Genomic DNA, 80,763 nt, shown 5'->3' on the forward strand with positions numbered 1-80,763 from the left:
ATCCAGTACCTGGCGGCGCGCCGTTTCGATCAGTGCCGCTTCCGGCGGCAGTACTTCTTCGATGCCATCTGGCAGCAGCCAGCGGTCTACCGTTGCCATTTCGCCATTCCCCTCTCGGTACGGGCGGCAGCCTTCAGTGAAGCAAATAAAGGAGGGCAGTTCCCAGCAGCATGCTGGCCAGCCCCATGAGGCGCAGCTGACGATCGGACAGCTGAGCCAGTTGCGTGATAGCCCCACGCCAACGTCGCGGATAGAGGAAGGGCAGGATGCCTTCCAGCACCAACATCAGACAAATCGCGATGCCCAGTTCCTGCCACATGATTCCCGCAGACGCAAAAAAGCCGGGCTTTTTCCCGGCTGACTCATGATAACACGTTTTCCCCGAAGATCACCCCGATGCGGCCGAATGGCCGCGCCGGGGTGACTGGATTAGGGCTTGGACTGCTGCAGATAGCGGAAAAACTCGCTATCGGGGTCCAGCACCAGCACATCGCTCTTGCTGGCGAAGCTATCGCGGTAGGCGCCCAGACTACGGTAGAAAGCGTAGAACTCTGGGTCCTGCCCATAGGCCTTGGCATAGATGGCTGCTGCCTTGGCATCGCCATCACCGCGGATTTCCTCGGACTCGCGATAGGCCTCCGCGACAATCACTCGCTTCTGCCGGTCAGCGTCGGCACGAATACCCTCGGCCAGCTCGCGACCCTTGGCGCGATGCTCGCGGGCCTCGCGCTCACGCTCCGAGCTCATGCGATCGAACACGCTGCGATAGACCTCTTTGGGCAAATCAATGGCCTTGACGCGAACGTCCACCACCTCGATGCCCAACTCCTTCTGCGCCATGCCGTTCAACGACTTGGTAATGGCCGCCATCAGCGCGTCACGCTCACCGGAAACCACTTCATGCAGAGTGCGGGTACCGAACTGGTTGGCCAGTGCCGTGATCAAACGCTGGGACAGACGGTCATCGGCAATCTGGCGAATGCCGGAAGTCGCCGTGTAATAGCGCTGGGCATCTGCCACGCGCCATTTGGCGTAGGCATCGACCATCACCGCCTTCTTCTCCAGCGTCAGAACACGCTGGATTGGCGATTCCAGAGTCAGCAGGCGTGCATCGAATTTGCGCACCTGGTTCATCACCGGCACTTTTACATGCAGGCCAGGCTGCACGTCAGCTTCAGCAATCTTACCGAACTGCAACAGCACCGCCTTTTCCGTCTGATTGACGATATACAGGCTGTTCCAGCCAACCACGACCAAGACCACCGCAGCAATCAAGGCAAACAGGGATTTATTGCTCATCAGCGGCTCTCCCTCGTGCGCAGGTCACGCTGCTGCATGTCCTTGATGATGCGCGAACCGGCGTCGCTATTGCTCGAAGTCGCAGAAGCAGAAGTGCCAGAGCGCGAATCGACCATCTTGTCCAGCGGCAAGTAGAGCAGATTGTTTTGCCCTTCCTTGCTAGTGACGAGCACCTTACTGGTGTTGCCGAAGACTTCCTGCATGGTGTCCAGATACAGACGCTGACGGGTCACTTCAGGGGCCTTGCGGTACTCGGTCAGCAGCTTGCTGAAGCGATCTGCCTCACCCTCTGCACGTGAAACCACCTCGTCACGGTAACCGTTGGCATCTTCGATGATGCGCTGAGCCTGACCACGCGCCTCGGGAACCACCCCATTGGCGTAGGTCTCGGCCAGGTTCTTCTCGCGCTGCTCATCTTCACGGGCACGAATCACGTCGTCGAAGGCGTCCTTCACTTCGGCCGGCGCCGTGGCGCGCTGAATGTTGACCTGGGTAATGGTGATACCCGTGCCATAGTCATCGAGGAAATCCTGCAGACGCTTGCTGACTTCGGTACCCATCTGCTCACGCCCCAAGGTAATCACCTCATCCATCGAGGTGGAACCGGCAACGTGGCGTAGAGCACTCTCAGTAGCGTGCTGCAGACTGACCTCAGGCGCATCGACGTTGAGCACGAAGTCCTTCAGGTTGCTGATCTTGTACTGCACGGTCAGCGGCACCTCGACGATATTCTCGTCCTCGGTGAGCATCTGCCCCTGCTTGGAGAACGAACGCTCGCGAGTGACGTTCTCCTGGAACTTCTTGTCGATCGGCGGGAAGTAGATATTCAGACCCTGACCCACGGTGTCGTGATACTTGCCAAGACGCAGAATCACCGCCTGCTCCTGAGCATCGACGATGTACACGGCATTCCACAGCCAGACCGCGCCAAGCAGCGCAGCACCGATCCAGAGCAAACCGAAACCGCCGCCCTGACCATTGTCATTACGTTTTTTGCCGCCACCGAAGATACCGTTCAGGCTCTCCTGCAGTTTGCGGAAGGCTTCGTCGAGATCCGGCGGCCCCTGGCGTCCGCCGCCCTTGCGGCCACCCCAGGGATCCTGATTGTTCGAGTTGCCACCCGGCTCATTCCAAGCCATAGCGCTCTCCATCTGATAAAGCAAAGACGCGCTCACGACGCGCCGCCCCATGCTACAGAAAGCCCGTTACCAGCCGCAAAAAACGATGGCTCGGGCTTTATTGCAAAGTATGTTGCGCGAGAAACTCCTGCGGCACCAAACCCGCTCGACTAACCAGTCGGTTGAGCTCGGCACGCGGCAAGCGGATTGCCAGCAGAGTATCGCCCACTTCGTTGTGCTGCTCGTCCTGCACTGCATTCAACTCGAAGAACTGCGCTCGCAAGCGCCCCAGCCGCTGCGGCAGACGTAAAGTACCCACAAATAGATCTTCACCGAGCAACTCGGCGATTGCCTGACGCAGCAGGTCAAGGCCCTTGCCATCACGCGCCGATAGCCAGACACGCTCAGGCTTGCCATCACCGTCGCGCTGAATCTGCGGCTCGACGCCTTCCAGCATGTCGATCTTGTTGTAGACCTCAAGCATCGGCAGCTCATTGGCACCGATTTCGCCAAGTACCGCCATGACCTGCTCCATCTGCTGCTCACGCTCGGGCTCGTGGGCGTCGATGACATGCAACAGCAAATCGGAGTTGCTGGACTCTTCCAGCGTGGCGCGGAAGGCCTCGACCAGCTTGTGCGGCAGATGGCGAATGAACCCCACGGTGTCGGCCAGCACCACCGGCCCCAGGTCGTCCAATTCGAGCCGGCGCAGGGTCGGATCGAGCGTGGCGAACAATTGATCGGCCGCATACACCTCGGACGTGGTCAGGCTGTTGAACAGGGTCGACTTGCCGGCGTTGGTGTAACCGACCAGAGATACGGAGGGTACATCGGCACGCCGCCGACCACGCCGGGCCTGCTCACGCTGACTGCGTACCTTTTCCAGCTTCTGCTTGATCTGGCGAATACGCACTCGCAGCAGACGACGGTCGGTTTCCAGCTGGGTTTCACCCGGGCCGCGCAGGCCGATACCCCCCTTCTGCCGCTCTAGGTGGGTCCAGCCGCGCACCAGACGCGTACTCATATGGTCCAGCTGAGCCAGCTCGACCTGCAGTTTGCCCTCATGGGTACGGGCGCGCTGGGCGAAGATATCGAGAATCAGCCCTGTCCTATCAAGCACGCGACACTCAAACACACGCTCGAGGTTACGTTCCTGACTGGGCGTAAGGGTGTGATTGAAGATGACCAAATCGGCCTCTTCGACTTTTACCAGGTCGCGCAGCTCCTCGACCTTACCGCTGCCGATCAGGAACTTGGCGCTGGGCACGTGGCGCGATACGGTGACCAGCGCCACCATATCCGCACCCGCAGAGAGCGCCAGATCCTGAAACTCCTGCGGGTCTTCAGCCGCCTCGGGGTTACTGCCTTCCAGATGAACGAGAATGGCCCGCTCACCGCCGCCGTGGCGCTCAAAGAACAAGGCTGGCTCCTATCAAGCGTTGCCCGGCTCGACTTGCTCGCCTTCGCCCGCGCTGGGCAGACGCACCGGACGACTCGGCACAACGGTGGAAATGGCGTGCTTGTAGACCATCTGGCTGACAGTGTTCTTCAGCAAAATCACGAACTGGTCGAAGGATTCGATCTGACCTTGCAGCTTGATGCCGTTGACCAGATAGATGGAAACCGGTACGCGTTCCTTACGCAGGGTATTCAGGTAAGGGTCTTGTAGCGAATGCCCTTTTGACATGTGCCGCACTCCTTAAAGGGTCAAATGTAGTAACGCCAAGATGGCTTATGCCGTATAGGCCTCAAAAACCAAGGATAGACGGCGAATAAACAGGTCCCATCACAATATGGTGACCGAATGTAGGTATTTCAAGGCGCGAGCCAGATTGTCATTGGCCAGACTGTCCAGCCAGTGCAGGTTTTCCCACCCCCGCAACCAAGTGAACTGTCGTTTGGCCAGCTGACGAGTGGCAATAATGCCTCTTTCCGTCATGTCCTCGCGGGTTAGCTGCCCACCCAGGTAATCCCATACCTGGCGGTAGCCCACTGCGCGGATAGAAGGCAATCCAGCATGCAGGTCGCCCCGCATGCGCAACGCTTCGACCTCTTCGACAAAGCCCTGTTCCAGCATCAGATGAAAACGCAGCGCGATACGCTCGTGCAGCACCTTGCGCTCGACCGGAGCTATGGCGAATTGCGCCACAGTATAAGGCAAATGCGCCATACCAGGCGCCTGCGTAGCGCCATTTTGCCGCTGATGAAGCTCGGTCATACTAAGACCACTGACCCTATACACCTCAAGGGCACGAGTCAGGCGCTGCGGGTCATTCGGATGGATTCGTGCCGCCGACTGCGGATCGACCCGCGCCAGCTCACTATGCAACACCTCCCAGCCTTCGGCCGCAGCCCAGGCCTCCAGCTCAGCGCGCACGACTGGGTCGGCGCTGGGCATTTCAGCCAAGCCTTCCAGCAATGCTTTGTAATAAAGCATGGTGCCGCCAACCAGCAGCGGAATACGGCCTCGCGCAGTGATATCGGCCATGGCGGTCAGGGCATCGGTGCGGAACTCGGCCGCCGAGTAGCTTTCGGCAGGATCACAGATATCGACCAAACAGTGCGGGTAGCGTTCCAGCGTCGCCTTGTCGGGTTTGGCCGTGCCGATGTCCATACCCCGATAGATCAGTGCCGAATCGACGCTGATCAGCTCGCAAGGCAGCGCATCGGCCAGAGCCAGAGCCAAATCGGTCTTCCCGGCGGCGGTAGGCCCCATCAGGAAGATTGCAGGCGGCAGGTGCTTCGACATCTCAGGTAGCGCTCCAGGCGCAGTAAGTCCGGGCTCAGCGACCGCGTAGGAACAGCTTGTCGAGATCATCCATGCCCAGCTGCGTCCAGGTCGGACGCCCATGGTTGCACTGACCGCTGCGCTCGGTGTTTTCCATATCGCGCAGCAGTCCGTTCATCTCGGGAAGGGTCAGGCGCCGATTGGCCCGCACGGCGCCATGACAGGCCATGGTCGCCAGCAGCTCGTTCAGATGAGCCTGAATGCGGTCACTGGTACCGTATTCCAGCAGATCAGCCAGCACGTCCCGCACCAGCTGGGTAGCCTCGGCCTGTTTGAGCAGTGCCGGAATCTGCCGGATCGCCAAGCTTTCTTCGCCCAGGCGCTGCAACTCGAAGCCCAGGCGCTGGAACCACTGTGCATGCTCCTCGGCGCAATCGGCTTCGCGCTGACTCAGGGCAATCGATTCGGGCACCAGCAGGGGTTGGCCGCGCAGACCTTCGCTAGCCATTGCAGTTTTCAGGCGCTCATAGGTGATGCGCTCGTGCGCCGCATGCATGTCCACCAACACCATGCCCTGGGCATTTTCGGCAAGGATGTAGACGCCCTTGAGTTGGGCAAGGGCATAGCCCAGCGGCGGGATATCGCCCTGCGTCTGCGGCAGGGCTGCCGGGGCTGATTCTGGGAGCGGGGCGAAATACTCACGGTAAGCACCCTGAGCCTCGGCCTGCGGCATCGCGCCTTGCGGGCGCGGCGCCTGGTAACCGGCACCAGCAGAGCGCCACACGGAGTCCGGCTGAGCCTGGGGCTGCTCCAGCACCCGGGCAGCAGAGAGCCCCATTTCACCCTGCGGACCGAACTCCCCGGCAGCCAGGCCGGAGGGACGCACGATCTGCCCCACCGCGGCAGGCGCGGCCAACTGATCTTCCGGGCGCACATCACCCAACGCGCGATGCAGGGTGCCATAGAGGAAGTCATGCACCATGCGACTGTCGCGGAAACGCACCTCGTGCTTGGTCGGGTGCACATTGACGTCCACCACCGCGGGGTCGATTTCCAGGAACAGTACGAAGGTGGGATGACGACCGTTGAACAGCACGTCGCGATAAGCCTGGCGCACCGCATGGGCGACTAGCTTGTCGCGCACCATGCGGCCGTTCACGTAGAAATACTGCAGGTCAGCCTGGCTGCGGGAAAACGTCGGCAGGCCAACCCAGCCCCACAGATGCAGGCCATTGCGCTCCACTTCGATGGGCAGGGCCTGCTCGAGAAAGGCCGAACCACAGACGCTGGCCACCCGCCGGGCGCGACCGATATCGTCATTGGCCTCATGCAGGGCGAACACCGTTTTGCCGTTGTGGCGCAGATGGAAAGCCACATCGAAGCGCGCCAGGGCGAGCTTCTTGATGACATCCTGCAGGTGATCGAATTCGGTCTTCTCCGCACGCAGGAACTTGCGCCGCGCCGGAGTATTGAAGAACAGGTCGCGCACTTCCACCGAGGTGCCGACCGGATGCGCGGCGGGCTGCACTCGCGCGGCCATGTCGCGACCTTCGGTTTCCACCTGCCAGGCCTGCTCGGCATCGGCCGTGCGCGAAGTCATGGTCAGCCGTGCCACGGAGCTGATCGAAGCCAGCGCCTCGCCACGAAAACCCAGACTGGCCACCGCCTCCAGGTCTTCCAGCTCACGAATCTTGCTCGTGGCATGGCGCGCCAGGGCCAGCGGCAGGTCGTCGGCCGGAATGCCACTACCATCATCGCGAATGCGCAGCAGCTTGATGCCGCCCTGCTCGACTTCCACATCGATGCGTTTGGCACCCGCATCCAGGCTGTTTTCCAGCAGCTCCTTGGCGACCGACGCGGGCCGCTCGACCACCTCGCCGGCGGCAATCTGGTTCGCCAGCCGCGGGCTCAACAGCTGGATACGACGCGCCTCGCTCATGGCTGGCCTGCCAGCGCCGTCGCCGGAATCTGCAGAGTCTGGCCGACCTTGATCACGTCAGTCTTCAGCGAATTGGCACTGCGCAGAGAGGCCAGGCTGATCTGGTAGCGCTGAGCAATCAGCGCCAGGCTCTCACCGGAGCTGACCACATGCTCGCGCGGCCCGCTGGGCAGCTTGCCCTGGTCGCGCAGCGCAGCGATGTAGGTGCCCGGTGGTGGGTTCTGCTGGAAGAACTGGCGCACACCGCTGGTAATCGAACGCGCCAAGGCCTGCTGATGGCTGGTGGTGGAAAGTTTCTTGGCTTCATTGGGGTTGGAGATGAAACCGGTCTCCACCAGGATAGAGGGAATGTCGGGTGATTTGAGCACCATGAACCCAGCCTGTTCGACCCGACGCTTGTGCAGCGGAGTGATGCTACCCATGTTGCTCAGGACTTTCTGCCCGACGTTCAGGCTGGACGACAACGAAGCGGTCATCGACAGGTCGAGCAGCACACCGGCCAGCATGCGGTCCTTGTCATCCAGGCTGACGTTGCCAGCCCCGCCGATCAAGTCGGACTGATTTTCGGCATCGGCCAGCCAGCGCGCGGTCTCCGAGGTCGCACCACGCTCGGACAGGGCATAGACGGAAGCACCGAAGGCTGCTGCACGCGGCGCGGCATCGGCGTGGATGGAGACAAACAGATCGGCGCCCTTCTTGCGGGCGATCTCGGTACGCTTACGCAGCGGAATAAAGTAGTCGCCGGTACGCACCAGCTCGCCACGGAAGCCCTTCTCGGCATTGATCTGCCGCTGCAGCTCCTTGGAAATCGCCAGCGTAACGTTCTTCTCGTAGAGCTTGCGACCAGGACCAAGAGCACCTGGATCCTCGCCACCATGCCCGGCATCGATAGCGATTACGATATCGCGCTGCCCACCCGGCACCGGCGGCAGCTTGGTCGGCGTGCTACCGGGCACTACGGAGGCCTGAACCGGACGACTGACAGGTGGTGCAGTCGATGCTACCTGCGGCACGCTTGGCGCCGCATCCCGATCAAACAGGTCAACGACCAAACGATGGCCGTATTGCTGATTGGGCGCCAGGCTGAAGCTTTTGGGCGTAACCTCGGCAGACAGGTCCAGCACCAGACGCAGATCATCGGCCGAGCGCTGGGCGGAACGGATACCCGTGATGGGGGTGTTGCTCAGGGACAACTGATCGAGTTTGGCAGCCAACTGGGCGCCGTTGACATCGATCACGATGCGATTGGGAGCCGCCAGAGTGAACACGCTGTGCTGCACGGGGCCGGACAGGTCGAACACCAGACGGGTGTTATCCGGCGCTCGCCAGAGGCGCACACTACGGACTTCCGAGGCGGCCAGCACATCGGCCGCAACGACCGTCAGCATCAATCCCAGCCCACCCAACAGCGCCCGCATGCGCATAGCCTTCCCCATTTTTATATACAGACTCTTATAAGGCAGCACACCACGCCTCGGCCCGCGCGCTGTGTGGCTGCAGGTGCAGCGACCGGCCGACTCCTTGCGGGCTAATGGTAATGTCCATGTCTGCCTTTGGCAAAACGCCGGCGCCGCGCTGCGGCCACTCGATCAGGCACAGGGCATCGCCTTCGAAATAGTCGCGGATGCCGAGAAACTCCAGCTCCTCGGGGTCGACCAGTCGATACAGGTCGAAGTGATAGGCGCGCAGCTCGCCCAGCTCGTAGGGTTCGACCAGGGTAAAGGTCGGGCTCTTCACCGCGCCCTGATGGCCCAGGCCACGCAGCAGGCCGCGTGACAGCGTGGTCTTGCCGGCGCCCAGGTCGCCATGCAGATAGATGATGCCGCGACCGCCGGTCGCCTGGGCCAGGCGCGCGCCCAGCGCAAGCATGGCGTCTTCGCCTTCGGCATAGAGAGTCACTGCAGGCACGGGGCATGCTCCTGTAACAACTGACGGATGGTAGGAATCAAATCGCTGGCCGCCAGCCCACGGCCCAGCTCGCCGAGTTGCTGCCCGGCACTGGCGTGCAGCCAGACGCCCAGGCAAGCAGCTTCGAAGGCCTCCAGCCCCTGACCACGCAGCGCACCGATCAAACCGGCCAGCACGTCACCCAGGCCGGCTGTAGCCATGGCCGGATGTCCTTGATCGCACAGGCGCAAATGCCCATCGGCCGAAACGACCAGGCTGCCGGCGCCCTTGAGCACCACCACTGCCTGGTACTTTTGCGCCAGCGCCAGGGCCGCGGCAGGGCGATCGGCCTGCACCTCGGCTGTACTGCGGCCGAGCAGGCGCGCGGCTTCGCCCGGGTGCGGAGTCAGTACGCAATCCGCAGGAAGCTCGATCTGGCCCGCAGCCAGCAGATTGAGAGCATCGGCATCCCAGACCTGCGCACAGGCGCTGGCTGCCGCCACACTGATCAGACTGCGCCCCCAGGGCTGCAGCCCCAGGCCAGGACCGACCACCAGCACATCGGCGCGCTGGCACAGCGTCGGCAACTGATAGGTGGACTCGCAGGCCACGCACATCACTTCCGGCAGGCGCGCCAGGCTGGCGGCCACATGCTCCGGGCGGGTAGCCAGCGAAACCAGCCCAGCCCCTGCGCGCAACGCGCTTTCAGCCGCCAGCAGCGCAGCGCCACCGAAGCCACGGTCGCCACCGATCACCAGCACATGACCAAAACTGCCCTTGTGCGCACTGCGTGCACGCGGCGCAAGGCGCGGCAAGGCCGCATCCGCAAGGCGTAGCGCGCTGAACGCCTGCTGCGCGACGATGCTCGGCCCGGCCTGCAAATCATCGAACACCAAATCGCCGACCCAGTCCGCGGCAACGCCGGTGAACAGACCAACCTTCAGACCGATGAAACTGACGGTGAGATCGGCGCGCACCGCCAAATCAGCCACATGACCGGTATTGGCACAGAGCCCGGAAGGGATATCCACCGCCAGCACCGGCAACCCGGAGGCATTGATCGCCTCAACGGCAGTGGCATAGGCCGGGCGCAGCTCGCCCTGAAACCCCGCACCGAGTAGGGCATCGACCAGCACGCCACGCAACTCGGCGCCGTCATGCCAGGCCTCCACCCTCACGCCCGCAGCCAACGCCGCAGCATGGGCTGTAGCCGCATCCCCCCGCAGCTGATCCGGCGCGCCCAGCGCCAGCACGCTGACGGCCCACCCGGCCTTGCGTGCCAGTTCGGCCACCAGATAGCCGTCACCAGCGTTGTTGCCAGAGCCGGCCAGCACGGTAATCTCGCCCGCCTGTGGCCAGCGTCGGCGCAAGGCACGCCAGGTGGCATGGGCGGCACGCTGCATCAACTCGAAGCCCGGCGTGCCGGCGGCAATCAGCCGCACATCCAGCTCACGCACTTGGGCGGCGCTGTACAAAGGCAGAGGTAGAAGAGTGTCGTCGGCAGGCATGTTCGGCGCTTCTGGGCGAGGTCTGGCAGAATTATACCCATCTCCCTTGCCCTGCCGCCCTGTCATGTCCAGCTCCCCACCCGATCTCGCGCATCTCGCCCAAGCCATCAAGGACTGGGGCCGCGAGCTGGGCTTTCAGCAGGTCGGCATCACCGACGTCGAACTGGGCGAACACGAGCAGCACCTGCAGCGCTGGCTGGATGCCGGCTACCAGGGCGAGATGGACTACATGGCCGCCCACGGCAGCAAGCGCTCACACCCCGACGAACTGGTGCCCGGCACCCTGCGCGTGGTCTCGCTGCGCATGGACTACCTGCCTGGCGACACCCAGATGGCCGAACGCCTGGCCCAGCCCGAGCAAGCCTACGTGTCGCGCTACGCCCTGGGGCGCGACTACCACAAGCTGATCCGCAAGCGCCTGCAACAACTGGCTGAACGCATCCAGGCCGCCATCGGCCCGTTCGGCTATCGCGCCTTCGTCGACAGTGCCCCGGTGCTGGAAAAGGCTATCGCCGAGAAAGCCGGCCTGGGCTGGATCGGCAAGAACACCCTGGTACTCAACCGCAAGGCCGGCAGCTGGTTCTTCCTCGGCGAGCTGTTCGTCGACCTGCCACTGCCAGTCGACGCCCCCCACGGCAGCGAGCACTGTGGGCGCTGCAGCGCCTGTCTGGACATCTGCCCGACCCAGGCCTTTGTCGGCCCCCATGTGCTGGATGCGCGGCGCTGCATTTCCTACCTGACCATCGAGCTCAAAGGTGCGATCCCCGTCGAGCTGCGCAGCCTGATCGGCAACCGCGTGTTCGGCTGCGACGACTGCCAGATCGTCTGCCCGTGGAACCGCTTCGCCCGCCCCACCGAACAGGGGGACTTCCAGCCGCGCCACGGCCTGGACAATAGCAGCCTGGCCGAGCTGTTCCTGTGGACGGAAGCGGAGTTTCTCAGCCGCACCGAAGGCTCGCCGTTACGCCGCACAGGCTACGAAAACTGGCTGCGCAACCTGGCCGTGGGTCTGGGCAACGCACCCTCGACCATTCCCGTGCTGCAGGCGCTGCAGGCACGCCGCGAGCACCCTTCTCCCCTGGTGCGCGAACATGTCGAATGGGCCTTGCAGCGCCACGCCCAGGCATGAAAAAGCCCGCAGCAGCGGGCTTTTTCACAAGACTCAGACTTTGAGAAAGTGCTCACGATAGTGCTTGAGTTCGGCAATGGACTCACGGATATCGTCCAGTGCCTGATGGGTGCCCTGCTTCTGGAACGAGTCCTTGACCTGTGGCGCCCACATGCCCGCGAGAATCTTCAGGGTAGAGACGTCCAGATAGCGGTAGTGGAAATAGGCTTCCAGGGCCGGCATGTATTTGTAGAGGAAGCGCCGATCCTGGCCAATGCTGTTACCACAGATCGGCGACTTGCCGATTGGCACCCACTGCTGCAGGAAGGCAATGGTCTGCGCCTCAGCCTCGGCGGTATCGATCTTGCTCTCGCGTACCCGCTGGGTCAGGCCGCTGTCGCCGTGGGTGCGGGTGTTCCACTCGTCCATAGCAGCCAGCTTGGCATCGCTCTGGTGCACGGCGATCACCGGGCCTTCGGCGAGGATATTCAGGTCAGGGTCGGTAACGATGGTGGCGATCTCGATGATCACGTCCTGCTCCGGCTCAAGACCGGTCATTTCCAGGTCGATCCAGATCAGGTTGTTGGCGCTCTGCGGCATAAGGGTTACTCCTGTGCGAATGGCAGCAGTTTAGCCGTTCACAGACGCCACAGCAGCAGACGCGAGTTGCGCCAGTCGTTCAGCTCGACAACTTCCTGCGCCGGCACGCCCGGCACCTCGAAGCTGTTGCTGATCAGCAGACTGCCGGGGCGCATCTCGCGCCGTGCCTTGGCCCACAGCTCGGCCATGGGGGCCGGCGACAGGAAACAGTAGACCGCGTCGTAAGCAGCCAGATCCTCGCGCCACAGGCTGCGGTAATGGACCCGGCAATGGCGATAGGGCAGGCAGCGCAGCCAGGCCAGGGCAAACACCAGGGGCGCAGTCTCTACCCCGACCAGTCGCGCCGCCGGATAGTCGCGCGCCAGTTGCACCAGCGTGCTGGCCAGGCCGCAGCCCAGGTCGACAAAAGCAAAGCCCTCGGGCAGGCGGGACAGGCGCTGACTGAGCAACTGCCGCGTACGAGCCCCACTGAGATACAGCGGCACCCGCTCGCGAAAGCTGTTCCAGTTGAGCAACAGCAACAGCAAAAAAGCCACCAGAAACCACCAACCCGGCCACTGGCGCGCCTGTAAAGCCAGCAACGCCGGCAAAAAAAACAGGTTGAGCACCAGCCACCAGCGCCGCAATCCGAGCCACTGACCCAACATTGCCGCCAGCAGCCCCTGTGCCAGCGCCGCCTGCATCAGACTGGGTCGCCAGGCGCCCAGCTGCGCCAACGCCCACAGCAACAGGGCAATGGATAACAGCGCCATGAGTTGGGCCAACAAGGCCAGCAGTGCCGGGTAACGGCTGCGTAGAGGTTCGAACATGCCGTCGTTTTACCAGCAGGCAAGCGCCAGGGCCATATGGCGCCCGTGCTAAACTCGCCGCCGTTTTCTCCCTGCGGAATCATCATGGCCAAACGCCAACTCACCCGTCGCCAAAGCTGGCGCATCGACAAGGTTCAGGAAGAGCGCGCCGCCCGTGCCGCCAAGCGCGAGTCACGCATGCTCGAAGAGCTGGAAGGCGGCGACCTCGGCCCGGAGCAGACCGGCCTGGTCATCGCCCACTTCGGCGTACAGGTCGAGGTCGAGGCCCTGGAAGGCGAGCTGAGCGGCCAGGTGCAACGCTGCCATCTGCGCGCCAACCTGCCGGCGCTGGTCACCGGCGACCGCGTGGTGTGGCGCCCCGGTCATCAGGGCAACGGCGTGATTGTCGCCCAACTGCCGAGAACCTCCGAGCTGTGCCGCCCGGACATGCGTGGCCAACTCAAGCCGGTGGCCGGCAACGTCGACCTGATCGTGATTGTCTTCGCCCCCCTGCCGCACGCCCACGCCAATCTGATCGACCGCTACCTGGTCGCCGCCGAACATGCAGGCATCCGCCCACTGCTGCTGCTCAACAAGGCCGACCTGATCGACGACGAAAACGCCGCGCACCTCAACGGCCTGCTCACCACCTATCGCCAACTAGGTTACGAACTGCTGGAAGTCTCGGCGCGCGAAGGTGGCGGAATGGAAGAGCTGAAGGTTCGCCTGGACGGCCACGTCAGCGTCTTCGTCGGCCAGTCAGGTGTCGGCAAGTCCTCGCTGGTCAACAGCCTGCTGCCGGGCGTGGACACCCGCGTCGGTGCGCTGTCGGAAGTCACCGGCAAGGGCACCCACACCACCACCACGGCGCGCCTGTTCCACTTCCCGGGCGGCGGCGAGCTGATCGACTCCCCCGGTATCCGCGAATTTGGTCTGGCCCACGTCAGCCGCGACGACGTGGAAGCCGGCTTCATCGAATTCCGCGACCTGCTCGGCACCTGTCGCTTCCGCGACTGCAAGCACGACCGTGAGCCAGGCTGCGCCCTGCTTAAAGCCCTGGAGGATGGGCGTATCCAGCCGCAGCGCATGGCCAGCTACCGCCATATCCTGAGTGGTATCAGCCAAGACGAGTACTAAGTAAAAAAGCCGCGATCATCGCGGCTTTTTACTCACTCCTGAGGTTCATCGAACTGCAGGGCACCCTCTTCGAAGATGTTCAATCGCTGTCGCAACTCAGGCGCCTGCACGGGCGCCCCAGGCGCGACAGGTGGAGTTGAAGACGCCTCAGTGGGCACCTCAGGCTCCACAGCACCACCGTCCTGCTCGCCCTCGATGGCACGCTGGGCCCTCTTGGTGAGCACGATGATGTCGATGCGACGATTCACCGGGTTGAACGGGTCATTGCGATCAAACAGCGCTGATGAGGCATAGCCAACGACACGCGCCACGTTATCGTCCGGATAGCCACCCGCCACCAGTGTGCGCCGCGCGGCGTTGGCACGGTTGGCCGACAACTCCCAGTTGCCAAACTCGCCGGTGCCGGCAAAGGGCTTGGCATCGGTATGGCCGCTGACGCTGATCTTGTTCGGCACTTCCTTGATGGTTTCGGCGAGGATCAACAGGATGTCCTCGAAATAGGGCTGCAACCGCGCACTGCCGATGTCGAACATGGGCCGGTTCTCGGCATCCATGATCTGGATGCGCAGACCGTCCTGGGTGATCTCGAAGAGGATCTGATCCTTGAACTTTTGCAGCTGCGGGTTCTCATCGACCTTGGTCTGCAGCTCCTGCAACAGGAGCTCCAGGCGCTCACGCTCGATCTGCTCGGCCAGGCTTTCGGCCTGCTCCTTATTGACCGAGGCCTCCTGATCAGACTCGGCGTCGACCGCTGACTCGGCAGCGTCCGGGGCATCCTTCATCTCGGGATTGAGGGTTCGATCCGGCGCCGGTGTTGGCGTGCCTCCCAGATCGATGACGTAGGGGCTGGCGCTCTCGGTGAAGCCGATCGGGTCCTGAAAGTAGCCGGAAATTGCCTTCTTCTGCTCCGGCGTGGCCGAGGACATCAGCCACATCACCAGGAAGAAAGCCATCATGGCGGTGGCAAAGTCGGCGAAGGCGATCTTCCAGGCACCACCATGGTGGCCGCCGGCAACTTTCTTGACCCGTTTGACCAGTATCGGCTGATTGTTCTCCATGGCTCAGCCTTGATCAGTTGCCGCGCATGGCCTGCTCGAGCTCGCTGAAGCTCGGGCGGTGCGCAGGCAGAAGTACCTTACGACCAAACTCCACGGCCAGGGTCGGGGGCATGCCGGAAGCAGAGGCGACCAGCGTGGCCTTGATCGCTTCGTAAAGATTCAGCTCCTCCTTGGCATCGTGCTCCAGGGCGCCGGCCAGCGGGGCGAAGAAGCCGTAGGAAGCGAGAATACCGAGGAAGGTGCCGACCAGCGCGGTACCGACCTTCTCACCGATCTGCGCGTTGCTCGCGCTGGCGAGGATCGACATGGTGATCACGATACCCAATACAGCAGCAACGATACCCATCGCCGGCATGCCATCGGCGACCTTGGCGACGGCATGGGACGGGTGCTCCAGTTCTTCCTTCAGGCTGGCGATTTCCATGTCGAACAGGTTTTCCAGCTCGTGCGGCGCCATGTTGCCACTGGACATGATGCGCAGGTAATCGCAGATGAACTCGGTCATCCGCGCATCCTTGAGGATCCCCGGATACTTGCTGAAGATCGGACTGGCATTGGGATCCTCAACATCCGCCTCGATGGCCATCATGCCTTCGCGACGACTCTTGTTGAGGATCTCGTAGAGCAGCTTCAGCACTTCCAGATAAAACGCATGGGTAAAACGACTGCTGAACATCGCCAGCGACTTCTTGAAAACCGTCATGAAGGCGCTGGAAGGGTTGGCCTGCAGGAAAGCACCTAATGCAGCGCCGCCGATGATCAGCACTTCGAAAGGATGCACCAGCGCCATGAACTTGCCGCCGGACAGAATGAAACCGCCGATTACGCAGCCGAAAACAACCAGGATGCCGATGATCTTGACCATGAGAAAAATATGCTTGCTGAGTCAGTCGAAAGGGTTATGCAAAACAACCCTTCTATTTATCGGAAGTATTGCGCCAGACTATAGGCAGTAAAGGCGAAAAGCCAGTTTGGCTCAACCTGCATGCCCATGAATCAAGCCTCTCCGCGCAGTCTCGACAGCTGGATCAAGCAGCTCGATGCCGTGCGCCTGCCCATCGCCCGCCAGCATCATGAAATGGCGCGCCGCACCCTGCTCGATGGACGCAAGTCGCTGCGCGAAATCGCCGACAGCATGCAGGCCAGCCCGGCCATAGCCCTGACCATTCTGCGCGAAGCCAACCGCAACGCCGGCAGTTTTGGTGAGCCGGCGGAAAGCCTGGAGATGGCCCTCAATCGCCTGGGTCTGAAACGCGCGGAAACGCTGCTTGAACAGATGCCGGTGCAGGAAGAAGCCGAGATCCCACTGGCCCTGCGCCAGCTGCAGCTGATCAGCCTGCACGCCTCACAGCAGGCCAATGGTCTGTTTGCCGGTCGGCTGGCACGTCTGTGGCAGGAAATACACTGGGGCAGCCTGCTGTTTCTGGCACCGCTATGGCCCCTGGTGGCCCACCAGCCGGCACTGTTCGAAGCCTGGGAAAGACGTGTACTTGGCCAGGGCGAGCCCGCTGCCAAAGTCGAGCGTGAACTGCTCGGCACACCTCTGCTACCGCTGTGCCTGGCCCTGGCCCGGCACTGGCGACTGCCGGAATGGATCTGCCAGGGCTACCGCCTGCTGGTGGAAGACCGGCGCCTGCTGGTCAAGGCGCTGCACATCGCCCATGACAATGAACATCCGCTGCACCAGCAACAGCTGCTCGATGCCGACCCTGCACTGCGACGCTGGCTGACCCTGCCGGGCAACTGCGTGCTGCTGGCCAACGGCCTGGCCCTGTCCAGCCATCATAACTGGAGCTGCCAGCACCACCTGCGCTGGCAGCGCCTGACGGGTCTGTACCTGCAAACCGCGGTAAACGAACTACAGCAACTGATCCACCAGCAAGCCGTGCTGAGCGCGCGCCATCACACCGGCAAGGGCCTCTGGCACCCGACCGAAGCCCTGCTCTGGCCTTGGGACAGCTGCCGCCTGAAAGCACTCCAGCCGCCCGCCGCCCCGCCGCCCCGCGACACGCTGAGCCAATGGAAACAGCACTGCACGCGCCTGCTGGCGCAGCCCAGCGCCTTTGCCAACGTGCTGCAGCTGACCGACTGCGCCGCCGAGGCCCTGTACAGCGGCGGTATGCAGCGGGTGTTGATCCTGCTGGCCGACCGCCAACACAGTCGCCTGCACGCTCAGCAAGCCTTGGGGCTGCAGGACGCCGCCAAGCAACTGCGCCTGGATCCAGCACAAAGCCAGGTGCTGCGTAAGCTCTTGGCCGAACCTGGGCAACTGCGCCTGAGCCCGGCCAATATGGCGCAGGTATCCGCCCTGCTGCCCGGCACGCTCAAGGCCCTGTTCAACAGCGAGCACCTGCTGCTGCGCTCGATAGCCCATAACGGCCGGGTGGCGATGATGCTGATCGTCGACCAGGGCGGCGGCGAATTCGGCGCCACTCAGCTGCAGGTATTCGGCAAGACCGTGCAGTGCATCGAGCGCGCCCTAAGTACGTTCGCTCGCCGTAGCGGTTGAACCGTCGTAACGTTTCCGCCGCCCGGGGCCGTCAGCTTTCGCTACAATCCGCCCTTCCCCTCACGCCACGGAGCCCTTTATGTCCGCCTTCTCCGGCCTGCCGCTAGTGATCGAGCCCGTCGACCTGGCCAGTCGCCTGCAGGCCCCCGAGCTGATTTTGCTCGACCTGAGCGGTGCCGCACGCTACGCCGAGGGGCATATTCCCGGCGCACGCTGGGTCGACAGCAAGCGCACGCAGCTGGGCCAGCCGCCGGCACCTGGGCTGCTGCCGGAGCGTGCTCAGCTGGAAGCGCTATTCGGCGAACTCGGCCATCGAGCGGATGCCGTCTATGTGGTGTACGACGACGAAGGGGGCGGCTGGGCGGGTCGTTTCATCTGGCTGCTCGACGTGATCGGCCACAGCCACTATCACTTCCTCAACGGTGGCCTGCAGGCCTGGATGAGCGAAGGCCGCGAGTTGAGCCAGGCCGTACCGCCTAGCGCAGCCAGCCAGACCAGCCTGACGCTGCACGACGAACCTACCGCCAGCCGCGACTACCTGCAAAGCCGCTTGGGCGCGACCGACCTGGCCATCTGGGATGCTCGCAGCCCAGCCGAGTTCAGCGGCGAGAAGGTACTGGCCGCACGCGGCGGCCATGTGCCGGGCGCGGTCAACTTCGAGTGGACTGCCGGCATGGACACCCAGCACGGGCTGCGCATCCGCAGCGACATGGCCGAGGTATTGGAAAAACTCGGCATCACCAAGGACAAGGAAGTGATCACCCATTGCCAGACTCATCGCCGCTCCGGCTTCACCTATGTGGTGGCCAAGGCGCTGGGCTATCCGCGGGTCAGGGCCTATGCCGGTTCCTGGTCCGAATGGGGCAACCTGCCCGACACCCCGATCGAACACTGATTTCAAGGAAATGCGATGAAAGAGCGCCTATTTATCCTCAGCCAGTACCTGCTGCCGCACCACCTGCTGTCACGCCTGATCGGCTGCGCCGCCGAGTGCCGTGCCAGCTGGTTCAAGGACCGCCTGATTGGCTGGTTCGCCAAACAGTATCAGGTCAACATGGCCGAGGCCGAGGTCGAGAACCTGGCCGCCTACGAGCACTTCAACGCCTTCTTCACGCGCGCCCTGAAAGAAGGTGCGCGCCCGCTGGACGAGACGCCCGGCGCCATTCTCTGCCCGGCCGACGGAGCCGTCAGCCAGCTCGGCCCTATCGAGCAGGGCCGCTGCTTCCAGGCCAAGGGCCACAGCTTTAGCGTGCTGGAACTGCTCGGCGGCGACGCCGAACGTGCCAAACCCTTCATGGGCGGCGACTTCGCCACCGTCTACCTGTCGCCCAAGGACTACCACCGCGTGCACATGCCGCTGGCCGGCACCCTGCGCGAGATGGTGTATGTGCCGGGCCGCCTGTTCTCGGTCAACCAGACGACCGCCGAGAACGTACCTGAGCTGTTCGCCCGCAACGAGCGCGTCGTCTGCCTGTTCGATACCGAGCGCGGCCCTATGGCCGTGGTACTGGTCGGCGCCATGATCGTCGCCAGCATCGAAACGGTCTGGGCAGGCCTGGTCACCCCACCCAAGCGCGAGCTGAAGACCACTCGTTACGACGCAGCAGCCCGCACCGCCATCGAACTGGCAAAAGGCGGGGAACTGGGTCGCTTCAAGCTCGGCTCCACCGCCATCGTGCTATTCGGCCCGCAACAGGTGCAATGGGCCGAAGACCTTGCCGCTGGCAGCACCGTGCGCATGGGCCAAGCCCTGGCTGTACCTCGCAATGCCTGAGCTTAATCGCGCGATGGAACATCCATCGCGCCTTGCCTGTCGAAGCCTTACCCAATCTTGCTCGGTTAGGGCTTGCCTATGCTGCTAGAGTTCCTGCAAAGCTCGTCACCAGAAAGAGCTGCCTGACCCTTGGATATCTACTCCGGTATGGATAAGCAAAGCCCTCACCTGCTACTGCGTGTTTCCACTCCCGACAGACAGGGCCTGTCCTTCTGCGAAGCGACCCCGCGCGAGTTCAAACGCTGGATCGCCGATCTGCCCAAGGCCAATATCGGCGAAACAGCCCGACAGCTCTACCAGTGCCTAGTGGAGCTGAACCAGCTGGTCACCTCCAGCGAAAACCGCCTGCAACTGCTCGAACTGCTGCGCCCGGAGGTGTACTTCGTCTGCAGCCATCTGGAACGCCACTTTCTCAACCAGTCCATCGTCCTCGATGAACGCCCGCGCAAGGTCGCCAACCTGTGCCAGGCGCTGCAGAATCACCTGGCCATTGGCTACAAGCTGATCGTTACCCGGGTAATGCCGCGTTTCAGCAAGGACAATGCTCCGGTGCTGGCCATGGCCCTGCAGCGCGCCAGCCATAGCCTGTGCGGCCCACTAGTGCGGGCCAGTCAGCTCTATTGCCCGGTTCCGGAAGGTTTGTGGCTGGAGCTGCACCAGCTTTACCTGATGGCACGCAGGCATGGGCTGCAGCAACTACAGATCAGCGATGGCCTGACCCGTAATGGTCGCAGCCTGAGCATCGAGCAGGTGTACATCGGCGCACTGCTCCTGGGGTGCGCCCGCTGCAACCAGATGCGCCAAAGTAGCATCGCTCGCCTGGCCGAGGGCCTGGAAAGCTGGAGCAAGCTGGCCACACTGCAGGCGGCCGATGCCCCCGGAAGCCTGTTTGCCATCAGCCCACAACTGGATGGCCCGCCTCGCTACAAGTCACTGTTCGGCGAAGCTGAACTGCATAGCCTGCTGGGCCTCGATCCGACCCCGCTGGTCGATGCCATCAAAGAGTTCCTCCTGCTGCCCCCTGAGAGCACGGAAGCCAAACAGCTGCAGATACCAGAAGGGATGCCACTGGATCTGCTGCAGCACCTGAGCTCCGCCTGGGGCGACATTGCTGAACGTACCTTTCAGCGCAACCCCGGGCGCGGCAGCCTGTTCATCTGCATTGGCATGTCTGCCCTGCATTTCAACCTGGCCGGGCAACGCAGCTTCGCTGAAGTCCTGAAACGCCCCGAAGAAGAGCGCAGCGCCCGATTCAGTGTGAGTAACACCAGCGAGGCCACGGGCCCGGACATCTGGGCAGGCGCCTTCGATGCCCAGCGCGTCAGCAACTGGGAACCCGGCATGCCACTGGAGGAGATCCAGTACCGCTCCACCAAACCGGGCGAACAGCACGTAGTCGAAGAAATCGCCGAGAGCTATCCCAGTCATGAGCTACCCATCGTCAACCACAGTCCGGGCGGCTACTGCCTGAGCTGGCCACGGGAAGTTCCGGGCCAACTGCAAGCAGGAGAGCTACTGGGCATCCAGGACATGCCCGGGCAATCCTGGAGCGTGGCCGTGGTGCGCTGGATCCGCCAGGTACGGGGTGGCGGCACGCAGATGGGCATCGAACTGATCGCCCCGCACGCACAGCCCTGCGGCGTACAACTGGTGCGCAAGAGTGAGCAGAACAGCCAGTACCTGCGCGCTCTGCTGCTGCCGGAAATTCGCGTGGTATCGCGCCCAGCCACATTGATCACGCCACGCCTGCCCTTCCAGGAGAGCCACAAGGTGCTGATCAACCACAACGGCGAGGAAACCCGCGCCGTGCTCAGTCGCAAACAGAGCTCCACCGGTAGCTTCAGCCAGTTCGAATACCGTCCGCTAACCCAGACGGAACAGCCCGGAGGGACTTCTGTCACAGCCGTGAAAGAGCCCGGCAAGGCTGGGGACGAAGACTTTGACTCCCTCTGGAAGTCGCTGTAGATTGCCGAAATAGACGATTTGTCGCCTTTTTCGCCCGCTCTTCGGCGCACTCCAAGCAAACTCTCATGGCCATCGAAAAAAAAACCATACGGCTGCTGATACTTGAAGATTCGCAGAACGAGGCCGAGCGCCTGGTTAGCCTGTTCCGTAACGCCGGTCGCGCCACCCGTGTTCATCGCATCACCTCCAGCGACAACCTGAGCGAAGCCTTACAGCAAAGCTGGGATCTGTTGATCAGCGCGCCGAGCAGCGAGCAGATCGCCCCCAGCGAAGCCATCGGCATCATCCGCCGTCAGGCCAAGGACATTCCCGTCATCCAGCTCACAGATGGCAACGACTCCGACCTCATCACCGAAGCGCTGATGCTAGGCGCTCAGGATGCGCTGCCTCAGGGCGAAGATGAACGCCTGATTCTGGTGGCCAATCGTGAACTGGCCAACCTTGAACAGCGTCGTGCCCGCCGCGCGGCCGAGGTGGCCCTGCGCGAGGCTGAAAAACGCTGCCAGCTACTGCTGAACAGCTCGGTGGACGCCATCACCTACGTCCACGACGGTATGCATATTTATGCCAACCGTGCCTACCTCAAGCTGTTCGACTACGAGGATGCCGACGAGCTGGAAGGCATGCCGATGATCGACCTGATCGCTTCGGCTGATCAGAGCCGCTTCAAAGACTTCCTGAAGAACTACGCCAACGCAGAAGGTGACGCAGAACTGAGCTGTGGCGGAGTCAAGCCAAATGGCCAGCAGTTCCAGGCACGCATGAGCTTCTCGCCTGCCACCTATGACGGTGAACCCTGCATCCAGGTCGTTATCCGCGCCGAAAACGACAATGCCGAACTGGAAGAAAAGCTGCGCGAGATCAGCAGCCAGGATCTGGTCACCGGCCTGTTCAACCGTTCGCACTTCCTTGAACTGATGGATGGCGCCGCACAACGCGCGATCAACCACAACCAGATAGCCAGCCTCGCCTACATCCGCGTCGACCGCTTCAGCGAATCCGTTGGCGAGGTAGGCGTAGCAGGCATCGATATTCTTCTGACCGATCTGGCCAACCTGCTGCGCAGCCACTTTGGCAGCGACGTTCAGCTCGCGCGCTTCAGCGACGACGTCTTTACCGCTCTGATCAGCGGTAGCACACCGGAGCAATGCCAGGAACAGCTGTCCAGCCTGCTGAAAAAGGTCGAGGGACATCTGTTCGATGTCAGCGGCCGCACCGTGCAGACCACACTGTCGATCGGAGTCGCCGGCCTGAGCGAGCAGACCAGCAAAGCGCAGGAAGTGATCGAGAGAGCCCACCGCTGCGCCGACGAAATCAGCGACGGCAATGCCATCAAGACCTACAACCCGGCCGACGAACTGGCTGCCGCCGCCAACCGCGGCAATCTGGTCGCCATGGTGCAGCAGGCCCTGGAGAACAACAGCTTCCGCCTGTTGTTCCAGCCCATCATCAGCCTGCGCGGGGATAGCGACGAACATTACGAGGTGCTGCTGCGCCTACTCAGCCCTCAAGGCACTGAGGTGCCACCGACGGACTTCCTCGCCGCCGCACGCGATGCCGGCCTGGCCGAGAAGATCGACCGCTGGGTAATCCTCAACTCGATCAAGCTGCTGGCCGAACACCGTAGCAAGGGCCACAACACGCGCCTGTTCGTGCACCTGTCGAGCAGCAGCGTGCAGGATCAGACCCTACTGCCCTGGCTCAGCGTAGCGCTCAAGGCTGCCCGCCTGCCTTCTGACGCACTGGTGCTCCAACTCAGCGAGCAGGACGCCGTTGCCTACCTCAAGCAAGCCAAAGCACTCACCCAGGGGCTGGCGGAGCTGCACTGCAAGGTGGCGCTCGGCCAGTTCGGCTGCGCACTCAACCCGTTCAACACCCTCAAGCACCTGAACATCGACTTCGTGAAGGTCGACGGCTCGTTCTCCCAGGATCTTTCCAGTGCCGAGAACCAGGAGGCATTGAAGACGCTGCTGGCCAGCCTGCACGCCCAGGCCAAGCTGACCATCGTCCCCTTCGTCGAGACCGCCAGCGTGCTAGCGACCCTCTGGCAGGCCGGGGTCAACTATATTCAGGGGCACTACCTGCAGGGCCCGAGCCAGTCGATGGACTACGACTTCTCCGCCGGCGACGAATAAACCGCAAGAAAAAGCCCCGCATCTGCGGGGCTTTTTCCCTCACTCCAGACCGTCGCGGTCGCGGAAGCCCAACAGATATAGAATGCCATCCAGACCCAGGGTGGAAATCGCCTGCTTGGCCGATTGCTTGACCAGTGGCTTGGCGCGGAAAGCCACGCCCAGGCCAGCCAAGCCCAGCATCGGCAGGTCGTTGGCACCATCGCCCACGGCAATGGTCTGCTCCAGACGCAAGCCTTCCTGTTCGGCGAGCTGACGCAGCAGGTCAGCCTTGCGCTGGGCGTCGACGATGGGCTCCACTGCACGCCCCGTGACTTTGCCGTCGACTATTTCCAGCTCGTTGGCAAACACATAGTCGATGCCCAGCTTGGCCTGCAGCTGCTTGGCGAAGTAGGTAAAGCCGCCTGACAGAATGGCGGTCTTGTAGCCCAGACGCTTGAGCTCGGCGAACAGCACTTCGGCGCCCTCGGTCAGACGCAGCGAGGCGCCGATTTCCTCCAGCACACCCTCGGAAAGCCCCTGCAGCAGGGCCAGACGCTCCTTGAAGCTGGCGCGAAAATCCAGCTCGCCACGCATGGCCCGCTCGGTGATCTCGCTGACCTGCTCGCCAACGCCGGCCGCCTTGGCCAGCTCATCAATCACCTCGGCCTCGATCAGCGTCGAATCCATGTCAAACACGGCCAGACGGCGGTTACGACGGAACACCGAGTCACGCTGGAAAGCGATATCGACATTCAGTTCCTGGGCCACGCTGAGGAACTCGGCACGCAGGGCATCCACATCGGCCGGCTCGCCGCGCACCGAGAACTCGATGCAGCCCTTGCCCTGATCCGCCGGCATGTCCAGGCCCATGCGCCCGGAAAGACGATCGATATGGTCGATATTCAGCCCGTACTGGGCGGTGATGGCGCTGACCCGCTGCAACTGCTCGGCGCTAACCTTGCGGGTCAACAGGGTGACGATATAGCGGCTCTTGCCCTGTCCGCTGACCCACTGCTGGTAATCCGCCTCGGACACCGGAGTGAAACGCACCTGCTGGTCCAGCTTGTAAGCGGTGAACAGCACTTCCTTGAGCACCGACGAGCCCCGCTCGGTATGCGGAATCTCGACCAGAATGCCGAAGGACAGGGTGTCGTGGATCACCGCCTGACCGATGTCGAGAATATTCACCCCACCCTGAGCCAGGGCCCCGGTGATGGCCGCGGTCAGGCCCGGGCGATCTTCTCCGGTGATGTTGATCAGGACGATTTCGCGCAAGGCGTTCACTCCCATGCAGGCAAGGGGGCAGACGCCCCATGAAAAGGCGCACATTCTAACCGGATTCGCCCCGCCCAGGGCACGGGCGGCGCTTTGCCGCCCTGTATGCGCTGGGTATACTGCGCGGCAATTCCCGTCGAGAAGAGCCGCGCTCCCGTGAACCGGCCCGCCCAAGTCAAGCCTGACAATTTCTTCCTCCTGCTGTTCAACGCTCTGCGCCAGCGCCGCGTCCCGCTGGCGTTGCGCATTGCCAGCCACAGTCTCCTGCTGGTCGCCCTGGCGCTGGTGATCTATGCCTGGGTCATGGGTATGCAGTTCAAGCAGGCCATGCAGCAACAGGCCGACGCCCTGGGCCAAAGCCTGATTGTGCAGACGGCCGCCTCGGCCACCGAGTTGCTGGTGTCCAACGACATCCTCAGCCTGAATGTCCTGCTCAGCAATCTGGCGAAGAATCCGCTGGTGGCCCATGCGGCCATCTACAGCGTGGACAATCGCATCCTCGCCGAAGCCGGCTCGCGCCCGGCGCAGAGCCTGCTGGGCGAGGATGACGGGCTGTATTCGACCGTCATCAACTTCCAGGAAGTGATGGCCGGGCAACTGAGCATCAGCCTGGACATGCAGCAATTCCAGCAGCCGATGACCATCAGCCTGCAGAGCATGGGGCTGCTCAGCCTGATCCTCCTGGCCCTGGCCCTGTCACTCAGCCTGCGCCTGGGCCGGCATATCTCCACACCACTCATGCAGCTGCGCCTGTGGCTGCGCGACCCTGACGACCCTGCTCCGGGTGCCGGCCGCCAGGATGAGATCGGTGACCTGGCCCGCCAGCTGCAGGCCAAACTGGTGCCGGAAAAACCGGAGCCGGAAGTGCAGCTCGAGGAAGAAGAGGATCACTTCGATCCCGAACCGGACTTCCACGAAGAGGAAGACGCGGAACCGGGCTTCGCCATGCCCGACCTGCATGCGGCAGATGAGGACAACTTCAACGAGCCTCACCAGTACCGCAAGCCCAGTCCGCAGCCCGAGGCGGACGACCCCTTTGCCGACCTGCGCGACTTGCAGGAGCTGCAAGATCAGTACACCGCGGCACCTACGCCAGCGCTTCCCGAGCCGGAAGCAGAGCATGAGCCGGAGCCCGAACAGCCGATCAGCAACGCCGTACTGGCCGTACAGCTGGGCGCCCAAGAACAACTGCGCCACCTGCCCCGTGCCCGCCTCATGGAGCTGCTGCAGCACTATCGCGACTGCCTGGAAAAGGCCGCAGCGCTGTATCAGGGCAAACTGTTCACCCTCAGCGACGGCAGCAGCCTGATCCTGTTCAGCAGTGCCAACAGCGACGAAGACTACCTGACCCATGCCCTGTGCTGCGGCGAACTGCTGCGTGCGCTCGGCCATGCCCTGCAGATCGAAGTGGCGGACAGCGGCATCACCCTGCAACTGCAACTGGGCCTGACCCGCAGCGATGAGGAGATCATCCCCAGCCAGGCCGAACTGCTGCTCAGCGAAGCCGCCCAGGCCGCCCTGGCACTGGCCCAGCACAGCCGCAACCTGCTGCTGGTGCAGCGCAGCGTGGCCGACGATCCGCTGCTGCGCCAGCGGGCACGCATCCGTGCCATCGCCAGTCCGGAAGGTGCCAGCTGTGTCGAACGCCTGCTGGAGCCCTACCCTTCGCTGCTGGAGCGGCAACTGGCGCGCATGCACGAACACTCGTGAGCACGCTGCCCAGTCTACGAATCTGCGGCCTGATGTGACGCGACCGCCCTGGGGCTGATCTTGGGGCCCCGCAGGCTGGGTAGAGTCCGCGAAAACTAGCGTTTATTGCCGTCCGCCGCTGGGTTTCGGCGCTAGGCGCCTCTACCCAGCGAATCCACGGCCTAATGCGGTGTGGCACTAGGCGGCCTGATTGGCCTATCTGTTAACGCGCCGGCAACAGACGCTCTAGCCCCGACAGCAAGCGCGCCAGCGCACCCTGGTTGGCGCGCAGCACGCCCAAGCCAGCGTCGGCCATGCTGGTCGCCACTTGCGGTTCGGCGAACAGATGACGCAATACGGCATGCAGCTGCTCGGCATCCGCCACTTCAAGCAGATCCCCCGCCTCACGCAGCTGGTTGGCGATTTCCAGGAAATTGAACAGGTGCGGCCCACTCAGAAGCGGCTTGCCCAGTGCCGCCGGCTCCAGCAGGTTGTGCCCGCCGTTGGCCACCAGGCTGCCGCCGACGAACGCCAGGTCGGCCAGGGCGTATAGGAACAGCAACTCGCCCAGGGTATCGCCCAGCAACACCTGAGTACCGAAAGCAACCGGCTCGTCTATTGAACGGCGCACCGTGACAAAGCCATCACGCCGGCACAGCTCATAAACATCGGCGAAACGCTCCGGATGACGCGGCACCAGGATCAGCAAGGCATCGGCATGCTCACCCAGCAACTGGCGATGGGCCGCCAGAATCACTTCGTCCTCGCCAGCGTGGGTACTGGCCGCGATCCACATCGGCCGCTGCGCCGCGCCCCACTCGGCGCGCAACTCGGCAGCACGGACGGGAAGCTGCGGATCGACGCTGAGATCGAACTTGATCGAGCCGGTGACCTCGATGCATTCGTTACGCGCCCCCAATTGACGGAAACGCTCGGCCTCGGCCTGGGTCTGTACGGCGATCAGGCTCAGTTCGGCCAGCATCGGCGCCGTCAATCTGGCGAACCGCGCATAGCCACGCGCCGAGCGCTCGGACAGCCGTGCGTTGGCCAGCACCACAGGCACCCCGCGGCGATGGCAGGCATGGATATGGTTGGGCCATAGTTCGGTTTCCATCACCACCGCCAGGCACGGCTGCAGACGCGCCTGAAAGCGCGCGCAAGCCCAGGGCAGGTCGTAAGGCAGATAGCAATGCTGGATGCGCGAACCGAACAGCGCCTGGATACGCTCCGAGCCGGTCGGGGTCATACAGGTGACGGTGATCGGCAGTTCGGGGTGACGGGCCAGCAGCTCGCGAATCAGTGGCGCCGCGGCGATACTCTCGCCCAGCGACACGGCATGAATCCAGATACCGCCCTGACGCAGCGGCGGCAGGCCGAAGGCGAAGCGCTCGCCAATGCGCCGCCCATAGGCCGGTGCGAGCCAGGCCCGCCACAGCAGGCGCAGAAAAATGAACGGCAAGGCCAGGTGCAAAATCAGGCTATAGAGGGTTCTGTTCATGGGCGCGCAGCTTATCAGTCCATCGCCTGCAGGTGTTCGGCAAAGGCCTTGGCCAGCCATAGCGCCGCCGGTCCCGGCGCCTCATCACGCCGGCAAACCAACTCCACGACCAGTGGCGGCGGAGTCCAGTCGCAACGCAGCTCGACCAGCTGCGCCTGATAGGTCGGGTACTGGGCCACATGGCGCGGCAACCAGGCCCAGCCCAGATTGCGCATGAGCAATTCGGCCATGACGTAGAAGCTGTCGGCCCGCCAGACCGACGGGCTGATCTGCTCGCCACCGGGGTAATGACTGCCCTGCGGCGCCATCAGCAGCTGCCGATGACGCGCCAATTCGCGCCGCTGCAGCGGGCCAGCAGACGCCAGCGGATGCCCGGCACCACACACGGTGACCATCTCGATGGTGCCCAGGCGCTGGCGCTCCAGCTCGGCGGGCATCTGCTCATGGTGAAACAGCAGGCCCAGGTCGGCGCGACGCTCCAGCAGCTTGCGCGCCACATCCCCCTGGGCGCCGCTGGCCAGCTGCACTTCCAGCAGCGGAAACGCCTGAGCCAGAGCCTCCAGGCTATCAAGCACGGGCTGATAGGGCATCGCTTCGTCCTGGGCCAGGCGCAGGCATTCTTCCTCACCACGGACCAGGCCCTGGGCCCGCGCCTCCAGGCGCTCGCCCTGGCGCAACAGCTCACGCGCCTCCTCCAGCAATGCACTGCCAGCACGGGTCAGACGCGGCTGGCGTCCGCTGCTGCGCTCGAACAGCACAACCCCGAGGTCGGCCTCCAGCATAGCGATGGCACTGCTCACCGCCGACTGCGCACGGCGCATGTCTCGCGCCACCGCCGAAAAGGACTGCCCCTCGGCAACGCCGACGAAGAGGCGGATTTGCTCAAGACTCCATTGCATACCTATCTCCATAACAGATAGGTAATGACTTTATCCCATCACTCCGAAATCTAGAATGGTGCCGCTCAGCCAGGAGTCATGACATGCACGGCTATTTCTATCTCGCCATCGCCATCACCGCAGAGGTGATCGCCACCACCTCGATGAAAGCCCTGGACGGCTTCAACAAACCACTGCCACTGCTGCTGGTGGTGCTGGGCTACGGACTCTCGTTCTGGATGCTCAGTCTGGTGGTCAAGACCATCCCGGTCGGCGTCGCCTATGCCGTGTGGGCGGGCCTGGGCATCGTCCTGGTGAGCATTGCCGCCACCGTGCTGTACCAGCAGCGCCTGGACCTGCCCGCCATGCTCGGCATGGCCCTGATCGTCGCCGGCGTGGTGGTGATCCAGTTGTTCTCGCAGAGCGTCGGCCACTGATCGACCGGGCCAGGGCAGGCGCGCGTTATACTGCGCGCCTGTTCAGATGCGAGCCTTATTCATGTCCCAAGCCCTCAGCACCGATGTCCTGATCGTCGGCGGCGGTATCGCCGGCCTCTGGCTCAACGCCCGCCTGCGCAAGCTAGGCTACTCCACCGTCCTGGTGGAGAACGCCAGCCTCGGCGGCGGGCAGAGCGTGAAGTCCCAGGGCATCATCCACGGCGGCGCCAAGTACGCCCTGCATGGTGCGCTGACCGGCGCCTCCGAGGCCATCGCCGACATGCCGCGACGCTGGCGCGAGGCACTGGACGGCAGTGGCGAGCTGGATCTGCGCGGCGTGCGCCTGCTGTCCGAGGCGCACTACCTCTGGTCACCCGGAAGCCTGGCCGGCAACCTCACCAGTTTCTTCGCCAGCAAGGCGGTGCGTGGCCGCGTCGACCAGGTCAAGGGCGAGCAACTGCCTCCCGCCCTGCAACACCCCAAGTTCAAGGGCAAGGTCTACCGCCTGGCTGAACTGGTGCTCGACGTGCCCAGCCTGATCTCACGCCTGGCCGAACTGGCCGCAGACAGCCTGCTGCACGGCCGCGAAATCAGCGCGCTACGCGAGAACGATGAATTGGCCGGCCTGCTGGTGGACGGCCGGGAAATCCGCGCCCAGCGCATCGTGCTCGGCGCCGGCGCCGGTAACGCCGCCCTGCTCGCCACACTGGACGTACAACAACCACAGCAGCAGCTGCGCCCGCTGCACATGGTGCTGGTCAAGGGGCCGGGCCTGAAACCGCTCTATGCGCACTGCCTGGGCGGCGGGCCCAAGCCACGGGTCACCGTCACCAGCCACCCAGCGGCCGATGGTCAGTGGGTCTGGTACCTCGGCGGCGACATCGCCGAAGCCGACGGCGTGGCCCGCGACGAAACCGCGCAGATTCGCGCTGCCCAGCAGGAACTGGGCCAGCTGCTGCCGTGGATCGATCTCAGCACCGCACGCTGGGCCTGCCTGCGGGTCGACCGCGCCGAACCGGCACAATCCGGCCTGGTGCGCCCGGACAACGCCTTCCTCGCAGTCCAGGGCCGCCTCCTGGTGGGCTGGCCAACCAAGCTTGCGCTTTCGCCGGACTTCAGCGACCGGGTCATCGCCGCCCTGCAGCGCGACGGCATCCAGCCAGCGGCAACCGCAGCATTGCCAGAACTGCCGCGCCCACCACTGGCGCAGCCGGTCTGGGAGGAACTGCTGCCATGAGCCTGCACGACCTGCACCGCCCGCTGGGCGACAGCGGCCTGATCGTCTCGCCGCTGGGCCTGGGCACCGTCAAGCTGGGACGTGACCAGGGCGTGAAGTACCCCAACGGTTTCACCATCCCCGATGATGCCGCCGCCCGCGCCCTGCTTGACCAGGCCCGCGCACTCGGCATCAACCTGATCGACACCGCGCCGGCCTATGGCGTCAGCGAGCAGCGTCTGGGCCCGCTGTTGCGCGGTCAGCGCCAGGACTGGGTGATCGTCAGCAAGGTCGGCGAGGAGTTCGACAGCGGCCAATCCAGCTTCGACTTTTCCCCGGCACATGCGCGCCTGTCCCTGGAGCGCAGCCTCAGGCGCCTGGAAACCGAGCATATCGACCTGCTGCTGGTGCACTCGGACGGCAACGACGTCGCCATCCTGCGCGACAGCGGGCTCTACGAAACCCTGGCGGAGTTCAAGCGCGAGGGTAAAATCCGCGCCTTCGGCCTCTCCGGCAAGACGGTCGAAGGTGGTCTGCTGGCCCTGCAGCGCGGCGACTGCGCGATGGTCACCTATAACCTCGCCGAACAGGGCGAGAAGCCGGTGCTCGACTACGCGGCTGCCCACGGCAAGGGCATCCTGATCAAGAAGGCCCTGGCCAGCGGCCACGCCGTACTGCGCGAAGGGCAGGACCCGATCCAGGCCAGCTTCGAGTTGTTGTTCAGCCACCCCGGCGTCAGCAGCGCCATCGTCGGCACCATCAACCCGCAACATCTTGCGGCAAACGTCGCGGCCGCCGCCGCGGCGATACGCGACTAAACTGCAAGGCTCCGACCCGCCGCCTGCACCGGGCGGCCCCGACCGAGGAGCCGATATGTCGAGACTGCTGGCGCGCAAGGACCCTACGGCATTCAAGACCCTGCCACTCTATGTGGAGGCTGATCGCGAGCGCCTGCACTACCGCAGCCTCGGCCTGCCGCTGAACTTCAGCCAGATGCTCGAGCGCCGCCGTGGTATCGCCATCAATGACGCGCAGCACTTCGCCGTGGAGCTGGCTAACCTGGGCGTCTCGGTGCGGCTGACCCTCAATTGGCAGGGCCGCGATTACTGGCTGGTGGTGCGCCAGCGCCGCCCCGACCGTGGCGATGTAGTGCTCAAGCTGATCTCCGGCTATGTACCGGCCCACGAACTCAACCTGCCGCTGCTCACCGCCATTCAGGAGGTTGCCGAGGAGTGTCTGATCGAGAGCGAAGGCAGCTGGCTGACCGGCCGTTTCGCCGACACCTGGCTGCCGGCGCCCTACCAGAACGCCCTGCGCTACCGCGACAGCAGTCATTTTCGCCTCAGCCCCTTGTCGGGTGCCGCGCGCCCGGTGCACTGCGGCAACCTGACCCTGCTGGAGCGGCCCAGGGCCTACGTGCACCTGCCCACCGCCTCGCTGCAACTGGTCTACGACCTGCGCCTGGAGCTGCCCGAAGATTGCCGCCAGCCCAGCCTGTTCCATGTCGACGAGCGCCTGGAGGAACAGCAACTGGTAGCCCGTCTGGAGCGCCGCCGCCCGGACCTCTACCTGCTGCCGCTCAGCAGTGGCTTGCCCAGTGGCGAGCTGCTGCACCTGCAGCAGGGCGAACTACGCCCGGCCAGCACACGCGGACTGTGGTTGTCGGAAAGTTTCGCCGCTCAGGACGGCTGGCTGGTGCGTGATGAACGCATCCGCTGGAAAGACTGGCTGGCCGGACTGGAACGTCCGGCCAGCAAACCGGGGCGGCGCGCCGGCTGAAGCTATTTGCTGCGGATCTTCTCGACGATAGCGGTGGTCGAGCTGTTTTCCACCAGCCCCAGCACCCGCACTTCGCCGCCGTAAGCTCGAACGATATCGGCGCCGACCACCTGGTCGATGCCGTAATCGCCGCCCTTGACCAGCACATCCGGCTGGATCGCACGCAGCAGGTTTTCCGGGGTGTCCTCGCTGAAGCTCACCACCCAGTCCACCGCGCCGAGTCCGGCCAGCACGGCCATGCGCCGATCCACCGAATTGATCGGCCGGCCCGGTCCCTTGAGGCGCGACACCGAAGCGTCATCGTTGACCGCCAGCACCAGGCGATCGCCCTGGGCACGGGCCTGCTCCAGATAGGTGACATGGCCGGCATGCAGGATGTCGAAACAACCATTGGTGAAGACGATCTTCTCGCCATGGGCACGGGCGTCCTCAATGGCCACCAGCAGTTGCTCCAGGCCCAGCACGCCGCGCTCGGACCCCTGCTCACGCTGCACCGCACGACGCAGCTCCGGCGCGCTGATGGCGGCGGTACCCAGCTTGCCTACGACGATGCCAGCGGCGAGGTTGGCCAGGGCCACGGCCTGTGGCAGCTCTTCGCCGGCGGCGATGGAAGCGGCCAGGGTGGAAATCACGGTGTCACCGGCGCCGGTCACATCGAACACTTCGCGGGCACGGGCTGGCAGGTGTAGCGGCGCATGCTCGGGGCGCAGCAGGGTCATGCCGTGTTCGCCACGGGTCACCAGCAGCGCGCCCAGCTCCAGCTCGGCCATCAGCTTAGCGCCCTTGGCCACCAGATCGGCCTCATCGGCACAGTGGCCGACAATGGTCTCGAACTCGCTGAGGTTGGGGGTGATCAGGCTGGCACCGCGGTAGATGGAGAAATCCTTGCCCTTGGGATCGGCCAGCACCGGAATTCCCTTGGCCCGCGCCAGCTGCACCAGGGCCTGGTGATTCTTCAGCGCACCTTTGCCGTAGTCGGACAGCACCATCACCTTGACGCCATCGAGCAGGCGTTCGACATCCACGGCCAGAGCCGCAGCGTCGGTGTTGAAAGGCTCTTCGAAGTCCATGCGCAGCAGTTGCTGGTGACGGCTCATCACCCGCAGCTTGACGATGGTCGGCTGAGTCTCGATACGCTGAAAATGGGCGCTGACACCCGCCGCAGCCAGGCTGTCAGTCAGACTATCGGCCGCTTCGTCCTCGCCGGTCACGCCCACCAGCAGCGCCGGTGCACCGAGGGCAGCAATGTTCAGCGCCACGTTGGCCGCACCACCGGGACGATCCTCGATCTGCTCGACCTTGACCACCGGCACCGGGGCCTCGGGAGAAATCCGCGACGTGCCGCCATGCCAGTAACGGTCGAGCATGACATCGCCCACCACCAGAACGGGGGCTTGATCGTAACGGGGCATGGAAAGCTTCATTGCGGCTCCGGGCAGCGGAAAAACGGCGGCGATGATAGCACAGCCGCCCACTCGCCCCAGGCGAGCGGGCAGTAAGCACTAGGCATCCTGCTCCAGCGGTGTGGGCTCGTCGACATCCTCGAATTGCTTGGCATGCAAGCGGGCGTAGTAGCCGTTGAGCGCCAGCAGCTCGGCGTGGCTGCCACGCTCGACGATCTGCCCCTGGTCCATCACAAGAATCAGGTCGGCCTTCTCGATAGTCGACAGACGGTGGGCAATGACCAGAGTAGTCCGACCACGCATCACCTGATCCAGCGCAGCCTGGATATGCCGCTCGGACTCGGTGTCCAGCGCCGAAGTCGCCTCATCGAGAATCAGCAACGGCGCGTTCTTCAGCAACGCCCGGGCAATGGCCAGGCGCTGGCGCTGGCCACCGGAGAGCAGCACACCGTTCTCGCCAACCAGGGTGTCATAGCCCTGCGGCAACTTGTCGATGAACTCGGCGGCATAGGCGGCCTCGGCGGCCTGACGCACCTGCTCGAAGGGAGCGCCAGCGAGATCACCATAAGCGATGTTATTGGTCACGCTGTCGTTGAACAGGGTGACGTGCTGGGTGACCAGGGCGATGTGCTGACGCAGATTGCGCAGGGTGAAATCCTCGACATCCAGATCGTCCAGCAGAATCTGCCCATGCTCATGGTGATAGAAACGCGGGATCAGACTGGCCAGGGTCGACTTGCCACTGCCGGAACGCCCCACCAGGGCGATCATCTGCCCAGGCTCGGCGACGAAGGAAATATCCTTCAGAACCGGCTTCTCGGCCCCGGGATACTGGAAGCTCAGGTTACGCACCTCCAGACGACCACTGACCCGCTCGCGCTCCTGCGTGCCACGATCGATCTCGGGAGCCTCATCCAGCTGCTCGAAGATACTTTCCGCGCCGGCTACACCCTTCTGAATGGTCGAGCTGACTTCGGACAGCTGACGAATCGGTTTGGGTAACAACCCCGCCAATGTGATGTAGGCCACCAGATCCCCGGTCGATGCATCCCCGCGCAGCAGCAACACCAGGAACATCAGAACAGCCATAGCGCTGTATATCACCAGCTGCAGGCTGGGGGTATAGATGGCGCTGGTCTTGACCATGCGCAGCTGTTTGGCCTTGTTATCGTCGGCCGCCTTGAAAAAACGCTGACGCTCGTAGGCCTCACCACCAAAGCTGCGCACCACCCGGTAACTCTGGATGGTTTCCGATGCCACATGGGTCACATCCCCCATGGCTACCTGGATCTTCTTGCTCTGCTTGCGGAATTTCTTGCTGGCACTGCCCACCATCAGGCCGATCACCGGCAGGATCGCCAGCATGACCATGGTCAGTTTCCAGTTCATCCACAGCAGGCTGGCGAAGAGAAACAGCACAGTCATACCCTCGCGCACCACCACCTTGATCGCATCGGTGGCGGCCCCGGTGACCATGGTCACGTTGTAGGTGATGCGCGAGATCAGGTGGCCTGAGTTGTGGTTATCGAAATAACGGTTGGGCAGGGTCAGCAGATTGTTGAACAAGGCGATGCGCAGATCCTGTACCAAGCCCATGGAGACCTTGGCCAGATAGAAGTTGCCCAGAAACGAGCCAACTCCCTGCCACAGTGCGATCACCACGATCAGCAGCGGCACAGCCTGTAAAAGCGGCAGTCCAGCCAGCCACGGCAGGTACTTGAGCAGCCAGGGCACCTCGGCGAACAACCCTGCCGCCGGATTGCTAAGCCCGTCGACGAAGAACTTCAACATGTAACCCAACATGGGCTGGGTCGATGCAAAAATCAGGAAACCAAGGATGCTGATGGCAAACAGCCCCCAGTAAGGCACCACATATTTCAACAGCCGCAGGTAAACCCTAAGGCTTGATTGCTGGGTAGAATTGGCCATTCGGCAGCCTCGTACGACTGGCTAGAGGAACAAGATGCGGATTGTAACAGCGCGGGAACTGGAAAGCTGGCTGACGAGTGGCCAGGTTCTGGAGCGGGATACCCGCGGCCCCAAAGTAGTGGCCCTACCCGATGGTCGCTTCCTGAAGATCTTCCACACCCGCCGCACAGCGCTGCAGTCACGACTGTGGCCAGCCGCTCGGCGCTTTCTCCACAACACCGAGCGGCTGCGCGCGCGGGGCGTTGCCACCCCTGGCATCAGCGAGATTTTCTGGCTGAATCGCGACAAAGGACTCAGTGCCTGTCTCTATACCCCCCTACCGGGGGAGTCGCTAGAAAAACTGCTGCACGATGATGCCCCAAAGCTTGAACTGGAGCTGCCGGCACTGGCGACCTTCATCCGCCACCTGCACAGCCAGGGCATCTATTTCCGCTCCCTGCATCTGGGCAACATACTGCTTATCGCACCCGGCCGGTTCGGACTAATTGACGTGCTGGATCTACGTTGCTACCCGTTTCCGCTGAACCGCGGCCTGGTTCGTCGCAACTTCGAACACCTACGCAGCTACCTGCAGCGGCGCAAGCTGGAACACTTCCCCCTCGACCGACTGCTGGCGCTATACCAGACAAGCCTGTGAGATCCAACCGCGCAGGGCAATGACCGGGAGGTAGCGCTGCAGGCGCACCCGGCCCCCAGCCTCCCAGGAAACTGTCGCACACCTCTGGCCAAGCGACTTAACCACGACTTGCCACGTCCATCCCGCTAGGTGCCGGCGCATAGGTGTCGCGCCAGCGCCTTAACGCCCCTCGCTCCCCCCACGCGCCGAAAAAGGCGCCGATCGGCAACACCCACTCTCGCCGCCCTTGTTTGGCATCGAAGCCATGCGCCAGCAATACCCGAATGTCATCATTGACGTTGACCAGCTCAGAGAGCTTCGTCGGATCGAAGGACGTGGACTGGTAATAATCCAACATTGATCTGAGCAGCTAATGTCCCGCCTCGATCCCTATGATGGAAGTTGCGAACCGCTGCCGGTCTTCGAGGCCTATCAATAGGGCCGAATCAAGCAATTTATCGAAGCGCGCGAGCACTTCAACGTCGACCTCCATGGAGTGATGGGACGCAGGATCGAAACTGCGCCTATCCCAAAGGATCAGCTCATAATTCGGCAGATGGTAACGCCAGGAGGCCAGATACAGACGCGCCTCCGGGGGCAGCGGACGACCACCGAACCCGTAGAAGTGAATACCCTCAGGGATCAAGCGCGCCGCCTTAGAAAGAAGGCTTCGGGCGAACCTCTCAGAGATGGGACCGGATCCACACCAAGCTGTTGGCGCATCTCGCTGACACGCTCATGAAGCTGAACCACCCGCTACTGGAATAACCTATCCGCACTCAGCTGGCCCGACTCAAGAGCAAGCGCTCTCAGCTTGGCCTCAAGCACCGGCTGCGCCAGTGCCAGCGGCCAGTCCGGCGGAGTCAGGCTGCGCCACTTGCGCTTACCCACTCCGCGCCGCCATAACCAGGCCTTCAGCGAATTACCCGCATGGTGGGGCAGGCCCATGCACGCTCCATGGCGTGAAACATCATAGCCCCCCTGCAGCCGGTGGAGGCTCAGAGATAGATCGAACGCCAGAACCAGTCCTGCCACTTGTCCTCTGCGCACTGCCGCCCAAAGCTGAAAGCCACCCAGGGTTTGCGCAGAATGTCGGCGAGAATCGCGCCATGCATGACCTTGGAGGGCAACAACCGGGCACCGCACAAAGCCCGCATAAAGGCACGTACCGGCATCAAGGGTGACAGAAACCTCAGCCCCCCGACTGCAGAGCTGCTCCCAGTCGACCAGGCGCAACGAAAGATGGTGCGGGACGAGCACCACATCACCAGCATCGACCGAACATCAACCAGACCAATCCAGGAGTAGCCAGCAGATGGGCCGCATCGGCCACAGCCCTATCATCCACCAGCTCCATTGCGCGTGCGCTCAAGGGCTCGCGAAGCGCATGCCAATGCCAGCGCGAATCAACCCTGGTAGCTCAAGTACCCAACACATGCATGGCCGAGGCATCACACAGACGCTCGCAGAAGTGCTGATTGAGAAGTGTTTCTAGCCCAGCAGCACCTGCATAGCGGACACACTTCCTGTATCTCCAAGCAGCACGGGCCAGAGCCAACCGTTGAGGTCGTCCACCACATTTTCGCTGCCAGCCGGGTAGATCACTTGCATCTTGTACTGCCTCGCCAACGCCCCCGGCCTCAGCTTGACGCCTGCAGTGAGGCATCCAGTTGTATCCAATCAAGCTTGGGTACCAATCTTTCCGGAATGCGGCTCTGCTTGGAAAGATTAAACACTTGAAAGTGCGGCCCCAGCACCTTGCCCCCGAGTAGCTCGAAGCTTGGGAGAATATAATCATCCCAGTCGTCATCCAGCCGGCTCGGCACCACACCTTTAGGTTCGTAGAACCGCCCCTGCGCCGGATTCATATCCACCCCGACCATGAATACCCTACTAAATCCCAAATGGCAGGCCAGCTGCAGGGCCGCATACGGGATGGTTCTGCCATTGAAATAGCCTTGGCTGAGATCGCGGCTGAAACCGATGCGATTGCGCTTCTGGTGCAACAGGGACCAGTGCACCACCATGTCCGGGTTGTGTCGGTTGCGCCAGGCAAACATTCGATCCGACAGTTCGACCTGCCCATGCATACGGTTTGCACGCTCGAGCAGCATGAGCTCTCCCTCACCCAAGACATCCGGACTGTGTCGCGCCATCTGCTCCAGGCAGGAAAAACCCAGCGCAGCATATCGCGCATGGCGAATGCCGTCGGCGACAGCCCCCGCCTTGGCCTGGGCAAAGCCCTTATCATCACATAGATAGAACAGAGGACTAACTTCTTCTTGAAGAAAACGCTGGATGGATCCGTTCATCGCCAGCATTGGCCAGTCGCGGTAGCGCGACATCTGGAACTGGGCCACCGAGGGCCCGGAAGCCACCAAAAAGACCGAACCCGAGAACTTCCCACGCAGAGGGGAAAAATCGCCCAAGGCAACACTTGCTCCATTAGCTAATTGCAATCGCTGACCGGAGGCCCCTACTTTAAGCTGCATGAACACTTACCTCGCGAACCCAGCGCAATGGCCATCGGCAACCAGATCCATAACCAAATCAGATTCGGGGAGTGTATGAACGAATGCAACTCAAAAAACATTACCGCCGAGCTTGCCAGTAACAGAGCCAGAGCCAGCAACGCAAGAGGGCTCGAGCAGAGCCAAAGACGCCTGATCGCCAGCGCAAACATGCCAAGAAACATCAGCAAGCCCGTCATACCGTATTGGAACAGCACTTCCAGATAGAGGCTGTGGGTATTGACCACCGTCTGATTCGGAATATGCATAACATCCATACTGACTCCGGCTCCATGCCCCTGAAGCCAATAGCCGGGCATGGCATCAAGCACCATCCGCCAGATCAGGTCTCGATAGGTCACATTTCTGGCAGCCTCGATGCCGAACATACCGGGAAACCGCATCAGCACCATCGCCATCACAAGCAAGAACGCAGCACCACTCAGCAGCCAGATTCTCCGATTACCGAAGCGCCACAGCAGAAAAAGACCGCCGACCACAAGCGCCAGCCACGCGCTCCGGGAAAAAGTAAGGAATGCGTAGCCCCCAATCGGCAACAGCAGAAGCCCCCAGAACAAGCGTGATGACCAAAGGCGACTGCTCAATAAACAGCAAAAGGCGGTAAGCCCGGCAAAAGCCAGATGCATGCCCGAAATGATCGGATTGCCGAATTCGGCGAATCCAGAAATGCCAGAGCTGTGAAGCTGGAATGCCCGATAGCGGAAGTCGAAGCCACTCTTCTGCAACTTCAAGTAGAGGGTGACCACGGCGGCGAAGGCACCGAGCACAGCGGCCGCTTGAAGCAACTGCATCAGCGCTCGCGGATATCGACCAGCTAGGAAGGCGACCGCTATCATGAACACTAGCAACACCAGCCCACGCCTCAGGATATCTGCCTCCCCCCCCAGCCACAGCACACTTGCAACGACCCACAGCGTAAAGGCGGCCATCAGCAACAGCAGTTGGCGGTCAGCGAGTTCAAACAAGACCTGACGCCATCTCAGCAAAGCCGCTAGCAGAAAGAAGCCCAGGCAGAAACGCAGAGTGCTGGCCCAGGCCGATGTCTCGCCCGGCCACCAGAAACGCCCCAGCAACAGTACCATCACAGACAACCAGGCAAATACCAGCGGCAACCGGCTCGCTGTCTCTCGAAAATCCATCAGTATCACGACTCCCGTTGACAGCAAGTCTGGGCAATTTGGCGGAACATTTCATACGCCTGTTCGCGAGACCGAACCAGAAAAGCGTCCAAGGAATGCCGCTCTGCAGGCGAAAGAGGCCAACGAGGCGCCTGTTCCAAAGCCTCTGCATAACTATCGGCAAGACGGGATTGCAGGCCCGCCTCCTGGAGCAGCGACTCGATCTTGTGAGTATTGGAAGCAACTGTGACAAAGGGGGTGCGCATCAGCAGGCAAAGTGTCACGCAGTGAAAGCGCCCCGTAACTACCCATTCGGCTGCCCCCAAGCGCTTCAGAAAGGAATGTAACGTCCGGGCCGAATAACGCCAGCGCAAGTGGGTCAGAGCCTTATCGCTCTGGGCATCCGGCACAGCAGAGACGAGGCTGGAGAGACGCTTCAACTCAGCTCTAATACGCCGAGCCATACTCTTGATCACATAAGCGGGAAAGCCCTTGCCTAATTGCAGAGGGGGTAGTGCCTTGATGCTCAGGTACGCAACCCTGGCATTTCTGGCCGCTTGCCAGCCCTCCCAGGTCCGCTCGGCAAACACACTGCCATTGACCAGCCCCCCCGAACGCGAGCCTGACGCAGGCAGCTCATCCAAGCTCAGAGTCAGATCAGGAACCACCCGGGCTATGATGCCTGCCCTCTCAAGCTCCTGCGCGCTGAGACGATCCCGCACATAGATACCGCTGAAATCACGGGCCAGCTCGTTGAGCCTGTCGTTGCGTTGCCATACGCTGTTAATCAGGAAGCAGGGGACACCATGAGTCTTACAATAGCCTGCCAGCTCCCCAAGGCGGAGGGCCTGCTGGGCATCATCATGCATGGTGCCCTCGCCATTGATCAAACACAGGTCAGCGCGGCGTATATCGGCCTTCAACCGCTCGTCCGACTGCCAGTCATAGCGCATGGGGCAAGCACGACTAATGTGTATACCCACACTAGTAGCCAGTCGATATATCTGTCGCACCACCAGTTGGGAACCGTGGTGCTGTTCATAGGAAGTGTCGTTGAAGAGCAAGGCCTGCATGAGGAGTTTCATCCACTGAGTGCATCATGACCGCGTGCGCGGTCTTTTAAGCGATAAGATCATATAAACCGCTGAGGATTTCTATCGACCCGGCGTCGCAGTACTCACGCCAGCCCTTGAACTCACTCCAGCCATGCAAGAAGACGAAGTCCAGCCTGGCCTAGCGAGCACGCTGATCGAAGCTGCTGTTGCCGATATACAAGGCAGGCTGCCGAATGTTTTCCTGCTGCAGTTCACGTTCGAGGATCAGGTCTTTGGCATCCGGGCTGCCGAAGATGCCGCCATCGCGCAGTGTGCAGTGTGCAGCGTCAGAGCGAGTCGATTCATCACGGAATCTCATGTAGTTTTTTTGTCAAGCCGTGCGCGAGCAATGGCTCGCCTGAACAAGGCTCACCACGCAGAAGCGCTTCAAGCAGTTCCAGATTGTGCGCCAACCCTCTGCTTCCATGTGCAAGATGAAAATGTGCGAATTCATCGGCTTGGCGAAGGTGCCGCTCGTAATCGTATTCAATGGCTGAAATACCGGCATCAAGGCACGAAACATTCATCAAAGCCCCTCCGAAAAAACGAGCTTGCTCGAAGATGTCCGATTCGCCACTGACATTCACATAAAGTATCGGCCTGCGTGCCAATGCGGCCTCTATAACTGCATTGGACATGATATTGACCACTAGCGATGACTCAGCCAGAGCCTGCGCCAAGCTGCATGATACTGGCAGCACCAGCAGGTTCCGTAACTCGGAGGCTGCCTGTTTCCAGAAGGGGACCTGACTGCGTGGATGCGGTTTGACCAGCACCCGGTAATCGGGATGAGCAGCAGCCCAATTACGCAACAGCTCATACGCTTTTTGGTAGCCGGACTCCTTTTCCTTGTCAGGACCGACACCGAGGATCAACAAGGCACGCTTGGACGGCTTGGCCGGAGCTAGGTCGTATGTACTATCAATCATATGCGAGCCGGCCAGTACCGCCGTGCTGGTACCAAAGCGCAGCGCCCTGGCCTTCAGGGCATCCAGCGAACTCTGACCAAAAAGGAAGTAATAGTCGTAGTCGTTCATGCTCAGGCGCCGCGAGCCCTCAACAGTGGTCGCGTGCGCCAGATGCACCAGCGTGGCGTTACGGGCATTCAACGCCAGTCGCAGGAACGGGGAATACAGGCTGCCGTTGCGATCATTCAGCAACACGCGCGGACCGTAGCGTTCGTCGAGCCATTGCGCATGAGCGGCAAAACCGAAATAACGGGTGGGCACCTTGCAGGGGGGGCAACGCAACCGACGCTCCTGCAGGATCACGGACGGCTCCTCCAGCGCAGTTTCCACCAGCGCATGCCCCCGCTCGCGCAGCGCCCCGATCAGCAGTTTCTTGCGCTGCAGCTTAATCACCTTGGGGGCGGACTGCAGCAGCAGGAAATCGCAGCACTCTTCCTGAACCTCCGCCGCCAGGCGGCGCCTGGCGCGTAGACCAAACCACCAGTCGGACAGCGCTTCCCGGGCAAAGCGCACGGCACTGCCCAGCACGCCATAGCGCTCGCGCAGCAATGCCCAGCGATAATGATCGAGCGCACGCGCCTTCGCTGCCCAGAGGTTGTTACTCATGCGCCTAGCAACCCGGCCTGCCGGCTGATCGACCAGAAATGCTCGCGTACTGCCTGATCGGAGAAAAGCGCCTGCAAACGTTCCTGCATCGCCGACTCAACAGCCTGACGATCCCCTCGGTAGACCTGTGCAACCAACGCCTGGGTAAGTTGTTCAACATTACCCAGCTCAAACAACGCGCCAACACCCTCAATCACTTCGCGACCACCGCCACAGGCCGTGCCAAGCAAGGGAACCACCGCCGCCATGGCCTCCAACAGTACCATCCCGAACGGCTCATGGTCGGAGCTCAGTGCGAACACATCGAAAGCTTTGAAGTAGCGGCGCCCGTAGGCAACCTGGCCGAGAAAGCGTACCGACTCGGCCACGCCGAGTTCCACAGCCAGGGACCTTAGCGAGTTCTCCAGACGTCCGCTGCCCATGATCACCAGCAGGCTGCCGGCGGGTAACTGCGGTAGGGCCTGGGCGAAGCCACGAATCAGGGTGGCCTGGTCCTTGTCTGGATGCAGGCGGCCGACATTGCCGACCACCCAGGCGTCCTGCGGCAGCCCGAGGTGGACGCGGGCCTCCTCACGGGAAACCTGTTCGGCCTGCACGGCCTCGATGTCGATGCGGTTGTACAGCGTCTCGATGCGCTCGGCCGGCCAGCCACGCAGATCGCGACGTATCTCGTCGCGCACGGCATTGGACACCCCGAGCAGCAGCAAACGCTCACGGAAACGGTTGATGAACAGGCGGCGGCTCAGGCGGCCGTAGACACCGAACGCATGGTGCACGCCGATCACCGGCAGCGCGGTGCCCAGCAGCGCCACGTAGATTGGCTTGAAGCGATGGGCGATGCACAGGGCGAAATCACGCGTGGTCGCGATACGGCGGATGTCGCGGATCGCCTTGAGCTTCAGGCCACTGACATCCTTGCTGCGGTAGTCGAGGAAGATGACCTCGTCCGAGGCCGAGCCCTGCTCCACTTCGGCGCTCGGCGCGCCCGTCAGGTAGACGGTGCAGACCTTGTAGCGCGTGCCACGGAACAGCACGGCGTACTGCCGCGCACAGTCCAGGAAGGGCCCGTCGTAGCCATGGCAGAACTGCAGAACCCAGCGCTGCCCGGCAGCATCTGCGTTAGACGTGGTCATACCAGTCACGGCCGTCCTTGACCACGAGGATGTCTTCCATGATCAGGTACTGCAGATCCGAGCCATAGAACATGTTCAGCGCATCGGTCGGCGAACAGATCATCGGCTCGCCGCGACGGTTGAGCGAGGTGTTCAGCGACACGCCGTTACCGGTCAGCTTCTCCAGTTCCAGCATCAGGTCGTACCAGCGCGGGTTGAAGCGACGTTCCAGCACCTGGGCACGCGAGGTACCGTCCTCGTGTACCACTTCGCCGACACGCTCCTTCCACTCGTCATTAACCTCGAAGGTGAAGGTCATGAACGGGCTCGGATGATCGACCTTGAGCATCTGCGGCGCCACGGTATCGAGCATCGACGGGCAGAAGGGTCTCCAGCGCTCGCGGAACTTGATCTGCTCGTTGATGCGGTCGGCGACGCCCGGCACGCTCGGGCAGCCAATGATCGAACGGCCACCGAGCGCGCGCGGGCCGAATTCCATGCGCCCCTGGAACCAGGCTACGGGATTGGCATCGACCATGATCTTGGCGATGCGCTGCGGGGTATTGTCGATGCGTTTGAACACCGGCTTGTTCGGGTGCTTGGCGCAGGCGGCGATGATTTCTTCGTTGGAGTAGGACGGGCCGAGGTAGACGTGCTCCATCTTCTCCACAGGCACGCCGCGCTGGTGCGAAACGTAGGCGGCGGCGCCGACCGAGGTACCGGCGTCGCCGGAAGCGGGCTGCACGAACAGCTCCTTCACATCGTCGCGGGCGATGATCTTCTGGTTCAGCTTGACGTTCAGCGCGCAGCCGCCGGCGAAGGCGATCTTGCCGGTTTCCTTGAGGATATCGCCGAGGTAGTACTCCATCATCTCCAGCGCCAGCTTCTCGAACAGCGCCTGCATACTGGCGGCGTAGTGGATGTAAGGGTCGTCGGCGATGTCGCCCTGGCGCTTCGGGCCCAGCCACTCGATCAGCTTGGGCGAGAAGTAGTAGCCCTTGCCGTTTTCCTTGTAGCGGCGGAAACCGATGACGTTGGCGTAGTCGGTGTTGATGATCAGCTCGCCGTTCTCGAACTTGGCCAGGCGCGAGAAATCGTACTTGGCCGCGTCACCGTAGGGCGCCATGCCCATGACCTTGAACTCGCCATCGAGCATCTCGAAGCCGAGGAACTCGGTGATCGCGCCGTACAGGCCGCCAAGCGAATCCGGATCGTAGAACTCCTTGATCTTGTGGATCTTGCCGTTCTCACCGTAGCCGAAGAAGGTGGTGGCGTACTCGCCCTTGCCATCGATGCCGAGGATCGCGGTCTTTTCCTTGAAGCCCGAGCAGTGGTAGGCGCTGGCAGCGTGGGCCAGGTGGTGCTCGACCGGCTCGATCTTGACCTTCTTCAGGTCGAAGCCCAGTTGCTCCAGGCACCACTGGATCTTCTTGTGGTAGCGCTTGTAGCGGCGGTTACCCATCAGGATCGCGTCGAGGGAACGATCAGGCGCATACCAGTAGCGCTTGGCGTAGTGCCAGCGGGCCTTGCCGAACAGGCTGATGGGGGCGAAGGGAATCGCCACCACGTCGACGTCGGACGGTTTGATCCCGGCCTGTTCCAGGCAGAACTTGGCGGATTCGTAGGGCATGCGGTTCTTCGCGTGCTTGTCGCGCACGAAGCGCTCCTCTTCGACCGCCGCGATCAACTTGCCGTCGATGTACAGGGCGGCGGACGGGTCATGGCTGAGCGCGCCGGACAGGCCGAGAATGGTCAATGCCACGGAAAAGCCTCTTGCTGCTACGGGCGGACGAGCCGCCACGGAAAGTGGAAGGCGAGCCACGGCTCGCCCAAACAAAGCGAAGGATTATAGCCGCAGCGCCGGGCCGAGGGTATCGCCGACTGCTGACCGAGCGGTCGCCATCAGAGACGCGGCAGGCGTTGATCCAGCAGACGATGAAGCGCCGAGTCCTGCGGCCAGTTGCGCAGGAAGCGGGCGCGGTCTCGGGCGAAGGCTGGCGCGAACGAGGCCTGGCTGCGGTGCTGGCGCATAGCGTCTAGGTCGATCAGGGTCCAGCGGCCGCTTTCCCAGAACAGATTGGTGCCCTTGCAGTCGCCATGACTGATGCGCTCGCGAATCAGTGCCGCGAACAGCTGATCCAGCGCCTGCAGCTCCTCTTCCGGCGGCGTGCTGTCGAGATAAGGGGCAAAGCGCGTCAGCAGATCCTCGCCCGCGCAGTGCTCGGTCAGCAGCCAGGCCCGGCTGCGCAGCCAGCACCAGCGTTGCTCACGCACTGCCAACGGACGCGGCGTGGCGATCCCCAGCAGCTCCAGGCGATGGCCCTCGACCCAGCTGTGCCACGCCCGGCTCGGCCGCCAGAAGCGTTTGAGCCAGTGGCCCCAGCCCTTGATGTTGTAGCGTTTCAGCACCCGCAACCGATCGCCGACCTGCACCAGCGCCACCGTGGCGCTGCCGCCATCCTTGAGCAGGCGACCGGCCGCGATGGCGGCATCCGGATCGTCCAGCAACGGCGCCAGCTCGGCTTGCTGGGCACGCCGTACCACCCGCAGGCCGAAGGCGCCGACGCGCGCCGCGAACAGGCTGCAATCGCGCCCGACCTTCTTCAGGTAGTCGCGCAGGCGCCACTGGCGCACCTTGGCGATTTCCTTGAGCAGCGCCTCCAGCGGCAGCGCATGCTCGCCGTTGGCCAGCAAATAATGAATCAGCAACTCTTCGAGATAGGGCTCCAGCTCGGCCGGCAACTGGGCGAAGAACACCCCGAGGTTTTCCAGCACGCGCTGGCGCGATAGCGGCTGACCTGGCGTCTCGGCCTGCACACCGCCGCCATCGATCAGGTAGAGCTGCCCCTGCTGGCGCAGCAGATTGTCCAGATGCAGATCGGATTGCCACAGGCCGCGGGCGTGCATACCGGCGATGGCGGTCAAAGCCTCGGCCAGCACCCCATGCTGCCCTTCGGACAGAGGAGCTTCGCGCTCGACCAGGCGCCAGGCGCCCCACAGGCTTTCGGCACCTTCGAGGTAATCGAACAGCAGCCAGCCGCCCTGCCCCTCCACAAAAACCTCGGCCAGCAGAGCGGGCGTGGTCAGGTCCTGTTCGGCCAGCAGGCGGGCGCCGTCCAATTCGCGGCGATAATGCCGCTCGGCCCGCTCGCCCACCAGCAACTTGACCAACACCGGGCGCCCCCGCCACTGGGCCTGGCCGACATAGCGCTGCCCGGGCAATACGCGCAGCAGACGCTGCAGCTCCAGTTCGTCGCCCGCCAACTCCAAGGTCAGCGGCAGGGACGGCTCGCGCCCGGCCTGGGCCAGTTGCGCCAACTGCATCAACGCGCCCCCTTGCGCCGACGGCGCGCGCCGAGCCGCTCATGCCAGCGTTCGACATCAGCGGAATCGCCCAGATAGGCCACCAGCAGCTGACGCACTTCCGCCTCGTTCCAGACGGCGGCGCGGCGCAGCAAGGGCTCCAGGTCCCTGACCCGGTCACGCTCACCGAACAACAGAGGGCGAGTCTTCTCCAGATCGATCAGCTGCGCAGCGAAATCGTCGCCTTGCTCACGCAGAAAGATGTGCTTGGGATAAAAGCAGCCATGTACCTGACCGGCATCATGCAGACGACGGACAAGCCCACCACAGGCAGCCAGAATCGCCTCGCGCCGGGACGTGCTCAAGCTCGCCCAGCCCTGCAACCAATGCTCGAGGTCCTGCCAGCCGTCCAGGGCACGGGTGAGCAGCACGGCCCGCTGCTCGCCCGGCAGCTTGCGTTCGGCGAAGAAGGCCGCCTGCAACGCCGGAATGCCCAAATCGGCATAACGGCGAATATTGCGAAACTCGCAGGCGAAGGTCGGCTCGCCGAAGGGATGGCGCAGGGTACGGGTCAGGTGGTTGCTCTGACGCTTTAGGTAATAGGCCGCGCCATCCAGTTCCAGGCGATAGACGCTACTCCAGCCACCGCGCTCGGTGTTCGGCTCATCGACCGCCTCCAGCTGCAGCGCCCACAGCGCATCGAAATTCGCCAATCCATGGCGTTCAAGGATCGGGCGATCCTCAGCGGCGATAAAGTCGCTCATTCCCTGCCCTCGAAGAATTGCAAAATCTTGTGAATAACGCGCTTGTCGTCGGCGCTCAGGCGCGCGTTGCCGCTGTACTGCTGGTAAAAGCGCAGACGCTGGGTACGCGACAGCTGGTACTTGGCCACCTTGTCCAGACAGGCCAGATCCTTGATCACGCGATAGTCCAGCAGAGGGCCCCACCAGAAGCCGCCAGTGGGACAATCGATGAAGAACAGCTCGGCGTGATCATTGACCAGCAGGTTGCGCCACTTCAGATCGTTGTGCACGAAGCGATGGGCATGCAGCGTGCGCGTCGCCGTAGCCAACTGTTGGCTGACCCGCTGCACCCAGGCACCATCCTTGAGGCGTGCATCGCCGCACTTGGCCAGCAGGGCCAGATCCTGGGTATTCGGCAGTTCGCGGGTGATCAACGCACCGCGCACGAACGCCCCCCTGCGCCGCTCCAGGCCATAGCCAACGATCTCAGCCGTCGGCACGCCCCACTTTGCGAAATACTTGAGGTTCTGCCACTCAGCCTTGACCCGCGGCCGACCGATATAACGCCGCAGCCCCTTGCCCGCCCCCCAGTAACGCTTGACGTAGTAACGCACGCCCTCGCGCTCGATCAGGATTACCTCGGACAGCGGGTCGCGGGTCAGGCGCTTGCCTTGCAAGGCAAATACATGCTCCAGGCTGGCCAGTTCCAGCGCCAGCGCCGCCGGCAGATCATCACTCACACGCCAACCGCTCACCCCTGAGCCCCCGGCGCATATTTACGCGCATAGCGGGCCAGCAGCTTGTCGGCCTTGCGCTCCAGCCAGGCCAGCAGCGCCGCCTCGTCACGCAGGATTTCACGCAGCGGGCGCTGGAAATAGGTCTTGAGAAAACGCAGCTTGTCGCGACGGGTCAGGCCGATGTTCAGCGCCGAGAAATACAGCCCGGCCAGATCCTTGTTACGCCAGCGCAGCGGCGTAGCACTGCGTACCTGGGCGCGGTGCAGGTCGATCAGCGATAGACGCAGGTCGTTCGCCGTCACCGGCCTGTCGGTGTGCAGCAGGAAGTGGCAGATATAGCAGTCACGGTGATTGACCCCGGCACGGTGCATGGTGCCAGTCATCCGCGCCACCTCCTTGATAAGCGCGCGCTTGAGCTGAGGCTCGGGCGGTTGCTGCAGCCAGTTCAGGCTCAGCTGCTCCAGATCGGTGGTCGGCGCCAGCTCCTCGGTGACGATAAAGGAATGCTGCGCCGCCGGATTACTACCACGCTCGCCGTAAGCCACGGCGGTCATGGTCGGCACCCCGGCCTCGGTCAGACGCTGAATCGCCGCCCATTCCTGGCCGGCACCGAGCACCGGCGCCTTGGCGGTGAGCAGGTTCTTGACGATCTCGCCCCAGCCAATACCGCGATGGATCTTGACGAAGTAACCGCGGCCGTCGACCTCGGTGCGCAACGTGCGACGCCCCTCCAGCTCACGATAGACCTGGCCCTGCAGGGCCTCGACCGCAGCGAAGGCGTCCTGACCAGCCCATAGCGACTTGAAGGGTTCGGCGAGCACCAGCTTCATGGGCGCTCCGCCAGAATCACATCGGCCGCGCGCTGCGGCATGGAATACAGGTCAGCCGAATCAGCAAAGGCCAGCCCATTGGCGCTCCACTTGCTGCGCGCCGCATCGTCGCCGAGCATCTCGGTCAGCATCCGGTTGAGGTCATCCTGGGCGAACGGCGCCGGCACCACCCGCCCAGCATCAGCCTCGGCGATGTAGTGAGCATAACCACACACCTCGCTGACCAGCACCGGCAGACCGGCGACCACCGCTTCCAACAGCACAGTGCCGGTGTTCTCGTTATAGGCCGGGTGGATCAGCAGGTCGGCGCCGAGCAGGAAGCGCGGAATATCGCTGCGCCCCTTGAGGATCTGCACCTGCTCGGACACACCGAGGGTCTTCGCCTGCAGCTGGAACGAACGCGGGTCATCCTGGCCGATGGCGATCAGGCGGGTGCGCTGCTTCAGTTCGCGCGGCAGGGCGGCCAGCGCCTTGAGACTGCGATCAAGCCCCTTGGTCTTGAAGCCCGAGCCGATCTGCACCAGCAGCAGGTCATCATCCTTCAACTTGAATTCACGACGGAACTCGGCGCGAATCTCGGCGGCATTGGCCGGCGCGCGACGATCCTGGGCAATGCCCGGCGGCAGCAGATGGAAGCGCGCCTGCGGGGTGTTGTAGTGCTTGATAAACAGCGGCTGCTGCACCTCGGAGATCATCAGGATCTCGGTCTTCGACTCGGGGGCGAACACCGCCCGCTCATAGTCGGCGAAGTGCTTGTAGCGGCCCCAACGCTTGTAGATCGGTGCGCGCAGGGTCTGCGCCTTGTCCTCGTAGCAGCCATCGGCGGCGTAGTAGACGTCGAGGCCCGGCATCTTGTTGAAGCCGACCACGCGATCCACCGGATCGCGCGCCAGGTCGGCGGCCAGCCAGGCGCTGAACTTCTCGTTGCGATGGTGATTGAAGAACGCCTTGATCGGCGCGACGCGCACGTCGAAGCCGGTCGGCACTTCGCCTTCCCAGATCGGCGTGTAAACGCGAATGGCGTGACCGCGCGACTGGCATTCCAGAGCAATGCGCATGAAATCACGCTGCAGGCCGCCGAACGGGAAGTACTTGTAGAGCACGAAGGCCAGCTGCATCAGACCGCCTCCTGCTGCGCCAGCAGCAAGGCGTTTAGCTCGTCGCCGACGCGCTGGGCGCCGAGGCCGTCGAAGCAAGGCTTGTGGCGATCCCCCCCGCCGGCATCCGGCCCTGTAGCGCACAAATGCACCTGACCACGGCCGTAGGCGCCGACCTTGCCCGGCAGAGTGGGCCCGTACAGGGAGATGGTCGGCACGTCGAGCGCCGCGGCCAGATGGCCGAGACCGGTATCCACGGCAACGCAGGCGGTGGCGCCGGCGATCACCTTGGCCACGCCGGCCAGATTCAGCTTGGGCAGCACGGCGGCACCTTCGATACCGGCAACGATACGCTGGGCGCGCTCGCGCTCGGTCTCGTTACCCCAGGGCAGGCGGATGGCCCAGCCCTGCGCGGCCATGCGCTCAGCCAGGGAGCGCCAATCGGCCTCCGGCCAGTGCTTGCTGGCCCAGGTGGTGCCATGCAGGAACAACAGGTACGGCTGAGCAGAGGCATCAGCCATGGCCGCGCGATCCAGGCCGTAGTCGCCGATCTGCTGCGGCAGCGGGTAGCCGAGCGCCTGGGCGAACAGCTGGCGGGTGCGCTCCAGCGCGTGCTGCTCTTTCGGCACCGCATACAGGCGATCGTAGAAACGGCAGGCAATCGGCTCGCGCGCCGAGTCGCGGTCCAGCCCTGCCACCGGCGCCTTGCTGTAGCGGGTCAGCACGGCACTCTTGAACAGGCCCTGGGCGTCGATCACCAGGTCATAGTCGACCTCGCCCAGGCGCTGCTTGAAGCGCTTCCACTCGCCACTTTTCCAGGTCTGCAGCAGGTGTTTGCGCCAGCGGCGGATGGCCACCGGGATCACCTGCGCCACGGCCGGGTGCCAGGCGGGAATCTCGGCGAAGCCCTCCTCCACCACCCAGTCGAACTGGATGCCGGGAATGGCCCGCGTCGCATCGGTGAGCGCCGGCAGGGTATGAATCACGTCGCCCAGCGAAGACGTCTTGATCAGCAGAACCCGCAAGCTATTGCACCTCGACCGGGTCGGCGACCAGGCGGTCCAGCGCCTCGATCACCGGGCGCGGCTTGAGCTCGCGCAGGCAGTTGTAGTGGCCGAAGCGGCAGGTTCGCTCGAAGCAGGGACTGCACTCCAGCCCCAAGCGCACGATCTCCACTTGATCGGCCAGCGGCGGGGTGAACTGCGGCGACGTGGAGCCATACACCGCCACCAGCGGACGATTGAGCGCGGCCGCCACATGCATCAGGCCGGAGTCGTTGGACACCACGGCGCCAGCGACCGACATCAGGTCGATGGCCTCGGCCAGCGAGGTTTCCCCGGCCAGGTTGACGCTTTCCTCGCGCAGCCCCGGGATCAGCCGCGCGCGAATCGCCTCGCAGCCGGGATGGTCGTTTTTCGAGCCGAACATCCACACCTGCCAGCCAGCACGGACCTTGATCTCGGCAACCTTGGCGTAGTGCTCGACCGGCCAGCGCTTGGCCTCGCCGAACTCGGCGCCGGGGCACAGGGCCAGCACCGGGCGATCCAGGCTCAGGTCGAACTTGGCCAGCGCGGCCGCGCGGCTGGCCTCGTCGATGACCAGACGGGGCTGTGGATAAGGCTTGGGCAGCTCGGCATCCGGCTCATAGGCCAGCGCCATAAAGCGCTCGATCATCAGCGGCAGGCGCTCTTTGTCCAGCGTGCGGATGTCGTTGAGCAGGCCGTAGCGCATCTCGCCCTTCCAGCCGGTGCGCGTGGGAATGCTGGCGAAGAAAGGCACCAGGGCCGACTTGAGCGAGTTGGGCAGCAGGATCGCCTGATCGTACTGACCGGCCAGGGACTTGCCGATCTTGCGCCGGGTGGCGATATCCAGCACGCCATGCCCCAATGGAAAACTCAACGCCGCACGCACTTCGGGCATGCGCTCAAGAATCGGCCGGCTCCATTCGGGCGCCAGCACATCGATCTCGCAGCCGGGATGGCGCTGTTTGAGGCAGACGAACAGGGTCTGCGCCATCACCATGTCACCGACCCAGCTGGGCCCAACGATCAGTATTTTCATGCTATTTCCAGAAACGAGCAGGGAGGCTCAGAGCCTCCCCGTCATACCCTTGACGACCTTTTATTTAACCAGAGTGCGCCACTCGGCGTGGGCACTGGTCTTGCCGGTGACCAGGTCGAAGTAGGCCTTCTGCAGCTTCTCGGTGATCGGGCCACGGCGGCCGATGCCGATCTGACGGCCGTCCACTTCACGGATCGGCGTCACTTCAGCGGCGGTACCGGTGAAGAAGGCCTCGTCGCAGATGTATACCTCGTCGCGGGTGATGCGCTTCTCCACCACCTTGATGCCGTGCTCTTCAGCCAGGGTCAGGATGGTGCTACGGGTGATACCGTTGAGGCAGGAGGTCACTTCCGGGGTGTACACCACGCCATCCTTGACCAGGAAGATGTTCTCGCCCGACCCCTCGGCCACGTAGCCTTCCGGGTCCAGCAACAGGGCCTCGTCGGCGCCGCCGGAGATGGCCTCCTGCAGGGCCAGCATCGAGTTGATGTAGTTGCCGTTGGCCTTGGCGCGGGTCATGGAGATGTTGACGTGGTGGCGGGTGAAGGAACTGGTGCGCACCTTGATGCCGGTCTTCAGGGCTTCTTCGCCCATGTAGGCGCCCCAGTTCCAGGCAGCAACGATCACGTGCACCTTCAGGCCAGAGGCGCGCAGGCCCATGCCTTCGCTGCCGAAGAACACCATGGGGCGCAGGTAGGCGCTCTCCAGGCCGTTCTCGCGCACCGCGGCACGCTGGGCTTCGTTGATCTCTTCCTTGGAGAAGGGGATCTGCATGTTGAAGATGTGCGCCGAGTCAAACAGGCGGTCGGTGTGCGCCTGCAGGCGGAAGATGGCGGTGCCGTCCGGGGTGTTGTAGGCGCGCACGCCCTCGAACACGCCCATGCCGTAGTGCAGGGTATGGGTCAGCACATGGGTGGTGGCGTCGCGCCATTGCACCAGTTCGCCGTCATACCAGATCACGCCATCACGGTCGGACATCGACATCATTGCCACTCCTCAGTCTTCATCGGTTCAGGGCGGTTCAGCTCAGCCCCAGTTCGCGCCACAGGCGCATCACGCAGCGCCGCTCGGCTTCGAACTGGTCTCCGGCAACCTTGCCCGGTTGTTTCTGCAACGCCTGCCGGTGGGCAGCGGAGCGATAGGCCTTGTAGGCCTCCTGCAGCAATTCGACATCGGCGGCGGGCATCAGGCCCACGTCACGCAGACCGTCGAGAATGCGGATATTGTCGGTGTAGCGATGCAGCTCCGAGTGCTGCCGCGACCACGCCAGGGCCGCGTATTGCACCATAAATTCAATATCGACGATACCTCCGGCATCCTGCTTCAGATCGAAGGAAGTCGCGGCCTCGAAGGCATTTTCACCGGTTCCCGCCGCCGTTTCCCGACTGCCCAGGTTGTCGCGCATCTTGCCGCGCATCTCACTGACTTCCGCCTGCAGCTTGGCCAGATCACGCTCGCGTTCGAGCACATCCGCACGCACCCGCTCGAAGCCAGCGGCCACCCGCGCACAGCCGGCCAGCACGCGGGCGCGCACCAGCGCCTGATGCTCCCAGGTCCAGGCCTCGTTTTCCTGATAACGCTGGAAGGCGCCGAGCGAACTGACCAGCAGGCCCGCCGCGCCTGACGGGCGCAGGCGCATATCCACCTCGTAGAGCTGACCGGAAGTGGTCTGCGCGGTGAGCAAATGGATGATGCGCTGACCCAGGCGGGCGAAGAACTGCGCGCCATCGATGGGCTTGGCGCCGTCGGTCTCGGCCTGGGAGTCACCGTCATGGATGAACACCAGATCGAGGTCCGAGCCATGGCCCAGCTCCAGGCCACCGACCTTGCCATAACCGACGATGACAAAGTCCGGGTCGCACTGACTGCCATCGGCGCGGCGCGGTGCACCGTGTTTGGCAACACACTGGCGCCAGGCCAGCGCCAGCACCTGTTCGAGAATGGCCTCGGCCAGCCAGGTCAGGTAGTCGGAGACCTTCATCAGCGGCAGAGTGCCGGCGATTTCCGAGGCGGCCACACGCAGGCCGTGGGCCAGCTTGAAGTGGCGCAGGGCCTCCATCTGCTGTTCCAGATCGTCTTCGGGGATTCGCGTCAGCCGCTCGCGCAGCTCGGCGGCCAGCTCGGGCGCCAGCGGCGGACTGAACAGGCGGCCCTCGTTGAGCAGCTCATCGAGCAACAACGGGAAGCGGGTGATCTGCTCGGCGATCCACGGGCTGGCCGCGCACAGGGTCATCAGCCGCTGCAGGGCACCAGGGTTTTCGCTGAGGAGCACCAGGTAGGCCGAGCGCCGCGCCACCGCCTCGACCAATGGCAGCACCCGCTCCAGCACCAGGTCCGGCTCATCATGCTCCACCGCCTGGGCCAGCAGTCGCGGAACGAAGGCATCCAGGCGTTCGCGCCCCAGGCGCTGCATGGTGCGTACCTGCGAGCCGCTGCGCAGGTCGATCAGGCGCTTGAGCGCGGCGGCGGGCTCGCGAAAGCCGGCTTCGGCCAACTGTCGCTCGGCCATCTCCTCGTCCAGCGCCTCTTCCCACAGCGGCAGCCACTCACCACCGACGCAGGACTCGCTCTCGCCGCCCTCTTCCTCGTCCGGGTCGGCGATGACCTGACGGAAGTGCCATTCGATGCGCCCACGCCAGTACATCAACTGCTCGTGGAAAGCCGCCCAGGAATCGAAGCCCATGATGCAGGCGACGCGCGTGCGATCGATGTCGTTGTCCGGCAGCATCTGCGTCTGCCGGTCGCCGATGGCCTGTAGGGCATGCTCGACATAACGCAGGAATTCGTAGCCCTGGCGCATCTCGTCGACGATCGGCGCCGGCAGGTAGCCCTGGCCTTCGAGGGTGGCCAGCACCTTGAGCAGCGGCCGCTGCTGCAGGCTGAGATCGCGGCCGCCGTGGATCAGCTGGAAGGCCTGGGCGATGAATTCGATCTCGCGAATGCCACCAGAGCCCAGCTTGATATTGTCGGCCATGCCCTTGCGCCGCACTTCCTGCTGGATAAGCTGCTTCATGGCACGCAGCGCTTCGATGGCGGAGAAGTCCAGGTAGCGGCGATAGACGAACGGCCGCAGCATCTCCAGCAACTGCTTGCCGGCGGCCTGATCGCCGCCGACCACGCGCGCCTTGATCATGGCGTAGCGTTCCCAGTCGCGGCCCTGATCCTGGTAGTACTGCTCCAGCGCATTGAAACTGAGTACCAGCGCGCCGGCCGAGCCGTAGGGGCGCAAGCGCATGTCGACGCGGAAGACGAAGCCTTCGACGGTGATGGCGTCCAGCGCCTTGATCAGCCGCTGGCCGAGACGGATGAAGAACTCCTGGTTATCCAGCGAGCGCTTCACGCCCTCGGTCTCGCCACCTTCCGGGTAACCAAAGATCAGGTCGATGTCAGAGGACAGGTTGAGCTCATGAGCGCCCAGCTTGCCCATGCCAAGGATGACCATGTGCTGGGGCTGGCTACTACGCCTCCCGATGGGCGTGCCGAACTGCTCGCAATGGCGCGGGTAGAGCCAGTGATAGGCCAGGTCGATGCAGGCGTCGGCGAGGTCGGACAGGTCACGGCAGGTTTCCGCCAGGTCGGCCTGGCGATTGATGTCGCGCCAGATGATGCGCACCTGCTGACGGTTACGGAAGCGACGCAGGCGCCGCCCCAGTTCGTCCTCGTCGACGCACTCCTCCAGCAAGGCCTGCAGCTGGGCGCGCAGTTCGCCCGCCGCAAAGCGGCGCTGCAGATCACCACTGGCGAGCAGCGCTGGCAGCAACTCGGGATCACGGGCCAGTTGTTCGTAGACGAAATCGCTGGTCGCGCACAGGCGCTCCAGAGCCTCGCGGCACGGCGGCGGGCAGTCGGCAGGCACAGAGAGCGCAGAGCAGCGTTCAGCGAGAGTTTGCAAAGAGGTCGGCAAGGCGGCCAGTGGCGGCAGGCTCATGGTCTATCCTTGAGGGCGGAAAACGCCACGTGCCGCGGGCAGGAGCGCTTTCCAGCGTTCAATTGTGTAGTTTTACTACTAAAGATTGTATCCAGGGCGCTGCAAAAGCCGTCGAAATGTAGTAAAACTACAGACCGGCCAGTCAAGTCCGGCCAATAACGACTTCACGGAGCACGCCCAAAAAGCGTGTGACGAGCCCAGGCATCCGATTCTGGAAGCCTTTCCGCCTTGGAGCAAGCCATGCAAGACCTCGATCCCGTCGAAACCCAGGAATGGCTGGACGCCCTTGAGTCCGTCCTCGACAAAGAAGGTGAAGACCGCGCCCACTACCTGATGACCCGCATGGGTGAACTGGCCACCCGCAGCGGTACCCAGCTGCCTTACGCGATCACCACGCCCTATCGCAACAGCATCCCGGTCGGCCACGAGGCACGCATGCCGGGAGACCTGTTCATGGAGCGACGCATCCGCTCGCTGGTGCGCTGGAACGCTCTGGCCATGGTCATGCGCACCAACCTGAAAGACCCGGATCTGGGCGGCCACATCTCCAGCTTTGCTTCCTCGGCGACCCTGTACGACATCGGCTTCAACTACTTCTTCCAGGCCCCCACCGCCGAACACGGCGGCGACCTGATCTTCTATCAGGGCCATGCCAGCCCCGGCATCTACGCCCGCGCCTTCCTCGAAGGGCGCATCAGCGAAGATCAGATGAACAACTTCCGCCAGGAAGTGGACGGCAACGGCCTGTCCTCCTACCCGCACCCCTGGCTGATGCCGGACTTCTGGCAGTTCCCCACCGTGTCCATGGGCCTCGGCCCAATCCAGGCGATCTACCAGGCGCGCTTCATGAAGTACCTGGAAAGCCGCGGCTTCATCCCCGCCGGCAAGCAGAAGGTCTGGTGCTTCATGGGCGACGGCGAGTGCGACGAACCGGAATCCCTCGGTGCCATTTCCCTGGCCGGCCGCGAGAAGCTCGATAACCTGATCTTCGTCATCAACTGCAACCTGCAGCGCCTGGACGGCCCGGTGCGCGGCAACGGCAAGATCATCCAGGAACTCGAAGGCGTGTTCCGCGGCGCCCAGTGGAATGTCAACAAGGTGGTCTGGGGCCGTTTCTGGGACCCGCTGTTCGCCAAGGACAAGGACGGCCTGCTGCAGCGCCGCATGGACGAGGTGGTCGACGGCGAATACCAGAACTACAAGGCCAAAGACGGCGCCTACGTGCGCGAGCATTTCTTCAACAGCCCCGAGCTGAAGGAGATGGTCAAGGATCTGTCCGACCAGGAAATCTGGAACCTCAACCGCGGTGGCCACGACCCCTACAAGGTCTATGCGGCCTACCACCAGGCGGTCAACCACCAGGGCCAGCCGACCGTGATCCTGGCCAAGACCATCAAGGGCTACGGCACCGGCGCCGGTGAAGCGAAGAACACCGCGCACAACACCAAGAAAGTCGATATCGACAGCCTCAAGCAGTTCCGCGACCGTTTCGACATCCCGGTCAAGGATGACGAGCTGGAAAACCTGCCCTTCGTCCAGGCGGAGCCGGGCAGCCCGGAGTACAAGTACCTGCACGAACGCCGCGAAGCCCTGGGTGGCTACGTGCCGCAGCGCCGCGCCAACAGCTTCAGCATCCCGACCCCGCCGCTGGAAACCCTCAAGGCCATCCTCGACGGTTCGGGCGACCGCGACATCTCCACCACCATGGCCTTCGTGCGCATCCTCGCGCAGCTGGTCAAAGACAAGGATCTCGGCCAGCGCATCGTGCCGATCATCCCGGACGAGGCGCGCACCTTCGGCATGGAGGGCATGTTCCGCCAGCTGGGCATCTACTCCTCGGTCGGTCAGCTCTACGAGCCGGTCGATAAGGACCAGGTGATGTTCTACAAGGAGGACAAGAAGGGCCAGATCCTCGAAGAGGGGATCAACGAGGCGGGGGCCATGAGCTCGTTCATCGCCGCCGGCACCTCCTACTCCAACCACAACCAGCCGATGCTGCCGTTCTACATCTTCTACTCGATGTTCGGCTTCCAGCGTATCGGCGACCTGGCCTGGGCTGCCGGCGACAGCCGCTGCCGTGGCTTCCTGATCGGCGGCACCGCCGGGCGTACCACGCTGAACGGCGAAGGCCTGCAGCACGAGGACGGCCACAGCCACATCATGGCCGCGACCATCCCCAACTGCCGCACCTACGACCCGACCTATGGCTATGAACTGGCGGTGATCATCCGCGAGGGCATCCGCCAGATGACCGAAGAGCAGCAGAACGTCTTCTACTACATCACCGTGATGAACGAGTCCTACGTCCAGCCGGCCCTGCCGCAGGGTGTCGAGGACGGCATCATCAAGGGCATGTACCTGCTCGAAGAAGACACCAAGGAAGCCGCTCACCACGTGCAGCTGCTGGGCAGCGGCACCATCCTGCGCGAGGTGATCGAGGCGGCGAAGATCCTGCGCGAGGAGTTCAACATCGGCTCCGACGTGTGGAGCGTCACCAGCTTCAACGAACTGCGCCGCGAGGGCCTGGCCATAGAGCGTAAGAACCGCCTGCACCCGGGGCAGAAGCCGCAGCAGACCTACGTCGAGCAGTGCCTGTCCGGACGCAAGGGCCCAGTCGTGGCCAGCACCGACTACATGAAGTTGTACGCCGAGCAGATCCGCCAGTGGGTGCCGGTCAAAGAGTACAAGGTACTCGGCACCGACGGCTTCGGCCGCAGCGACAGCCGCAAGAAACTGCGCCACTTCTTCGAAGTGGACCGCTACTGGGTCGTCCTGGCCGCGCTGGAAGCGCTGATCGACCGTGGCGAGATCGAAGCCAAGGTGCTGGCTGATGCCATCACCAAGTTCGGCATCGATCCGAACAAACCCAACCCGCTGGACTGCTAAGGAGCGTAGCGATGAGTGAGTTGATTCGCGTACCCGACCTCGGCGGCGAAGGCGAGGTGATTGAACTGCTGGTCAAGGTCGGCGACCGCGTCGAAGCCGACCAGAGCATCCTGACCCTGGAGTCCGACAAGGCCTCCATGGAGATCCCCGCGCCCAAGGCCGGCGTGATCAAGGAGCTGAAGGTCAAGCTGGGCGACCGCCTCAAGGAAGGCGATGAACTGCTGGTGCTGGAAGTCGAAGGTGCCGCCGCTGAAGCCGCACCCGCTGCCGAGGCCCCGGCTGCCGCCGAAGCGCCCAAGGCCGCCGAGCCTGCGCCGGCCGCCGCCCCTGCACCGACAGAAGCCCCGGCTGCCGCCAGCGTGCAGGACGTGCATGTGCCGGACATCGGTACGGACGCCAAGGTCAAGGTCATCGAGGTGATGGTCAAGGTCGGCGACAGCATTGAGGCTGACCAGTCGCTGATCACCCTGGAGTCGGACAAGGCGAGCATGGAAATCCCCTCGCCGGCCGCCGGCGTGGTGGAAGAACTGCTGGTCAAGCTGGATGCCGAAGTCGGCACCGGCGACCTGATTCTCAAGCTGCGTGTGGCAGGGAGCGCCGCCCCGGCGTCTGAAGCCGCCAAGGCACCCGCGGCTGCGGCGCCGGCCAAAGCAGCTGCCGTGCACAGCACCCCGCCAGGCGCTGCGCCTGCAGTTGCAGCTGAAGTCGGCGCCATTGCTGCGCTGTCTGCCGCTGCTGCGGCTGTCGCCGCCCCCGTGCGTGACAGCAGCAAAGTGCACGCCGGCCCCGCCGTGCGCATGACCGCCCGCGAGTTCGGCGTCGACCTGGCCGCCGTACCCGGCACCGGGCCGAAAGGCCGCATCCTCAAGGAAGACGTGCAAGCCTACGTCAAGGCCATGCTGCAACAGGCCAAGTCGGCGCCGGCCGCCGCCGCGACCGGTGGTGCCGGTATTCCGCCGATTCCGGAAGTGGACTTCAGCAAGTTCGGCGAAATCGAAGAAGTGGCGATGACCCGCCTGATGCAGGTCGGCGCCGCCAACCTGCACCGCAGCTGGCTCAACGTACCCCACGTGACCCAGTTCGACAGCGCCGACATCACCGAGATGGAAGCCTTCCGCGTGGCGCAGAAGGCCGTGGCGGAGAAGGCGGGCGTCAAGCTGACCGTGCTGCCGATCCTGCTCAAGGCCTGCGCGCATCTGCTCAAGGAGCTGCCGGACTTCAACAGCTCGCTGGCTCCCAGCGGCAAGGCGCTGATCCGCAAGAAGTACGTGCACATCGGCTTCGCCGTGGACACCCCGGACGGCCTGCTGGTGCCGGTGATCCGCAACGTCGACCAGAAGAGCCTGCTGCAGCTGGCTGCCGAGGCCGCCGAACTGGCGGACAAGGCGCGCAACAAGAAGCTGTCGCCGGACGCCATGCAGGGCGCCTGCTTCACCATCTCCAGCCTCGGCCACATTGGCGGCACCGGCTTCACGCCGATTGTCAACGCGCCGGAAGTGGCGATCCTCGGGGTCAGCAAGGCGACCATGCAGCCGGTATGGGACGGCAAGGCCTTCCAGCCACGCCTGATGCTGCCGCTGTCGCTGTCCTACGACCACCGGGTGATCAACGGCGCGGCCGCCGCACGCTTCACCAAGCGCCTGGGCGACGTGCTGGGGGACATCCGCACCCTGCTGCTGTAAGTACATCGAGTAGTGCTTTGAGGCATCGACGCCTCTCCCCTTCGGCCCCGCCTCTGGCGGGGCTTTTTTATGGGTTCATTAGCGGATTTCGGGGGAGGCGCGGCTTGATACCGGACTGCCGAGATTGCGTTTGGTGGCCAAGCCAATTTTCGCGTCTTCCGATACCTCCCGTTTCGCCCTTCCTGGGCGACCTACTTTTCCAGTCGCGGAAAAGTAGGCAAAACGCTTGCCCCCTCATCCGGCCCTACGCTGCGCTCCGGGTCCGTTCGCTCCATGCCGCTCCAGGGGCACGGCGCGAAGGGCCATCCTTGGCCCATCGCGCCTCTCGCGGCATCCCTGCCGCTCAACGCCTTTCACGACGATTCCACTCACCCTCCTGCAAGGGGCGTTTGGCGCTGCCTGACAGTTCGCAAGAACAGAACGAAAAACAGAGCAAAAGCATCAAGCAGTGCGGAGCCCAAGTCCCCGTCAGTAGGCCGAGTGGAGGTGTTGCGTAGGGGGACGCGAGGCAGGACGCCGAGCGAGGCACGATGGGACAGGGACGTCCCTTCGTGACGGCCCCCGGAGCGGCACCGGAGGGAGGGACCCCCGCCACAGGCGGGGCCGGATGTCGTGGAGCGCTTTCTTTTGCTTACTTTTCTTTGCGCAAACAAAGAAAAGTGAGTCGCCCGGGAGGGGCGAAACAAAGACCATCAGACAACTCGGAAAGCGATTAAACGCCAAAATTCACACCGCCTTGCCAGTCCAGTTTCAAGACATGGCTCCCCGAGACACACGCGCCGGTGCTGGAAATGGAAAAGTAATGGCCAAGTGCTAGCCTCTGGGAGTTGTCCAGAAACCAGCACTTGGCCATGCAGATTCGCGTAGTCGCACCAACCGCCGAGCAACCGCAATGGCGGCTCTACCTCAACCAGTTCTTCATCCCCTGCGCCAGCGAGGAGGAAGCCCTGCGCCTCGCCCAGGAGGTCGGCCTAGCCAATCGCCACCAACCCCTGCTGCCGCCACGCTGCGGCAGACCGCTCAGTTCCGCTGCAGGTTGCGAATCAAAAAGCTGATCGCCTTAGCCAGGTCGGCCGAGCCCTGGTGATCGCGCAGCACAGTAATCCACGGACTGCCATCGGCCGGGTTGTCGAGCACGCAGGTGATGCCGCTGGTCGGACAGTTGTAGCGGATATACGGATCAACCCCGAACACCGACAAGCGCTGATTGCTCACGGCCAGGATCTTGCTCTGCTCGGTGCGGGTTTCCTGGCGCACCAGCAGCTCGCCTGGGCCGGCCACGCTCAGCTGGTAGCGCAGGTCACTGCGCTGCGCCGGGGCCTTGCCCAGTTGGTAGCCGGCACGCAGGGCATAGGTATCGAGCAGCGCGTTGCTGTGCGCCAGCAGTGCCTTGCGCTCATCCTTGGTCATGTACAGTCGCTTGAGCTCGGCCAGATAGCGTGCCTGCTCCTCCCCGCCCAGCTGGGCCTCACTGGCCTGAACCGGGGCCGTTCCGCCCAGGCTCAGCATCAGCAATAACCCGCTCAGTCTTCTTGTCAGTCCCAGCCGCATGATGCACCCTTGCCGAACTTGGTTGATGTAACAGACCTTAGCCTGCTGCCTGTTGGCAGCATACTGGAAGCCAGTCGTTCGATGAAAAGCCATCCCGATGCCGCCAGCCGTTCGGCAGCTGAGGTTGTGACGCAGTTGCCAGTGCCCTCGCGCCTGGGAATGCTGCGCTTCGAACGCATTAACGAGCCCAGTTGGTCCCTTCTGTTTCTCGATCCCGCCTGTGAGCGTCAGCTCGGCGTCAGCGCCGGCGAACTCTGCGCCCTGCTCGACTCACCCTATGCCAGCCTGATGGAGCCCGAGGCGCGCTATCGCCTGCACGAGGACATCCAGCAGCAACTGGCCTCCGTGCAGCACTACTCGGTGCGCTATCGCCTGCATACGCCCAACGGTGCCCTGCACCTGTTGGAGGTCGGCGAGCTGTTCCTGCAGCGCGGCCGCCAGTTGCTGCGCGGTTACCTGCTGGTCACCAGCGAGGCTGGCGAGAACCAGACCGAACAGCGCCTACAGGAACTGCAGGAACAGAACGGCAAACTGCAGACCTCGCTGGAGCTGTATCAGCATGCCCAGGAAGAACACCTGCAGCACTTGATCCGCTCCCGCGCCCAGCAAAGCCTGATCGTGCGCCTGGCGCGGCACCGCTACAACGCCCTAGACCCGCTCAAGGAAGCCGCCGAGCTGATTACCCAGGCCGCCTGCGAGGCCTACGACGTGGCCCGGGCCAGCATCTGGCACCTGGTCGGCGAACGCCTGGAACCGGTGGCCATGTACCGCCGCGACATCGACCGCCACGAACTGCCACAGCCGATCGATGCCAGCCTGTTTCCGCACTACCTGGCCGCGCTGCACAGCGGCCGCGCCCTCGATGCGCACAATGCCCAGCGCGACCCGCGCACCAACGAGCTGGCCCGGGGCTACCTCAAGCCGCTGGGCATCAGCGCCCTGCTCGACGCCAGCATTCGCCTGGGCGGCGAAGTGGTCGGCGTACTGTGCCTGGAGCATGTCGGCCCGGAGCGCACCTGGCAGGCCGACGAGATTGCCTTCGCCGGTGAACTGGCCGACCAGTTCGCCCAGGTCATGAGCAACCAGCAACGTCTCGACGCCACCAGTGCCCTGTACCTGTTCCAGCGCGCGGTCGAGCAGAGCGCCAGCGCTTTTCTGCTGTTCGACCGCGACGGCCTGGTGCAGTACGTCAACCCCAGCTTCACCGCCATCACCCAGTACGGTGCCGAGGAAGTCCAGGGCCGGCGCATCTCCCAGCTACCGGCCCTGGAAAACCTCGGCGACCTGCTGTTCGATGCCCGCGCCGGGCTGGCCGAGCGCAACAGCTGGCAGGGCGAATTCCGCAGCCGGCGCAAGAACCTGGAGCCTTACTGGGGCCAGCTGTCGATTTCCAAGGTGTACAACGACGACGGCGAGCTGACCCATTACATCGGCATCTACGAAGACATCACCCAAAGCAAGCTGGCCCAGCAGCGCATCGAGCGCCTGGCCTACAGCGACAACCTTACCGGCCTGGGTAACCGCCCCTACTTCATCCGCTGCCTGGAAGAGCATTTCGCCAAGCGCGACAAGCGGGTCTTCAGTCTGCTGCTGGTGGATATCGACAACTTCAAGCGGATCAACGACAGCCTCGGCCACCAGACCGGCGACAAACTGCTGGCCAGCCTGGCCCGCCGCCTGCGCAACAGCCTGAGCAAGGACACCATCCTGGCACGCTTTGCCAGCAACGAATTCGCTGTGCTGCTCGACGATGCCGGCGAAGTCGCCGGTCTGCAGCTGGCTCAGGAGCTGCTGAACACCCTGGACAAGCCGCTATTCGTCGACAACCAGCTGATCAACGTCACCGGCTCGGTCGGCCTGGCCTGCGCGCCCGCCCACGGCAACGATCCGCACATCCTGATGAAGCATGCCGGCCTGGCCCTGCACAAGGCCAAGGCCAACGGCAAACACCAGGTGCAGTTGTTCACCGAGGCGCTCAACGCAGAAGCCAACTACAAGCTGTTCGTCGAAAGCAACCTGCGTCGCGCCCTGACCCAGAACGAGCTGGAGGTGTACTACCAGCCCAAGCTGTGCCTGAAAAGCGGTCAGCTGGTCGGCCTGGAGGCTCTGTTGCGCTGGCAGCATCCGGAAAAAGGCATGATCAACCCGGATCAGTTCATCGCCGTGGCCGAGGAAACCGGCCTGATCATCCCCATCGGCAAGTGGGTGGTACGCCAGGCCTGCCGTGCCAGTCTGGAGCTGGCCGCACTTGACCTGGGCCAGGTACAGGTGGCGATCAACCTGTCAGCCAAGCAGTTCACCGACCCCGATCTGGTTGGCTCGATCGCGGCAATTCTCGAAGAGGAAGGCCTACCCGCCAACCTGCTCGAAGTCGAACTGACCGAGAGCCTGCTGCTGGAAGGCAACGATGATACCCGCCAGCAAGTGTCGAAGCTCAAGGCCCTGGGCCTGACGCTGGCGATGGACGACTTCGGCACCGGCTACTCGTCGCTGAGCTACCTGAAGAAGTTCCCCATCGACGTGATCAAGATCGATCGCAGCTTCATCAAGGACATCCCGCAGAACGAGGACGACATGGAGATCACCTCGGCGGTGATTGCCATGGCCCACAACCTCAAGCTCAAAGTGGTTGCAGAAGGCATCGAAACCGCTGCCCAGCTGAGCGTACTGCGCCGGCAAAAGTGCGATGTCGGCCAGGGCTACCTGTTCGACCGCCCAATCCCCGGCAGCCAGTTGGTGCAAGCTCTGCGCCGCTACCCCTGTCGCAGCAGCCCGTAACATCCGTCGCCCGCCACCGTCTATTCGTTATCCAGCGGTTAAGCTAGGCCAACCCACCGTCACTCCGGGAAGCAATCATGGTTCTGCGCTCGCAAATCCTCGCCCACAAACTCGAACTGCCCAGCGCCGAGCAGGCACTACCGGGTCGTGCAGAGCGCATGGCGGTGCCGGCAACGCATCATGTCAACGGCAACCCCCTACTGCCCCCGTTCCCTGCCGGCCTGCAGCAGGCGCTGTTCGCCCTCGGCTGCTTCTGGGGCGCCGAGCGGCGCTTCTGGCAACAACCCGGAGTCTGGAGCACGGCGGTCGGCTACGCCGGCGGCCACACGCCGAACCCGACCTACGAGGAAGTCTGCTCCGGCCTGACCGGGCACACCGAAGTGGTGCTGGTGATCTTCGACCCGCAGCAAACCAGCTACGCGGCCCTGCTAAAAGTATTCTGGGAGGCGCACAACCCGACCCAGGGCATGCGCCAGGGCAACGACATCGGCACCCAGTACCGCTCAGCCATCTACTGCTTCGACGCCGCTCAGCGCGCTGCCGCCGAGGCCAGTCAGGCGCAGTTCCAGGCAGAACTGGCCAAGGCCGGTCTGGGCGCCATCACCACCGAGATCGATGACGCCCCGCCCTTCTACTACGCCGAGGCCTACCACCAGCAGTACCTGGCCAAGAACCCCGGCGGCTATTGCGGCCTGGGCGGCACCGGTGTGTGCCTGCCGGGCTGAGCCTGTGAATATGAAGAGGAAGACAGCATGGAACTGAACATCAGCCAGGTCTCCGCACAGGCATCGGCGCAAGCTTCGGCCCAGGCCTCGCTACTACTGTTGCAGAAGACCCTGGAACTCCAGGCGGCCAGCGCTGCCAACCTGGTTCAGCTCGCCGCACCGGCCAGCACCGCGAGCAACCCGCCCAATCTGGGCAACAATGTCGATGTAATGGTCTAGCCCTCGGCGCCCGCCACCTCGGAGCGGGCATCCCCACCCGGCGCCGACTTCCAGTTCTTCAACAATCCACCCACCTGATAGCCGCGCCAGCCGAGCATGCGCGTGGCGGTCAGCACGCCCGCCATCAGCGCGCCGCCGACGCCTGCAGTGACGGTATCGGCCCCTGTCAGGTAGAGGCCCTTGATCGGCGTCTGGCTGTGGATCCAGTGCTGATCGAAGCGTTGCACCGTGTGGTCGATGCCGTAGATCTCACCCTGCTCGTTCCACTGGAACCATTCGGTGGACAGCGGCGTGGCCAGCTCGCAGAAATCCAGGGCCTCGCGCAGTTGCGGATGATGGCGGTACAAGGTGTCCAGCAATTGCTCGGTGAGCTGGGCCTTGAACGCCTCGTACTCGGCACCGCGCTTACCCCAGGTGCTGCCCTTCCACTGTGCGAACCACTGCGGCTGGGTCGGCGCGACAATTTCCACCGTGGCCTTGTGCGGGTACTGGGCATCCCAGGCCGGGTCCTTGGCCGAGGGAAAGCTGATGTAAATCAGCGGCATATCGCCACTTTGCCCGCTCATGAAACGGTCGATATTGCGGTCGTGATCGTGGCCCGGATAGACCCAGTAGTTGGTCTTCGGCAGTCCCAGCTCGGCGGCGCTGCCCTTGAAGCCGGCGTACAGGCACAGGGTGGCGGCCGACAGTTCGACCTGCTTGAGCGGCGCCAGCAGGCCATGCTCGCTGGCCACCTGGCTGTCCAGCAGACGGGTGTAGGTGGGGACCAGACCGGCACAGCTGACGATCTGCGGCGCGCGGATTTCCACACCATCCTTGTGCATGCGCACGCCGACCGCGCGGCCGTTCTCGACCAGAATCTTGTCCACTCCGGCGTAGGTGAACACATGGCCGCCGGCCGCCTCGATCAGTGGGATGATGTGCTCGGATATCTTGGTCGCGCCCCCCACCGGATAGTTGCCACCGGTGATGTAGTGCTTGGCGACCATGGCATGCATGACAAAGGCGGCCTTGGCCGGTGGCAGTCCATAATCGCCCCACTGGGCAGTGAGCACGCCGATCAGCTCCTGGTTGCTGGTCAGGCCTTCCAGCACTTCGCGGGTGCTCTGGAAGAAATAGGCCGGTAACCACATCCGCCGCAACCTGGCATAGAGCATGCCCAGCGCACGCGGCATGGCCTGGCCAGCGAAGAAACGCGGCACCCGCGCGCTGACCTCGCTGAGCAAGTCGACATAACGGTCGATGGCCGCCGCCTCGTCCGGGAAATGACGCTTGATCTCGGCCTTGAACGCCTCGCGCCCGGCCACGTAGTCATAGGTCTTGTCGCCGATGACGATGCGGTCGTAATGAGCGTCCATCGGCGCCCATTCGATCTTGCCGTCGCTGATCACGTCGAACACCCGGCGAATCACCGACCAGGGTTTGTGCACCTCGCCGATGTAGTGCACACCGACATCCCACTCGTAGCCCTCGCGCTCGTAGCTGTGGGTGTAGCCGCCGGCGGTGTAGTGCTGCTCCAGCACGCACACGCGCTTGCCCAGCTTGCTCAATAGGGCGGCGGCGGTGAGGCCGCCAATGCCGGAGCCAATGACGATGACGTCGTAGTCGTCGCGTGCCAGGCGCGGGCGGAAACGGGTGCCGGTGCGTTTCATGGGAGGGCTCCTGCGTGATAGTTTTTATGCAAGTTTTTGCATACTAGCAGCGAATCATGACCATGCAACTTTTTGCATAGCCCTTATACTCCGTCCCATCGTCCTCCGCGAAAACCGCCCATGTCGCTCAAGCACGCCATCCTCATCCTCCTGGAAAGTCAGCCCGGCAGCGGCTACGACCTGCTCAAACGGTTCAAGGAGGGCCTCGGCTACTTCTGGAACGCCAAGCACCAGCAGGTCTACCAGGAACTGAAGAAGCTCAACGAGGCCGGCTGGCTGGAGTGCGAGGCGCAGGCCCAGGAGACCCGTCCGGACAAGAAGGTCCATCGCCTGACGCCCGCCGGCCACGCCGAATTGCTGCGCTGGCTGGGCGAACCGGTGCAGCCGAACAAGATCAACGACGCCCTGCTGGTCAAACTCTATGCAGGCGCGCATACCAGTACGGACAACCTGCGCGAGGAGATGGCCCGCCACCGCGACGTACACCGCAAGACCCTGGACAGCCTGCTGGCCATCGAGCGCGACTACCTGGCGCTGAACGACGAACAGCGCACCCGCCTGCGGCTGCCCTACCTGACCCTGCGTCGCGGCATTCTCGGCGAGCAGGCCTGGCTGGCCTGGGCCGATGAAGTGGACCAGGAACTGAACGGCAGTAGCTGAATGCACGGCACTGCATCACTGCCATGGCATGACGCAAAACGCTAGACTGCCATCAAATAGCCAGCAGCTTGCGACCAACGGCATGCCCGCAGTTACTCAACTCATCAGCCCCGAACAGCTCTGCGTGGGCCTTTATATTCATATCGACCTGAAATGGTGGGAGCACGATTTCGCCTTCAACAGCTTCAAGATCAAGGACGGAAACCAACTGCAGGCCCTGCGCGCACTAGGCCTCAGGCAGCTGCGCTACGAACCGGCACGCAGCGACTGCCCGCCGCTACCGCTGCCGGCAGCAAACGCCGTGACGGAACCCGAAGCGCCGCCGCCCGACCCCGAGGAGCAGGCACGCCAGGCCCGGGCGGCCAAGCTTGGCGCGCTGCGCAAGCGCCTGGCCGAGGTGGACCGCACCTTCGTCCAGGCCAGCCAGCGCGTCAAGGCACTCAACCAGACCCTGCGCCGCCAGCCGGAGGAGGCCCTGAAACAGGCCGGTGAAGTGGTGCGCGAACTGGTGCAGGCACTGTGCGGCGAGGATGGTGCCGCGCTGCACAGCATCAACGGCAAGGCCGCAGACGACGCTTACGTACACCCGCTCAACGTCACGGTCCTGTCGGTGATGCTTGGGCGCCAGCTCGGCTTCGACTCCGAGGCCTGCCATAGCCTGGGCCTGGGTGCGCTGCTGCACGACATGGGCAAGCTGGAGGTACCGAGCAAGGTACTGCTCAAGAGCGAGCCGCTGACCCGCCCCGAACAGCAACTGCTGCAACTGCACTGCGAGTTCGGCGTGCGGCGCGGTCAGGCGTTGATGCTCGACGACGACGTGCTGCGGATCATCCAGGAGCACCACGAATACTGCGACGGCAGCGGCTATCCCAAGGGGCTGCGCGAATCGGCCATCGGTCGCCTGAGTCGCGTGGTCAGCCTGGTGAACGCCTTCGACAACCTGTGCAACCCGCTCAATCCGCGCGATGCCCTGAGCCCGCACGAGGCTCTGGCACTGCTGTTCAAGCAGCAGCGCGAGCGTTTCGACGAGGTGGCACTGAAAACCTTTATCCGCAGCATGGGCGTGTACCCGCCGGGCAGCCTGGTACAGCTGGAGGACGAGCGCTACGCTCTGGTGCTGGGCATGCACCCGAGCCTGCCCCTAAGGCCCACGCTGATTCTCCACGAGCCGAGCATCCCCAAGGCCGAGGCGCTGATCGTCGATCTGGAGCATGAGCCCGGGCTGACCATCGCCCGTAGCCTGCGCCCGGCACAGCTGCCATCCGAGGCGCTGGAATACCTCGACCCACGCCAGCAGCTGAGCTATTACGTCGACCCGCGCCAACGCGGCAAATAGCCCGCCCACCACGAGCAGACCGGCCCATGCCCAATCCGCGCTTTTCCGATCTTCACGACATTCCGCCCCGGGCCTTCAGCCCGGTCGCCGTTGCGCTACAACTGTCGCCCTGGCTGCTGGTCGGGCTCGGCGCCTGGGCCGGCCTGCCACTGTGGATCAGCCTGCTCTGCGGCCTGTTCCTGAGTTTCGGCCTGCTGCCCGCACTGGCCACCGCGACCCACTGGGGCGCGCTGATGCAGGCGCGCCCAGACGCGCCGCAGGTGCCGGACTGGCTGACGCCGCTGGCCGACGCGCTGCACACGCAGTGCACCCAGTGCCAGCAGCTGCTCGAGCACCTGCAGCAGGACCTGCAGGCCCAGGCCGCCGAGCTTCAGCAACACTGGCAATGGCAGACCGAACAACTGGCGCAGCAGCACGACAGTGCCCGCACCCTGCTGGCCGAACTGCCGGCCGGCACCCATGACGCGGCGCAAGCCCAGCAGGCACTGACCGAACTGGGTGCACGCCAGCAGCAGGGCCGCGATCAGGCCGCGGCATTAGCTGAGCAGATGCGCGGCATCGCCCAGCGCGGCGAAACCATCGTGCGCGCGACTGACGACATGGACGCCATCGCCAAGCAGACCAACCTGCTGGCGCTGAACGCCGCCATCGAAGCGGCCCGTGCCGGTGACAGCGGCCGCGGCTTCGCCGTAGTGGCCGACGAGGTGCGCGCCCTGTCCAGCCGCTCCACCGAGTTCTCCCTGGCCATTCGCGCCACCGTCGGCGAGATGCTGGACGCCCTGAGCCAAGCGGACGCCCAGGCCAATCTGCTGGCCGAGGCCGATACACACACTACGGAGGCGGCGCAGCAGCAGATCGCGGCGTGCCTGCAGGCATTCGCCACGCGGCAGGCCCATGTCCAGGCCACAGCCAGCCGCCTGGACGAGCTGCTCCTGGGCGCGACCGCAGCGCTCAGTCCACCGCAGGAAAACCGCGACGCGCTGGCCGACCTATGCCATCAGGCGCAGCGACTGGTCGAGTTGGCCGAGCAACTCCACCAGCGCGCAGTGGAAAACGCCAGCACCTAGGGCCCCACGCTGCGTCTCAGTCGGCGATCAGCCACTCGAGCCTGTAGGAGCCCTGACTCTGCGCCAGCTTGCCGGCCAGCCAGGGCAGCAGTTGCTTCAGCTCGTCCTCCAGCCCCCAGGGCGCGTTGGCGATGGCCAGGCCGGAGCCAGCCAGGCGGCTGGCATCGTCCGCGGCATGCACGAACAACTCGGCACGCAGCAGCTTGGGCGCGCTGGATTTCTCCAGGCCCTGGTAGAAGCGCTTGAGCTGACGCTCGTCCTTGATCGGATACCAGATCGCCACCACGGTCTGGCGCATGCGGCCGATGGCCTCGTTCAACGCAGTGACGCAACGCTCCAGCTCATCGGCCTTCTCGAACGGCGGGTCGATCAGCAGCAGTGCACGCTTCTCCGCCACCGGCAGCAAGGCGCGCGGCACGTGCCAGCCCTCGCCCAGGTGCACCGCCACGCGGTGATCGCGCTTCATGTTGTCCTTGAGCAGCTGGCCATCTTCCGGGTGTTTCTCGTTGAGCAGCACGCGGTCCTGCTCGCGGCTCAGTTGCCGCGCCAGCTCCGGCGAACCGGGGTAGTAGCGCAGCTGGCCGTTCGGGTTGAGCGCGTGCAGCACACCAAAATAATCGGCAGTCAGTTCGGGCAGTTCCTGCTCATCCCACAGCCGGCCGATGCCTTCCAGCCACTCGCCGGTGCGACTGGCCTGATCGCCCTGCAGGTCATACAGGCCGACGCCGGCGTGGCTGTCCAGGCAGACGAACGGCGCCTCCTTGCGTGACAGCAGGGCGATGATGCGACTCAGCGTGATGTGCTTGAGAACGTCGGCGTGATTGCCGGCATGGAAGGCGTGGCGGTAGTTCATGAGTGTGTTACCTGAAGCGGGACCTGGAGCAGGTCGCGAATTGTAGCCCGAAGGGACGAGCGCATCAGGTTCTGGCGCTGTATTAGCAATGTGAATCTTGCTAGGCGACCTCTATTCACCATCTTAGACTCGCAAAAGATCCCACCGGAGACGCCTCCCATGTCCGAGACCCTGCTCAGCTCCCGCAACCTGGCCTTCGAGCTCTATGAAGTGCTCGACGCCGAAGCCCTGACCCAGCGCGAGCGCTTCGCCGACCACAACCGCGAAACCTTCGATGCCGCCATCGCCACTGCCCGCGGCATCGCCGAAGAGCTGTTCGCGCCGCACAACCGCAAGAATGACGAGCACGAGCCGCAGTACGTGGACGGCGCCGCCGAGCTGATCCCGGAAGTGGCTCCGGCCCTCAAGGCCTTCCACGAGGCCGGCTTCCTCAACGCCACCCGCGACTTCGAGCACGGCGGCATGCAGCTGCCCAACCTGCTGTCACAGGCTTGCTTCGCCCACTTCCAGTCGGCCAACTGCGCTACCAGTTCCTACTCCATGCTGACCATGGGCGTAGCCAACCTGATCGAGGCCTTCGGCAGCGACGAGCAGAAGCAGCGCTTCTTGCAGCCGATCATCGACGGCCGCTTCTTCGGCACCATGGCACTGACAGAGCCGCACGCCGGCTCCTCGCTGTCGGACATCCGCACCAAGGCCGAACCGCATGCCGATGGCAGCTACCGCCTCAAGGGCAACAAGATCTTCATCTCCGGCGGCGACCAGCCGATCTCCGAGAACATCGTGCACATGGTGCTGGCCAAGCTGCCGGATGCCCCGCCCGGCGTTAAGGGCATCAGCCTGTTCATCGTGCCGAAATACCATGTCAACGACGACGGTTCGCTGGGCGCCCGCAACGACGTGACCCTGGCCGGCCTGTTCCACAAGATGGGCTGGCGCGGCACTACCTCCACCGCGCTGAACTTCGGCGATAACGGCGAATGTGTCGGCTATCTGGTCGGTAAGCCGCATGCCGGCCTGAGCTACATGTTCCAGATGATGAACGAGGCGCGCATCGGTGTCGGCATGGGCGCCATCATGCTCGGCTACGCCGGCTACCTGTACTCGCTGGACTACGCACGCAACCGCCCTCAGGGCCGTCACGCCGATGGCAAGGACCCGAGCAGCCCGCAGATTTCCATCGTCGAGCACGCCGATGTGCGGCGCATGCTGCTGACCCAGAAGGCCTACGTGGAAGGCGCCTTCGACCTCGGTCTGTATGCCGCCCGCCTGTTCGATGACACCCAGACCCTGGGCACCGAGGAAGAGCGCAGGAAGGCCCTGGAGCTGCTCGACCTGCTCACCCCCATCGTCAAGTCCTGGCCCTCGGAGTTCTGCCTCAAGGCCAACGAGCTGGCCATCCAGATCCTCGGCGGCCACGGCTACACCCGCGAATACCCGGTGGAGCAGTACTACCGCGACAACCGCCTCAACCCGATCCACGAGGGCACCCACGGCATCCAGTCGCTCGACCTGCTGGGCCGCAAGGTGTCGATGAACGGCGGTGCTGCGCTCAAGCAGCTGATGGGCCTGATCCAGGGCACCTGCCAGCGCGCCACCCAGCACGAGTCGCTGAACGCCCTGCGCCAACCGCTGGAGCAGCTGGTCAACCGCCTCGGTAGCGTGACCCTCGCCCTGCTCGGCGACCTGATGGCCGGCAAGGTCAACCAGGGCCTGGCCAACTCGGCGCTCTACCTCAAGGTCTTCGGCCACGCGGTGATCGGCTGGCGCTGGCTGGAGCAGGCGATCCGCGCCGAAGAGGGCCTGGCTTCCGGCAACCCTGCCGATGCCGACTTCTACAAAGGCAAGCTGCAGGCCGCGCGTTACTTCCTGACCTGGGAGGTACCCAGCTGTCACCACGAGCTGGCGATTCTTGAAGCCCGTGACGACACCTGCCTGGGCATGCAGGACGGCTGGTTCTGATCTCGCTAAGCATCTGAATTCACTTGAAAAGCAAAGCCCCGCCAGTGCGGGGCTTTTGTTTTGACAGCCACGCGAAGCCACGGGTTAGAATCGGGCACGGCCCCTGCATAGACGGAAGGCCTTCCCCTTTTTCCCGGAGCACGCCTTGGACGCCAGCGCCATCAACAGCCTGTTTCTGATCGGTGCGCTGCTGGTAGGCATGAGCATCCTGGTCAGCGCCTTCGGCTCGCGCTTCGGCATCCCGATCCTGGTGATCTTCCTCGCCGTGGGCATGCTCGCCGGCGTGGACGGCCCAGGCGGTATCGTCTTCAACGACTACTCCACCGCCTATCTGGTCGGCAACCTGGCACTGGCGGTGATCCTGCTCGACGGTGGTATGCGCACCCGCGTCTCCAGTTTCCGCGTGGCGCTATGGCCCTCACTGTCCCTGGCCACCCTCGGGGTGCTTATTACCGCAGGGCTGACCGGCGTGGCAGCCGCCTGGCTGTTCGACCTGACGTGGATGGAAGGGTTGCTGATCGGCGCCATCGTCGGCTCAACCGACGCTGCTGCGGTGTTTTCCCTGCTCGGCGGTCGCGGCCTCAACGAGCGGGTCAGTGCCACCCTGGAGATCGAATCCGGCAGCAACGACCCGATGGCGGTGTTCCTCACTGTGACCCTGATCGACATGCTGCTCAAGGGCCAGGCCGGCCTCAGCTGGAGCTTCGCCGTGCACCTGCTGCAGCAGTTCGGTCTTGGCACCCTGCTCGGTTTCGGCGGTGGTTGGCTGTTACTGCAACTGGTCAACCGCATCACCCTGGCCGGGGGACTGTACCCACTGCTGGTGGTCAGCGGCGGCCTGATGATATTCGCCATCACCAACGCCGCGGGAGGCAGCGGCATCCTGGCCATCTACCTGTGCGGCCTGCTGCTGGGCAACCAGCCGATCCGCTCGCGCCACGGCATCCTGCACATGCTCGATGGCCTGGCCTGGCTGGCACAGATCGGCATGTTCCTGGTACTCGGCCTGCTGATTACGCCACATGAGCTACTGCCCATCGCCGTGCCGGCCCTCGGCCTGGCCCTGTGGATGATCCTGTTCGCCCGCCCGCTGTCGATCTTCCTCGGCCTGCTGCCATTTCGCGCCTTCCATGACCGCGAGAAGGCCTTCATCGCCTGGGTCGGCCTGCGTGGCGCAGTGCCGATCATCCTCGCCGTGTTCCCGCTGATGGCGGGCCTGGAGAACGCCCAACTGTTTTTCAACGTGGCCTTCTTCATCGTTCTGATCTCGCTACTGCTGCAGGGCACCAGCCTGCCGCTGGCTGCCAAACTGATGAAAGTGACCGTGCCGCCAGACCCGGCGCCGATTTCCCGGGCCGGCCTGGAAGTCCACCCCACCAGCCAGTGGGAGCTGTTCATTTACCGCCTGGGGGCCGAAAAGTGGTGCATCGGCGCCCCCTTGCGCGCGCTGAAGATGCCCGAAGGCACGCGCGTGGCCGCGCTGTTCCGCGGCGAGGAACTGCTCCACCCGTCCGGCAGTACCACCTTGCAGGAGGCCGACATTCTCTGCGTGATTGGCCATGAACATGACCTGCCTGCCCTCGGCAAGCTGTTCAGCCAGGCCCCGCAGCGCGGCAAGGACCTGCGTTTCTTCGGCGACTTCGTGCTGGAAGGTGACGCCGAGCTGGCCGCTATCGCCACCCTCTACGGCCTCAAGCTCGGTGACGAGGACGGTAACCAGCCCCTGGGCCGCTTCATCGCACACGAGATTGGCGGCGAACCGGTGGTCGGTGATCAGGTGGAATGGAACGGCCTGACCTGGACCGTTGCCCTGATGGAGGGGAACAAGGTGCGCAAAGTCGGCGTCAAATTCCCCGAAGGTCAGAACAAACCGGGGCCCGGCCTGTTCCTCTAGGCATGTACCGACCCCAGCGCCGATGGCGCAGCTGACATATCATTAGCCACAATTTTCCGCACGAGCCGCAATCGCGACCATGTCCTTACTGCGCCCCCTGTTTACCGGCCTGCTGCTCAGTCTCTGCCTGAGCGCCCAGCCACTGGCGGCCGAGCTTCCCTCGGCCACTGCCCTGCAGCAAAACCTCGACAGCTTGAGCGAGCGCAAGCTGCCGGAGGCCGAGCACAACGCCCTGAAAGGCCACCTTGAAGCCACTCTGGGCTTTCTCGCCAGTCGCGATGACAGCCAGCAGCGTCTGACTTCGCTCAAGCGCCAGCTGCGCGATGCACCCAAGCTGATCACCGATGCCCAGCGCGAGCTCAAGCAACTCAAGGGTGACACAGCGCAGGACATCGCCAAACGCTATGCCAGCGCCAACGTCACGCGCCTGGAACAAATGCTCAGTGAGCGCAGCAATCAGCTGAGTACCTGGCAGCAGCAACTGGCGGAGGCCAACAGCCTGCTGATCACCGCGCAGACCCGCCCGGAAAGGGCGCAAACCGAGATCAGCAACAACCAGAACCGCGCCCTGCAGATCAACAACCAGTTGAAGAGCGGCAAGGATGGCAACCGTCCGCTGAGCAACGAGCAACGCGACCGCCTGAACGCCGAGCTGGCCGCCCTGGAAGCACAGACCGCACTGCGCCGCGAGGAACTGGCCGGCAACAGCCTGCTGCAGGACCTGGGCAACGCCCGCCACGATCTCCTGCAGGAGCGTATCCGGCGTGTCGAGCAGGAAAGCCTCGACCTGCAGGCCCTGATCAGCGCCAAACGCCGGGAAAGCTCGGAACAGACCGTCGCCGAACTTTCTCGCGAGGTCGAGAAGGCCACGCCGGACAGCCTGGTCGCCCGGGAAAGTGCCTCCAACCTGAAGATTTCCGACTACCTGCTGCGCGCCACCGACCGGCTCAACGAACTGAATCGCCTGAATCTGGAGACCAAGCAGCAGCTGGATAACGTCAACCAGGCCGCCAACGCCCTGGAAGAGCAGATCGAGGTGCTCAAAGGCAGCCTGCTGCTGGCCAAGATCCTTTACCAGCAGAAACAGGCCCTGCCGAAACTGCAACTGGACAACAACCTGGCCGACGAAATCGCCGACATCCGCCTGTACCAGTTCGAGCTGAACCAGGCCCGCGACAAGCTGGGCAACCTGCAGGACTACGTCGACGGCCTGCTGGTCGGCCAACCCGCCGACCAGGCCACACCACAGCTGCGCGCCACCCTGCTGGAGCTGGCCACCACCCGCAGCCAGCTGCTCGACCGCATGAGCAGCGACCTCAACGCCCTGCTCAATGCCTCCATCACCCTGCAGCTCAATCAGAAGCAACTGCAACAGGTGGCCAGCAACCTGCGCGCCACCCTCGACGAGCAGATGTTCTGGATTCCCAGCAACAAGCCGCTCGACCTCGACTGGCTGAAACTGGTGCCCGGCCTGCTCGAACGCCAGCTGGACAGCATCGCCTGGGGCTCCTCGATTAAGGAACTGGGGGCAGGCCTGATCGATCGACCCTGGCTGTTCGTGCCCTTGCTCCTGCTGATTGGCGCCCTGATCTGGCGCAGGAACTGGCTCTACAGCAAGCTCAGCGCGGTGCACCAGGACATCGGTCACTATAAGCACGACAGCCAGCTGCACACTCCGCTGGCCTTGTTGATCAATGTGCTGCTGGCGCTGCCGGTGGCCTTGTTCCTGGCCCTGGGCGGCCTGGCGCTGCTGCTCGATGCGCGTGGCCAGAACGCCACACTTGGCAGTGCCTTGCTGGACATGGCCCAAGCCTGGATGGTGTTCTACACCCTCTATCGCATCCTCGCCCCTGGCGGCGTTGGCGAAGTGCACTTCCGCTGGCCACGCCCCCAGGTGCATTACCTGCGCCAGCAGGCGCGCAGCCTGGGTCTGGTGGTACTGGCCCTGGTTGCCGTGGTCACGGTGGCAGAACACCAGCCAGCCATGCTGGCCGATGACGTGATCGGCGTATTCGTGGTGCTCGCCTGCTATACCCTGATGGCCGTGCTGCTCAGCCGCCTGCTGCTGTCCGGGCCAATGCGCGAAAACACCTCGCCATTCCGCCTGCTGCTGGGGCTGACCTTCACCTTGCTGCCCATCGGTTTGATCGTGGCGGTGGGCTTTGGCTACTACTACACGGCCCTCAAGCTCAGCGACCGCCTGATCGACACCCTCTACCTGCTGATCCTGTGGCTGCTGCTGGACGCCATCTTCGAGCGCGGCCTCAGCGTGGCGGCTCGTCGCCTGGCCTACCAGCGCGCACTGGCCAAACGACAGAGCGCGGAGAGCACCGATAGTGATGTGCCACTCGAAGAGCCGACTCTGGGCATCGAGCAGATTAACGAGCAGTCCATGCGCCTGATCCGCCTGGCCCTGCTGGCCGGTTTCATCGGCTGCCTGTATCTGGTCTGGGCCGACCTGATCAGCGTCTTCACCTACCTGGACAACATCACCCTGTACGAGTACAGCAGCGGCACAGGCGACGCCATGGTCATGGTGCCGATCAGCTTGCTGGATGTCCTGGGTGCACTGATCATCATCGGCATCAGCACGGTGCTGGCCCGTAACCTGCCAGGCTTGCTCGAGGTACTGGTGCTGTCGCGCCTGAAGCTGGCCCAGGGTAGTGCCTACGCCACCACCACCCTGCTGTCCTACGCACTGGCCGGCATCGGCTTCGTGGCCACGCTGTCCACCCTCGGGCTGAGCTGGGACAAGCTGCAGTGGCTGGTCGCCGCGCTGTCGGTCGGTATCGGCTTCGGCATGCAGGAGATCTTCGCCAACTTTATCTCCGGTCTGATCATCCTGTTCGAGCGCCCGGCGCGCATCGGCGATGTGGTCACCATCGGCAACCTGTCCGGTACGGTCAGCCGCATCCGCATCCGCGCCACCACCATTACCGACTTCGACCGCAAGGAAATCATCGTCCCCAACAAGACCTTCATCACCGACCAGTTGATCAACTGGTCGCTGACCGACACCGTCACCCGCGTGACCCTGCAGATTGGCGTCGGCTACGGCTCCGACCTGGAACTGGTACGCAAACTGCTGCTGCAGGCTGCACGCGAGAACCCGCGCGTACTGCGCGACCCGGAGCCGCTGGTGTACTTCCTCACCTTCGCCGAGAGCACCCTCAACCACGAACTGCGCATCCACGTGCGCGATCTTGCCGACCGCAACCCGGCGATCGACGAAATCAACCGTTTCATCGACCGCGAGTTCCGCGCCAACGGCATCGAGATAGCCTTCCGCCAGCTCGACGTGCATGTGAAGAACATCGATGGCGGCGAATATCAGCTGATTCAGCGCAAGCACGACGCGGACAAAGGGCAGAACGCTGGCACGCTGCCCGAGCCACCCGCTGACGAGTAAGCGTACTGGCGCTGAACGACAAGCCCGAGCACAATGCTCGGGCTTTTTCGTTGGAGCCCGCCGTTGAAAGCCCTCGCCGATTTCGTGTTCGACAACCGCTTCGCCCGTCTGGGGGATGCCTTCTCCAGTGCCGTGCTGCCCGAGCCCCTGGATGAACCGCGCCTGGTCGTGGCCAGCCCGCAGGCCATGGCCCTGCTCGATCTCGACCCCGCCGAAGCCGGCTCCGAGCTGTTCGCCGAGCTGTTCTCCGGGCACAAGCTGTGGAGCGAGGCCGAGCCACGCGCCATGGTCTATTCCGGGCATCAGTTCGGCGTCTACAACCCACGACTGGGTGACGGCCGAGGCCTGCTGCTGGGCGAGGTGGTCAATGACGCCGGCGAGCACTGGGACCTGCACCTCAAGGGTGCCGGCCAGACGCCCTACTCACGCATGGGTGACGGCCGCGCAGTGCTGCGCTCATCGATCCGCGAATTCCTCGCCAGCGAGTACCTGCACGCCTTGGGCATCCCCAGCTCACGCGCCTTGTGCGTCACCGGCTCCAGCACCCCGGTGTGGCGCGAGCGCCAGGAGACGGGCGCCATGCTGCTGCGCATGGCGCCCAGCCATGTACGCTTCGGCCACTTCGAGTACTTCTATTACAGCAACCAGCACGAGCGCCTGCGCGAGTTGGGTGAGCATGTGCTGGCCTGCCATTTCCCCGAGTGCCAGGCGGCGGAGAACCCCTGGGCGGCGATGTTCCACGAGATCGTCGAACGCAATGCCGAGCTGATCGCCAACTGGCAGGCCTATGGCTTCTGTCACGGGGTGATGAACAGCGACAACATGTCGATCCTCGGCATCACCTTCGACTACGGCCCCTATGCCTTCCTCGACGACTTCGATGCCAACCACATCTGCAACCATTCCGACGACAGCGGCCGCTACAGCTTCAGCAACCAGGTGCCCATCGCCCACTGGAACCTTGCCGCCCTGGCCCAGGCGCTGACGCCTTTCGTCGAAGTGGACCAGCTGCGCGAGACGCTCGGCCTGTTCCTGCCGCTGTACCAGACCCACTACCAGGACCTGATGCGCCGGCGCCTCGGCTTCACCCAGGCGGAAGAGGACGACGACGAGTTGATCGAACGCCTGCTGCAATTGATGCAGACCAGCGCCGTAGACTACTCGCTGTTTTTCCGTCGTCTCGGCGAACAGGCTCCCGCCGATGCACTCAAGCAATTGCGCGAAGACTTCGTCGACCTGGCCGGCTTCGACCAGTGGAGTGACGCCTACATCGCCCGCACCACCCGCGAAACCAACGACCAGCATGCCCGCCGCGTCCGCATGCACGCGGTCAACCCGCTCTACGTGCTGCGCAACTACCTGGCACAAAACGCCATCACCGCCGCCGAACAGGGCGACTACGGCCCGGTGCGTGAACTGCACGCCGTACTGTCACGCCCGTTCGAGGAACAACCCGGCATGCAGCGCTACACCGAACGCCCGCCGGAATGGGGCAAGCACCTGGAGATCAGTTGCTCGTCATAAGCTCACAGGACTGAGTAGAACAGCGGTGAGCCCATCCCTGTGTAGGAGGCGCCTTGGCCACGACAGGGAACTCCCAGTGGGAGCGGCTTCAGCCGCAATTGCTTCACCGCCTCGCACAAGCCTTCACTGCTGCGCCACTTTCTGCGCACACACCACGACCGATAGCGCCCAAGCCCCCGTTCCCT

General features: G+C 63.6%; 67 protein-coding genes (1 of these 67 running past the window's edge). 26 read left to right on the top strand and 41 right to left on the bottom strand.

Translation table 11 applies throughout. From position 1 onward, the window contains the following. The 11 genes from P7A97_RS16125 to P7A97_RS16175 all read right to left on the bottom strand — a co-directional run. On the bottom strand, positions 1 to 99 hold the beginning of the coding sequence (locus P7A97_RS16125; RefSeq protein ID WP_277691034.1) for an ATP phosphoribosyltransferase regulatory subunit. It extends 1,089 nt beyond the left edge of the window; 99 of the gene's 1,188 nt are visible here — the first part of the coding sequence; the start codon lies at positions 97 to 99; the stop codon falls past the left edge of the window. Positions 100 to 133: 34 nt separating this feature from the next. Then, on the bottom strand, positions 134 to 319 hold the full coding sequence (locus P7A97_RS16130) for a DUF2065 family protein (RefSeq protein WP_277691036.1): 186 nt from the start codon (positions 317 to 319) through the stop codon (positions 134 to 136). Positions 320 to 429: 110 nt separating this feature from the next. Beyond that, a complete protein-coding gene (hflC, locus tag P7A97_RS16135; protein WP_277691037.1) occupies positions 430 to 1,299 on the bottom strand; it encodes a protease modulator HflC in 870 nt (289 codons plus the stop codon). After that, positions 1,299 to 2,438 (bottom strand): FtsH protease activity modulator HflK, encoded by a 1,140-nt coding sequence (gene hflK / locus P7A97_RS16140; protein WP_277691038.1) that lies wholly within the window; start codon positions 2,436 to 2,438, stop codon positions 1,299 to 1,301. Before hflK ends, hflC begins: the two co-directional genes overlap by 1 nt. Before the next feature lie 97 nt (positions 2,439 to 2,535). Further along, entirely contained in the window at positions 2,536 to 3,837 is a 1,302-nt protein-coding gene (gene hflX / locus P7A97_RS16145; RefSeq protein WP_277691039.1) for a ribosome rescue GTPase HflX, read from the bottom strand. 12 nt (positions 3,838 to 3,849) lie between these two features. Continuing rightward, positions 3,850 to 4,104 (bottom strand): RNA chaperone Hfq, encoded by a 255-nt coding sequence (gene hfq / locus P7A97_RS16150; protein WP_277691040.1) that lies wholly within the window; start codon positions 4,102 to 4,104, stop codon positions 3,850 to 3,852. Positions 4,105 to 4,203: 99 nt separating this feature from the next. Further along, positions 4,204 to 5,166, bottom strand: a complete 963-nt coding sequence (gene miaA / locus P7A97_RS16155; RefSeq protein WP_277691041.1) for a tRNA (adenosine(37)-N6)-dimethylallyltransferase MiaA — start codon at positions 5,164 to 5,166, stop codon at positions 4,204 to 4,206. 34 nt (positions 5,167 to 5,200) lie between these two features. Beyond that, on the bottom strand, positions 5,201 to 7,084 hold the full coding sequence (gene mutL / locus P7A97_RS16160) for a DNA mismatch repair endonuclease MutL (RefSeq protein WP_277691042.1): 1,884 nt from the start codon (positions 7,082 to 7,084) through the stop codon (positions 5,201 to 5,203). Next, complete coding sequence (locus tag P7A97_RS16165; RefSeq protein WP_277691043.1) at positions 7,081 to 8,520, bottom strand: N-acetylmuramoyl-L-alanine amidase; 1,440 nt, start codon at positions 8,518 to 8,520, stop codon at positions 7,081 to 7,083. Before P7A97_RS16165 ends, mutL begins: the two co-directional genes overlap by 4 nt. Positions 8,521 to 8,536: 16 nt before the next feature. After that, on the bottom strand, positions 8,537 to 8,953 hold the full coding sequence (gene tsaE, locus P7A97_RS16170) for a tRNA (adenosine(37)-N6)-threonylcarbamoyltransferase complex ATPase subunit type 1 TsaE (protein WP_277691110.1): 417 nt from the start codon (positions 8,951 to 8,953) through the stop codon (positions 8,537 to 8,539). 26 nt (positions 8,954 to 8,979) lie between these two features. Continuing rightward, on the bottom strand, positions 8,980 to 10,479 hold the full coding sequence (locus P7A97_RS16175; protein ID WP_277691044.1) for an NAD(P)H-hydrate dehydratase: 1,500 nt from the start codon (positions 10,477 to 10,479) through the stop codon (positions 8,980 to 8,982). 64 nt (positions 10,480 to 10,543) lie between these two features. On the opposite strand from P7A97_RS16175, the gene queG reads away from it, so the two are divergent. Then, complete coding sequence (gene queG, locus P7A97_RS16180) at positions 10,544 to 11,608, top strand: tRNA epoxyqueuosine(34) reductase QueG (protein WP_277691046.1); 1,065 nt, start codon at positions 10,544 to 10,546, stop codon at positions 11,606 to 11,608. A 33-nt stretch (positions 11,609 to 11,641) separates the two neighbouring features. Here the strand turns inward: queG and orn are convergent, their stop codons facing one another. Together orn and P7A97_RS16190 are read right to left on the bottom strand one after the other, a co-directional pair. After that, positions 11,642 to 12,187 carry an oligoribonuclease gene (gene orn, locus P7A97_RS16185; RefSeq protein ID WP_277691047.1) on the bottom strand — a complete coding sequence of 182 codons (546 nt, stop codon included), beginning with the start codon at positions 12,185 to 12,187 and terminating at the stop codon, positions 11,642 to 11,644. A 38-nt stretch (positions 12,188 to 12,225) separates the two neighbouring features. Beyond that, positions 12,226 to 12,996 carry a class I SAM-dependent methyltransferase gene (locus tag P7A97_RS16190; protein WP_277691049.1) on the bottom strand — a complete coding sequence of 257 codons (771 nt, stop codon included), beginning with the start codon at positions 12,994 to 12,996 and terminating at the stop codon, positions 12,226 to 12,228. Between the two features lie 84 nt (positions 12,997 to 13,080). On the opposite strand from P7A97_RS16190, the gene rsgA reads away from it, so the two are divergent. Continuing rightward, positions 13,081 to 14,112, top strand: a complete 1,032-nt coding sequence (rsgA, locus tag P7A97_RS16195; RefSeq protein WP_277691050.1) for a small ribosomal subunit biogenesis GTPase RsgA — start codon at positions 13,081 to 13,083, stop codon at positions 14,110 to 14,112. A 32-nt stretch (positions 14,113 to 14,144) separates the two neighbouring features. Here rsgA and motB read toward each other — a convergent pair whose 3' ends face one another. Both motB and motA read right to left on the bottom strand, forming a co-directional pair. Further along, on the bottom strand, positions 14,145 to 15,170 hold the full coding sequence (gene motB / locus P7A97_RS16200; protein WP_277691052.1) for a flagellar motor protein MotB: 1,026 nt from the start codon (positions 15,168 to 15,170) through the stop codon (positions 14,145 to 14,147). A gap of 13 nt (positions 15,171 to 15,183) precedes the next feature. Beyond that, positions 15,184 to 16,035: a flagellar motor stator protein MotA gene (gene motA, locus P7A97_RS16205; protein WP_277691053.1), complete on the bottom strand. Its 852-nt coding sequence runs from the start codon at positions 16,033 to 16,035 to the stop codon at positions 15,184 to 15,186. Between the two features lie 120 nt (positions 16,036 to 16,155). On the opposite strand from motA, the gene P7A97_RS16210 reads away from it, so the two are divergent. The 5 genes from P7A97_RS16210 to P7A97_RS16230 all read left to right on the top strand — a co-directional run bounded on the left by P7A97_RS16210 (position 16,156) and on the right by P7A97_RS16230 (position 23,553). Next, positions 16,156 to 17,679 carry an HDOD domain-containing protein gene (locus tag P7A97_RS16210; RefSeq protein ID WP_277691054.1) on the top strand — a complete coding sequence of 508 codons (1,524 nt, stop codon included), beginning with the start codon at positions 16,156 to 16,158 and terminating at the stop codon, positions 17,677 to 17,679. Between the two features lie 79 nt (positions 17,680 to 17,758). Further along, a complete protein-coding gene (locus tag P7A97_RS16215; protein ID WP_277691055.1) occupies positions 17,759 to 18,574 on the top strand; it encodes a rhodanese-like domain-containing protein in 816 nt (271 codons plus the stop codon). Between the two features lie 15 nt (positions 18,575 to 18,589). Further along, positions 18,590 to 19,453: an archaetidylserine decarboxylase gene (asd, locus tag P7A97_RS16220; protein WP_277691057.1), complete on the top strand. Its 864-nt coding sequence runs from the start codon at positions 18,590 to 18,592 to the stop codon at positions 19,451 to 19,453. Positions 19,454 to 19,600: 147 nt separating this feature from the next. Beyond that, positions 19,601 to 21,418, top strand: a complete 1,818-nt coding sequence (locus P7A97_RS16225; RefSeq protein WP_277691111.1) for a molecular chaperone — start codon at positions 19,601 to 19,603, stop codon at positions 21,416 to 21,418. A gap of 65 nt (positions 21,419 to 21,483) precedes the next feature. Continuing rightward, on the top strand, positions 21,484 to 23,553 hold the full coding sequence (locus P7A97_RS16230) for an EAL domain-containing protein (RefSeq protein WP_277691058.1): 2,070 nt from the start codon (positions 21,484 to 21,486) through the stop codon (positions 23,551 to 23,553). A 39-nt stretch (positions 23,554 to 23,592) separates the two neighbouring features. On the opposite strand, the gene serB is transcribed toward P7A97_RS16230, so the two are convergent. Next, a complete protein-coding gene (serB, locus tag P7A97_RS16235; protein WP_277691059.1) occupies positions 23,593 to 24,807 on the bottom strand; it encodes a phosphoserine phosphatase SerB in 1,215 nt (404 codons plus the stop codon). 156 nt (positions 24,808 to 24,963) lie between these two features. Between serB and P7A97_RS16240 the strand changes: the two genes are divergently transcribed. Then, positions 24,964 to 26,517: a histidine kinase gene (locus P7A97_RS16240; RefSeq protein WP_277691060.1), complete on the top strand. Its 1,554-nt coding sequence runs from the start codon at positions 24,964 to 24,966 to the stop codon at positions 26,515 to 26,517. Positions 26,518 to 26,719: 202 nt separating this feature from the next. Here the strand turns inward: P7A97_RS16240 and waaA are convergent, their stop codons facing one another. Together waaA and P7A97_RS16250 are read right to left on the bottom strand one after the other, a co-directional pair. Next, positions 26,720 to 27,994, bottom strand: coding sequence for a lipid IV(A) 3-deoxy-D-manno-octulosonic acid transferase (gene waaA / locus P7A97_RS16245; RefSeq protein ID WP_277691061.1), 1,275 nt, complete (start codon positions 27,992 to 27,994; stop codon positions 26,720 to 26,722). A 14-nt stretch (positions 27,995 to 28,008) separates the two neighbouring features. Further along, positions 28,009 to 28,893, bottom strand: coding sequence for a LysR family transcriptional regulator (locus P7A97_RS16250; protein WP_277691062.1), 885 nt, complete (start codon positions 28,891 to 28,893; stop codon positions 28,009 to 28,011). 83 nt (positions 28,894 to 28,976) lie between these two features. Here P7A97_RS16250 and P7A97_RS16255 point away from each other — a divergent pair, with 83 nt between their 5' ends. The 4 genes from P7A97_RS16255 (at position 28,977) to P7A97_RS16270 (ending at position 32,304) form a co-directional block, all read left to right on the top strand. Next, the gene (locus P7A97_RS16255; protein ID WP_277691063.1) at positions 28,977 to 29,309 is read left to right on the top strand and encodes a multidrug efflux SMR transporter; all 333 of its coding nucleotides are present in this window, start codon (positions 28,977 to 28,979) and stop codon (positions 29,307 to 29,309) included. Positions 29,310 to 29,370: 61 nt separating this feature from the next. After that, positions 29,371 to 30,546, top strand: coding sequence for an FAD-dependent oxidoreductase (locus P7A97_RS16260; protein ID WP_277691064.1), 1,176 nt, complete (start codon positions 29,371 to 29,373; stop codon positions 30,544 to 30,546). Next, complete coding sequence (locus P7A97_RS16265) at positions 30,543 to 31,343, top strand: aldo/keto reductase (protein WP_277691065.1); 801 nt, start codon at positions 30,543 to 30,545, stop codon at positions 31,341 to 31,343. Before P7A97_RS16260 ends, P7A97_RS16265 begins: the two co-directional genes overlap by 4 nt. 55 nt (positions 31,344 to 31,398) lie before the next feature. Beyond that, positions 31,399 to 32,304 carry a metal ABC transporter ATPase gene (locus P7A97_RS16270; protein ID WP_277691066.1) on the top strand — a complete coding sequence of 302 codons (906 nt, stop codon included), beginning with the start codon at positions 31,399 to 31,401 and terminating at the stop codon, positions 32,302 to 32,304. A 2-nt stretch (positions 32,305 to 32,306) separates the two neighbouring features. On the opposite strand, the gene hldE is transcribed toward P7A97_RS16270, so the two are convergent. Further along, positions 32,307 to 33,728: a bifunctional D-glycero-beta-D-manno-heptose-7-phosphate kinase/D-glycero-beta-D-manno-heptose 1-phosphate adenylyltransferase HldE gene (gene hldE / locus P7A97_RS16275; RefSeq protein ID WP_277691067.1), complete on the bottom strand. Its 1,422-nt coding sequence runs from the start codon at positions 33,726 to 33,728 to the stop codon at positions 32,307 to 32,309. 78 nt (positions 33,729 to 33,806) lie between these two features. Next, a complete protein-coding gene (gene msbA / locus P7A97_RS16280; protein ID WP_277691068.1) occupies positions 33,807 to 35,636 on the bottom strand; it encodes a lipid A export permease/ATP-binding protein MsbA in 1,830 nt (609 codons plus the stop codon). A gap of 34 nt (positions 35,637 to 35,670) precedes the next feature. Between msbA and P7A97_RS16285 the strand changes: the two genes are divergently transcribed. Further along, complete coding sequence (locus P7A97_RS16285; protein ID WP_277691069.1) at positions 35,671 to 36,273, top strand: toluene tolerance protein; 603 nt, start codon at positions 35,671 to 35,673, stop codon at positions 36,271 to 36,273. Between the two features lie 97 nt (positions 36,274 to 36,370). Here P7A97_RS16285 and P7A97_RS16290 read toward each other — a convergent pair whose 3' ends face one another. The 18 genes from P7A97_RS16290 to glnE form a co-directional block, all read right to left on the bottom strand. After that, on the bottom strand, positions 36,371 to 36,610 hold the full coding sequence (locus P7A97_RS16290; protein WP_277691070.1) for a hypothetical protein: 240 nt from the start codon (positions 36,608 to 36,610) through the stop codon (positions 36,371 to 36,373). A 398-nt stretch (positions 36,611 to 37,008) separates the two neighbouring features. Then, entirely contained in the window at positions 37,009 to 37,200 is a 192-nt protein-coding gene (locus P7A97_RS16295; protein ID WP_277691071.1) for a hypothetical protein, read from the bottom strand. 692 nt (positions 37,201 to 37,892) lie between these two features. Next, positions 37,893 to 38,744: a lipopolysaccharide core biosynthesis protein gene (locus P7A97_RS16300; RefSeq protein ID WP_277691072.1), complete on the bottom strand. Its 852-nt coding sequence runs from the start codon at positions 38,742 to 38,744 to the stop codon at positions 37,893 to 37,895. Next, positions 38,729 to 39,922 carry an O-antigen ligase family protein gene (locus tag P7A97_RS16305; RefSeq protein WP_277691074.1) on the bottom strand — a complete coding sequence of 398 codons (1,194 nt, stop codon included), beginning with the start codon at positions 39,920 to 39,922 and terminating at the stop codon, positions 38,729 to 38,731. Before P7A97_RS16305 ends, P7A97_RS16300 begins: the two co-directional genes overlap by 16 nt. A gap of 5 nt (positions 39,923 to 39,927) precedes the next feature. Beyond that, positions 39,928 to 40,974, bottom strand: coding sequence for a polysaccharide pyruvyl transferase family protein (locus P7A97_RS16310; RefSeq protein WP_277691075.1), 1,047 nt, complete (start codon positions 40,972 to 40,974; stop codon positions 39,928 to 39,930). 160 nt (positions 40,975 to 41,134) lie between these two features. Next, positions 41,135 to 41,314 (bottom strand): hypothetical protein, encoded by a 180-nt coding sequence (locus tag P7A97_RS16315; RefSeq protein ID WP_277691076.1) that lies wholly within the window; start codon positions 41,312 to 41,314, stop codon positions 41,135 to 41,137. Then, positions 41,301 to 42,569 carry a capsule biosynthesis protein gene (locus P7A97_RS16320; protein ID WP_277691077.1) on the bottom strand — a complete coding sequence of 423 codons (1,269 nt, stop codon included), beginning with the start codon at positions 42,567 to 42,569 and terminating at the stop codon, positions 41,301 to 41,303. Before P7A97_RS16320 ends, P7A97_RS16315 begins: the two co-directional genes overlap by 14 nt. Further along, positions 42,566 to 43,702 (bottom strand): glycosyltransferase, encoded by a 1,137-nt coding sequence (locus tag P7A97_RS16325; RefSeq protein WP_277691078.1) that lies wholly within the window; start codon positions 43,700 to 43,702, stop codon positions 42,566 to 42,568. Before P7A97_RS16325 ends, P7A97_RS16320 begins: the two co-directional genes overlap by 4 nt. Then, positions 43,689 to 45,443: a carbamoyltransferase gene (locus P7A97_RS16330; RefSeq protein WP_277691079.1), complete on the bottom strand. Its 1,755-nt coding sequence runs from the start codon at positions 45,441 to 45,443 to the stop codon at positions 43,689 to 43,691. The genes P7A97_RS16325 and P7A97_RS16330 overlap by 14 nt, the downstream gene beginning before the upstream one ends. 140 nt (positions 45,444 to 45,583) lie before the next feature. Further along, positions 45,584 to 47,005: a lipopolysaccharide kinase InaA family protein gene (locus P7A97_RS16335; protein ID WP_277691080.1), complete on the bottom strand. Its 1,422-nt coding sequence runs from the start codon at positions 47,003 to 47,005 to the stop codon at positions 45,584 to 45,586. After that, positions 47,005 to 47,748, bottom strand: a complete 744-nt coding sequence (locus P7A97_RS16340) for a lipopolysaccharide kinase InaA family protein (RefSeq protein ID WP_277691082.1) — start codon at positions 47,746 to 47,748, stop codon at positions 47,005 to 47,007. The genes P7A97_RS16335 and P7A97_RS16340 overlap by 1 nt, the downstream gene beginning before the upstream one ends. After that, positions 47,745 to 48,482, bottom strand: a complete 738-nt coding sequence (locus P7A97_RS16345; RefSeq protein ID WP_277691083.1) for a lipopolysaccharide kinase InaA family protein — start codon at positions 48,480 to 48,482, stop codon at positions 47,745 to 47,747. Before P7A97_RS16345 ends, P7A97_RS16340 begins: the two co-directional genes overlap by 4 nt. Further along, a complete protein-coding gene (gene rfaP, locus P7A97_RS16350) occupies positions 48,479 to 49,294 on the bottom strand; it encodes a lipopolysaccharide core heptose(I) kinase RfaP (protein ID WP_277691084.1) in 816 nt (271 codons plus the stop codon). The genes P7A97_RS16345 and rfaP overlap by 4 nt, the downstream gene beginning before the upstream one ends. Further along, on the bottom strand, positions 49,291 to 50,412 hold the full coding sequence (locus P7A97_RS16355; RefSeq protein ID WP_277691085.1) for a glycosyltransferase family 4 protein: 1,122 nt from the start codon (positions 50,410 to 50,412) through the stop codon (positions 49,291 to 49,293). Before P7A97_RS16355 ends, rfaP begins: the two co-directional genes overlap by 4 nt. Next, positions 50,412 to 51,416 (bottom strand): lipopolysaccharide heptosyltransferase I, encoded by a 1,005-nt coding sequence (waaC, locus tag P7A97_RS16360; protein WP_277691087.1) that lies wholly within the window; start codon positions 51,414 to 51,416, stop codon positions 50,412 to 50,414. The genes P7A97_RS16355 and waaC overlap by 1 nt, the downstream gene beginning before the upstream one ends. A 1-nt stretch (position 51,417) precedes the next feature. Then, a complete protein-coding gene (waaF, locus tag P7A97_RS16365; protein ID WP_277691088.1) occupies positions 51,418 to 52,452 on the bottom strand; it encodes a lipopolysaccharide heptosyltransferase II in 1,035 nt (344 codons plus the stop codon). Positions 52,453 to 52,512: 60 nt separating this feature from the next. Then, positions 52,513 to 53,436, bottom strand: coding sequence for a branched-chain amino acid transaminase (locus tag P7A97_RS16370; RefSeq protein ID WP_277691089.1), 924 nt, complete (start codon positions 53,434 to 53,436; stop codon positions 52,513 to 52,515). 37 nt (positions 53,437 to 53,473) lie between these two features. After that, positions 53,474 to 56,380 (bottom strand): bifunctional [glutamate--ammonia ligase]-adenylyl-L-tyrosine phosphorylase/[glutamate--ammonia-ligase] adenylyltransferase, encoded by a 2,907-nt coding sequence (gene glnE / locus P7A97_RS16375; protein ID WP_277691090.1) that lies wholly within the window; start codon positions 56,378 to 56,380, stop codon positions 53,474 to 53,476. Positions 56,381 to 56,620: 240 nt separating this feature from the next. Between glnE and aceE the strand changes: the two genes are divergently transcribed. From aceE to P7A97_RS16390, 3 genes are all read left to right on the top strand, one after another. Then, positions 56,621 to 59,266 (top strand): pyruvate dehydrogenase (acetyl-transferring), homodimeric type, encoded by a 2,646-nt coding sequence (gene aceE / locus P7A97_RS16380; RefSeq protein ID WP_277691091.1) that lies wholly within the window; start codon positions 56,621 to 56,623, stop codon positions 59,264 to 59,266. Between the two features lie 11 nt (positions 59,267 to 59,277). After that, a complete protein-coding gene (gene aceF, locus P7A97_RS16385) occupies positions 59,278 to 60,948 on the top strand; it encodes a dihydrolipoyllysine-residue acetyltransferase (protein ID WP_277691092.1) in 1,671 nt (556 codons plus the stop codon). 851 nt (positions 60,949 to 61,799) lie between these two features. Continuing rightward, positions 61,800 to 62,003, top strand: a complete 204-nt coding sequence (locus tag P7A97_RS16390; protein ID WP_277691093.1) for a hypothetical protein — start codon at positions 61,800 to 61,802, stop codon at positions 62,001 to 62,003. Here P7A97_RS16390 and P7A97_RS16395 read toward each other — a convergent pair. After that, positions 61,969 to 62,457, bottom strand: coding sequence for a hypothetical protein (locus P7A97_RS16395; RefSeq protein WP_277691113.1), 489 nt, complete (start codon positions 62,455 to 62,457; stop codon positions 61,969 to 61,971). The two genes, P7A97_RS16390 and P7A97_RS16395, sit on opposite strands and share 35 nt — an antisense overlap. A 123-nt stretch (positions 62,458 to 62,580) precedes the next feature. On the opposite strand from P7A97_RS16395, the gene P7A97_RS16400 reads away from it, so the two are divergent. The 3 genes from P7A97_RS16400 (at position 62,581) to P7A97_RS16410 (ending at position 66,221) form a co-directional block, all read left to right on the top strand. Next, positions 62,581 to 65,277, top strand: a complete 2,697-nt coding sequence (locus P7A97_RS16400) for an EAL domain-containing protein (protein ID WP_277691094.1) — start codon at positions 62,581 to 62,583, stop codon at positions 65,275 to 65,277. A 77-nt stretch (positions 65,278 to 65,354) separates the two neighbouring features. Then, positions 65,355 to 66,002, top strand: a complete 648-nt coding sequence (gene msrA, locus P7A97_RS16405) for a peptide-methionine (S)-S-oxide reductase MsrA (protein ID WP_277691096.1) — start codon at positions 65,355 to 65,357, stop codon at positions 66,000 to 66,002. Positions 66,003 to 66,029: 27 nt separating this feature from the next. Further along, positions 66,030 to 66,221 carry a putative motility protein gene (locus P7A97_RS16410; RefSeq protein ID WP_277691097.1) on the top strand — a complete coding sequence of 64 codons (192 nt, stop codon included), beginning with the start codon at positions 66,030 to 66,032 and terminating at the stop codon, positions 66,219 to 66,221. Here P7A97_RS16410 and P7A97_RS16415 read toward each other — a convergent pair. Next, a complete protein-coding gene (locus tag P7A97_RS16415; protein ID WP_277691099.1) occupies positions 66,218 to 67,873 on the bottom strand; it encodes an NAD(P)/FAD-dependent oxidoreductase in 1,656 nt (551 codons plus the stop codon). The two genes, P7A97_RS16410 and P7A97_RS16415, sit on opposite strands and share 4 nt — an antisense overlap. A gap of 120 nt (positions 67,874 to 67,993) precedes the next feature. Here P7A97_RS16415 and P7A97_RS16420 point away from each other — a divergent pair, with 120 nt between their 5' ends. The 3 genes from P7A97_RS16420 (at position 67,994) to P7A97_RS16430 (ending at position 70,936) form a co-directional block, all read left to right on the top strand. After that, complete coding sequence (locus P7A97_RS16420) at positions 67,994 to 68,533, top strand: PadR family transcriptional regulator (RefSeq protein ID WP_277691100.1); 540 nt, start codon at positions 67,994 to 67,996, stop codon at positions 68,531 to 68,533. A gap of 82 nt (positions 68,534 to 68,615) precedes the next feature. After that, a complete protein-coding gene (locus P7A97_RS16425) occupies positions 68,616 to 69,869 on the top strand; it encodes an HD-GYP domain-containing protein (protein ID WP_277691102.1) in 1,254 nt (417 codons plus the stop codon). A gap of 26 nt (positions 69,870 to 69,895) precedes the next feature. Then, positions 69,896 to 70,936: a methyl-accepting chemotaxis protein gene (locus P7A97_RS16430; RefSeq protein WP_277691103.1), complete on the top strand. Its 1,041-nt coding sequence runs from the start codon at positions 69,896 to 69,898 to the stop codon at positions 70,934 to 70,936. A gap of 16 nt (positions 70,937 to 70,952) precedes the next feature. Here the strand turns inward: P7A97_RS16430 and rlmJ are convergent, their stop codons facing one another. Further along, positions 70,953 to 71,789, bottom strand: coding sequence for a 23S rRNA (adenine(2030)-N(6))-methyltransferase RlmJ (gene rlmJ / locus P7A97_RS16435; protein ID WP_277691104.1), 837 nt, complete (start codon positions 71,787 to 71,789; stop codon positions 70,953 to 70,955). A gap of 159 nt (positions 71,790 to 71,948) precedes the next feature. On the opposite strand from rlmJ, the gene P7A97_RS16440 reads away from it, so the two are divergent. The 4 genes from P7A97_RS16440 to selO all read left to right on the top strand — a co-directional run bounded on the left by P7A97_RS16440 (position 71,949) and on the right by selO (position 80,578). Further along, a complete protein-coding gene (locus tag P7A97_RS16440; RefSeq protein WP_277691105.1) occupies positions 71,949 to 73,751 on the top strand; it encodes an acyl-CoA dehydrogenase in 1,803 nt (600 codons plus the stop codon). 145 nt (positions 73,752 to 73,896) lie between these two features. Further along, positions 73,897 to 75,645, top strand: a complete 1,749-nt coding sequence (locus tag P7A97_RS16445; RefSeq protein WP_277691106.1) for a potassium/proton antiporter — start codon at positions 73,897 to 73,899, stop codon at positions 75,643 to 75,645. Positions 75,646 to 75,724: 79 nt separating this feature from the next. Further along, positions 75,725 to 79,054 (top strand): mechanosensitive channel MscK, encoded by a 3,330-nt coding sequence (mscK, locus tag P7A97_RS16450; protein WP_277691107.1) that lies wholly within the window; start codon positions 75,725 to 75,727, stop codon positions 79,052 to 79,054. A 63-nt stretch (positions 79,055 to 79,117) separates the two neighbouring features. Continuing rightward, positions 79,118 to 80,578, top strand: coding sequence for a protein adenylyltransferase SelO (gene selO / locus P7A97_RS16455; RefSeq protein WP_277691108.1), 1,461 nt, complete (start codon positions 79,118 to 79,120; stop codon positions 80,576 to 80,578). Positions 80,579 to 80,763 lie beyond the last annotated feature (185 nt).

It is taken from the genome of Pseudomonas sp. GOM6 (assembly GCF_029537485.1).
Lineage (GTDB): Bacteria > Pseudomonadota > Gammaproteobacteria > Pseudomonadales > Pseudomonadaceae > Aquipseudomonas.

What these genes read in the sequence shown, in the direction of transcription:
- P7A97_RS16130 (WP_277691036.1), bottom strand. Translation starts at nt 319, where the DNA reads ATGTGGCAGGAACTGGGCATCGCGATTTGTCTGATGTTGGTGCTGGAA.
- hflC (WP_277691037.1), bottom strand. Translation starts at nt 1,299, where the DNA reads ATGAGCAATAAATCCCTGTTTGCCTTGATTGCTGCGGTGGTCTTGGTC.
- hflK (WP_277691038.1), bottom strand. Translation starts at nt 2,438, where the DNA reads ATGGCTTGGAATGAGCCGGGTGGCAACTCGAACAATCAGGATCCCTGG.
- hfq (WP_277691040.1), bottom strand. Translation starts at nt 4,104, where the DNA reads ATGTCAAAAGGGCATTCGCTACAAGACCCTTACCTGAATACCCTGCGT.
- miaA (WP_277691041.1), bottom strand. Translation starts at nt 5,166, where the DNA reads ATGTCGAAGCACCTGCCGCCTGCAATCTTCCTGATGGGGCCTACCGCC.
- mutL (WP_277691042.1), bottom strand. Translation starts at nt 7,084, where the DNA reads ATGAGCGAGGCGCGTCGTATCCAGCTGTTGAGCCCGCGGCTGGCGAAC.
- P7A97_RS16165 (WP_277691043.1), bottom strand. Translation starts at nt 8,520, where the DNA reads ATGGGGAAGGCTATGCGCATGCGGGCGCTGTTGGGTGGGCTGGGATTG.
- tsaE (WP_277691110.1), bottom strand. Translation starts at nt 8,953, where the DNA reads ATGCTTGCGCTGGGCGCGCGCCTGGCCCAGGCGACCGGCGGTCGCGGC.
- P7A97_RS16175 (WP_277691044.1), bottom strand. Translation starts at nt 10,479, where the DNA reads ATGCCTGCCGACGACACTCTTCTACCTCTGCCTTTGTACAGCGCCGCC.
- queG (WP_277691046.1), top strand. Translation starts at nt 10,544, where the DNA reads ATGTCCAGCTCCCCACCCGATCTCGCGCATCTCGCCCAAGCCATCAAG.
- orn (WP_277691047.1), bottom strand. Translation starts at nt 12,187, where the DNA reads ATGCCGCAGAGCGCCAACAACCTGATCTGGATCGACCTGGAAATGACC.
- P7A97_RS16190 (WP_277691049.1), bottom strand. Translation starts at nt 12,996, where the DNA reads ATGTTCGAACCTCTACGCAGCCGTTACCCGGCACTGCTGGCCTTGTTG.
- rsgA (WP_277691050.1), top strand. Translation starts at nt 13,081, where the DNA reads ATGGCCAAACGCCAACTCACCCGTCGCCAAAGCTGGCGCATCGACAAG.
- motB (WP_277691052.1), bottom strand. Translation starts at nt 15,170, where the DNA reads ATGGAGAACAATCAGCCGATACTGGTCAAACGGGTCAAGAAAGTTGCC.
- motA (WP_277691053.1), bottom strand. Translation starts at nt 16,035, where the DNA reads ATGGTCAAGATCATCGGCATCCTGGTTGTTTTCGGCTGCGTAATCGGC.
- P7A97_RS16210 (WP_277691054.1), top strand. Translation starts at nt 16,156, where the DNA reads ATGCCCATGAATCAAGCCTCTCCGCGCAGTCTCGACAGCTGGATCAAG.
- P7A97_RS16215 (WP_277691055.1), top strand. Translation starts at nt 17,759, where the DNA reads ATGTCCGCCTTCTCCGGCCTGCCGCTAGTGATCGAGCCCGTCGACCTG.
- asd (WP_277691057.1), top strand. Translation starts at nt 18,590, where the DNA reads ATGAAAGAGCGCCTATTTATCCTCAGCCAGTACCTGCTGCCGCACCAC.
- P7A97_RS16225 (WP_277691111.1), top strand. Translation starts at nt 19,601, where the DNA reads ATGGATAAGCAAAGCCCTCACCTGCTACTGCGTGTTTCCACTCCCGAC.
- P7A97_RS16230 (WP_277691058.1), top strand. Translation starts at nt 21,484, where the DNA reads ATGGCCATCGAAAAAAAAACCATACGGCTGCTGATACTTGAAGATTCG.
- waaA (WP_277691061.1), bottom strand. Translation starts at nt 27,994, where the DNA reads ATGAACAGAACCCTCTATAGCCTGATTTTGCACCTGGCCTTGCCGTTC.
- P7A97_RS16250 (WP_277691062.1), bottom strand. Translation starts at nt 28,893, where the DNA reads ATGCAATGGAGTCTTGAGCAAATCCGCCTCTTCGTCGGCGTTGCCGAG.
- P7A97_RS16255 (WP_277691063.1), top strand. Translation starts at nt 28,977, where the DNA reads ATGCACGGCTATTTCTATCTCGCCATCGCCATCACCGCAGAGGTGATC.
- P7A97_RS16260 (WP_277691064.1), top strand. Translation starts at nt 29,371, where the DNA reads ATGTCCCAAGCCCTCAGCACCGATGTCCTGATCGTCGGCGGCGGTATC.
- P7A97_RS16265 (WP_277691065.1), top strand. Translation starts at nt 30,543, where the DNA reads ATGAGCCTGCACGACCTGCACCGCCCGCTGGGCGACAGCGGCCTGATC.
- P7A97_RS16270 (WP_277691066.1), top strand. Translation starts at nt 31,399, where the DNA reads ATGTCGAGACTGCTGGCGCGCAAGGACCCTACGGCATTCAAGACCCTG.
- hldE (WP_277691067.1), bottom strand. Translation starts at nt 33,728, where the DNA reads ATGAAGCTTTCCATGCCCCGTTACGATCAAGCCCCCGTTCTGGTGGTG.
- msbA (WP_277691068.1), bottom strand. Translation starts at nt 35,636, where the DNA reads ATGGCCAATTCTACCCAGCAATCAAGCCTTAGGGTTTACCTGCGGCTG.
- P7A97_RS16285 (WP_277691069.1), top strand. Translation starts at nt 35,671, where the DNA reads ATGCGGATTGTAACAGCGCGGGAACTGGAAAGCTGGCTGACGAGTGGC.
- P7A97_RS16290 (WP_277691070.1), bottom strand. Translation starts at nt 36,610, where the DNA reads ATGTTGGATTATTACCAGTCCACGTCCTTCGATCCGACGAAGCTCTCT.
- P7A97_RS16295 (WP_277691071.1), bottom strand. Translation starts at nt 37,200, where the DNA reads ATGGGCCTGCCCCACCATGCGGGTAATTCGCTGAAGGCCTGGTTATGG.
- P7A97_RS16300 (WP_277691072.1), bottom strand. Translation starts at nt 38,744, where the DNA reads ATGCAGCTTAAAGTAGGGGCCTCCGGTCAGCGATTGCAATTAGCTAAT.
- P7A97_RS16305 (WP_277691074.1), bottom strand. Translation starts at nt 39,922, where the DNA reads ATGGATTTTCGAGAGACAGCGAGCCGGTTGCCGCTGGTATTTGCCTGG.
- P7A97_RS16310 (WP_277691075.1), bottom strand. Translation starts at nt 40,974, where the DNA reads ATGCAGGCCTTGCTCTTCAACGACACTTCCTATGAACAGCACCACGGT.
- P7A97_RS16315 (WP_277691076.1), bottom strand. Translation starts at nt 41,314, where the DNA reads ATGAGATTCCGTGATGAATCGACTCGCTCTGACGCTGCACACTGCACA.
- P7A97_RS16320 (WP_277691077.1), bottom strand. Translation starts at nt 42,569, where the DNA reads ATGAGTAACAACCTCTGGGCAGCGAAGGCGCGTGCGCTCGATCATTAT.
- P7A97_RS16325 (WP_277691078.1), bottom strand. Translation starts at nt 43,702, where the DNA reads ATGACCACGTCTAACGCAGATGCTGCCGGGCAGCGCTGGGTTCTGCAG.
- P7A97_RS16335 (WP_277691080.1), bottom strand. Translation starts at nt 47,005, where the DNA reads ATGCAGTTGGCGCAACTGGCCCAGGCCGGGCGCGAGCCGTCCCTGCCG.
- P7A97_RS16340 (WP_277691082.1), bottom strand. Translation starts at nt 47,748, where the DNA reads ATGAGCGACTTTATCGCCGCTGAGGATCGCCCGATCCTTGAACGCCAT.
- rfaP (WP_277691084.1), bottom strand. Translation starts at nt 49,294, where the DNA reads ATGAAGCTGGTGCTCGCCGAACCCTTCAAGTCGCTATGGGCTGGTCAG.
- P7A97_RS16355 (WP_277691085.1), bottom strand. Translation starts at nt 50,412, where the DNA reads ATGCAGCTGGCCTTCGTGCTCTACAAGTACTTCCCGTTCGGCGGCCTG.
- waaF (WP_277691088.1), bottom strand. Translation starts at nt 52,452, where the DNA reads ATGAAAATACTGATCGTTGGGCCCAGCTGGGTCGGTGACATGGTGATG.
- P7A97_RS16370 (WP_277691089.1), bottom strand. Translation starts at nt 53,436, where the DNA reads ATGTCGATGTCCGACCGTGATGGCGTGATCTGGTATGACGGCGAACTG.
- glnE (WP_277691090.1), bottom strand. Translation starts at nt 56,380, where the DNA reads ATGAGCCTGCCGCCACTGGCCGCCTTGCCGACCTCTTTGCAAACTCTC.
- aceE (WP_277691091.1), top strand. Translation starts at nt 56,621, where the DNA reads ATGCAAGACCTCGATCCCGTCGAAACCCAGGAATGGCTGGACGCCCTT.
- aceF (WP_277691092.1), top strand. Translation starts at nt 59,278, where the DNA reads ATGAGTGAGTTGATTCGCGTACCCGACCTCGGCGGCGAAGGCGAGGTG.
- P7A97_RS16390 (WP_277691093.1), top strand. Translation starts at nt 61,800, where the DNA reads ATGCAGATTCGCGTAGTCGCACCAACCGCCGAGCAACCGCAATGGCGG.
- P7A97_RS16395 (WP_277691113.1), bottom strand. Translation starts at nt 62,457, where the DNA reads ATGCTGAGCCTGGGCGGAACGGCCCCGGTTCAGGCCAGTGAGGCCCAG.
- P7A97_RS16400 (WP_277691094.1), top strand. Translation starts at nt 62,581, where the DNA reads ATGAAAAGCCATCCCGATGCCGCCAGCCGTTCGGCAGCTGAGGTTGTG.
- msrA (WP_277691096.1), top strand. Translation starts at nt 65,355, where the DNA reads ATGGTTCTGCGCTCGCAAATCCTCGCCCACAAACTCGAACTGCCCAGC.
- P7A97_RS16410 (WP_277691097.1), top strand. Translation starts at nt 66,030, where the DNA reads ATGGAACTGAACATCAGCCAGGTCTCCGCACAGGCATCGGCGCAAGCT.
- P7A97_RS16415 (WP_277691099.1), bottom strand. Translation starts at nt 67,873, where the DNA reads ATGAAACGCACCGGCACCCGTTTCCGCCCGCGCCTGGCACGCGACGAC.
- P7A97_RS16420 (WP_277691100.1), top strand. Translation starts at nt 67,994, where the DNA reads ATGTCGCTCAAGCACGCCATCCTCATCCTCCTGGAAAGTCAGCCCGGC.
- P7A97_RS16425 (WP_277691102.1), top strand. Translation starts at nt 68,616, where the DNA reads ATGCCCGCAGTTACTCAACTCATCAGCCCCGAACAGCTCTGCGTGGGC.
- P7A97_RS16430 (WP_277691103.1), top strand. Translation starts at nt 69,896, where the DNA reads ATGCCCAATCCGCGCTTTTCCGATCTTCACGACATTCCGCCCCGGGCC.
- rlmJ (WP_277691104.1), bottom strand. Translation starts at nt 71,789, where the DNA reads ATGAACTACCGCCACGCCTTCCATGCCGGCAATCACGCCGACGTTCTC.
- P7A97_RS16440 (WP_277691105.1), top strand. Translation starts at nt 71,949, where the DNA reads ATGTCCGAGACCCTGCTCAGCTCCCGCAACCTGGCCTTCGAGCTCTAT.
- mscK (WP_277691107.1), top strand. Translation starts at nt 75,725, where the DNA reads ATGTCCTTACTGCGCCCCCTGTTTACCGGCCTGCTGCTCAGTCTCTGC.